Below are 111,749 nucleotides of genomic sequence, written 5' to 3'. Positions count from 1 at the left end.
TCGGCGGCGGGCTGCGCGCTCGGCGGGTACGCCGCGCCGTGGCTGGCCGCGGCGGTGGTCGACGGCGGACTGGCACCGGGCTGGTTCGCCATCGGCGACCACACCTGGCCGTATCACGCCGCGTTCTGGACGGGCCTGCTCGTCGCCCTCGGAGGGGCGGCCGCGGCCTCGTGGCGGGCCGGCCGCACCGGCCCGGCGCAGGCGCTGCGCGAGGCTTCCGTGGACACCGGGGCGATGACGTGGGGCCGGTGGCTGTCCGGCGGCGGGCTGCTGCTGACCGCCGTGGTGACCCTCTGCGTCACGCTGTACGGCGACCCCGGCGACCTGCTGCACCGCAAGACGTACGTGAGCCGGCCGATGCTGCTGATCACCGCGACCGCGCTGCTCGCACCCGTCGTGCTGCGCCCGCTGACCCGGCTGCTCGCCCGGGCCGCGGGCCTGCTGCCCGGCGCGGCCGGCATGCTGGTGGGCGAGAACGCCGCCGCCGGCGTGCGCCGTACCGCTGCGGTCGCCTCGCCCGTGCTGGTGATGGTCGCCCTCACGGGCTCGCTGCTCGGTGCCACCGCCACGCTCGGCCGTGCCGAGGCCGCCGAGGCGCGCGAGCGGACCACCGCCGCCTTCGTCCTCGTCGCACCGGACGGCGCGGGTTTCGGCCCCCGGACCCTGGAGCGTCTGCGCGACGTCCCCGGGACGCAGATGTCACCGACCGCGTCGAGCGCGGTGTACGTCCTGGAGGACGGCCCGGCGCTGATCAGGTCCGAGGCGCACGCCGCCGACCCCCGGGCCCTCGCCGCCACCAGCCGGCTGCCGCTCGTCGCGGGGAAGGTGAGCGACCTGGACGACGGGTCGATCGTCGTCAACGAGGAATGGGAACGGCACTCCGTCGGGCAGAGCGTCCGGGTCTGGCTCGGGAACGGCACCGGCAGGACGCTGCGCATCGCGGCGGTGATGGCCACCGGCACGGGCGGGAACGGCGTCTACGTCACCCCCGCCAACGCCCCCGGCGCTCCCGTCGACCGGGTGGACGTCGCCCTGGCCCACGGCGCCGACCCCGGCGCGGTGGCCGCCGCGCTGCGCGAGGCGGTGCAGCCGTCCGGCGGCCGGGTGCTCACCCGGGACGCGTGGCTCGCGGCCGGCCGGCCCGAGAACGACCGCACGACCCGGCTCGGCTTCCTGCTCGTCCTCGGGATCGCCCTGCTGTACACCGCCATCTCCCTGGTCAACACCATGGTGATGGCCACCTCCGACCGGGTCCGCGAGCTGGCCGTGCTGCGGCTGGCCGGGGCCACGCGGAGGCAGGTGCTGCGGCTGGTGGGCGCCGAGTCCCTGGTGGTCGTCGCGGTCGGTGCCCTGCTCGGCCTGGCCGTCGCCGCACTCAACCTCGCCGGGATGCGCTGCGCGTTGGCCCTGCTGTCGGTGGACAGCCCGATCGCACTTCCGTGGACGGCCCTCGGTGCGGCCGTCGGCGCGTGCGCGGTGCTCGCGGTCGCCGCCGCGACCGTCCCGGCCGCGCTGGCCGTGCGGGGCCCGGCGGCGGCACTCGCCGGGATGCGGGAGTGAACCCGCCGGGCCGCCGCCCGGCGCGGGGCGGCGGGCCTTCGGCGACGTTCACACCGAGGGCCCACCGGGGACACGGAGACCTCCGTGTCCCCGGTGGGCGCGTCAGGCCTGCCAGCCGTATCGGCCGCGGGCCTGCTCCACCGTCTGCGGGGTGACCGCTCCGGCGCGCGCCAACCGGTCCAGGGCGGCCACCACGATCGACCCGGCGTCCACCCGGAAGTAGCGGCGCGCCGCCTCCCGGGTGTCCGACAGGCCGAAGCCGTCCGTACCGAGGGAGGAGTAGTCCTGCTCGATCCACTGGCTGATCTGGTCGGGCACCTGCCGCATCCAGTCGCTGACCGCCAGGACGGGCCCGGGTGCCCCCGACAGCGCCGAGGTCACGTACGGGACGCGCTCCTCACCACCGATCCGCTGCCGGTCGGCGTCGAGCGCGTCGCGGCGCAGTTCCGTCCAGGAGGTCACCGACCAGACGTCCGCCTGCACCCCCCACTCGGACGCGAGGAGCTCCTGGGCCTCCAGCGCCCAGTGGATCGCCGTGCCGGAGGACAGCAGCTGGATCCGCGGCCCGGCGCCGGGGGACTGCGCCTGCCGGAAGCGGTAGATGCCCCGCAGGATCCCCTCCTCGACCGACGGCCCGTCGGGCATCGCAGGCTGCCGCTTCGACTCGTTGTAGACCGTCAGGTAGTAGAAGACGTCCTCGGGCCGGTCGCCGTACATCCGCCGCAGCCCCTCCCTGACGATCACGGCGATCTCGAAGGCGAACGCGGGGTCGTAGCTCACGGCGGCGGGGTTGGTGGACGCCAGCAGGTGCGAGTGCCCGTCGGCGTGCTGCAGGCCCTCGCCCGTCATCGTCGTACGCCCCGCGGTCGCGCCGACCACGAAGCCCCGCCCCAACTGGTCGGCCAGGGCCCAGAACTGGTCGCCCGTCCGCTGGAACCCGAACATCGCGTAGAAGATGTAGAACGGGATCATGGGCTCGCCGTGCGTGGCGTAGGCCGTCGCGGCGGCGGTGAACTCCGCCAGCGACCCGGCCTCGGTGATCCCCTCGTCGATCAGCTGCCCGTTCTCGGCCTCGCGGTAGTGCAGCAACTGGTCGGCGTCGACGGGCTCGTAGGTCTGGCCGTCGGGGGAGTAGATCCCGGCCGTCGGGAAGAGGGACTCCATGCCGAACGTCCGCGCCTCGTCGGGGATGATCGGCACCCAGCGCCGCCCCGTGTCGGGGTCGCGCATGAGGTCCTTGACCAGCCGCACGAGCGCCATGGTGGTGGCCACCTCCTGCTTGCCGAAGCCCTTGCGCAGGGCCTCGAAAGGCGCGGCCGGCGGCTGCTCCAGCGGCTTGGCGACCACCCTGCGCACCGGCGCGGGGCCGCCCAGGGCCGCCCGTCGCTCGCGCAGGTACCGCACCTCCTCGGAGTTCTCACCGGGGTGCCAGTACGGCACCAGGTCCCCGCTCAGCGCGCTGTCCGGGATGGGCAGCTCCAGCGTGTCGCGCATCCGGCGGAACTGCGCCATTGTCAGCTTCTTCATCTGGTGGTTGGCGTTGCGCGACTCGAAGTCCGAGCCCAGGGTGTGCCCCTTGACGGTCTGGGCGAGGACGACGGTCGGCGCGCCCCGGTGCTCCACGGCGGCGCGGTAGGCGGCGTACACCTTCAGGGGCTCGTGACCGCCCCGGGACTCGGTGAACAGCTCGGATATCCGTCCGTCGGTCAGGCCCGACGCGATGCGGGCCAGCGCGTCGCCGGTGAAGAAGTGCTCGCGTGCGTAGGCCGCGTCCCGCGCGGCGTACGTCTGCATCTGGGCGTCGGGCACCTCGCCGAGCCGCCGCACCAGGGCGCCCTCCGTGTCCTGCGCCAGCAGCGGGTCCCAGGCCTCGCCCCACAGGGACTTGACCACGTTCCAGCCCGCGCCGCGGAACCGGCCCTCGAGTTCCCGCACGATGCTGGAGTTGGACCGTACCGGGCCGTCCAGGCGCTGCAGGTTGCAGTTGACCACGAAGGTCAGGTTGTCGAGACCCTCGCGCGCGGCGAGCGCCAGCGCGGCCAGCGACTCGGGCTCGTCCACCTCGCCGTCCCCGAGGAACGCCCACACCCGCGACGCCGACGTGTCCTTGATGCCCCGGGCGTGGAGGTAGCGGTTGAACCTGGCCTGGTAGACGGCCGCGAGAGGGCCGAGACCCATGGAGACGGTGGGGAACTCCCACAGCCACGGCAGGCGCCGGGGGTGCGGGTAGGACGGCAGGCCGTGGCCGTCGGCCTCGCGGCGGTAGCCGTCCAGTTGCTCCTCGCGCAGCCGGCCCTCCAGGAACGCGCGGGCGTAGATGCCGGGTGACGCGTGCCCCTGCACGTACAGCTGGTCGCCCGAACCTCCCCCGTCCTTGCCCTTGAAGAAGTGCTGGAAGCCCACCTCGTAGAGCCAGGCCGCCGACGCGTACGTCGCGATGTGGCCCCCCAGGCCCAGGCGGGAGGCGCGGGTGACCATGGCCGCCGCGTTCCACCGGTTCAGCGCGGTGATCCGGGACTCCATGGCGAGGTCGCCGGGGAAGGCCGGCTGGGCCGCCGCGGGGATCGTGTTGACGGGTTCCGTGGACAGCAACCCGGGGACCGGCACCCCGGACGCCGCCGCGTACTCGTGGACGCGCCGCAGCAGGTAGGCGGCCCGGTCGGGCCCGGCGTGCCGGATGACGGCGTCGAGCGACGCGCGCCATTCCGCGGTCTCCTCGGCGTCGCGGTCGGGCAACCGGTCGAGCGGGCTGGTCGAGGGGGACTGCGCGGACTGCGCCGGATCACTCATGGCGGCCTTCCTGTCGGGACGAGGGGAGGGGAGGGCGGCGGCCGTGGAGGGGGACTCGCGGACGGCGGCCGCCGGAGAGGGGGCGGTGCGGGGCGTGCGCGGACGGTGCCGCGGGTGCCGCGGGCGTCACCGCTGCGTGAGCCACTCGCGGAACGTCGTGCGGCCCACGTGGGCGTTTGCTCCGGGGAGCAGCGACCGTCGCTGCAGTTCGGCGCCGAAGAACCAGGCGTGTTCGTCGGTGACGACGTTCCGGGCGTCGCCCGTGGCGGTCAGCAGCTCGGCGGTGAGCTCGTCGAGCGCGAACTCCTGCGGCCCGGCGACCTCCAGGGTGCCGAACAGCGGCACCCCCACCGCCACGTGCGCGACCGCCGCCGCGATGTCGTCCGCCGACACGGGCCGCACCAGGGCGGGCGCCACGCGCACCTCGCCGCCCTGGTCCGCGCCCGCCACGGCCATCGCCTCGACGCACTCGAAGGACAGGGCGGCACGGACGATCGAGTGGGGGACCGGGGAGCGCCGCACCTGCTCCTCCAGCAGCAGCTTCGCGCGGAAGTAGCCCGATAGCAGCCGCTCGGCCCCCATGAAGGACAGGACCACGTGGTGCTCGGCCCCCGCCGCCTCGGCCGCGGCCAGCAGGCGCGCGGTGGCGGTGCGGAAGTACTGCAGGCTGACCGGTTCGGCGGGCGAGGGCGTGTCGGTGACGTCGACCACGATGTCTGCGCCGCGCAGTGCTTCGGCGAGGTCCCTGTCCGTGACGGCTCCGGGCCGGTCGCAGTCGGACAGGGGGACGACCTCCACCCCGTGGTCCCGCAGCCCGGCGACCGTCCTGGAACCGAGCAGACCGCCGGCCCCTGCGACAACGACTCTCATCCGGGTCCCTTTCGTCCGCGGGGCCGTAGGCCCTCCGATGTCCTCGTGACGGCGCAGTCGGCCGCTCCACCTGCTGTGACCGCGCCCGTGCCGCGGTTGTGACACCACCGCGGACGGCTCCTGCGCGCGGTGGGGGAGGCGGGAAGGAGGGGGACGTCACACCGGCGGGTGCTGTCCGGTCATAGGGGGGAGCAGCGACGTCCGCCCGGACAGGACGACGGTGGTGGCCGCCGCCGGCCGATGTCGGTACATCAGCCGTGCGCGACGGCGGCATACCATCATTTCTGCACAATTCGGGCATAACCATGGAGGTGCAGCGCAGTGTCGGAGACACAGGGCAGCAGCAACGAGCAGCCGCGGTCGGAGGCCTGGAAGACGGCGGTGACGATGCTGCAGGACGCCAAGCCGCCCTTCATCCCCGAGGGCGCCTCGGGGATGACGATCGCCGTCGAGTGGCCCCCCGGCGACCCCGGGACCCCGCCCCACCGCCACTCGGGGCCGGCCTTCGGGTACGTGCTCGAAGGAGCGGTCCGGTTCGAGCTGGAAGGCGAGCCGGAGCGGATCGTCAAGGCCGGTGAGACGTTCTGGGAGCCGGGTGGGGACGTCATCCACTACCAGGACGGCAACGCCCTGCCGGACGCGCGGACCCGGTTCGTCGTGACCATGCTGTGCGCGCCCGGCCAGCCGATGCTCACCCTGGTCGAGGACGGGGAACTCGCCCAGCGCGCCCACCTGCGCGCCCCGCGCCCGCCGCGGACCGGCGCGTGACCACTTCCGCACCGGACGGCGGAGCGCAGCAGGAGTGCGGAGCGCGCTACGGCGGGCTGCGGGCCGACGCGGTGCGCAACCGCCGCAGGATCCGTACGGCCGCCGCCGACCTGCTCGCCGAACAGGGCGCGGGCGTGTCGCTCGACCGGATAGCCCGCCTGGCCGGGGTCAGCAACGCGACGCTCTACCGCCACTACGCCAGCCGGGACGACCTGCTGACCGACGTGGCCGAGCAGATCGCGGCCGTGGCCGCGGCCGCCGAAGCACGGCTGGCCACGAGCGATCCCCTGGTCGCGCTCCGCGGTTTCCTGGAAGCCATGGCGTCCGCGCGGCCGGCCGCGCTGTACTGCCAGCCCGAAGGCGCCGCCGACGGGCCGCGGGCCCGCGTGGCCGGCGCGACGCGGCGGCTGCTGTCCCGCGCGCAGCGTTCGGGACGCGTACGTGAGGACATCACCGCCGAGGACGTCCTGGCCGTCGTGGCCCAGCTCGGCCGCCCCCTGCCGGGCGCCACCTGGCGGGCCACCGAGGACAGGTGCCCGCGCCTGGTCCGGCAGTACGTGGACGGCCTGGTCGTGCCTGCCTCCCGGACACCGCACGAGCCGTACCACCTGCCCCGGCGGTGAGCCGGGCGTATTCCGCGCCCTTCCCGCGCGCTCCCCGCCCCCGGCCGGATCACCGGCCGGGGGCGGCGCGTTTCCCCGACGCGGGGTCGGGCGATTCCCAGTGATCACCCCCTCCCTTGGACACGGACCCGATTCCCGCCGACCGCGAGCAGTTCGGTGTGTCGCGGTGGGGACATGGCGCAATCGCGCCACGTGGGCGAAGTGAAGTGGACGAATCGTGCGGGGTGCCAAATCGACGTTTCTCTTTGCGATACGCGTTCCCTGGCGGGCTGATCCGCGCGTGTCGGTCTTGGCCTGCGGAAACGAGGGGCGAGGACCGTGTGCATGCTGTGTCCGGCGCTCGGCGGCACCACTCACTGCGACAAGATGAAATCGCGTGACGGTCATCAAATGACAGCAGCGTAGCCATTATTGACCGTCCGGTGAATTGTTGCCGGCCAATATGTGGCCCTGTTATCAACGGGCGATGATCACTTCCTCGCCCGGCCGGCGATTCGCCAGAGCCGGGGTTCTGACGGCCACGCTCATATCCCTGGCCGTGACGGATCCTGCGTCAGCGCAGGTTTCCTCCGGTTCCGTTGGGGCGGCGCATTCCCCGGCGGTCCGCTTCGCCTCCCATGAACTCACCCTGATCACCGGTGACCGCGTCACCGTGACGGAGGACCCTTCAGGCAACCAGAGCATCACGGTCGCCCCGGCCCCCGGCCGGGAGGACATCGCATTCGTCAAGCGCAAGGGCCCGGACGGCTGGTCCGTCATTCCCGCCGACGCGTTGGCGTCGGTGGCGGCCGAACGGCTCGACCAACGCCTGTTCAATGTCTCCGCCCTGGTCGGACAGAAGCACACCGGCGCCTCCGGGCTGCCGCTGATCGTGGAGTACGGCGGTGAAGCGCGCACCGCAGTGACGCGGCACGCGGAGGGCGCCGGGACCGTCCGCCCGATTCAGGGCAGCGCATTCGCCACCGTTACCCAGCGCCCGGCAGACGCGGGGGAGTTCTGGAAGGACGTCGCCCCGGCGGCGGGTGCCCGGACCCTCGGTGGCGGGCTGCGCCACGTATGGCTGGACAGCACCGCCAAGATCCCGCAGGACCGGACGTCGTCGCGCAACGGAAGCCGGAACACCGGGAAGAAGCTGGACGAGACGGTTGCGCACATCGGCGCGCCCCAGGCCTGGGCCAGGGGCTACGACGGAAGCGGGGTCAAGGTCGCCGTCCTGGACGGCGGCTACGACCCGAACCACCCGGATCTGAAGGGTGTGGTGACCGAGACCGCGAACTTCACCACCGACCCCGACATGACGGACCACAACGGCTTCGGCACCCACCGCGCCTCGATCGTCGCCGGCTCCGGAGCGGCCTCGGACGGACTGCACAAGGGCGTGGCCCCCGGGGCCGAACTGCTCATCGGCAAGGTCTGCTACGCCGGCGGCGACTGTCCCAACTCCGCCATCATCGAAGGCATGGAGTGGGCCGCCCAGCACGGCGCGAAAGTGATCAACCTCAGCCCGTACGACGTCGACGCCCCTGGGCAGGACGCGCTGGAGGCCGCGGTCGAGTCCGTCACCGAGAAGTACGGCACCCTGGTCGTGGCGGCCGCCGGATCCGGCGACACCCTCCAGACCGTCGGCTCCCCCGCCTCGGCGGAGGCGGCGATGGCCGTCGGGGGCACCCGCATCGACGACGAACGCGCGGGTGGCTCCGCGATGGGACCGCGGATCGGTGACTGGGGCCTGAAGCCCGACATCGTCGCCCCCGGTGCCGACGTCCTGGCCGCCTGGGCGGGCGGTACCGGCCCGGACGACTACTACATCTACGACAGCGGCACCGGCGTCGCGTCTCCGCACGTCGCGGGAGCGGCGGCCATCCTGATCCAGGAGCACCCCGACTGGACGCCGGAGCAGGTCAAGACCCAGTTGATGACCACGACGGTCGGCGGCTCCGAGCCGGGCGCCTACCGGCAGGGCGCGGGCCGGGTCGACGTCGCCCGCGCGGCGGGCCAGAGCGTCACCGCCGAGCCGAACGGACTGGACTTCAAGCGGATCCACTGGGCCAACGCGGGTCGGCCCCCGGTGTCGAAAGCCCTGACCTACCGCAACCCGGGCAGTGAGCCGGTCACCCTCGACCTGTCGACCAAGGTCACCTACGACAACGTGTCCCCGGCCCCGGACGGACTGTTCCGGCTCAGTGCCGACAAGGTCACGGTTCCGGCGCACGGCTCGCAGACGGTCACGCTCACGGGCAGTCCCGAGGCCGCGGGCACCCTCTACAAGGCGTTCAGCGGTGCGGTGAAGGCGGTCAGTCCGGACGGCGCGGTTTCCGTGCGGACCCCGATCGGCATGGACATCGAGGAGCCCTTCTACGACCTGAGCATCAAGGTCATCGGCCGTACCGGCCACGCGCCGACCTCGGCGGCCGTATCCGTCGACGCGTTCGACAGCCGGCTGGGCATGGTCTACCCGGTGGAGATCGCCGCCGACGGCACCGGCACGGTGCGGGTTCCGCGCGGCACCTGGTCGATCTCGGGCCTGATCTTCGACTCACCCTCCGACGACCCGTCGAAGACGCAGACCACCGTCGTGGGCGTCCCTCGCGTCGCGATGCTCGACCACAGGACGGTCACCTTCGACGCCCGCAAGGCCAGGAAGGTCACGGCCGGGGCCCCGCGGCCCGCTCTGCGCATCACCGGGGCCGGCGTCGGCACCGTCAGCAAGGGCGCCAACCTCGGTGTGGAGCTGCCGGGTGCGATCGGCCGCGCGCGCCTGGACGACGTCTACGCCCTGCCGACCGAGAACACCGGCTACAGCGGGTTCGGCTACGCCCTCGCCACCACGTGGGAGGAGCCCTCGGACCACTCCGGTACTCCTGTCACCTACCACCTCACCCGGCCGGTCGTCGGCGGCATCCCCGCGGACCCGGGATACACCCCCCGTACCTCGGACCTGGCGAGGGTGAACACCACCTTTGCGGCGGCACGTACCGGGACCACCGCAACCCGGCTGCTCGACACCTATGTCGCAGGGCTGCATTGGAACACCGACAGGATCACGTCCGTTCCGGTTCCCTCCCGGCGGACCGACTACTTCTCGGTGTCCGAAGGCCTCGAGTGGCAGCCGGCCTTCGACCAGAGTCCGGTGTTCGGGGGAGACGACACCGCGATCCCCGGGCAGACCTACGTCGGAGGACGCCGGACCTACCGGGCGCACACCACCACGGAGGAGCGCTGGAACGGCGCGGTCCAGGCCTTCGGCATCGTTCCCGGCCAGGCGCTCAACCAACGGGAGGGCGACGAGATGCGCTTCACCCTGCAGATCGGAGCCAACGGGAACCTCGACCCCATCGTCGGCAGCGGAACCGGCATCCTCCAGGGCGAGCTCCGGCGCAACGGCGAGGTGGTCTCCGACTACCCCTTCACGGACGTCACGGTTCCGCAGGACCCGACTCCCGCGGACTACCTGCTGAAGGCCACCTACGACCGCGACCCCGCCCGCAGCGACATCTCCACCGGCGATTCCGCGGAGTGGCGGTTCCGCTCCGCCGGTACCGCGCAGCCCACGTCGCTGCCGCTGTACGCGGTGCGCATGTCGCCGGAGCTTGACGAATGGAACCGCGCCCGAGCCGGCAGCACGCTGGAGATCCCGGCCCACATCCAGCGTGAGGCGGGGGCCCCGGTGTCCGCCGTCCGCACGTTCACCGTCGAGGTCTCCTACGACGAGGGCAGGACCTGGCAGCGCGCCGAGGTCAAGGGCTCGGGCATGCATCGCACCGTGAAGGTGTCCCACCCGAAGCGCTTCTCGGGCGGTGCCGTGTCCCTGCGCACCTTCGTCGAGGATGCCGCGGGCAACTCCTTCAAGCAGACCGTGCTCAAGGCCTATCTCCTCAAGTAACGGGCCGTACGACCGCTGACCCGGGCCCGCCGGACGACCGTCCGGCGGGCCCGGCGTACTCTCCCCGGTAGCCCGGCTCCGGCCGCACGGTCAGCGCGACGCGCCCTGGGGAGCGACGTGCTTCAGCACGAAGCCGGTCACGACGTCCGCGAACCGCCCGGGGCGCTCGAAGTGCGCCAGGTGGCCCGTGTCCTCGAGGACGGCAAGCTGCGCACCGGGGATCCGCTCGTGGATCATCCGCGCCCACCGCGGTCCGCAGATGAAGTCGTCCGCGCCGACCAGCACCAGCGTGGGCGCCGTGATGCCGGACAGCCGCTCGCGGACGTCGAAGGCGGGGCCCTCGCCGAGGGAGGGTTCGGCGTACATGCGCAGGGACCCGCGCGCGGGCCCGAACTCGTCCTCGCGTCCCCAGTAGTCGACGACGTACGCCGGCAGGATCGTCCGCAGGCAGTCGGTGGCGCCGTCGTCGTCGAGCTCCCCGAGCGGCGCCGTCAGGGCCTCCACGTAGGTGGCGACCTCGGGGTGGTCCGCGACATGACGGCGGGCGAACCGCTCCATGTTGGCCACGGCGTCCGCCCAGAACTCCTCGCCGGTCACCGGGGACGTGTCGTACAGGACGAGGGAGCCGAGGTGCTCCGGGTGCTCCAACGCGTACTGCTGGGCGACGAAACCACCGTACGAATGGCCGAGCAGCGTCACCGAGGGCTGCGCGAGGTGCTCGATCACACCGTTCACGAAGTGCGTGTACGCCACCAAGGTGTAGTCGCGCGGGTCGGGCAGGCGCCCGGACGCGCCGGTGCCGACGGGCTCGACGTACACCATCGTGAACGCACGCTCCAGGAGCGGCATGCGCAGGTACTCCCAGCCGATGCCGGGCCCGCCCGAGAGGGCGACGCACACCGGGCGCCCGGCGCCGGCCACGTGGTACCGCTGCGCGACGGCGGCGCCCTTGTGGTCGACGGTGATCGTGTGGGTACCCGGGGCGAGTGGCCCGCCCGTGCTGTCGGCGGCGCGGGGGAGGGCAGCGGGCGCGGAGGAAGCGTTCACACTGTTCACATGTTGTGTCACAGTGTCAGTCTACGTCCGCGTCCGGGCGCCCGAGTCCCGGCAGGCCCGGCAGGCTGCGCAGGGACTCGTTCACGGTTTCCAGCCGGGCGTCCACCGCGGTGATCTCCTCCTGCAGCCGGTGGACGTGCGCCTCCAGGGCGGCGGCCTCGGCGGCCAGTGAGAGGACGATCGCCCGCACGTCGGGGGCGTCATCGGTGTTCGGGAGCATCGTTGTCCTTCCAGGCGGATCAGCCGTCAAGACGCGAACGGCCGGAGGAGGGGGGCAGGGGAAACCCCCTCCTCCGGCCGCTCACCCGGCGCGGAGCGCCGGTCAAGCACACTCTTGACAGTCCAGCCGTCGGGATTGTGACAACGACGCGCCAGGGCCTCGTGGCCCCGGGTCGTCAGCCGGCGGCCCGGTACAGACCGCGCCCGGCGCGCTGGACCCTGGAGCCGCCCACCAGCCGGTCGAGCGTGCTGCGCACCGCGTTGATGCTGCCGGCGTTCTCGTCCCGGCCGAGAGCCGCCGCGACCTCGCGCGCCCGCACCTGAGACCCGCCTGTCGTGGCGAGGTAGTCGAGGATCTGCTCGGTGAGCCTGCCGTAGCCGCCCGCCGCGGAAGCGCCGTTCCGTTCCGCCGTGCCGTCCTCGGCTTCCTCGGACTGCGCTTCAGCGGTCCGTGCTTCCCCGGCCCTCTCCTCCTCGGCCCTCGCTTCCTCGACCTCCACGACGGGAGGCTGCCGTTCCTCGGCCTGGGTGCCCGCGGCCGCGACGGCGGGAGCCGTGACCGCCAGGTGGCCGAGGGCGCCGAGTGCCCTCCGCACCGATCCCAGGTGGGCGACGACCGCCGCCAACTCCCTTTCGAGTGCCTGCTTCTGCAGCTCGAGGCGCTGCAGTTCTCCCTGCAGGGCTCCGGCCGTGACCTGGAGATCCTCGGTCGTGTGCGCTGCTGAGACCATGTGTCCTCTCATTCCCGGCCCCTGGGGGCCAACGTCCGCGCACACAGATTAGTACGGCGAACACACGCGGTGACCACGCGGGACGTCAACGGCGGTGTCCCGGACTACGGATCCACCACGGTGACCTCGCCGACGTCCTCGGCGTCGGCCGCGGAGAGCAGGGCCCGGGTCAGATCGGGGAACCTCTCGTCCAGCTCGGCGCGACGCAGCGTGACGTAGCAGCGCGTCCCCTCCTGGCGGGTCCGTGTGATGCCGGCCTCGCGCAGGATCTTCAGATGGTGGCTCAAGGTGGACTTGGCGACGGGCGCCCGCAACTGGCCCCACCCGCGTTCCCTGCCGTCGGCCAGCACACGCACGATCCCGATCCGTGTCGGATCGCTGAGCGCGGCGAGGACGCGCGGCAGGCTCATCTCGCTCGCCTCGTGGGAATGCTGGTCCGCCATGGGGTCACGATAACCCGAATGTTCGAAGAATGTCGAACCCCGACCGGAGGTGGCCTACCCCCGGCGCGCCCGGTACAGGCCACGGCCCGCACGGTCCACGCGCGACGCCCCCACGAGGCGGTCCAGCGTGCTCCGGACGGCGTTGATGCTGCCACTGTCGCCGTCACGCCCGAGGGCCGCGGCGACGTCGCGGGCCCGCACCTCGGCGTCACCGGCCTGCTCGAAGAAGTCCATGATCTGCTCGGTGAGCCTGCCGTACGTCGTGCCGGTGTCGGCAGGGGACGTCACGTCCGCGGGGGCGGGGGCGGCCTCAGGGGTGCGGATGACCGACTGGAGGGCGCCCAGGGCCCGCTGCACCGAACCGAGGTGCGCAACGACCGCGGCGAGCTCCCTCTCCAGGGCCTGCCTCTGGGCCTCGAGGCGGACCAGATCCTCGTGGAGGCTCTCCGCGGTGTGCTCGACGTTCCGCGCCGCCCGGGTCACCGAAGCCATGTGATCCCCTCACCTCCGTGCGTTCCGCGTTCACACGGATGCACATGGTGCCGACCGATGGGCACCGTTCGTATCCCAATTTACGCGCCGAGGGGCGTGATGTCCCCACTCTTCGGGGAAGCCGTGGGTCAGTCGGTGGGGGTGATGTGGCCGTCGCGGAGTTCCAGGACGCGGTCGGCGAGGGCGAGGAGCTGGGGGTCGTGGGTGGCGACGAGGGCGGTGACGCCTTCGCTGTGGACGACGGCGCGCAGGAGTTCCATGACGGCGCGGCCGGTGTCGGCGTCGAGCTGGCCGGTGGGTTCGTCGGCGATGATCAGGGCGGGGCGGTTGGCGAGGGCGCGGGCGATGGCGACGCGTTGCTGCTGGCCGCCGGACATCTCGCCGGGGCGCTGGCCGGCGTGGCCCTGCAGGCCGACGAGGGAGAGCAGGAGGGCGACGCGTTCTTCGCGTTCGCGGCGGGGGGTGTTGCGCAGGCGCAGGGGGACGCCGACGTTCTCGGCGGCGGTGAGGATGGGCAGCAGGCCGAAGGACTGGAAGACGAAGCCCATGCGGTCGCGGCGCAGGGCGAGCAGGTCGCGTTCGCCCAGGCCGTTCAGGACGGTGCCGTCGACGGTGACGCGGCCGGCGTCGGCGCGGTCCAGACCGCCGATGATGTTCAGCAGGGTCGTCTTGCCCGAGCCCGAGCGGCCCTTGAGCGCCACCAGTTCACCGCGGGCCACGGAGAAGGACACCCCGCCCAGGGCGTGCACCGCGGTGTCCCCGGTGCCGAAGGTGCGCACCAGGTCCTCGACCACGACCATCGCCTCGGAGGCCGCCCCGCCGCCCGCCGGGCCCTCACGCCGTTCCAGCAGTCCCTCGCTCATGCCCGCCAGCATAAGGGGAGGTCACGGCCCACAAGGAAGGGCCGTCACCGCACTGCTTGGGCATGTGACACGTGTGACACCATGCCTGGTCGAGATCGCAGACGAAGGAGACGCCTTGGGCGCGGCGAGCACGGAGGCACTGGCACGGATCACCGCCAACTTCCGCCAGTACTTGACGGGGTGGGGCCGGACACGGCGAGCCGACGGCGACCTCGACCGCTATCGCAGCGGTCTGGCCACGCCGCAGTTCAACGGCGTGGTCCGGGTACGGTCGCTGGACGCGGTCGCGCAGGCCGTGACCGCCGCGCGCACCGAACTCGCGGGCGTCCCCTGGTGGTGGTGGGCCGGCCCGGACAGCCCTGAAGGCACCCCCGCCGCCCTGACCCGGCACGGCGCGGTACCGCTCGGCGCCCTGCCCCTGATGGTGCGGCCCCTCGACCGCGCCCCGGACCCCCAGGACGTGCCGGCCGGCCTGGGCGTCGAGGCGGTGGAGACCCCGGACCGGCTGGCCGAACTGGTCGGCACGTACCGCACCTCCATGGGCATCGCGCCCGAGCTGCAGCCCGGCCTCGTACGGTCCGAGGCGCGGCGCGCGGACAACGCGGACATCGTCCGCCTCGCCGCCGTGCTGGACGGTGACGTCGTCGGCACGACGGTGCTGATCACGGCGTACGACGTCACCGGCATCTTCCTCGTCCACGTCGCCGCGCCCCACCGCCGCCGCGGCATCGGCGCCGCACTGACCTCGGCCGCCCTCCGCGTCGCCCACGACCGGGGCACCCACCTGGCCGCCCTCATCGCCAGCCCCTCCGGTGAACCCCTCTACCGTCGCTTCGGCTTCACCACGGTCTCCGAGTACCGGCTCTTCACCCTGCCCGGCTGACTCCCGACCGGCGACAGGGCCTAAGGGCCGGTCGGCCGCACGGGGCGCCGGCTCAGGTCGGCGCCGTAGAGGGTGGTCATCTCGTGGTCCAGCACCGGCGCGATGGCCTCGGCGTAGGACTCGGTGAGGTGGCTGTCGTCGCGGTAGACGAAGGTGTCGGCCACCACCACGGGACAGCCGCCGCCGGTGCCGCAGAGCCAGGGGACCGGGTCGACCACCGAGACGCCGGTGGCCGCCGCCGCTTCGGTGATCTCCCGCTTCTTGTCGGGATCCTTGACCGCCTGCCCGATCTCGGACGCGCACCGTTCCAGCTCCTGCGGATGGGTCCCCGCGCAGTCGACCGCGTCCCCCTTCGGCCAGGGCGTGTCCTCGATGGCCAGCACCTGCGCGCCGCTCCTCGCCAGTTCCCGGTAGGTCCGCTCGAAACCGTCGGTCCACTGCCGGCGCGGGTCGGCGGACGGCCGGGCCAGGTCGGCCGAGTCCGAGGAGGAGGCGATCACCAGCGCGGGCTTCAGGGACCTGATCCGGGCCAGTGCCTTGGTGCGCCACCGGTCGCAGGACGTGTACGGCTCGCCCTGGTAGACCGTGGTGACCGCGGCGACCTTGCACGACGCCTTGGTCAGCGAGACCAGTCTCCAGTGCCGCTCGCGGGCCAGCCGGTCGAGCGCTGGGAACCACTGGGCCGCGTGCGAGTCCCCGAAGAGGACGACCGTCTTCGTCGCGGACCGGTCGCCGTAGACGCACGGCGGTGTCGCCGTGCTCTGGTAACCGATGTGGCAGCCGTCTCGGTAGACCGCGGACAACGTCCCCTTGACCTTGGTGATTCCGGGCGTGAGATTGACCGGCAGACTGCGTTCGGGTGCCTCCAGCAGCTCGGTCAGACGTGTCTGCGGGTCGGTCACCCCGGTGAGCGTGCCCCTCAGCTCCGGGGCGGCCGCGCCCGAACTGATCAGCGGCGGGAAGGCCGTCGCGACCAGCGCCGCGGCCGTGGCGCACGCCGTCAGCCCCGCGCCCAGCCCCAGTGCCCGTGCGGGACGGCCGCGGAAGACGTGGTGGAACCGCACCGGGTTCTCGACCAGACGCAGCGTCCCCCAGGCCAGCAGCAGGGAGATCGCCGCACACACCAGGCCGAAGCGGACGGTCGCCGGCCGCTCCCACGCCATCGGCAGGATCACCAGCATCGGCCAGTGCCACAGGTACCATCCGTACGACAGGCCGCCGACCCATGTGACCGGCCGCAGCGACAACAGCGCGCCGGCCCCGTACCGCGCGGGGGAACAGCCGCCCGCCAGCACCAGCACGGTGCCGAGCACGGGCGCGAGCGCATAGGGCCCGGGGAACGGCGTGGCGTCGTCGAACCAGACCGCCGCCACCAGCAGCGACACCAGCCCGGCCCAGCTCATCGGCCCGGCCACCTGGGCCGGCAACCGCTCCAGCCGGCCGACGCAGAGCGCGAGCAGCGCGCCGGCCCCGAGTTCCCAGAAGCGGGTGTGCGAGCCGAAGTACGCCCAGGACACCGAGGTGCCCGTCACCCACACGTTCAGGGCGAAGGAGAGCGCGCACAGCACCGCGAGCGGCGCCGCCAGCAGCCCGGTCCGGCGCCGGGCGAGCTTCCAGCTCGCCCACAGCAGCAGTGGCCAGACCAGGTAGAACTGCTCCTCGACCGCCAGTGACCAGAAGTGCTGGAACGGCGACGGCGGGCTGTCCGCGTTGAGGTAGTTGGTGCCGGCGTTCGCCAGCCGGAGGTTCACCACGTAGAAGGTGCTGCCGAGCGCATCCCCGACGTATTCCGCGAAGCGGACCTTCGACAGGTACAGCCAGGCGCCGCCGAGCGTGACGACCCCGACGAGGGTCGACGCGGGGAGCAACCGCAGCGCCCGGCGGGCGTAGAACCTCCGCACCGACACGCGGTCGTTGCGGGCCAGCTCACGCAGCAGCAGCGAGGTGATGAGGAAGCCCGAGATCACGAAGAAGACGTCGACCCCGATGTAGCCGCCCGCCAGCCGCCGGACTCCGGCGTGCGAGAGCACCACGAGCGAGACCGCGAGCGCGCGCAGCCCCTGGATGTCCAGGCGCAGCGGTGCTCCGGCGGCCGGACGGACCGGAGTTCCGGCGTTCGCCTCCGGTGGCGGGGGTGCCTGCGTCGCAGTTGCCGCGGGCCACGACGCACGTGACACGGAATCTCCTCTGGTCCTGGTGGATGAGCGCCGAACCGTGCGACGCCGCTGACCAGACGCGCGATGACCGGGCAGGGTTGCGCGCGATCGGCCGGGTTCGGCCGTTCTTCGCCGGCTGCCCGCTCGTCCTTGTCCTTCCGTTCACCGCGAGGTCGCGTACCGGCGGATCCGCGCTCGCAGCGCCGGCGCCCGCGAGGCGCGCGGGCCTACGGCCGGTGGCTCGGCGCGTGCTCCTGCGCGGACGGCAGCGCCTTGAAGTAGAAGGTCGTCGGCCGCAGCACTCCCGCCGGGTTCGCGGCGTGGGCGGGGACGGTGCCGTACGGGGTCCAGCCGGCGCTGCGGTAGAGCTGTTCCGCGGGGCTGCCGGTCTCGGTGTCGAGCAGCAGGAGGGCCGCGCCCGCGGCCGCCGCGGCGCGTTCGGCGACGGTGAGGAGGGCGCGGCCGAGGCCGTGGCCGCGGGCGCGGCGGTGGACCATGAGCTTGAGGACCTCGGCGCGGTGGCGGCCGTTGGGCTTGCCCTCGTGGGCGAGGCTGACGGTACCGGTGACGCCGGCGGTGTCGCGGGCGGCCCAGACGGTGAGGCCGCCGTCCGCGACGACGTGGGCGCGGGCGCGCCACCAGGCGGCCGCCTCGGCGTGGGTGAAGGGGGTCACGAAGCCGAGGGACGCGCCGCCCTCGACGGCGTCCACGAGGAGGGCGGCGAGGTCGTCGGCGGATTCCAGCAGGGCTTCGGCGGAGAGCGGGGCGACGGCGTGCACGGGGGCGGGGGCGCGGGTGTCCTTCATGGCAGCACCACCACGACGGCGTAGCGGGCGGGGTCCGGGCCGGGGCAGCGGAAGCGGGAGGTGCCCCACAGGCGGTAGCGGAGGCAGTCGCCGGGGGCGAGGTGGTGCGAGCGGTCCTGGACGGTGACCTCGAGGGCCCCCTCGCGCAGCCACACGTGGTGTTCGAGCCCGGCCACGGGTGGGCCTTCGTACGCGATGTCCGCACCGGGGCGCAGCACCCCCTCGATGATCTCGGCCCGCAGTCCGGGGTGCGGGGGTGAGACCGAGCGCCGCTCGAAGCCGGACGGGGTGTCGGTCCAGACACGCTGGTCGGCGGCGCGAACGAGCTGCGCGGGCTCGCCGCCGCTCTCGACCTCGGCGAGCAGCCGGGACATGGTGCGTCCGTACGCGGTGCACAGGCGCCCGAGGAGGGCGGCCGTGGGGCTGATCTCGGCGCGTTCGAGGCGGGAGAGCGTCGAGCGGCTGACGCCGGTGCGCGTCGCGAGGTCGTCGAGGGACCAGCCGCGCTCGTCGCGCAGCTCGGCGAGGCGCGCGGCGAGGCGGGCGTCGACGGACGTGGGGGCGGGTTCTCTCACATCCGGGACGGTATCCCGGATCCGGGACAGGGCCAAGGGGGGTGGTTGGGCCCCGCCTCTTTGACGCACCCCCACGGGTCGCCTATCGTGTAGTAGACCGATCGTCTACTGCGTCTCCACCACCTCCCCCGGAGCAGGAACACCATGAGCGTTCAGGGCCAGAGCAAGACGTTTCTGATCACCGGTGTCAGCGGCGGCCTCGGCCGCGCCTTCGCCCAGGAGGCACTCGCCGCCGGTCACCGGGTCGTCGGCACGGTCCGCGCACCGGAGCGGATCGGCGAGTTCGAGGCCCTCGCCCCGGGGCGTGCCAGTGCCAGGCTGCTGGACGTGACGGACGAACAGGCCGTCGTCCCCCTCGTCGACGAGGTGGAACGGAACATCGGCCCCGTCGACGTGCTGATCAGCAACGCCGGCTACGGCCTCGAGGGCACCGTCGAGGAGTCGACGATGGCGGACCTGCGCCGGCAGTTCGAGGTCAACGTCTTCGGCAGCGTCGCCGTCATCAAGGCGGTCCTGCCCCACATGCGCCGGCGCCGCGGCGGGCACATCGTGACGCTCTCGTCCATGGCCGGCCTCACCGCCCTCCCCGGAGTCGCCTTCTACGGCGCGAGCAAGTTCGCCATGGAGGGGATCGCCGCGTCCCTGGCCCAGGAGGTCGCCGGCTTCGGCATCCACGTCACCTCCCTCGCCCTCGGTTCGTTCCGCACCGACTGGGCGGGCCGCTCGATGACCCGCGTGCCGCGCAGCATCGCCGACTACGACACGCTGTTCGACCCCATCAGGTCCGCCCGGCAGGCCAAGAGCGGCAACCAGGCCGGTGATCCGGCCCGCGCCGCCCGGGCGCTGCTGCGGGTCCTGGACGCCGACAACCCCCCGGTCCACCTCGTCCTCGGCACGGACGCCCTGCGTCTGGTCGAAGAGGGGCAGCGGCTGTTGCGCGAGGACCTCGCCGCCTGGGCCGACCTCACGGTCTCCACCGATTTCCCCGCCGACCGGTGAACGACGTGAGCCCGACGTCTCCCTGGCCCCTCCGCCAGGGTTCCTGCGACCGAGTTTGGACCCTCCTGTGAACGAATCCCGCCCCCGTACGGCCGTCGACTTCTGGCTCGACCCGGTGTGCCCCTGGACCTGGCTGACCTCGCGCTGGATGCTCGAGGTCGAGAGGATCCGGCCGGTCGACGTCACCTGGCGCGTGATGAGCCTGGCCGTGCTCAACGAGGACCGTCTCGACCAACTGCCGGAGCGCATACGCGAGCTGATGGGCCTGGCATGGGCGCCGGTCCGGGTCCTGACCGCGGCCTCGCAGGCTTACGGACCCGAGGTGACGGGGCCCCTGTACACCGCCATGGGCACCCGCTTCCACCTGCACCAGCAGCCCCGGACCAAGCCGACGATCGCGGCCGCGCTGCGCGACGCGGGCTTGCCCGAGAGCCTCGCGGACGCCGGTGACACCGACACCTTCGACGCCTTGGTGCGCGCCTCCCACCAGCAAGCCGTCGACCTGGTCGGCGAGGACGTCGGCAGCCCCGTCGTCGCCCTGCCCGGTCAGGACGGTGGCAGGGCCGCGTTCTTCGGCCCGGTGGTCAGCCCCGCCCCGAAGGGCGAGGAGGCAGGGCGCCTCTGGGACGCCGCGGTCGTCCTCGCCTCCATGCCGGACTTCTACGAGATGAAGCGCACCCGCACCGCCGGTCCCGTCTTCGACTGAGGCGCGGCGACTGCGGCGGCAGCTGCGGTGGCGACGACGGCGGCGACGGCCTCGGGCCCGGTTTCCCCGAGGCCGTCGCGGGCCGTTCGCCTGCGCGGTGTAGCGTCGCCGACGGGGTCGAGGCCGGATGGATCGCCGAGGCCTGCACGTTGTTCCACGGGGACCACCGACCCGCAGTCATGGAAGAGGTACGCACCGCATGACCACCGAACCGTTGCGCATCGGCGTGCTCGGCGCCGCTCGCATCGCCGGGACCGCCATCGCCGCCCCCGCCCGCACGACCGGTCACCGGCTCGTCGCCGTGGCCGCCCGCGACCGCTCCCGGGCGGCGGACTTCGCCGCCGAGCACGGCGTCGAGCGCGTGCTGGACTCGTACGCCGACGTCATCGCCGACCCCGAGGTCGAGGCCGTCTACAACCCGCTCGCCAACGGTCTCCACGGCCCCTGGAACCTGGCCGCCATCGCGGCGGGCAAGCACGTGCTCAGCGAGAAGCCCTCCGCGAGCAACCTCGAGGAGGCCGTCGAGGTGCGTGACGCGGCCGCCAAGGCGGGCGTGGTCGTCATGGAGGCGTTCCACTACCTCTACCACCCGGTCACCCGGCGCCTGCACGAGCTGCTGGAGTCCGGTGAGCTCGGCGAGCTGCGGCACGTGGAGGCCGTGGTCAACATCCCCGCGCCCGCGGACGAGGACCCCCGCTGGTCGCTGCCGCTGGCCGGCGGCGCCCTGATGGACCTGGGCTGCTACTCCCTGCACGCGGCGGGGTCCCTGGCCCCGTGGGCCGGCGGCGCCCCTCGCCTGGTGGCCGCGCGCGGCGGGGAGCGCGCCAAGGCGCCGGGTGTCGACGAATGGCTGGACGCCGACCTGGAGTACCCCGGCGGCGCCACCGCCTCGGCCCGCTGCCACATGGACGCCGAGGCGCTCGAGATGAGCTGGCGCATCGTCGGCAGCCGCGGCGAGGCCACCGCGCCGTGCTTCGTACTGCCGCACCAGGACGACCGGGTCGTGGTCCGTACGCCGGACGGCGAGCGGGTCGAGGAACTGGGCAGGCGCCTGTCGTACACCTACCAGCTGGAGGCGTTCGCGGCGACCCTGCGCGACGGCGCCCCGCTGCCCACGGACGCCGACGACGCCGTGGAGTCGATGCGCATGATCGACGCCTGCTACCGCGCCGCCGGCTTCGAGCCGCGTCCGCGTTCCGCCGCCGTCACGCCACCAGCGGCCGGGTCGTCGGCGTGATCGGTGCCAGCAGGCACGTGCTGCCGGTGAGCCACCGGTCGACCGCCGCCGCGGCCGACCGGCCCTCGGCGATCGCCCAGACGATCAGCGACTGACCGCGGCCCGCGTCGCCCGCGACGAAGACCTTCTCCACCCCGGTGGCGAAGCAGGCGTCGCGGACGACGTGGCCGCGCCGGTCGAGTTCCAGGCCGAGCTGGGTCACCAGCCCGCTGTCGCGTTCGGCCCCCGAGAACCCCAGCGCCAGCAGCACCAGCTGGGTGGGGATGACGCGCTCGGTGCCGTGCTGCGGGCGGCGGTGCCGCGGCTCCACCCCGACCAGGTGGAGCGACTGGACGTGCCCCTCGTCGTCGCCCTCGAAGCGGAAGGTCGAGGCGGAGAACACCCGGATGTCGCCCTCCGGGCCGGGCAGCGGCACACCGCCGTGCTCCGCCGGGTCCCAGACGCCGCGCCGGGCCAGTTCACGGGCCTCCTCGTGGGCGGGGGAGACCCGGTAGACGTGCGGGTACACCGGCCACGGCTCCTGCTCGTGGCGGTACTCGCCCGGCAGGGGGTTGATGTCGAGCTGCACGACCGAGGCCGCGTGCTGCCGGAGCACGGTGCCCAGGCAGTCGGCGCCGGTGTCGCCGCCGCCGACGATGACGACGTCCTTGCCCTCGGCGCTGACCGGCGACTCGGTCAGGTCGCCCTCCTGCACGCGGTTCGCCAGCGGCAGGTACTCCATCGCCTGGTGGATACCCGCCAGTTCCCGTCCGGGCACCGGCAGCTCGCGCCATGCCGTGGCGCCCACCGCCAGGAGCACCGCGTCGTGCTCGGCGACGACCCGTTCCGCGTCGAGGTCGGCGCCCACCTCGACCTCGGTGCGGAAGAGCGTGCCCTCGGCGCGCATCTGCGCCAGGCGCCGGTCCAGATGGTGCTTCTCCATCTTGAACTCCGGTATGCCGTAGCGCAGGAGGCCGCCGAGCCGGTCCGCCCGTTCGTAGACCGTCACCGTGTGGCCGACCCGGGTGAGCTGCTGGGCGGCGGCGAGTCCGGCGGGTCCGGAGCCGACCACCGCGACGGTGAGGCCGGAGCGCCGCTCGGGGGGACGGGGGGAAGCGAGGCCGTCCTCCCACGCGCGGTCGGCGATGGCGACCTCGACGTTCTTGATCGTGACGGGGTCGGCGTTGATGGTCAGGACGCAGGCGCTCTCGCAGGGCGCAGGGCACAGCCGGCCGGTGAACTCGGGGAAGTTGTTGGTGGCGTGCAGCCGTTCCGCCGCGGCGGCCCAGTCCTCGCGGTACACCAGGTCGTTCCAGTCGGGGATCATGTTCCCCAGCGGGCAGGCGTCGTGGCAGAACGGGATGCCGCAGTCCATACACCGGCCGGCCTGCGCGGAGATGATCGGCAGCAGGCCCTGGCCGGTGTAGACCTCCTGCCAGTCCTCGACGCGCTCGCAGACGGGGCGCCGCGCGGGGGTGCGGCGGGGGGTGGTGAGAAAGCCCTTGGGATCGGCCATGGCCGCCTCCGGAGCCGCCGTCACGATCATGGCGAGGCACGGTGACCGCGTCCCCCGGCACATGGCACCGTCAGGCCACCATACGTCGGGTTTGCCGGTATTTCGATGGCGCGGCCACCGTGATCTTCCGCCGCGGGATCAGGCCGCGGCCTCCAGCTCCGCCGAACGCGGGTTGATCAGGACGACGTCGCAGGTCGCGTACCGCATCAGGGCCTGCCCGGCGCCGGCGTCCAGCAGCGCGGACAGCCCGCCGTGGGTGGGCGCCCCGACGACGATGGCGCGGGCCCCGGTGCGCTCCGCGTGCTCGGCGACCACACGGCCCACCTCCCCGTGGCCGGTGGCGTTCCGCAGCACGTGCCCGACGGCCGGGATGCCGAGGGCGGCGAGCCGGTCCAGGTGCCCCCGGACGGCGATCCGGGCGGACTCCAGGTCCTCCGGGTCGGCGGCCGCGTCACCCGCGACCGCGGCCTCCTCGACGTGGACGACGTGCACCGTGCGGCCGTTGATCGTCGCGAGGCGGCCGGCGGCCGCGGCGACCCGTTCGGCGTGCGGGGAGCTGTCCACGGCGGCGACGATGGCGCCGCGCCCCGGGTCGTCGTGCGCCGCGGTGTCGTGCTCGACCGGCACCAGCGAGGGGGCGGCGTCGGCCCCGGGGGCGGGCTCCGGAGCGGGTTCCGGGGCGGCGTCGACCTGTTCGGCCTGGACCTTCTCGGCTTCCTTGAGCAGCCCGTGGGCCGTGGAGAGGATCACGATGCCCAGTACGAGCGCCCCGGCGCCGATGTAGAACGGCACGTGGATCCCGAAGGCCTCGACCAGCTTGCCCGCGGCGAACGGCGCCAGGCCGCCGCCGATGAAGCGGACGAAGCCGTACGCGGCGGAGGCGACGGCGCGGTCGACGGGCGCGACGGTCATGACGGCCTGGGTGGTGACGGTGTTGTTCACGCCGATGAAGACACCGGCGACGATCACGCAGACGATCAGCACGGTCCGGTCGTCGGTCCAGATCGCGATGGCCAGCACGGTGAGGGCGAACAGCGCGAGGTTGGCGTAGAGCGTCCGCGCGATGCCCAGCCGGGCCTGCAGCCGCGGCGCCCCGAAGACGGCGAAGACCGCGACGAGGGCGCCCCAGCCGGTGAAGACCAGGCCGAGCTGGACCGCGCCGAGCCCCATCGGGAAGGGCGCGTAGCCGAGCACGGTGAAGAAGGCCCAGTTGTAGCAGAGGGCCGTCAGTGACATCGTCAGCAGGCCGCGGTGGCGCAGCGCCCGCAGCGGCTCGCTCAGCCCGGTCTTGCGGGCCGGCAACGGGATCGGCTCCACGAGGACGACGGTGGCGACCAGCGCGATGGCCATCAGGACGGCGACACCGTAGAACGGGCCGCGCCAGCTCACGTTGCCCAGCAGGCCGCCAAGCAGCGGGCCCACCGCGATGCCGACGCCCAGCGCGGTCTCGTAGAGGATGATCGCGCCCACGAATCCGCCGCTCGCCGAGGCCACGATCACCGCCAGGGAGGTGGCGATGAACAACGCGTTGCCGATGCCCCAGCCCGCCCGGAAGCCGACGATGCCGCCGATGCTCCCCGAGGTGCCGGCCAGGGCGGCGAACACCACGATCAGGGCGAGGCCCGCGATCAGCGTCCGCTTGGCGCCGATCCGGCTGGAGACCCAGTTGGTGATGAGCATGGCGACCGCGGTCACCACCAGGTAGCTGGTGAACAGCAGCGTCACCTGGCTCGGAGTGGCGTCCAGTTGCTGCGATATCGCGGGCAGGATGGGGTCGACCAGACCGATCCCCATGAACGAGACCACACAGGCGAAGGCGACCGCGAACACGGCCTTCGGCTGTTTGAACGGATTCACGGAACGGGACGATTGCGCATGCGCGGTCATGTAGGTGCTCCGACGTAGAAACCGATGCCTGATCAACTGCTCCGCTGGGCCGGGCGCGACGGGGCCGGGGGCGGCCCCAGCCGGGTCAGTGCCTCCACGGCCGGCAGCGCGGCCACCAGGGCCGCCCGCTCGTCCGGGCTCAGCTGTTCCAGCAACTCCCCGAGCCGCTCGGCGCGCACGGCGCGACGCCGGGCGATGGCCTCCCGGCCCGCGTCGGTGATGTGGACGAGCACCACACGCCCGTCCGCGGGGTCCGCCGCGCGACCGGCCAGTCCCGCCTCGGCCAGCCGTGACACGACCTGGGTCATCGCCGGCTGCGTGACGCCCTCCAGGGTCGCCAGCTCGGTCAGCCGGAGCGGGCCGGACTGCTCCAGCGTGGACAGCGTCGCCACCGTGGTCAGCGACAGCTCGCTCGGCTGGCTGAGCCTGCGCAGCATGCGGTACAGCCGCTCCAGTGCCCGCGCCACGTCGACGGCGTGGCCGTGGTCCGGGTCGTCGTCGGGAAGATGCATAAGGAATTTATATCACTGCCTTATGTATCTGGGGAGGGGGCGCAGGGGGCGGACACGGAAGAGGGCCGGGCACGCCTGTGACGGCGTGCCCGGCCCTCATGCCCCCGCCCGGGGCGGAGCGGGGAGCTCAGAGCCCGTAACGTTCCCGGGCCTCGTGCACGGTCTCCCGCTTGACCTCGCCGCGCCCGGCGAGCGCGGCCAGCGCGGCGACGACCACCGACTGCGGGTCCACGCCGAAGTGGCGGCGCGCCGCATCGCGCGTGTCCGACAGGCCGAAGCCGTCGGTGCCGATCGAGTGCCACTCCTGCGGCACCCACTGGCTGATCTGGTCCGGCACCCCGCGCATCCAGTCGCTCACCGCCAGCACGGGGCCCTGTGCGCCCTCCAGGACACGGGTGACGTGGGGGAGCGGGGCGTCCTCGCCGCGCAGCCGGGCCGCGTCGTACGCCAGGCCACCGCGCCGCAGCTCGCTCCACGAGGTCGCCGACCACACGTCCGCCGCCACGCCCCACTCCGCGGCCAGCAGCTGCTGCGCCTCCAGGGCCCAGTGGATCGCCGTGCCGGAGGCCATCAGCTGCAGCCGCGGCGCGTCGGCGGACAGCCCGGCGGTGTCGGCGGCGCGGAAGCGGTACAGGCCCTTGACGATGCCTTCCTCGACGCCCGGCTCCGCGGGCATGGCCGGCTGGATCTTGGGCTCGTTGTAGACCGTCAGGTAGTAGAAGACGTCCTCCGCGTCCGGGCCGAACATGCGGTGCAGGCCGTCGCGGACGATGACGCCGACCTCGTAGGCGAAGGCCGGGTCGTACGAGACCGCCGCCGGGTTGGTGGACGCGATCAGGTGCGAGTGGCCGTCGGCGTGCTGCAGGCCCTCACCCGTCATCGTCGTGCGGCCCGCGGTCGCCCCGACCAGGAAGCCGCGGCCGAGCTGGTCGGCGAGGGCCCACATCTGGTCGGCGGTCCGCTGCCAGCCGAACATCGAGTAGAAGATGTACAACGGGATCATCGGCTCGCCGTGCGTGGCGTACGAGGTCGCCGCGGCGGTGAAGGAGGCCATCGAACCGGCCTCGGTGATGCCCTCGTTGAGGATCTGCCCGTTCTCCGCCTCCCGGTAGTACAGGAGCATGTCGCGGTCGACCGGGTCGTAGGTCTGGCCGAGCGGCGAGTAGATGCCCGCGCTCGGGAAGAGCGACTCCATGCCGAAGGTGCGCGCCTCGTCGGGGACGATCGGCACCCAGCGGCGACCGCTCTCCTTCTCCCGCATCAGGTCCTTCATCAGCCGGACCAGGGCCATCGTGGTCGCGATCTCCTGGCTGCCGGAGCCCTTGGCCAGGGCCTCGAAGGGCTTCGCGGACGGCTCCGGGAGCGCCACCGGGTGCACCCGGCGGGCCGGGGCGGGGCCGCCGAGCTCGGCGCGGCGCTCCTGCAGGTAGCGCACCTCGGGGGAGTCGGCGCCCGGGTGGGCGTACGGCACCAGGTCCCCGGCGAGCGCGCTGTCCGCGATGGGGAGTTCGAGCAGGTCGCGCATGGCGCGGAACTCGGGGAGGGTGAGCTTCTTCATCTGGTGGTTGGCGTTGCGCGACTCGAAACCGCGGCCCAGCGTCCAGCCCTTGACGGTCTGCGCGAGGATCACGGTCGGCGCGCCCTTGTGCGTGGTGGCCGCGCGGTAGGCGGCGTACACCTTGCGCGGCTCGTGGCCGCCGCGGGAGGTGTGGAAGCACTCGGTGATCTTGGCGTCCGTCAGCAGTTTCGCCATCTCGGCCAGGGCCGGGTCGGCGCCGAAGAAGTGCTCGCGGATGTACGCGGCGTCGCGGGTGGCGTAGGTCTGGAACTGCCCGTCGGGTACCTCGCGCAGCCGCCGCACGAGCGCGCCCGTGGTGTCGAGGGCGAACAGCTCGTCCCAGGCGGAGCCCCACAGCGACTTGACGACGTTCCAGCCGGCGGCGCGGAACTTCGCCTCCAGCTCCTGGACGATCTTGAAGTTGGCGCGGACCGGCCCGTCGAGACGCTGCAGGTTGCAGTTGATCACGAAGGTGAGGTTGTCCAGCCCCTCACGGCCGGCGAGGCCGAGGGCGGCGGTCGACTCCGGCTCGTCCATCTCGCCGTCGCCGAGGAAGGCCCACACGTGCGAGCCGGAGGTGTCCTTGATGCCGCGGTGGGTCAGGTAGCGGTTGAAGCGCGCCTGCTGGATCGCGGCGAGCGGGCCGAGGCCCATCGACACGGTCGGGAACTCCCACAGCCAGGGCAGTCGCCGCGGGTGCGGGTAGGACGGCAGGCCGTCGCCGCCGGCCTCCTGGCGGAAGTTGTCCAGCTGCCGCTCGGTCAGCCGGCCGTCGAGGAACGCGCGGGCGTAGATGCCGGGGGAGGCGTGGCCCTGGACGTACAGCTGGTCGCCGGAGCCGTCGCCCTCCTTGCCGCGGAAGAAGTGGTTGAAGCCGGTCTCGTACAGCCAGGCCGCGGAGGCGAAGGTGGCGATGTGGCCGCCCAGGCCCAGGCGGCTGCCGCGGGTCACCATGGCGGCGGCGTTCCAGCGGTTCCATCCGGCGATGCGCCGCTCCATCTCCAGGTCGCCGGGGAGCTCGGGCTCCGCGGCGGTCGGGATGGTGTTGATGTGCTCCGTCTCCAGCAGCGACGGCACCGCGAGACCGGACGCCTGCGCGTGGTCGAAGGTGCGGCGCATCAGGTACGCCGCGCGATCAGGGCCGGCGGCGTGGGTGACCGCGTCGAGTGAGGCGGCCCATTCGCCGGTCTCCTCCGGGTCCGGGTCCGGCAGGTGATCGAGCGCGCTCAGCGTGGCGTCGGTCATGGTGAACGCCTCCCAGTTGGTTCCGTGCGGGCAGGGGTGTCCCCGTGTCTCAAAGGGTAAGACTGATCGATGATCGATCAAATACCTTGTGACGAGGGTCACAAAGGGGGCTCCGGGCGTCCGGGCGGGGGGTGTTCCGGGCGGGGGTGTTCCGGGCCGGCGTCAGCCGCCCTGCGGGGCACAGCCCAGCACATGCTCCTTGACCAGCTCACCGACCCGCGGGTCGTCCCTGCGGAAGGCCTCCACCACCGCTTGGTGCTCCTCGGCGTACAGCCGCTGCCGGGTGCCCAGCCAGCGGATCGACAGCGCCGTCCACACCTCGATGCCCAGTGACTCCCAGGTGTGCAGCAGCACGCTGTTGCCGGAGGCGCGCACCAGCTCGCGGTGGAACGCCACGGTGTGCCGTACCTGCGCCCCGGCGTCGCCCTCCTCGTCGGCCTCGTGCAGCAGCGCGACCTCGGCCTCCAGCGCCGACAGGTCGTGCCGCAGGCGCGGCGCCGCGAGCTCCGCGGCGATCTGCTCCAGGCCCGCCCGCACCGGGTAGATCTCCTCCAGGTCCCCGGCGGTCAGCCGGCGCACCCGCACCCCCTTGTTCGGGGCGGACTCGATCAGCCGCATGACCTCCAGCTCCCGCAGCGCCTCCCGTACGGGCGTCTGGCTGACCTCCAGCTCGGTGGCGATGCCCCGCTCGACGATCCGCTCCCCGGGCTTCCACCGCCCGCTGACGATGCCGTCCACGATGAACTCGCGGATCTGCTCGCGCAGAGAGCGGACGACGGGCGGCGCCATGGGTACTCCTCCGGAAAAGGGCAGCTGACTAGACGATACGGCGACGGCGCCCTTAGGCGGTCCCGTACGGCGGCACCGGGTGCCGCCACGCCCTCAGGCGAGGACGACTTCCACGCCGCCCTCGGCCAGCACCTCCAGGACCAGGCCGAAGCGGCTGTCCGGCTCCCCGTGGGAGTTCAGCGTCACGCCCAGCGCCCGCCGGGCGACCGCGGAATCCCGCCACACCAGGGTGCACGGGGTGGTGACCCCGAAGCCGCCGCGTAGGCAGTCGGCCAGGGCGTCCGCATTGCAGCCGAAGTAGCCGCCCGGACCGTTCACCGCCTCACCCAGCGCGAGGTGGAGGCCGGGCTCGTCAGTGACGTGCCGGCCGTCCAGGTCGTACACGAGCCCGGCGGGCCGCGCCGGACGCGGGCCCGCGCAGCCGCGGTCCCGGACGAGGCCCAGCCACAACGACCGCTCACGGGTGGCGTACCCGGACCAGGTACCGGACTCCGCCGGGGGCCCGGCGAGCCACCGGTCCCACAGCGCCCGGGAACGAGCCGGGAAGGGCTCCCACACGCCGTCGGCGAGATCGACGTCGACGAGCCCGGGGCCGAGTGCCGACGGCCGCCACCCGGCGACCTCCGCGGTCACGTACCGGTCCAGGACGGCCTCGCCCCCGTCGCCGAGGACCTCCAGCACGGCCTCGTCCAGGCGCAGGGAGCGGCGGGTGCCGGTTCCGAGGGCGGCCCGCAGCTCCGGGCCGGGCGCGCAGCCGAGCAGCCGCAGCGGCGTCCGGGACGGCGCTCCGTCCGGCGGGACGACGTCCGAGGCGTCCCGGCAGACGCCCAGGGCCCGGTGTCCGTCGTGGATCAGCAGCCCCGCCGCGAGGCAGGGTTCGCCGGGCGGCTCGGGCCACCCGTCCACGGCGTCCAGGAACACGTCCCACGCGGCGGGCGCGCCGCGGCGACGGCGGTGACCCGTGATCCGCGCGTCCTCCAGCCGCCACGGCGCGTGCGGGTCGTCGAACGGATCCGGCGCGGCGTGCCGCCCGCAGTCCCGCGGGCTCAGCCAGAGGTCACCGGGGAATCCCGTGCCCGGCCCGTCCAGGACGTCGAGCAGCGGGCCGGACGGTTCGCACGCGACGAGCTGGTACGGACGCCGGTACGGGTCCACGAGCAGCCCCGACACCCGCGCGCACACGCCCCACAGCAGGCCGTCCCCGGACCGGGACAGCGCGAAGCCCGGACGGTCCGTGCGCTCCACGCCCCGCGGCCAGTGCCGCCGCATGCCCCCGGTTCCCCCTGCTCCCCTGGAGGACCTACCGGCCGAGATCGTAGGCGACCGTCACCGGCGCGTGGTCGGACCAGCGCTCGGGGTGCGTGTCCGCGCGCTCGACCCGGGTCTGCGCCGCCCGGGCCGCCAGGCCGCGGGTCGCGACGTGGAGGTCGATGCGCCAGCCGCTGTCGTTGTCGAAGGCGCGGCCGCGGTAGGACCACCACGTGTACGGGCCCTCGCCCTCCGGGGTGAGGTGGCGCACGACGTCGGTGTACCCGGCCTCGTCGTAGACGCGGGAGAGCCACGCCCGCTCCTCGGGGAGGAAGCCGGCGTTCTTCTGGTTGGCCCGCCAGTTCCTGAGGTCGCGCTCGGTGTGCGCGATGTTCCAGTCACCGCAGATCAGCACCTCGCGGCCGGCGGCGGCGGCCTTCTCCCGCAGCTTGACCATGTGCTCCAGGAACGCCGCCATGAAGCGCTCCTTCTCCTCCTGTCGCTCCGTGCCGACCTCGCCCGAGGGGAGGTAGAGGCTGGCGACCGTCACGCCGGGCAGGTCGATCTCCGCGTAGCGGCCGGAGCCGTCGAACTCCTCCGAGCCGAAGCCGATCCGGCTCGCGGACGGTTCCTGCCGCGAGTAGAGGGACACCCCGGCCCGGCCCTTCGCGGCCGCCGGGGCGTGGAGCACGTGCCAGCCCTCGGGCGCACGGACCTCCTCGGGCAGCTGCGCGGCCTCGGCGCGGACCTCCTGGAGGCACACCACGTCGGCCGTGGTCGCCTCCAGCCAGGGGAGGAAGCCCTTCTTGGCCGCGGCGCGCAGCCCGTTCACGTTCACGGTCGTCACGGTGAGCATGACGGGGACGATACCGGCCCGCCCGAGGGTGCCCGTACCGGGGCGTAGGCCGCACACCCGTACGATGTGCGGGTGGAGATCCGGAAGACGCGCTACGACCACCCCGACGCCGTGCTGCTGACCGAGCAGGTGCAGCAGGAGTACGTCGTGCGGTACGGCGGCCCCGACGAGACGGCGATGGACCCCGACCACTTCGACGGCCCGCAGGGCGAGTTCATGGTCGGTTACCTCGACGGCGCCCCCGTGGCGACCGGCGGCTGGCGCGGTCAGGACGCCTCCCCGGAGGGCTTCGAGGACGGCGACGCCGAGGTCAAGCGCATGTACGTGGTGCCGCAGGCCCGGGGCCGGGGCTTCGCACGCCGGATGCTCGCCGCACTGGAGGCCGGCGCCGCCGCGGCGGGCCGCACCCGGATGGTGCTGGAGACGGGGCAGATGCAGCCGGAGGCGATCGCCCTCTACGCCTCCTGCGGTTACACGCCGGTGACCAAGTTCGGCCACTACAAGGACAGTCCGCTCAGCGTGTGCCTGGGCAAAACGCTCCGGGCACCGGCCGAGGAGGCCGTTCCCGCGTAGCCTTGGTCCATGATCGAGGACAGCGCGTCCGCCCGGCTCGCGGCGGGCAAGTACGTACTGGTGACCACCTACCGGCGGGACGGCCGTACCGTTGCCACCCCGGTCTGGGTGGTCCGCGACGGTGAGGCGGTCGGCGCCTGGACCGCGGCGGACTCCGGCAAGGTCAAGCGGATCCGCAACCGCGCCGACGTACTGGTCGGCCCCTGCGACGTACGCGGCAACCCCACCGGGGAGCAGGTGCCCGCGCGCGCCGAGATCCTCGGACCGCAGGAGACCGAGCGCTACCGTTCCCTGGTCGCCCGCAAGTACGGCCTGATCGGCCGGCTGACCCTGTTCGGCAGCCGGCTGCGCCGCGGCCGCGAGGGCACGGTGGGCGTGCGGATCACCCTCACGTGAGCGGCGGTGTGCCGCGGCAGGGCGCCTGCACGGTGAGCGTCTGCCGCGACTGCTGCTGCGGTACGGAGAAGGTCCCCGGCGTCGACCACGACGCTCAACTCGACCTGCTCCGGCGGGAACTCGCCGGGGTCTGCCGGGTACGCGTCACCGAGTGCCTCGACGTGTGCGAACAGGCCAACGTCGTCGTCGTGCAGCCCTCGCCGGAGGGGCGCGCGGCCGGAGGCCGGCCGGTCTGGCTCGGCCTGGTCAACGATCCCGCCGCCCTCGGCGACATCGTCGCGTGGGTGCGCGCCGGGGGACCGGGCCGCGCCGTACCGCCCGACGTCCTGGACCTCTACGCCATCGAACCGCCGGGCGGCCGCGCCGTGGACGCGGCAGGCTGAGCGGGCCGGAAACGCCGCCGCGAGGCCCGGGACACGGCAGGGGCCGTACGGGCTTCGTTGCCCGTACGGCCCGTGAACCGGCCGTGCCGGAGGGTCAGTCGATGCTGCGCAGGATGTGCGGCTCGTTCAGATCGTCCTCGTAGCCGGCCAGTCGGATCGGTGCCGACCTGGCCCAGACGTCCAGGTTCCGCACCTCCCGCTGTTGCGCGGGCTGATCGTCAGGCTCCTTGGGGAGCTGGTTCCGCTTTGACTTCTCGGGTGTCACCGCGCACTCCTTCGTGTCGGGTGAGCCGGACGCCGGCCCGGCCGCTGCCGGACGCCGACCGCCCGGTCGGGCTGATGGCTGAGCGGACGCGGTGGCGCCGGTTGCGGAACCGGGCGGGGACCGCGGTGGGCGGTTCCTCCCGGGGCGGAGGCAGGGGGTGTTGGTGCTCCCCCGAGGGCCTTTCCGTCGGGAGAAGCCTATGCCCGGACGCGGGGTGCCACCATCCCAATACGGCGCGCCGCGGCGACGGCCACCCTTCCCGCGGATGCCGGGCGGTCGTCACCCGGTGTTCAACCGCTGCGCCGGACCGCCCCGGGGCGGGCGCAGGAGAGGGTCGCCCACACCGCGCGACCGGTGCCGTGCGCCGGCGGACGAACGCCCCAGCCTTCGGCCAAATGGGCGACGAGGGCCAGCCCGCGGCCGTTCTCGTCGCCGTCGGCGGCCGCACGTGCCTGGGGACCCGCGGGCCCGCGCCCTTCGTCGACGACCTCGATGTGCAGCGTGCCGCCCGCCGTCCAGAGCAGGCACGCGACGTGGTCGCTGCCGCTGTGCACGACCGCGTTGGTGAAGAGTTCGCTCACCACGAGGCCGGCGTCGTCGCCCAGTTCCGCCAGGCCCCATCCGCTCAGCGCGGAACGCACCTGGCGCCGCGCGACGCCGACCGACGAGGCCTGCGCCGGCAGTCGGAGCCGGAAGGTGTCCCGGGCGCTGAGGGCAAAGAGCACACACGCAACTATGGCCACTGCTTGCACAGAAGGCAAGGGTCATTCTGCAAATTGCACAATCGCCAGTATCAGGGTGTGGGTTCCATTCCTGACATGGCACACTGCTGCCATGCGTGAGTTGCGACGTGGGTGAGGCGAAGGCGAGCGGGGCGCCGACCGTCCTCCGCGTGATCCTCGGCAAACGCCTCCACGACCTGCGGGAGAAGGCGGGCTGCTCGTACGAACAGGCCGCGCGCGAGCTGGACGTCACCCATGCCACCGTGCGCCGGATGGAGAAGGCCGAGGTCGGCCTGCGCATCCCGTACGTGGAGAAGCTGCTGGCGCTGTACGGCGTCGACGCCGCCGAGGCGGCGACCTTCATCGACCTCGCCCGGCAGGGCAACCGTCCCGGCTGGTGGCACCGTTACCGCGACGTCCTGCCGTCCTGGTTCAGCGCCTTCGTCAGCCTCGAGGGCGAGGCGGCCATCATCCGCGCCTACGAGCCGCACTACGTCCCCGGTCTGCTGCAGACCGAGGACTACGCGCGCGCCGTGCTGAGGGCCGGCCGCCCGGGCGCCTCCGCGGAGGAACTCGAGCGCCTGGTCGCGCTCCGCCGGGAACGGCAGGCGCTGATCGCCCGGCCCGAGGCCCCGCTGCTGTGGGTGGTGATGGACGAGACCGTGCTGCGCCGCCCCATCGGCAGTCCCGGCGTCATGCGCGCCCAGCTGGACCGGCTGGCCGAGGCTTGTGAGCTGCCGCAGGTGAGACTGCAGATCATGCCCTTCGACGCCGGGCCGCACCCGGCGATGTACGGGCCTTTCCACATCTTCCGGTTCCAGATCCGCGAGCTGCCGGACGTCGTGTTCACCGAGAGCCTGGTGGGCGCCGCCTACCTGGACGACGTGGACGACGTCTCGGCGTTCCTCGAGGCCCTCGACCGGATGTGCGCGCAAGCCGCGCCGGCACACAGCACCGCAGCCATCCTCGATGGCATCCGCAAGGAGATCTGACATACATGGACGACCGCATATACAACGGCATGCGCGCCGTCGACCTCGGTACCGAGGGCTGGCACAAGCCGTGGAGCGGCGGCAACGGGGGCAGTTGCGTGGAGGCCATGAAACTGGCCGACGGCAGGGTCGCGCTGCGGCAGTCCACCGACCCCGACGGGCCGGCCCTCATCTACACGGACCACGAGATCAGGATGTTCATCCAGGGCGCCAAGGACGGGAAGGCCGACTTCCTGCTGTCCTGAGCCCCCGCATTGACATCTTCGAGTGAACCCAGCCCGCGCGGGCAACCGCGACGACCGACGGGCTGTCTCCAGCGGTAATCCGCCGGACGGACGGGACAAGGGGAGCAGCATGACCGGACAACTCGGACCGCTGTACGAACCGGGAGTGGCCTACGTGCGCATCGCCGCTGCCGACGCGGCGACCGCCCACAGGGTCGCCGACGTCATCGCCTCCCGGTATCCGGGGACCCGCCCGCCCCGGGTGACCACGCATGCGGACGGGTTGGTCGAGTTCGACCTGTACACGTACACCCTGGAGGAGGTCAGCCCCTCCGGGCCCTACGACGCCCAGGGCCCGGAGAGCTGCTGACCGGACCCCGGGCGCCGCGCTTGCGCCGGATCAGCCCTGACCCGGGTGGAGGACGACCTTGGTGTAGCCCTCGATCCGCTTGTCGAACTTCTCGTACGCCGACGGCGCGTCCGTCAGGGGCAGCTCGTGGGAGACCACGAAGCTCGGGCGGGCGCGACCCTCGATGATCATGTCGCGCAGCTGCCGGTTGTAGCGCTTGACGTTGCACTGCCCGGTGCCCAGCCGCAGGCCCTTCTCGAAGAGCCGGCCGATGGCGACCAGCAGCCGGCCGCTCTTGGCCTGCTCGTCCGGGCCGCCCGGGTCGGACGGCACGTACAGGCCGGGGATGCCCAGGGCGCCGGTGGGGCGCACGGTGTCGATCAGGGAGTTCAGCACCGCCGCGGGCTCCTCGCGGCCCGCGCCGCCGGCCTGGGCCTGGTAGCCGACCGCGTCGACGCCCTTGTCGGTGCCCTCGCCCTTCGTGTGCTCCTTGATCTGGTCCACCGGACTGCCCTTGGTGAAGTCGATCGGGACCGCGCCGATCTCCTCGGCCTTCTGCAGCCGCTCCGGCACGCGGTCCACGACGAACACCTTGGCCGCCCCGCGCAGCATCGCCGAGTACGCGGCCATCAGCCCGACCGGGCCGCCGCCGTACACCGAGACGCTCTCGCCGGGGGAGACCTGGGCGAGCTCACAGCCGTGGTACCCGGTCGGGAAGATGTCGGCGAGGAGCACGAAGTCGGACTCGTTGGCGGTGCCCTCCGGCAGTTTCAGACAGTTGAAGTCCGCGTACGGTACGCGCACGTATTCCGCCTGACCGCCCGGCCAGGGGCCCATGGCCACATAGCCGTAAGCGCCTCCGGCGAACCCCGGATTGACCGTCAGGCAGTAGCCGGTGAAACCCGCCGAGCAGTTCTTGCAGAATCCGCAGGCGACGTTGAAGGGCATGACCACGCGGTCGCCCTGCTTGAGGGTGGTGACCCCCTCGCCGACCTGGTCGATGATCCCCAGGTTCTCGTGGCCGAAGACGATGCCGGGCTCCGCGGCGGTCCGGCCCTCGTACATGTGCAGGTCGGAGCCGCAGATCGCGGTCGACGTCACCCTGACGATCACGTCGTTGGGGTGCTGCAGGCGTGGATTGTCGACTTCCTCGATGGCTACTTCGAACGGTCCTTTGTAGACGACGGCCTTCACGTGGACACCTCCGATTGGTGTCTGATTCGCGGCTTACGTGACCTATTTCTCATGCTGCCCCCTTGGGCAGTGCGAGACAAGCCAGCTATTCTTCACGTGGAATATGGCGATTTGTGATTGACCGCGAGGAAAGGCGGGAAGAATGGCCCACCGCTCAGGAACGCTGCTCGTCCCCGTGCCCGGCCTGTCCGGCACGGTGTACCCGGTGGGCACGCGCGTGGCCATCAGCGGACGGGGCTCCGCCGTCGACGCCTTCGTGGACGGTGACTGGCTGCCGCTGTCGTGGTGGGAGTTCGCGGAGGGCCGCAACGACGACGTGTACGAGGGCCCCACCGCCTGACGTCCCTCCCGTGACCGTGACGCCGCTTCGGCAGCCGTCGCAGGGCGACGAGTTGCCCGGCCGGTAACGGCAACTCTCCCGGCGGGCCACTGAGGTCGGCGTTCTCGCGGACCATGACCGGCCCGTGGCAGCCGAGTTGGGGGCGCGGGCGCTTCCCTCGGCCGCCGTGACGGCGGCGATCACCGCAGGCACCTTCCGGCCATCGGTCAGCGCGCCGCCACGGCGTGTGTGCCCAGCCCCGCGAGCCGCGCCAGACGGCGGTGCGAGTCCAGCAGCGCCGACCGGTCGTAGCCGGCCGTGGTGACCAGCACCTCGTCCGCCCCGGTGCGTGCCGCCAGGCCCGACAGCGCGGCCGTCACCTCGTCCTCGGTGCCGTGGACGCCGTTCGACAGCGTCCCCTCGAACACCTCGCGCTCGCGCGCCGTCATGTGCCGCGCCAGCACCGCGTCCGGCGGCGCGAGCGGCGGGAATTCGCCCTGCGTACGCGAGTGCGCCAGCGACCAGGCCTCGGACACCAGCAGCCGCCGCGCGGCCTCCGTCGTCTCCGCGACGGACACGGTCGTCGACACCACGACGTACGGCCGCGCCGCCCACGCCGAGGGCCGGAACGCCGCGCGGTAGGCCTCGATCGCCTCCCGCATGCGCTCCTCGCCCCGCACCGCGGCGATCACCAGGGGGAGCCCGAAGGCCGCCGCCGTGGCCGCTCCCGCGCCCGTGGCCAGCACGAACACCGGGACGCGCATCCCCTCCGGCGGCCGCGCGTGCACCGCGCCGGGGCCTGCCGTGCCGGTGAAGTACCCGAGCAGCTCCGTCAGCAGTTCCTCGAAGTCCCCGGCGGCCTGGGCATCGCGCCCCAGCGCCCGGCGCACTCCGTCCGTGAAGCCCACCGACCGCCCCAGCCCCATGTCGATCCGCCCGGGGAACAGCGACTCCAGCACCCCGAACTGCTCCGCCACCACCAGCGGCCGGTGGTTGGGCAGCATGACCCCGCCCGTGCCCACCCGGATCCGGGACGTGGCTGCGGCGACCGCCGCGGCCAGCACCGCAGGCGAGGACCCCGCCACCCCCGGCACCCCGTGGTGCTCCGACACCCAGAAGCGCCGGTAGCCCAGCTCCTCGGCGTGCCGTGCCAGCCACACCGTGTCCCGCAACGCCTGCGCGGGCTCGGCGCCCTCGCGGACGGGGGAGCGGTCGAGGATCGAGAACGGAATCGGGGGGAGCTGCGGTGCGATCACCCTTGGTGCAACGCCCACCGCGGCGCGGGATTCCCGGGTGGGGACGCCCCGGACGCCGCTCAGTCCTCCCGGCGGGCGTACGTCACCATCAGCACGCCGCTTTTGTGCGTCCGCACCTCGGTCACGTCGTACGCCTGCGGGGCGAACTCGCCCGCGAACAGCGGGACACCGGCGCCCGCCACCACGGGGTTGAGCTTGACGACCAGCTCGTCGATCTCCGGGCGCAGCGAGGCCGCCAGCCGGCCGCCCCCGCACAGCCAGATGCCCGCCCCGTCCCGCCGCTTCAGCCCGCGCACGAACTCCAGCGGGTCACCGGAGACCAGCTCCACAGCGGGGTCCGGGCTCGCCCTCATGCCGCCGGACACCACGTACTGCCGCAGGTGCGGATAGGGACTGGTGAGCCCGAAGGGCAGCCCCACCTCGTAGGTGGCCCGGCCCATCAGCACCGTGTCGAACCGCCGGTTCGGCGCGTCGGCGATGCCCAGCGGGCCGCGGGCCTGCGCCGGCAGGGTCTCCGGGTACTCGGCGAGGACCGTCTCCATGTGGTCGCCCACGGCCGCGAGGAAGTCGTACTCGCCCTCCGGCCCGGCCACGAATCCGTCGATCGTGGACGCCACGAAATACGTCAGCCTGCGCATGCTTCCCCCCGGTACGCGATGATCGTCGACCGGGGCCAAGGTAGTCCGTGGACGGATCCCACCGCCACGCGGTACCCCGGCCCTCAGAGTAGATTCGGTGACGACCCGCGGGGGACGGCGGGGGATGGCGGAGGCTGGGATGACGGAAGCCGCGGGCGCGACGGACCGGGCCGGCACGCTGACGCTGGGCGGGGCGAGCGGGCGATGGGTCCTCGCGGCGGTGGTCCTGGGCTCGGGCATGACCCTCCTCGACGGCACCGTCGTCAACGTCGCCCTCCCGACGATCGGCAAGGAGCTCGGCGCCACGCTCGCCGGCCTCCAGTGGACGATCAACGCCTACACCCTGACCCTCGCCGCGCTCATCCTGCTGGGCGGCTCGCTCGGCGACCGCTTCGGGCGGCGCAAGGTCTTCATGATCGGCACGGTGTGGTTCGCGCTGGCCTCCCTGCTGTGCGGCATCGCCCCCAGCATCGAGGTGCTGATCGCCGCCCGCGCCCTGCAGGGTGTCGGCGGGGCGCTGCTCACCCCCGGGTCGCTGGCCCTGATCCAGGCGTCCTTCGCGTCCCAGGACCGGGCCCGCGCGATCGGCGTGTGGTCGGGCCTGGGCGGCATCGCGGGGGCGCTGGGGCCGCTGCTCGGCGGCTGGCTGGTCGACGCCGTCAGCTGGCGCTGGGTGTTCTTCATCAACCTCCCGCTGGCCGTCCTGGTCATCGCGGTCGCCTCCCGGCACGTCCCGGAGAGCCGCGACGAGAGCGTCACCGGCGGCTTCGACGTCGCGGGCGCCGTGCTCGGTGCGGTCGGCCTCGCCGGGGTCACCTACGCCCTGATCTCCGCGGGCGGAAGCCACCCGGACATCGCCGCCGTCTGCGTCTCCGGCGTGGCGGGCCTGGCCGCGTTCGCCGGGTTCGTGGTGACCGAGCGGCGCAGCCCGCACCCGATGCTGCCGCCGAGGCTCTTCTCGAACCGCCAGTTCACCGCCGCGAACCTGGTCACCTTCGCGGTCTACGCGGCGCTCGGCGGCCTGTTCTTCTTCCTGGTGCTGGAGCTGCAGACCGAGGCCGGGTACTCCCCCCTGGCGTCCGGGACGGCGCTGCTGCCCATCACGGTCATCATGCTGGCGCTGTCCGAGCGCGCGGGCCGGCTCGCCGAGCGCATCGGGCCGCGGATCCCCATGACGGTCGGGCCGGCGATCTCCGCCGTCGGCCTGCTGCTGATGCTGCGGATCGGCGCGGACGCCTCGTACGTCGCCGACGTCCTGCCTGCGGTGTGCGTGTTCGCCCTGGGCCTGGCGACCACGGTCGCCCCGCTCACGGCCACCGTCCTCGGCGCCGCCGAGGTGCGGCTCGCGGGCACCGCGTCCGGGGTGAACAACGCCGTGGCCCGTGCGGCGGGCCTCCTCGCGGTGGCCGCCCTGCCGCTCATGGCCGGGCTCTCCGGCGACGACTACGAGGACCCGGCTGCCTTCGGCCACGGGTTCCGGGTCGCCGTCACGATCTGCGCCGGGATGCTCGTGGTGGGCTCGCTCCTCGCCTGGTTCGGCATCCGCTCCGACGTGCTCCGCGAGACCCCCGAAGAGCCGGCCAAGCCGGCTCCGGCGTGCAAGCACTACTGCGCCATCGGCGCTCCGCCCCTGCAGAGCGGCGAGGAGTCCGCATGCGGGACGGTGACCGGCGGCGGGCCGGACATGCGCAAGGACCGCCCCCCGGCCGGGTGACCCGTGCGACCGGGTCCCGACGGGACCGGGTCAGGAGGGCTCAGTACTCCTCGGACTCCGGTACGAGATGCATCGCGGCCTCCTCGGCGGAGGCGGCCGCCCCGTCGATGCCGATGTCCTGGGCGACCATGCCCTCGGTCTCGTAGTGCGCGCCCTCGTCGGGGGCGACCAGACGCCCGGCACGCGGGCCCCCGACCTCGCCGTCGATCAGCTCCCCGTCGGTGTCCCACGCGTCCCCGATGCCGTCCCCGTCGGGGACCGGCAGGTCCGGGAGCTCCTCGGCCAGGCGTTCGTCGAGCGTCTCGCCCCGCAGGCGGCCCGCCGCGGTGATGGCGGGCTTGTTCACCGCCCAGGGCCGCTCCGGCGGTGAGTAGCCCTCGTCGAGTATCTGGTCGACACCGTGGTAGTCCAGGGTGTCCTCGGGCTCCAGCAGCCCGGCGTCGTCCTGCACCTCTGACCCGTCCGGCTGGTAGACCTCGTCACCCATCTCGTTCTCTCGCATGTCCGTCTCCTCGCTCACGCGCCGCCACCGCCTCGGCGCCGCCTCGCGGGCCGCGCGCCCCCTCTTCCCCTCCACACTCTTCCGTCCGGACGCCGATCGCCACCCGGAAGGGTGAAAAAGGTCGGTGCGGGAGCGTTCCCCGGACCTTCACCCGCCGTCCGGCGCCCCCGCCGCCCCGGCCGCGCCACCGTCATCCTGCGCGGCGGCCGGGGCGGCGGTCCGAGGACCCGGGCACCGGGGGTCAGCGTCGGGCGGACCGCCGGCCGACGGGACCGAAGTCGTCGTCGCAGTCCCGGCCGGAGAACCCGTGCGCGAAGCCCCTGACCACCCGGAAGGAGGCGGTGGTCTGGACGCGCGGCGGGCACCGCAGCGTCACGGTGTACCAGCCCGGCCGGGTGTGCTTCGGCACCCGGAAGCTGCCGGCCAGCAGGCCGCCGCCCCTGCCCAGGGGCAGCAGGTTGACCTGGCCGCCGGCTTCGGACTGGCCCTTGGAGTAGTTGGCGTCACGGCCGCAGGCCGTGGTGGTGACCATCAGCCGCATTCCGGGGACGGCGTAGTAGGGGGTGACCCACGCATTGGGGAAGTCGGAGGCAGGGGCGGAGGCGGAGGCGGTGGGAACGGTGAGACCGATGACGGCCGCGGCCATGGCGACACCGCCAAGAACGCGTGTTGTAGGCATGAGGCAGCTCCAGGTCGAACGGGCAGGGAGAGGAGCGGTCCCAGGGCGTCCGCTCCACGCGGAGCAAAACAGCACCCCGAGGGGCCTGCCACCCGAAAGCGGTGCTCACGGCGCCGAACGCGTCCCAGCGCAGCCCCGGCTCACCACGTCACCGCAGGTCACGCGCCCTGCGGCCGACCGCCTGCGAAAGTGTGCTGCCTTACCCGCAATCAGGTGACGGATCGACAGGGCTGTTCTGCTCAAAGAGGATTGACGGATCATCAGGAAGTGGGGGCGATCACGCTTCCTCGTGGAGGCCGATCACCTCACGCAGCGCGTCCCGTGCCTCGTGGGAGCTTCCGCCCTGCTCCAGCAGCGCGGCGGCGATCGCGTCGAGCTTGCGCTGGACGGCGTGCTCGGCGCGACGTTCGGCGTTCTTGAGCAGGGCGAGCAGCAACAGCGTGACGGCCGTCATCAGATCCGCGGCGAACAGCTGCCACTTCAAGGGCAGCCCGAGGGCGTGGACGACGAGGAAGCCGGCCACCAGGAGCAGGCAGACGCAGTAGAAGAGCGGCGAGGCCGTGAAGTTGGACGTCGCCTCGGCGAGCCGCTCGAACCGGCCCCGTCCGCCCTCCTCGTCGGTCCGCTCGGCCGGATGCCGGAACGCCACGCCGTCCTCCTGGGGGCTCGTCGACGATGGGCGGTGCGGTGCGCGGGTCGTGCCGGGCCGGCCCGCGTCCGCCGATGCGGGCCGGCCCGGCACGTCCCGTCCGCGGTCAGCAGATGCGCGGCAACTGCTCGCCCAGCGGCAGGTCCACCACCCGCGTCCCGCCCAGGCCCGTACGGGCGACGACCATGCCCGCGTGGTCCGCCACGCACTCCCCGATGACCGCCGCGCCCGCGCCCAGTGGATGCGCGCGCATCGCGGCCAGCACCTCCTCAGCCACCGCGCGGGGCACGAAGGCGACGAGCCTGCCCTCGTTGGCGACGTACATCGGGTCCAGGCCCAGCACCGCGCAGGCGTTGGCCACCGCGGGTGGCACGGGCACCGCCCGCTCCTGCAGGACGACACCGACACCCGAGGCGGCCGCGATCTCGTTGAGGGCCGCCGCCAGACCGCCACGCGTGGGGTCGCGCAGTACGTGCACGTCCGTCGTGACGCGCAGCACGGCCTCGACGAGCCCACCGAGCGCCGCAGTGTCGCTCTCGATCTCGACCCCGAACTCCAGGCCCTCGCGCACGCTCATCACGGCGACGCCGTGCGCCCCGATCTCCCCGCTGACGATGACCACGTCGCCCGGCGCCGCGCGCTGCGGACGGATGTCGACACCGTCGGGGATCAGACCGATGCCCGCGGTGTTGACGTACAGCCCGTCGCCGTGGCCGGCCTCGACGACCTTGGTGTCGCCGGTGACGACCTCCACCCCCGCGGTGCGCGCGGCCGCGCCGAGCGCTTCGGCGACCCGCGCCACCAGCGGCATCTCCACCCCCTCCTCCAGGATGAAGCCGCAGGAGAGGTAGGCGGCCCTGGCCCCGCTCATCGCCAGGTCGTTGACCGTGCCGTTGACGGCGAGGTCGCCGATGCTGCCGCCGGGGAAGAACAGCGGCCGCACCACGTAGGAGTCGGTGGAGAAGGCCAGCCGGGCCCCGCCGAGCGTCACGGCCGCCGAGTCGGCGAGCCCCGCCAGCACCTCACCGCCGAAGGCGGGGGCGAAGACGTACCGGACGAGTTCCGCGGACAGTGCGCCCCCGCCGCCGTGGCCCATCACCACCCGCGGCTGGTCGCGCAGCGGCGCCGGGCAGGTCCAGCCGGAGAAGTCCGGGGCGGCGAGGGTCTCTGCGATGTCAGCCAACGGGGCTCGCCTCCAGGGGTGCGCTGGTCCCGCCGAGCCGGCGGTAGAGGTAGTACGCGGCGCAGGCCCCCTCGCTGGAGACCATCGTGGCGCCCAGGGGCGTACGGGGCGTGCAGACACCGCCGAACGCCTCGCACTCGTGCGGCTTGATCAGGCCCTGCAGTACCTCGCCGCTGCGGCAGGCGGCCGGCTCCCGCGTGGTGATGCCCGTGACGGAGAACCGGTGCTCGGCGTCGTACTCCCGGTACCGCTCCGACAGCCGCCATCCGCTGTCGGGGATGACACCGATGCCGCGCCAGGCACGGTCGGTGACCTCGAAGACGTCCGCGAGCATCGCCTTCGCCGCGGGGTTGCCCTCCGGGCGCACGGCGCGCGGGTAGGCGTTCTCCACCCGGTACTGGCCGCGCTCCAGCTGGCGCACCGCGCGGCGCACGCCCTCCAGGATGTCCAGCGGCTCGAAGCCGGTGACGACGATCGGCACGCCGAACCCGTCCGCCAGCTCCGGGTACTCCTCCGTCCCCATCACGCTGCACACATGACCGGCCGCCAGGAACGCCTGCACGCGGCAGTCCGACGAGCGCATGATCGCCTCGATCGCCGGGGGGACGCGGACGTGGGACACCAGCAGGCTGAAGTTGGCGATGCCGAGCTTCCGGGCCTGGTACACCGTCATCGCGTTGGGCGGGGCGGTGGTCTCGAAGCCGATGCCGAAGAAGACGACCTCGCGGTCCGGGTTCTCCCGGGCGATCCGCAGCGCGTCCAGCGGGGAGTAGACGACGCGCACGTCACCGCCCTCGCCGCGGACGCCGAAGAGGTCGCGCCCGGTGCCGGGGACGCGCAGCATGTCGCCGAAGGAGCAGAAGATCACCCCGGGGCGGGAGGCGATCTCCAGTGCCTTGTCGATGACCTCCAGCGGGGTCACGCAGACCGGGCAGCCGGGGCCGTGGATGAGCTCCACCTCCTTCGGCAGGAGCTGGTCGATGCCGTGCCGGATGATGGTGTGGGTCTGGCCGCCGCACACCTCCATCAGCGCCCAGGGCCTGGTCACGGTCGCGTGGATGTCGTCCAGCAGCCTCCGGGCCAGCTCCGGGTCCTGGAACTCGTCGATGTACTTCACCGCTCCGCCTCCGCCGTCGTTCCCGCCTCGGCGGCCGCCTGCTGCCAGGGGTCGCCGAACTCCTCCTCCAGCAGCCCGAGGTTCCCAAAGAGGGCGAGCGTCTGCCGCGCCGACTCCTCGTCGAGCCGCTGCAACGCGAAGCCGACGTGGACGATGGCGTACTCGCCGACCTGGAGGTCGGGCAGGTACTCCAGGCACACGTCCTTCACCACGCCGCCGAAGTCGACGACCGCCATCTTGGTGCCGTCCCGTTCCTCGATCTCCAGCACCTTGCCGGGTACCGCCAGGCACATCAGCTGTCTCCTCGCTGTGGGTGGGGGTTCGTGGGGCCGCCGCGGGCGGCGACGACCAACTGGCCGAGCGCCAGGCCTCCGTCGTTGGGCGGGACGAGCCGGTGGCGCAGCACCGTGAAACCGTCCTCGCGCAGGTCCCGCGCGCACGCGGAGGACAGCAGGGCGTTGGCGAAGACGCCGCCGCTGAGCGCCACCGTCGTGGTGCCCTCCGCCTCCCGTACGGCCGCGCACACCCGGCGCACCAGGTCGGCCACCGCCCGGTGGAAGCGCCCGGCGACCACCCCGGCGGGCACGCCCGCGTGCAGGTCGGCAACGACGGCCGCCAGCACCGGGCCGGGGTCGCAGGCGGTCGCTCCGTCGGCGCCGGAGCCGATGCGCAGGGTGAAGGCGTAGCCCTCCGTGGGCAGTCGGCCCGCCGCCACCGCCGCGGCCTCCAGTTCGACGGCGGCCTGCGCTTCGTACCCCGCCTCGTGGCACACCCCGGCCAGCGAGGCGACGGCGTCGAAGAGCCGGCCCATGCTGGAGGTCGGGACGCAGTGCAGCCCCCGTTCCAACTGGGTGGCCAGCAGCGCCCGCTCGTCCTCCGGGCAGGCGGCCGTGCAGGGCAGTTCCGGCGCCCAGGGCAGACCGGCCGCCCGCAGATGCGCCAGCGCCATCCGGTAGGGGCGGCGCACCGCCGCGTCCCCGCCGGGCAGCGGCACGTACGCCAGGTGCGCGGGCCGCCGGAAGCCGTCGTAGTCGGCGAGCAGGAACTCACCGCCCCACACCGCGCCGTCGTCGCCGTGGCCCGTCCCGTCGAAGGCGACGCCGATCACCGGACGCGTCCCGTCCAGCCCCGCCTCGGCCATCGCCGCCGCGACGTGCGCGTGATGGTGCTGCACCAGCCGCAGCGGCCGCTCGCCCGCGGACCGCCGGGCCCAGCCCACCGAGCGGTAGCCGGGGTGCCGGTCCGCGGCCAGCAGCACGGGCCTGACCCCGGTGATCTGCTCCAACTGGCCTTCGGCGGCCGTGAAGGCGGTCAGCGTCGCCAGGTCGTCCATGTCGCCGACGTGGGCCGACAGCCAGGCGTGCCGTCCTTCGCCCACGCAGAAGGTGTTCTTCAGGTCGCCGCCCACGGCGAGCGCCGGCGCCACCTGCACGGGCAGGGGCACCGGGAGGGGCGCGTAGCCGCGCGAGCGCCGTACGGGCAGTTCCTCGCCGTCGCAGATCCGCACCACCGAGTCGTCGCACGGCACATGGATGGGCCGGTCGTGCGTCAGCCATGCGTCGGCCAGGCCCGCCAGCCGTTCCAGCGCCTGCTCGTCGTCGGTGACGATGGGCTCCCCGCCCAGGTTGCCGCTGGTCATCACCAGCAGCCGGGGCCCCGGGGGATCGCCCGGCAGCCCCAGCAGCAGATGGTGGACCGGCGTGTACGGCAGCATGACCCCGAGGTCGGCGACCCGCGGCGCCACGGCCTCCGCGACCCCGCGCACCCCCGCGCGCCGCCGCAGCAGGACGATCGGCCGACGCGCGCCGGTCATCAACTCCCGCTCCGCCGGGCCGACGTGGGCCAGCCGCTCCACGTCCGCGACGTCCCGCGCCATCAGGGCGAACGGCTTGTCGCCGCGGTCCTTGCGGGCCCGCAGCAGCCGTACGCTCTCCTCGTTGCCCGCGTCGCAGGCCAGGTGGTAGCCGCCCAGGCCCTTCACCGCGACGATCGCGCCCGCCGCCAGCAGCCGCCGTGCCTCCGCGAGCGGTTCGCCCTGCCATGTTGTGCCGTCCGTGCCGTCCGTGCCGTCCGCGCCCTTCGTGCCGGGCAGGACCAGCCGCAACCGGGGACCGCAGTCGTGGCAGGAGACGGGCTGGGCGTGGAAGCGGCGGTCGGCAGGGTCCTCGTACTCGGCCCGGCACGTCGCGCACATCGGGAACCGGGCCATTGTGGTGTTGGGCCGGTCGTACGGCAGGCCGGTGACGATCGTGAAGCGCGGCCCGCAGTGCGTGCAGGTGATGAACGGGTGCCGGTGGCGGCGGTCGGCGGGGTCGCGCAACTCGGCCAAGCATGCCTCGCAGGTGGCGGTGTCGGGCGAGACCAGGGTGCGGGAGGCCGCGTCGCCGGGGCGCGAGGGGCTGATGGTGAAGTCTGTGCCGCCCGCGAGGGGGAGTAGATGATGGGAGACCGACTCCACCACCGCCAGCGGCGGCGCTTCGGAGCCGATCCGTGTGCAGAAGGACGCCACCGCGCCGGGGGCGCCCTCGACCTCGGCGACCACCCCGTCGCCGGTGTTGCCGACGTGACCCGCGAGCCCCAGCTCACGGGCCAGACCGAATACGAACGGCCGGAAGCCGACTCCCTGCACGACCCCCCGGACCAGCACCCTGCGGCGCTGCGCGGTCCGGGTCGCGGGCCCCGGCTGACCCGGCATCAGTGCGTGTGGCCCACGGAGGGGATGTGCCCGGCGGCGTCCTGATGCGGGTGCTCGTGCGGGTGCGCATGGGTGTGCCCGTGCGCGTGGCCGTTCTCCACGGCGGTGCGCGCCATCACCGGACGGTGCACCGCGGCCCCCGCGTGCACGGCCAGCGCCCGTTCCAGCAGCACGCCCGCGCCGTCGCCGTCCCGCGTGGACGTGACGACCACCTCCACGCCCGGGTTGACCTGGGCGACGGCCGCCAGGAAGGCCGCCTCGTCGAAGCCGGCCGCCTCGGCGATGTCGTACTTCGTCACGATCACCAGATGCGCCAGGCCGAAGGCCGTCGGGTACTTCAGCGGCTTGTCCTCGCCCTCGGTGACCGAGGCCAGCACCACGCGCAGTGACTCGCCGAGGTCGTACGAGGCGGGGCAGACGAGGTTGCCGACGTTCTCCACGAACAACAGGTGCGTGCCCTCCGGCAGCCAGGAGTCCACCTGCGACCGCACCATCGCCGACTCCAGGTGGCACAGCCCGTCGGTGAGCACCTGCCGCACCGGGGCACCGGAGCGGGCCAGCCGGGTCGCGTCGTTCTCGGTGGCGAGGTCGGCGGTGAGCGCCGCCACGGGCACCCCCCGCAGCCGGGCCAGCCCCAGTTCCGACTCCAGCAGCGCCGTCTTGCCGCTGCCCGGGCTCGACAGCAGGTTCACCATGACGGTCCCGCGTGCGGCCAGTTCCTGGCGCAGGTCCTGTGCGCCGCGGTCGTTCCTGGCGAGCACGGACTGCCGCAGATCGGTCACTTTGCACATAGTCCTCAGCGCTCCTCGGGGAGTGTGGCGGCCGGTCGGCGCTGCGCGGCCCACCGCACCTCGGTGATCCGCAGTTCACGGCCGGACAGCAGCTCCGTCGCCGCGCTGTCACAACCGGGACAGGTCAGCCGCGGGGGCATGCCGGTGGGCCAGTCCCGCGCGCAGCGCGCGCAGCGGGCCCGGCCGGGGACGGTCTCGGTGGTGAGGGCCGCGCCCTCCAGCACGGTGCCGGTGCAGGCGAGGTCGAAGCTGAAGGCGAGGGCGTCCGCCACGACACCGGCGAGTTCGCCGACCTCCAGGTGGACGGACTCCGCGGAGGGTGCCGCCCCCGTACCGTCCGCGAGCCGGGCGGCGGCCTCCTCGACCTGCTCCACCACCGCCACTGCGATGGACATCTCGTGCATCGGTCTCTTCTCCGGTGTGCGGGTGCCGGCCGGGCCCCGGCTGCCGGCGCGCCCGGTGGGCGGTGCCGGCGGCTGACGCGGCTCATTGAAGGCCCGGCGCCCGGGGCACTCGGCCCGCCACGCCGCCGGGGCGGCGACGGCCTACCCGTTCGGCCTCACATGGACCGGATGTGCAGGTAGCGCTTCACGTCGGGCAGGACGCGGGACAAGGCGAGGGCGGCCACGGCCGCGCCCACCGCGCTCAGGGCGATCTTCCACATGGCGGGGTGCTCCTTTCTGCTCGTTGCCGGGATCTGTGGCCGCGGCGGGCCGGTCAGGCCACCGCGTGCGGGTCCGCGGGCCGCTCGCACTCCTCGCCGACGACCCGCAGCACCAGGCGCACGGCCTCGTCCACGGCGGCGGCCACGGGAGCGCTCAGACCGATGCCCTCCTCCAGGCAGGCCGGCTCGCAGCCCACCACCAGGACCCGGGAGGGCCTGGGGGCACCCGTCCCGGCGCTGAGGGTGTCGAGCAGCGCCAGTACGGTGTCCGGGGTCATCCGGTGCCCGTCCACGAGGGCCTCACCCGGGCCGTCGCCGCCGGGCGGCGGAGCCTCGATGAGGTGCAGCGTGCCCGGGGAGCCGCCGCGTGCGACGGCGTCGACGAGGACCACGCTGCGGTACCCGTCGAGGAGCTGGTAGGCCAGGTGCACGCCCCGCACGCCGGTGTCGGTGACGTGGACGCCGTCGGGCAGCGGGTGCCCGGACAGCCGGCGCACCACTTCGACGCCGAAGCCGTCGTCGCCCAGGAAGATGTTGCCGATGCCGGCGACCAGCACGCCGCCCGTGCTCACACGTCCTCCAGGGGAGCGAGTTCGTCGGGCTGGAAGTACAGGAACCGGCCCTGTTCACGGCGGATCTCCGCGCCGGGGTCGCCGTCGACGGTGACCGCGAGGTGCACCCCGCCGTCCACGTCGTGCAGCACCGCCTCCACCTGGGCGCTGCGCCCGTGCAGGAACAGGTCCTGTGCGTCGGTGCGCCGCCGTCCCGGCTGCAGCACGACCCGGCTGCCCGCGGCCACCCAGGTGTCGCCCACCATCACGCGGTCCCGGGCCGGGTCGACCGAGGCGTCGGCGCCGGGGTCCCACCAGGGGGTCCCGGGAACCGCGGCGGGTGTGCCTGCCGGAGCGGTGACCTCGCGCAGCGCGCGCACGGCCCCGTGCAGACGCTCCATCACCTCCGGCGGCATGGACTCGGCCAGGTCGATCACCGCGGCGGCCCGGTCGTCCGTACCGCGCGCCTGCCGCTTCTCCTCGTCGGTGAGGGCGGCGGTGCGCAGCGCCAGGATCTCGTCGATCTCGGTGGCGTCGTAGAGCGCCCCCGGGCTCTCCGGGGCGATCCGCGGATGGTCCTCCAGGATGATGGGGGAGGAGAGCACCACGTTCGCCGCGCCGTGGTCGCCCGCCAGCACCGGCCAGGTGTTCTCGTTGCGGCACTCGGCGACGGCGGCCTTCGCCCACTCCGGCGGGTCCGTCATCGACACGAAGTAGCCGGAGGTCAGGCCCAGCATCAGATGGGCCGAGACCAGCGCGTGCGGCAGTGCCTCCTCCCGGCTGCAGGCCAGGGCGCACCCGGTGTTCTCCGCGACGGCGGTGAGCCTCAGCACCCGGTAGGGGCCGGGCAGTTCCTCGGCGGAGATCCGCAGGACGCCCTCCAGACGCGCCCGGCGGCGCAGGACGCGCCCGGCGGGGGTGCCGTCGGCGCCGGTGACGATCTCGCTCTCCTCCGTCGCGGGGACGGTGAAGGGCAGGACGACGTCCTCGGCGGTCAGCGCCGCGATGTCGACGGACACCTCGACGCGTTCCTCCACACCCTCGTCCCACGGGACCAGCACCCGGTCCGGCAGCTGGAGTTCGTCGGTGGGCTCGAACCCGCCGTCGGCCAGGACCCGTTCCACCGTGCGCCGCTGGGCGTGCAGGAAGCGCAGCTCCGCGTGGAGCGCGGCGTCCGCGCGTGGCTCCATGAGGATCTGGGTCCGCTGCAGGACGGGTTCGCCGGACGCGTCCGCCCACGCCGGGGGCACGAGCACCCCGAACTGCCAGCGCATCCGGTTCTTCGCCGAGGACGCCCGGTACGGGTAGAGCACGTAGCCCTCGAACAGGACGGCGTCGGCGGCCTGACGGGCCGTCGCGAAGCGTTCCGTGGCGGCCGTCACCGGGTGGCACCCCCCGCCGGGGCGGCGGCGCCGGCGAGCAGGGCCTCGACGGTCGCCTCCCAGGAGGGCAGCGCGTTCGCGCTGCGGAAGGACCGCAGCGACTCTAGCGCCGTACGGGGGAGCCGGATCCAGCCGCACCCCGGGAAGTGGGCGTCGATGGTCTCGCGCCACACCGCCACCGGCATGCGGCATACGGCCTCCTTGTCCCAGGGCACCGGCTGCACCTGGAAGCCGGCCGGGCCGAGGAAGGCGGTGCCGGAGAAGAGCAGCAGCAGCGGTGCCTCGCCGTCCTGCAGGGCCTCGAAGTACTTCGTCGAGGCGACGTCCATGTCGTAGGTGCACTGCACCGGCAGGTCCACCTCGGTCTCGCCGGTGAAGCCCGGCACCATCAGCGACACCTGGGCGAACTGCATCGGCTGCAGCGTGCTGCCCCACCGCTCGCGCTCGCCGAACAGGTCGCCGAGGCCCTGCGCCTCGGCGTCGCCGTACGCCCGCTGCGCCGGTTCGATGCGCAACTGGCAGCGCAGCGCGAGGGCGTGCACCCGTTCGCCGCCTGGGGCGGTGATGCGCAGCCGGAAGACCAGCGTCGGTCCCGCGGCGTACCGGTCCGCCCGTACGCCCGTGCAGGCGAAGTCCAGCTCGGTCACGTCGGCAACCCCTCCCGCGGCACCGGTGCGGCCCGCTGTCGTACGTCGTCGAAGAAGGCGGCCAGTTCGGCGTGGGCGCCGGAACCGCCGTCGAACCCCTGCCAGTTCAGGCGCAGCCGGCCCACCAGCTCGTAGGCCCGGTCGACCGGGAGGAGGAAGCACTCGCCGCCGTCGCCCCCGTCGCCGTCCCTGCGGACCAGCAGCGTCTCCACGTCCGGCCGCAGCGTGGTCGCCAGCGGCGAGTCGCCGAACACCTCCTGCCAGGTGCCCGGATCGACCTCGCTCTCGGTGGCGCCGGCCGGGCTCGGGTAGAGGACCACCGGCCGGTCGAGCACCGAGTTGTGGAAGAAGAAGGCGACCGAGACGGGGATGCGCAGCCGCTGCCAGGAGGCCGTGCCGGGCACCGAGCCCGGGTCGCTGAGCACCCGGTCGGGCACGGAGGCGAAGCGGCCTCCGCCGGCGCCGGGCCGTTCGAAGAGCAGCGCGCACGGTACGCAGGCGCAGGCCAGCGCGCGCTTGCCGGTGTCGACCAGGTGCCGGTGGGGGCCCGTCAGCTCCACCCCGCACAGCTCGCAGCGCTCGACCGCGGGCTGCCGGGGCGCCACGAAACGGCGCAGTCCGGCCGCGGGGGTCCGCGGGCTCACGGCGCCCCCGGCGGTCGGTTGCCGATCTGCAGCAGCGCGGGCTCGCCCGCCGCGGGGCCGGAGCGCGGCATCTCGACCACCGTCACCTCGGGCGCGAAGCAGGACAGTGCGGCCTCGATGCGCTGCCGGGTGGCGTCCATGGTGCTGGGGCAGCCGCAGCCGCCGTCCTCGCGGGCGTTCAGCCGGAGCGTGCCGGTCTCGGGGTCGAAGTGCTCGATGCCCACCGTCGCCCCGGCGCGCGCCGCTTCGACGGCACGGCCGACCCGGGTGAGGGTGTCCTCGGGGTGCAGGTCGTGCAGGGTCAGCAGACCCGCCACCATCTCGTCGGCGATCAGCACGGCGAGCGGGTCGGCCGTGCCGTTCTTGAGGAGGGTGACGGCGCGCGTCAGGCCCGCGCCGTAGAACTCCATGAGGGTGCGCACCAGTTCCTCGGCGGCGCGTGCCGTCTCGCCGTCGCCGGAGGCCGCGAACGCGTCGAGGATCTCCTCGACGCGCCGCGCCGTCTGCTCCGCGCTCATCCGGCCATGCCGCTCAGACCGGTGGGGACGTGGAGCTTCTCCACGGTGCGCCCGCCGCCGACGTACATGTGGACGCCGCACGGCAGACACGGGTCGAAGCTGCGCACGGCCCGCATGATGTCGATGCCCTTGAAGTTCTCCGGGGAGTTCTCCTCGAAGATCGGGGTGTTCTGCACCGCGTCCTCGTACGGGCCCGGGGTGCCGTAGGTGTCGCGCACGCTGGCGTTCCACGGGGTCGGCGGGTACGGGTGGTAGTTGGCGATCTTGCCGTCGCGGATGACCATGTGGTGCGAGAGCACGCCGCGCACCGCCTCGGTGAAGCCCACGCCGATGCTCTCGTCCGGGACCTCGAACTTCTCCCACGTCTGGGTGCGGCCGGCGCGGACCTCGTCCAGCGCCTTCTCGCAGAAGTACAGGGCGCAGGCCGCGGAGTAGGCCTGGAAGTAGGTGCGGGCCCGGTTGCGCTCCAGGGCGTTGCTCCACTGCGGGATCTTCCACTCGAAGGTGGTCTCCGGCTTGGTGAGCGTCTTGGGCAGGTTGATCACCACGCTGTGCCCGGTGGCCTTCACGTACCCCATGTCGACCAGGCCGTTGAGCGCGGTGGACCACAGGCGGGCGAGCGGGCCGCCGCCGGTGTCCAGCGCCAGATAGTCCTTGCCGTCGAACCAGCGCGGGGACATCACCCAGCTGTACTTGTCGTCGAAGTCGCGCTTCTGGGGCGCGGGGATGGTGTGCTGGTTCCACGGGTGCCGCGGGTCGACCGGGTTGCCGAGCGGGTCGTGGGTGACGAACTGCTCCTGGCCCTCCCAGTCCTGGTAGTAGGAGCTGCCCAGCAGGATGCGGATGCCCAGGTTGATCTGCGTGAGGTCGTTGGTGACCAGCTTCCCGTCCACCACGATGCCGGGGGAGACGAACATCTTCCGTCCCCAGTCGGTCATGTTGGCGTAGGTGAAGTCGCAGTGGTCCGGGTCGTTGAGGGCGCCCCAGCAGCCGAGCATGATGCGGCGGCGGCCGACCTCCTCGTAGCCGGGCAGGGCCTCGTAGAAGAAGTCGAAGAGGTCGTCGTGGAGCGGTACGACGCGCTTCATGAACTCCACGTACCGCATCAGCCGGGTGAGGTAGTCGGTGAACAACTGCACCGACGCGATGGTGCCGACGCCGCCCGCGTAGAGGGTGGAGGGGTGGACGTGCCGGCCCTCCATCAGGCAGAACATCTCACGGGTGTACCGGCTGACCTGCAGCGCCTCGCGGTAGAACTCCCCCTCGAGCGGGTTGAGGGAGCGCATGATGTCGCCGATGGTGCGGTAGCCGTGCTCGGCGGCGTGCGGGGCCTCGGTGCGGTTGGCCTGCTCCAGGACGCCCGGGTTGGTCTCGCGGACCATCTTCTCGCAGTAGTCGACCCCGACCAGGTTCTCCTGGAAGATGTTGTGGTCGAACATGTACTCCGCGGACTCGCCGAGGTTGATGATCCACTCGCCGAGGTGCGGCGGCTTCACCCCGTACGCCATGTTCTGCGTGTAGACCGAGCAGGTGGCGTGGTTGTCGCCGCAGATGCCGCAGATCCGGCTGGTGATGAAGTGCGCGTCGCGGGGGTCCTTGCCCCGCATGAAGACGCTGTAGCCGCGGAAGACCGACGAGGTGCTGTAACACTCCGCGACGCGCTTCTGCTTGAAGTCGATCTTCGTGTGGATGCCGAGGCTGCCCACGATCCGGGTGATCGGATCCCAGGACATCTCCATCAGGCCACTGCCGTCTCCGGCCGTCTTCGTCTTCGGAGCCATGGTGTGTGCGTGCCCTTCGTCAAGCGGGGGAGGGGGGTCAGTGGCCGGGGCGGTGCCGTGAGGTCACCAGGGCGCCTTGTAGCCGGTGGTGAGCTTCCGGCCGGTGTGACGCCACTTGGGCTCCTTGTCCACGGTCCTGGCCGTGATGGAGCGCAGCCGCCGGATCGCCGCGCCGTACGCGCCGCTGGCGGTGCTGGACAGCCGTGCGCCTGGGGGCTCGTCCATGAACGGCATGAACATGTCGGGGAAGCCGGGCATGGTGCAGGCGATGCAGATGCCGCCGACGTTGGGGCAGCCGCCGATGCCGTCCATCCAGCCGCGCTTGGGGACGTTGCACTTCACGACCGGGCCCCAGCAGCCGATCTTCACCAGGCACTGCGGCGAGTCGTAGCGGTCGGCGAACTGGCCCTGCTCGTAGTAGCCCGCCCGGTCGCAGCCCTCGTGCACGGTGGCGCCGAACAGCCAGGCCGGGCGCAGCTTGTCGTCCAGCGGGATCATCGGCGCGGAGCCGGCCGCCTGGTAGAGCAGGTACGTCAGCGTCTCGGCGAAGTTGTCCGGCTGGATGGGGCAGCCGGGCACGCAGACGATCGGGATGCCCGCCTTCGACTTCCACTCCCAGCCCAGGTAGTCCGGCACGCCCATGGCGCCGGTCGGGTTGCCCTCCATGGCGTGGATGCCCCCGTAGGTGGCACACGTGCCGATGGCGACCACGGCCAGGGCCTTGGGCGCGAGCCGGTCGATCCACTCGCTGGTGGTGATCGGCTGGCCCGTCTCGGGGTTGTCGCCGAAACCGCACCAGTAGCCCTCCGCCTTGATCGCCTCGTTGGGGACGGACCCCTCGACGACCAGGACGAACGGCTCGATCTCGCCGCGTTCGGCCTTGAAGAACCACTCGATGAAGGTGTCGGCGCCCCCGACCGGACCGCACTCGAAGTCGATCAGCGGCCAGTGCACCTGGATCTTGGGGAGCCCGGGAAGGCCGCCCAGGACGATCTCCTCGATGCTGGGCAACGTCGCGGCGGTCAGCGACACCGAGTCGCCGTCGCAACTGAGCCCCGCGTTGATCCAGAGAATGTGGATCGGGGCCTGCTCGTCCCCGGCTGCCGGGGTACGCGCGGCGTCGTTCTTGGTCGAAGCAGTCGCATCCATCGGGATGCCTCCTCATCGAGCGACAAATGCCACATAAAGGCATCTATCCCCCTTGATAGCGAGTGGCTCGCCGGGAGGGGACGTCGAAGAGGGCCAATACGGTGACCGCCCCGCGATCCGCGCAGCCGCGCCTCAGGGGCAGGAGGCCGCCGGCGCCTCCCGCAGGTGCGGTGGGGTGCCGGTGGGGGTGCGGCGGTGGACGAAGGCGGAGCGGAGGGCGTGGTACGCGGACCAGGGGTCGAAGAAGGCCTCGCGCATGCGGGACAGCTCCTCGGCGCGGTGGGAGGCCAGGGGGCGCTCCGCCTCGCGGCGCTCGGTCTCCGCCTTCTTGGCGGCGATCCTGGGCTGGGTCCCGGCCGTACGGGCCAGGCGGGCCGCGAGGCGGGCGACGTCGGCGCCGAACTCCTGCGGGCCGCACATCAGCAGCCGGTCCACCAGGCCGATCCGCAGGGCCGCGGCCGCGCCGACCGGGAGCGCCTGCTCCGTCAGGCGCGCGGTCATGGCGGGCCCGACCCGGCGGGGCAGTGTGTACGTCCAGTACTCGGAGCCGTACAGGCCCATCAGACGGTAGTGCGGGTTGAGCACCGCGCCCTGGCGGCACCAGACCTCGTCGGCGGCGAGGGCGAGCATCACGCCGCCCGCGCCCGCGTTGCCGCCGAGCGCGGCGACCACCAGGCGGTCGGTGGTGGTCAGGACCGCCTCGACCAGGTCGTCGATGGCGGTGATGTTCGCCCAGGACTCGGCGCCCGGGTCCGCGGCGGCCTCGATGGTCTTGAGGTCGATGCCGTTGGAGAAGACGTCCCGGGTGCCGCCCAGCACGAGCACCGAGGTGGGCCGTGTGCAGGCGTGGCGGTACGCGGTGAGGAGCCGGCGGCAGTCGGTGGCGGACATCGCGCCGCCCGCGAACGTGAACGACAGGACGCCCGCCGCGCCGTCCTCGCGGTAGCGGATGTCGGCCCAGGTGGCACGGTCGCCGGCGAGCTCCGGGGGCAAGGGTTCCTCCGGCAGCGGCGGCAGGAGCGCGCCAAGGGCGGTGACGGCGGGCAGCGCGAACGTGGGCGGGCCGCCGGGGGCGGGACGGGGCCGCAGCCGGGGGATCCACACGGCGCCGTCGCGGGTGGCCCGGCAGACCGCGCCCGCGCGGGTGGCCAGCAGCCGCCCCGGCTCGCCGCGCAACCGGTCCTCGGGGTGACCGCCGTGCAGGAACCAGCGGGCGCCGAGGAGCTCGTCCAGGACCCCGGGCCGCGAGTCGGCGGCGCGCAGCTTGCGCAGCACGGTGGTGGTCGGGTCGGCGGCCCAGTCGATGCGCCGCTCGTCCTGGCCGAGGGCGGGGCGGAGGCGGACGACCGCTCCGAGGGCCGGGTCGCCCTGCTGCCGCGGGACGTACGCGCCCGTCGCGAACCGGTCGACGGCCAGCAGGACGGCCTCCATGGCGGCGTCCGAGATCTCGCCCCGGTACAGGTCGCTCTTGCCGACCGGGGGCACCGCGCAGTCCACCGCGGCCCAGACCGGGCCCGCGTCCATCTCCTCCTCGGCCTGCAGGACCGTCACGCCCCATGCGGCGACGCCCTCCTGGACGGCACGGTCCAGGGAGGCGGGGCCGCGGTCGCCGGGTGGCCCGGGGTGCACGACGAGGCAGGTGCGGGCGGTCCTGACGTCCGCGGGGATCGCCGCCTTGAGCATGGGTGCCACGACGAGTTCCGGCTCGTGGCGGGCGACCGCCGTGCGCATGGCGTCGCCGTCCGGTGTCACCTCCACGGCGACGGTGTGGCCCAGCTCGCCGAGTTCCGCGTACATGCGCTGCGTCAGGCTGTTGAACGCCGACGCCATGAGCAGGATGTGCATGACGACCTCCCGGGCCGCCCGGCACGATCGGGGAGGGGGGAGCACCGGCCCCGGCCTTCAGCGATGATGCCTGCCCCGTGGGCGTCCGCGGGTGCGGCCCGGCCGCGGTTCACCCGGTTGCCACCGGGCCGGCCGCCACTCAGGGGGTGTGGCTCCGCGATCCCGGACCGTTCCGCGTATTGACGCGAACGCATCAACTCGATAGGTCTACACCAGATGCATTTGGTACAGACCAACTGCGCGTTCCCCCCACGGGAGGCCCGGATGCGAAGAACTCTGGCCCTGGTCACCGCGCTCGTCGGAGCGCTCGTCCTGCTCCTCGCCCCGCCCGCCGCCGCAGCGGCCCCGAGCGCGGCCTTCGTCAAGACGTCCACCTGGGAGACCGGATACCAGGGGCAGTACACGATCACCAACGGCGGCACCACCACGCTCAGCGGATGGACCGTCGAGTTCGACCTGCCGTCGGGGACGAGCGTCGGCTCGTACTGGGACACCCTGATGACCCAGAGCGGCAGCCACTACACCTTCAAGAACCGCGACTACAACGGCACCCTCGCGCCCGGCGCGACCGCCGTCTTCGGCTGGGTCTCCTCGGGCACCGGTGCGCCCGCGAACTGCAAGCTCAACGGCGGGTCCTGCGCGGGCACCGGCGGCGGACCGGACACCACCGCGCCCAGCGTCCCCGGCGGGGTGAGCGTCGGCTCGGCCACCTCCTCCTCCCTCACCGTCCGCTGGACGGCCTCCACCGACGACTCCGGCAGCGTCGCCGGCTACGAGGTCTCCCGGGACGGCGGCGCGCCCGTCGCCGTGACCGGCACCTCGTACACCGCCGGCGGGCTGCAGGCGAGCACCGCCTACTCCTTCCGGGTCCGCGCCAAGGACGCGGCGGGAAACGCCTCGGCGTACAGCACCGCCGTGAGCGGTACGACCACCTCCGGCGGCACCAACCCGCCCCCGGGCGGCGTGCGTACCGCGCCGTACGTCGACATGGGCGCCTGGCCGACGCCCAGCCTCACCACGCTGTCCTCGGCGAGCGGTCTGAAGAGCTTCACGATGGCCTTCATCACCGCCTCGTCCTGCAAGGCGATGTGGTTCAACGCCTATGACCCGCGCGACGCCTGGAACAAGGACCAGATCGACGCGATCCGCGCGGCCGGAGGCGACGTCAAGATCTCCTTCGGCGGTGCCAGCGGCATAGAACTCGCCCAGGCCTGCGGCTCCGTCGACGCGTTGTACGCCGAGTACAACGCGGTGGTCAACGCCTACGGCCTGACGTACGCCGACTTCGACATCGAGGGCGCCGCCACCGCCGACCCGGCGTCCGTCGCCCGCCGCTCCCAGGCACTGGCCCGCCTCCAGCAGGCCCATCCGGGCCTGCGGATCTCGCTCACCCTGCCCGTCCTGCCGGAGGGGCTCACGGCGGACGGTCTGGGCGTCGTGCGCTCGGCCCGGGACGCGGGGGTGAACCTCGACGTCGTCAACATCATGGCGATGGACTACTACCGCAGCGCCGACTACGGCGACGCGGCGATCCAGGCGGCCAACAGCACCTTCACCCAGCTCAAGTCGCTCTACCCCGGCAAGTCCGACGCCCAGCTGTGGGCGATGGTGGGCGTCACGCCGATGCTCGGGCAGAACGACGACGGCCGGATCTACGACCAGGCCGACGCCCGTCAGTTGGTGAGCTTCGCCCAGGGCAAGCACCTGGGCCTGCTCGCCTTCTGGGAGACGACCCGGGATCGCAACGCCTGCACCGGCGCGCTCTACATGTGCACCAACATCCCGCAGTCCCCGTACGAGTTCTCGCGGATCTTCGCGGGCTACACCGGATAGCGCCCCCCGGCACCGTCCTCGCGGGCCGTCGTCGTGTGCAGAACACGGCGGCGGCCCGCTGCTTTCCGGCCGATGTGGAGACGATGTGTCGATCCGTGAAGGCGCTTTCACGGAGGCCCCGGCTCCGCTGAGTCCATTCACCCGGACGCCCAGCTCACCGCAAGTGCGACACAACGGATAGTACACACTGTGAACAACCGGTGACCGAAAGTCGCGGAGCGATGTGACGGGCGGGCGTTCGATGCACGAGACTCCTCGACGTCCGATAACCGGATCAATTGCCGAAGGAGTGTTCGCTATGCGGTTCAGTGCGGTGGGGACCTGCCTGGCCCTGGTGGCGGCGGTGTGTTCGGCGGGGGTCGCGGCCGGCTCGGCGGAAGCCCGGCCGGCCGGGGCGACGAGCCTGTACGCGCCGTCCGCGCTCGTCCTGTCCGTGGGGAAGGGGGAAGACCCCGCGACGGCGACGATACAGCGCGCGGTCGTGCTGCGGTGCAAGCCCACCCCGTACGGGGACCACCCGGACGCGGTGGCCGCCTGCGCGGAGCTCACCGCGGTCCACGGGGACTTCGCGGCGATGACGGCCGACGCCGGGGGCGTGACCTGCACCCGGGTGTGGGACCCGGTCGTGGTCACCGCCGACGGGGTCTGGGAAGGCCGGCGCGTCACCTTCGCGCAGACCTTCGGCAACCCGTGCGTGCTGCGCGGCAGTGACACGGCCGGCGTCTTCGCCTTCTGACGCCGATGCCGTGAACCAAGGCCACGGGGTTCACCGTGGGGGAGAGCCCTGTGAGGGGGCGGCCGACTCGTGGGACGGGGTCGGCCGCCCCTGTTTTCCGTGTTCCCGCCGCGGCGGGGTGTCAGGTCGTCTTGATCTGGCCGCCGTCGATGGTGAACTCGGCGCCCGTGACGTTGCCCGCGACGGGCGAGGCGAGGAAGGCGACCAGGGCGGCGACCTCCTCGGGCTCGGTGACCCGTCCCGTGGAGATGCCCATGGTGCGCGGCACGACCTCGTCCAGGGCCTCCTGGGCGCTGGTCCCGGCCGCCGCGGCCGTCTGGTCGGCGAAGGCCCCGGGAGCGGTCCAGAAGGGCGTGCGGACGGGGCCCGGGGCGACCGCGTTGACGCGGACGCCCCGCGGGGCGAACTCCTCGGACAGTGACTTCGTCAGGTTCGCCAGCGCGGCCTTGGCGGCCGAGTAGTCCACGACCATGGGAAAGGGGAGGCGTGCGTTGACGGACGTGATGTTCACGATCGCGCCGCCGCCCGCCGCCACCATGTGGGGGAGCGCGGCGCGGGTGGCGCGGACCGCGCTGAAGAAGGAGATCTCGAAGACGCGCCGCCACTCCGCGTCGTCCACCTCGAGGAAGCCGCTGCGGGACGTCCCGGAACCGACGTTGTTGACCAGGATGTCGACGGCTCCGTAGCGTTCCGCGGCCCGCCGTACGAGCTCGGCGGGGCCGTCCGGGGTGGAGAGGTCGACGGACACGGGGGTCACGTCGTAGGCGTCCTGGAGGGCTCGCGTCTCCGGGGTGACGCTGCGGCTGCCCGCGACGACGCGCACGCCCTCCCGCGCGAGCGTCTGCGTCACCGTCAGGCCGATGCCCCGTCCGGCTCCGGTGACCACCGCGACCTTGCCCTGAAGCTGCAGTTCCATGGGGACCCCTTCGGGATGGGCGCATGCGTATCGAGCCTGGGGGAGGGGAGGCGGGCCCGCCATCGGAGCGCCGCCGGGCGGGGGCCGGGTGTGAGGGTGGGTCAGATACGTGTCCCCACGCCCCGTTGGTACGTCGGAGCCGTGTGCGTCTTGGTGGCAGGTATCAGCCGTGCACGACAGGGGACTTGACGGGGCATTGGTCTAGTCCTACCGTCATCCGTCAATCGCAGTGTTCACGGGTGCATCCATGGTTCACCCATGTGAACATGCCGTCTCCTGGGAAGGCGTCCCCCCATGTCCCACAGGTCACAAGGTCTCCTCACCAAGGGCGTCTTCGCCCTCGTCGCGGCGCTGGTCGCCGCCCTCCTGACCGCCTTGCCCGGCAGCGGTCGCGCCGACGCCGCGCCCGCTGCCTTCAGCCACCCCGGCGTCCTGGTCAGCCGAGCCCAACTCGACTTCGCACGCGCCAAGGTGCAGGCCGGAGCGCAGCCCTGGAAGGGCGCCTACGACCAGATGATGGCGTCGGCGTACGCCTCGCAGTCGCGCACCCCCAAGCCGCGCGCGGTCGTCGAGTGCGGCTCCTACTCCAACCCCAACTACGGCTGCACCGACGAGCGCGAGGACGCGATCGCCGCCTACACCAACGCGCTGGCCTGGTACATCACCCGCGACGCCAAGTACGCGCAGAAGGCGATCCAGCTGATGGACGCCTGGTCGGCCACCATCACCGACCACACCAACAGCAACGCCCCGCTGCAGACCGGCTGGGCGGGCTCGGTGTGGCCGCGCGCGGCGGAGATCATCCGCTACACGTACACCGGCTGGCCGAACGTGAACCGCTTCGCCACCATGCTGCGCAACGTCTACCTCCCCGAGGTCATCAACGGCTCCAAGAGCAACGGCAACTGGGAGCTCAGCATGATGGAGGCCGCCGTCGGCATCTCCGTCTTCCTCGACGACCGCACCTCGTACGACAAGGCCGTGACCCGCTACCTCAACCGGGTCGCCGCGTACGTCTACCTGGACACCGACGGCGCACTGCCCAAGACCGTGCCCGGCAGCGGGCTCGACACCCGCGACGAGATCGTCGGCTACTGGCAGGGCCAGTCCACCTTCGTGACCGGTCTCACCCAGGAGACCTGCCGCGACTTCACGCACACCGGCTACGGCATCTCGTCGATCTCGCACGTCGCGGAGACCAGCCGCATCCAGGGCGAGGACCTCTACCCGCAGGTCGGCGAACGGCTCCGGCAGGCGCTGGGCTTCCAGTCCAAGTACCAGCGGGGCGAGGCCGTGCCGTCCTGGCTGTGCGGCGGGCACCTCAACCTGGGGCTCGGGCCGGTCACCGAGGTCGGCTACAACGCGATCCACAACCGGCTCGGCTACGCCATGACCAACACCCAGGCGCTCACCGAATCCCAGCGCCCGGCCGGCAGCAACAACCTCTTCGTCGCCTGGGAGACCCTGACCCACGGCGATAACCTCTCCTGACCAGGCAGAGGTGACCGGCGGCGGAGGGAACAGGCCATGCCCGTACGTGTCGAGCGCAGCGGACCCGTCACCACGGTGGTGCTCTCGCGCCCCGAGGCGCGCAACGCCGTCGACGGCCCGACGGCGCGCGAGCTGGCCGACGCCTTCCGCGAGTTCGACGCCGACCGCGGCGCCTCGGTCGCCGTGCTGTGGGGTGAGGGCGGCACCTTCTGTGCGGGTGCCGACCTCAAGGCCATCGGCACCCCGCGCGGCAACGAGGTGACCGGCGTGACCGAGGGGGGCGGCGGTGACGGCCCGATGGGGCCCACCCGCCTGCGGCTGGGCAAGCCGGTCATCGCGGCGATCTCGGGTCACGCGGTGGCCGGCGGCCTGGAACTGGCCCTCTGGTGCGACCTGCGGGTCGCCGAGGAGGAGGCCGTGCTCGGGGTGTTCTGCCGGCGCTGGGGCGTGCCCCTGATCGACGGCGGGACGGTACGGCTGCCGCGGCTGATCGGCACCTCCCGGGCGATGGACCTGATCCTGACGGGGCGTCCGGTCGCAGCGGCCGAGGCGTACGCCATGGGTCTGGTCAACCGGGTGGCCCCGGTCGGCGGGGCGCGCGCCGCCGCCGAGGGGCTCGCCGCGGAGATCGCGGCCTTCCCGCAGACCTGCGTACGGCACGACCGGCTCGCGGTGCTGGAGGCCGAGGGGCTGGAGGAAACGGCCGCGCTCGAGGTCGAGTTGCGGCACGGCCGGGTGTCCCTCGCGGAAGCGGGGGAGGGTGCGGCGCGTTTCTCGGCGGGGGCCGGGAGGCACGGCGCGTTCGAGGTGAGCTGACCGGCGCGGAGCGTCCGACGGGGGCCGATCCGCGCCGGTCGTCCCGCTGACCTGCGCCCATCGCGTGTCCGCCGTGTGTGGTTCGGCCGGTTCCCGTGTGTGGACCACGGACGCGCTCTGGACATCCCCATGTCATGGGCACTTAAATCTGGCACCGCCTCACCTCCGCACCCGGGCCCGCCCCACCGTGGCCGGACGCAGATGCGGGGACCGCGCACGCCCCCCACCAGAGGAGCACGATGCAGCCCAGCACCAGACGTGCCGCGACCGCCATATCCGCGGCGCTCGCGGCGACCGCCGTCACGGCCGCCCTCCTGACGCCCTCCGCGGCGTCCGCGTCCGGACGTGACCTCCCCTCCCGGGCCACCGGCGTCGCCCGCGCCGACGCCGCCGTCACGGCCAACGCCGGCCGGCTCTCCCTCACCTCCGCGCAGGGCCGTACCGTCCGCGACGTCGTCACCGACACGGACGGCGCCCAGCACGTCCGCTACGACCGGACCTACCGCGGACTGCCGGTCCTCGGCGGCGACCTCGTCGTCCACCTCGCCCCGGGCGGTGCCTACGAGGGCGCCGAGCGGGCCACCCGCTCCGACCTCGCCGTCCCGAGCACCACCCCCGCCGTCACGGCCGCGACCGCCGCCGACAAGGGCCTGGCCGCGCTCCGTTCCGCCCACCGCGGGACCACGTTCCGGCAGGCCAAGGCCAAGCCGCAGCTCGTCGTCGACGCGCTGCACGGCACGCCCCGCCTGGCCTGGCGCACCACCGCCGTCGGCCTCGACAGCCTGGGCAACCCCGCCGCCCGCGTCGTCCTCACCGACGCCCGCACCGGCGCCCGCATCGATGCTTGGGACGCCCTGGAGACCGCCGCCGGGGACGGCAAGTCCCTGTACGGCGGCACCGTGTCCCTCGAGACCACCCTCAGCGGCAGCACCTACCAGCTGAAGGACCCCACCCGCGGCAACACCTACACCGGCGACGCGCAGAACAAGACCGACCTGTGCATCTTCGGCATCTGCTTCTCCCGGGCCCCCGCGGTCCTCTTCACCGACGCCGACAACCACTGGGGCACCGGCACCACCGCCGACCGCGCGACGGCCGCCGTCGACGCCCAGTACGGCACCGACGAGACCTGGGACTACTACAAGACCGTCCACGGCCGCAGCGGCATCGCCGGCGACGGCAAGGGCTCGTACAACCGCGTCCACTACGGCAACAACTACAACAACGCCTTCTGGGACGACAGCTGCTTCTGCATGACCTACGGCGACGGTGACGGCACCACCTTCGGGCCGCTGGTCGCCCTCGACGTCGCCGGGCACGAGATGTCCCACGGGGTCACCTCGCGCACCGCGGGCCTCACCTACTCCGGGGAGTCCGGCGGTCTCAACGAGGCCACCTCGGACATCTTCGGCACGCTGGTCGAGTGGTACGCGGGCAACGCCTCCGACACCGGCGACTACCTCATCGGCGAACGCATCGTGAAGTCCGGCTTCGGCAAGGCAGCGCTGCGCTTCATGGACAAGCCCTCCAAGGACGGCAGCTCCGCCGACTGCTGGAGCTCGGGCGTCGGCAACCTCGACGTCCACTACTCCTCCGGCGTCGCCAACCACTTCGCCTACCTGCTGGCCGAGGGCAGCGGCGCCAGGACCGTCGACGGCGTCAGCTACGACAGCCCCACCTGCAACGGCTCCACGGTGGGCGGCATCGGCCGCGACAAGCTCGGCAAGATCTGGTACCGCGCCCTCACGGTCTACATGACATCCGGCACCAACTACGCGGGCGCCCGCACCGCCAGCCTCAAGGCCGCCACCGACCTCTACGGCGCGTCGAGCGCCGAGTACACCGCCGTGGCCGCCGCCTGGTCCGCCGTCAACGTCAACTGACGCCGACGCCGGGACCGACGGCGGGACCGCATCACCGGCCCCGCGGGACCGACCACTGCCAGGTCGGTCCCGCGGGGCCTGCCACACTGGCACCCGTGACCACCACTGACGCCGCGGCGGCGATACACGCGCACGTAGCGGCCTTCAACGCCCGCGACCTGGACGCGCTCCTCGCCGGCTTCACCGACGACGCCGTGTGGATCACCGGCACCACCACGGTGCGCGGCCGCGCCGCGCTGACGGGTCTCTTCGACGAGGCGATGCGCGGGCTGCTCCCTATGCTGGAGGTGCACGACCTCATCGCCGCGGGCGACCGCGCGGCCTGCCAGATGACCGAGACCCTCACCTACCGCGGCGAGCGCCGCACCTGCCCCATCGCCGCCTTCTACGAACTTTGGGACGGTCGCATCGCCTCGGCGAAGGTCTACCGCGAAGGCAGCGCGGACGTCGCCTGAGCGGTGTCGTCAGGCGGATCCGCTCGCCGTCCACGGCCGGAGTTTGTCCGGGTTGCGGACCGCCCAGATCCGGGTGACACGGCCGCCGGTGACGCCGAACGCCGCCACGGTGACGGTGACCCCGGCGTGCTGGGCCACCAGGCCGGGCAGGCCGTTGACCGTCCGCTCCAGGAGCGTCAGCCCCGGCGACTTCGCCGCGATGTGGACCAGGTACCGGGCGATGCGCTCGCCGCCCGCGACCGGGCGCAGGACGGCGCCGACCAGCCCGCCGCCGTCCGCGACCATCGTGGCGTCCGGGGCGAGGAGGCCGACGAGGGCCTTGATGTCCCCGGCCTCCCAGGCCTCCTTGAAGTGCCGCACCACACCGGCCTGCCCGGCCGTCGGCACCGCCGGGTCCCGCGCGTCGCGAACACGCCGGCGGGCCGAGTACGCCAGCTGCCGGCAGGCCGCCGGCGTCCGGCCGACGATCCCGGCGACCTCGGGAAAGGGGAACCGGAAGACGTCGTGCAGGACGAACGCCACGCGTTCGGCCGGCGTCATCGCCTCCAGCACGACCAGGAAGGCCATGGTCACCGACTCGTCCAGGGTGACCCGGTCGGCGGGGTCGGCCGACTCCGCCCCGCCCCCGACGGCCGGGCCGCCGGTCCACTCCGCACGGTCGGGCAGCGGCTCGGGTATCCAGGAGCCGACGTAGCGCTCGCGCCGGACGCGGGCCGAGCCGAGCAGGTCCAGGCAGACGCGACTGGCCACCGTCGTCAGCCAGGCGCCGGGCGACTCGATGGCCTCCTGCTGCTCCCGCGACATCGCGTACCAGCGGGCGTAGGTCTCCTGCACGGCGTCCTCGGCCTCTGCCAGTGAACCGAGCAGACGGTAGGCGAGGTTGATGAGATGGCGCCGCTCGCCGACGACCGCGCTCAGGTCCGGCTCCGACCGGTCGTGCCCTGACCGGAATGGGGTGCTGCTCATCCTCGCGACCGCTCCCTGTTCGTCCCGTCCGCTTCCGCTCCCGCCACTTCGACGGGACACCGCACCCGTTCGTCAGGCCGGTGCCCCGCCTGACAGTTCACGGGTCCAGGTCGTCGGAGTGACGGGACAGTACCGATCCGCACCCGTGCGACAGAAGAGGGACCGCGTCATGGCCATACAGACAACGGCAGGACACCGCAGCCTCACCTTCCTCCAGGTCGCGATCGTCCTGCAGACCTCGGCGATCTTCTTCCAGGCGGTCACCGCCGGAGTACTGCTCTCCTCGTCCCACGGCGAGGTGCTGCACAGCGTGGGAGCACGCGTGATGTACGGCGCCTCGATGCTGTACGTGCTCGCCGCGATCCTCGCATGGCGGCCGGGCGGCGGATCGCCCCGCCCCATCCTGTACGCTTCCGGCTTCCTCGTCCTCGCCTCTGCACAGGTGGTGCTGGGCATCGCCCACATGCCGTCGCTCCATGTCCCCCTGGGCGTGCTGATGTTCGGCCTGAGCGTGCTGGCGCTGGGCCACATGCTGTACGTCCGACGGCCGTAGCCGGCCCCGCAGTTACGGCCGCCCGGCGGACGTCACCAGGCTGAGGGCGGCGGCGCGCAGCTCTCGTTCCCAGCCGGGCAGGAGGGCGGGGAGGAGCCACTCGCTGTACATGGCAGCGGTGTCGAGGAAGTGCGTCTCCTCCGGGGTGTTCGCCGTGGCCGCGTAGAGCCCGCATGCCACCTCGACCGCGGTCAGCTCACCCCGGACGAGCGCCCGGGCACGGTCGAGGAGCACCCGCCGGCCGGCGGTCTCCTCGTCCGGAACCGGGATGTCCAGCTCGCTCAGTGCCCGTCCGTACAGCTCACGGATCACGTCCGCGTCCTCGCGGCGCGACAGCCCGGCGAGCTCCCGCAGTGCCGGCGAATCGTCGCCGTCCACGAGCGCGTGCGCCGCCAGCATGGGCAGGTCCTCGACGGGCACGATCCCCGCGACGTACTGCCATGCGCTGTTCCGCAACCGTTCGGCCATGCGCGCATCATGCGACGGGGCGGAACGCCGGGGCCAGGGATTTTCCCCGGCGGCGGTCCGCCGGGGGCGGCCCTCCCCCGGATTCCGTCGTCGAGCGTGACATAGAGTGCGGTCGTTGCGCTCGGCGGGAGTTGACGGTGGAGGCCGCAGTGAAGTGCCCCGACATGTCGCGCGGTGGGCGCCTGACCGCCCATGGTGCCGTCTCCACCTCCCTGGCCCTGCGCAGTGACCGCGCCCTGCGCGAGCTCGTCGACACGGCCGTGCCGCTCGGATCCGGTATCGGCGGGAAGGCGGCCCTGCTGGAGGTCGCCGGAACCCCGGTCTTCGTCAAGCGGGTGCCCCTCACCGATCTGGAGAGGCAACCCGAGCACGTCCGGTCCACGGCGAATCTGTTCGAGATGCCCGTCTTCTGCCAGTACGGCGTCGGCACCATCGGCGGGCCGGGCTTCGGGGCCTGGCGCGAGCTCGCCGTGCACACCATGACGACCAAATGGGTGCTCGCGGGGGAACACGAGGGCTTCCCCCTGATGTACCACTGGCGGGTGCTGCCGGACTCGACGCCCCTGCCCGAGGAACTGGCCGACATCGAAAGGGCCGTCGCCTACTGGGGCGGCGCACCGCAGGTGCGCCGCCGGATCGAGGCGCTCCGGCAGTCCTCGGCGAGCGTCGCGCTCTTCCTGGAGTACATCCCGCAGAACCTGCACCAGTGGCTGGGCACCCAGGTCGAAGCGGGGGACGAGACCGCCGACCGGGCCTGCGCCATGGTGGAGAGGGAACTGGCGGCCGGGATCTCGTTCATGAACGGCCACGGGCTCCTGCACTTCGACGCGCACTTCGAGAACATCCTGACCGATGGCCGGCGGCTGTACTTCGCGGACTACGGCCTCGCGATGTCCTCCGGGTTCGAACTGTCGCAGGAGGAAGCCGACTTCTTCGACCGAAATCAGGTCTACGACCGCTGTTACACCGCCACATACCTGGTGAACTGGCTGGTCACCGCCCTGTACGGATTCCGGAGGGAGGACCGGGAGGGCCGCTACGCACTGGTGCGCGCCTATGCGGAGGGCAAACGCCCCACGGGAATCCCGGAGGTGGCCACGGCGATCCTCGCCCGGCACTCGCCGGTCGCCGCGGTGATCTCCGACTTCAACCTCTCCTTCCAGCGTCGGAGCAGGCAGACCCCGTTCCCGCTCGACGAGATCCGCCGGCTCGGCGGGACGGACGGCTTCCCCCTTCGCTGACGGAAGACGTTCGAACCCGGATCTCGGGGTCGTGCCTGTCGTCCGGAAGGAGATCCACCGCCCGGTCCCCGGCCATGGGTCAGAGGTCGAGCAGATGGATACGGCGGCGGGACGAGGTCGGTGTGCCGAGGGTGATCGCGGGGCGGGTGCGTGTGGGGGTGCCGGGGACGGCGCGCTCAAGGTGGACGCGGCCGCCGAGTTCGACCAGGCCGTCCGGTGCGGGGGCGGTGAGGATCTGGGAGCCGCGGCCCTGGGCGATGTTGAGGGAGCGGTCGAGGCGGTCGGTGAGCAGCAGCGCCGCCGAGCCGGTGGCCTCGACCTCGTCGACGCCGTCGCCACGGCCCGGGAAGCCGCGGGCGCGGACGCGTCCGGCGGCCTCGTCCTCCCAGGCCCAGGCGTAGACCCACTCGCCGGGCGGCGGTACGGGCAGGTCGTCCACTTCCTCCGGCGAGTCGTACTGCCGCAGGGTGCGGTGCGGGGCCCAGGCGGGGCTGGCCTCCAGCCACGTGAACTCGCCGTCGAGGCGCACGCCCACGACCCCCGCCGGGGTGATCAGTTCGGGGGCGTCCAGCAGCCAGGCGGTGCCCATGCAGGGGGAGCCGGCGAAGGGCAGCCGTCCGTCCGCCGAGCGGATGTCGATGATGCCCCGCTCGGGGTCGTCCACGAACACGGTCTCGGCGAAGCCCGATCGCCGGGCGAACGCGACGCGGTCCTGGTCGTCGGTGACGGTGCTTCCGTCACGCACCACGGCCAGCCGGTCGCCGTGGCCGCCGTCGGGTCCGCAGAAGACCCGCACTATGTCGTAGCCGGTCATGGGTGCAGCCTGCCTCATGACTGCGTGACGGGGGAGAGGGGAACCGAGGTGCCCAGCGCGGCGCTCTGGAGCGTGGTAATGCGCTCGATGAGGATGCCCAGCAGCACGGCCGCGGCGATCATGAGCGCTTCCGCGACCGCCAGGGCGGACCGCGAGCCCGGGGCGGCTTGGGTGGCCAGCGAGAGGACGATTCCGTGCCCGATCCAGGCCGCCCACCAGAGGTTCACCAGCGTCGAGTCGCGTTTCGGGTTCCATGACGGGGAACTCGCACGTCCGATGTCGAGGACGAACCGCCGGGGCACGAAGAGGTTCACCACCGGGACGAACCACGCCCCGATCAGCCAGCCTCCGCCCGGGAGTGGTGCCTGCGGGGACAGCGCCAGGGCATTGCGCCGGGACCGGGCGAGCCACACGAGGAAGAGGACGACGGTCAGTGTCATCAGGTACACGAAGACCTGGGAGACCAGGCCGGAGGTGTGCCGCGTCGCATCGGTCGGATGCAGGCGGCGGTCCTGGAGGGCCACCGCCCGGAACACGTCCAGGACGGCGGCCGCGGCTATGGCCGCCTGCGCGCAGCGGGCGGGCAGCAAAGGGGATTTGGGGGGCTTGCTGGACATCGTGGATGGCCTGTCTCGGGTCGTGCGCGGCTCCGGTGGACACGGGAGCGGAGTGATCATAGGGGTTGAGGGCCGCACATGTGTACGGGTTGCGGGCCCTCATCCGCGGGGCTGTACGTCCCCCACCACGTGGGCGAGCGTGCCGGCCGGGGCGGCGCGTTCGTCGGGGGGCATGCCCGGGTGGTGTCCCGCCGGAACGGGCCGGCCCGCGGGCGCGGAGTCGGCGAGGGAGAGGCGCGAGACGATGCGGTAGCGGTCGCCGCGGTAGAGGGAGTGCACGTACTCCACGGGGCGGCCGGCGGCGTCACTGGTGAGGCGGTCGAAGAGGAGCGCGGGGGAGAGCACCGGCACGTGCAGCAGCCGGGCCTCCTCCTCGTTGGCGACGGTGGGTTCGATGGACTGGACGGCCTCGTGCACGTGGACGCCGTGCCGCTCGCGCAGGTACGCGTAGAAGTCCCCGGACACCATGTCGGCGGCGCGCAGCCCCGGTACCAGGTCGGCCGGTACGTGCAGGTACTCGACGGCCATCGGCTCGCCGTCGACGAGGCGGAGGCGGGCGATGTAGACGATCTCGGCGGCGGGCGACACGCGGAGCTTGCGGCCGACGCGGGCGCCGGCCCGTACCGTGGCGAACTCCAGGACGCGGCTGAGCCAGTGGCCGGAGGCCTGCGGCAGGCTGAAGGCGTTCTCCCCCTGGGCGAGTTCCTGGGTGATCTTCGCGGGGGCGACGAACATGCCGCTCCCGTGGCGCCGGACGAGCAGGCCGGTGGTGACCAGTTCGTCGACGGCCGAGCGCACGGTGGGGCGGGAGACGTCGAGCCGCTCGCACAGGGCGCGCTCCGAGGGGATCGGGGTGCCCGGTGCCTGGGACTCGACGAGTTCCAGGAGGTGGTCGCGGACCCGTTCCCGTTTCAGCGGTGACCGCGGTGCCTCACCCGTCATGCGCCCGCCCTTCTCTATGGCCGTGCAATGCCGTGTGCCCGAGGCTATCCAGTTGCTGACCAGTTCTCCAGCCTTCCGCTGTCGCTTGGGCCGCCGACGTCTCGAATTCCCTTCCTGTTACGGGGCTTGACCCCTCATCTGGTCTATGCCACCTTCCCTTACCAGTGGAAGACCAGTTGCCAAGTGGTAAGCCCTCCCCCACGCGCTCCACCCGACTGGAAGGGGTCCCCATGTCAGGACCGTTCCGCACCACCGCCCGGGTCCGCACCGCCGTGGCCGCCTGCGCGACGGCGGGTCTCGCCTGCGCCGGGCTCGTCGCGCTGCCCGCTTCCGCCGCGGCGGCCACGCTCACCGCGCAGTACCGGACGAGCGCGTCCGGGGCCACCGCGGACCAGACCGAGCCCTGGTTGGAGATCACCAACCGGGGCACCTCGTCCGTCCCGCTCGGCGAGGTGACCCTGCGCTACTACTTCAAGGCCGACAGCCCCACCACCGCGTACCGCTTCGCGTGCTCCTGGGCGGTCAAGGGGTGCGCCAACATCACCGGTACCTTCGGCACCCTCGCCAACCCCACCGCCACCGCCGACCGTTACCTGGAGATCGGCTTCACCTCCGGCGCGGGATCGCTCGCCCCCGGGCAGAACACCGGCGACATGCAGCTGCGCTTCTACCGCGCGGACTGGCAGCGCCTGACCCAGTCCGACGACTACTCGTTCAACGGCTCCCAGACGTCGTACGCGGACTGGGACAAGGTCACCGTGCAGCGCGGCGGCTCGGTCGTCTGGGGCACCGCGCCCGCCGGCAACGACCCCACGACGCCGCCCACGGATCCGCCGACCACGCCGCCCACCGACCCCAACGCACCCGCGCTCTTCGACGACTTCAGCTACACCTCGAGCAGCGACCCCGCGCTGCAGAGCCACGGCTGGACCGTGAAGTCGGGGCAGGGCGGTCCCGGCGTGCCGGGCGCCACCTGGTCCCCGCAGGACGTCACCTTCGTGGCGGGCACCGGAAGCAACAAGGTCATGAACCTGCGCCTCACCACCGACGGCACCGCCGCCGGCACCAAGGAGAGCGAGATCCAGACCAGCGCCCGCAAGTTCCGCAACGGCACCTACGCCGCCCGGGTGCGCTTCGACGACACCCCGACCGGCGGCCCCGACGGGGACCACGTCGTGCAGACCTTCTTCGCCTTCACGCCGCTCAACGCCCCGATGGACCCGAACTACAGCGAGCAGGACTTCGAGTACCTGCCCAACGGCGGCTGGGGCGAGCCGAGCAACATCATGTACACGACGTCCTGGGAGACCTACAACCCGGACCCGTGGAACGCCGTCAACACCCACTCGGAGAACCGCCAGAGCTACGACGGCTGGCACGACCTGCAGTTCACCATCGACAACAACGCCATCACCTACTACATCGACGGCCAGGTCTTCGGCACCCACGGCGAGCCCTACCTGCCCGAGACCGGCCAGTGGATCGACTTCAACCACTGGCTCATCGACCTCGCCGGCCAGACGGGCAGCACCTCGCGCTCCTACGACCAGCAGGTGGACTACGTCTACTTCGTCAAGGACCAGGTGCTGACCCCGGCCCAGGTCGCCGCGAAGGTGGCCGCCTACCGCACCGCGGGCACCGTCTTCACCGACACCGTCCCGGGCAGCTGACCGGGCCCCGTGCCGCCGCCCACCGCCACAGGGGCGCGGTGGGCGGCGGCACGGACCCGCCCCTACGGAAGCGACCGGCAGTACAGCGCGTCCGGCGTGCGGGAGGAACCGAAGCGGCCGGTGTAGGCGATGCCCGCCGCGTACTCGTCCTCCGCGCACTGGCCCTTGTAGCTGCCGTGACCGAAGTCCCCGCCGGCACCCGACGCGGGACGGTTGTCGCCCCGGTCGAACCACACGGTGCGCCCGCCGCCGCCCAGGGCCGTGCCCGCGGTGGCGCACAGCGCGCTGGAGACGGCGGCGCCGCGGACGGCGTAGCCGACGAGGAACGAACCGGCCGGGCACTGCAGCTTGGTGTAGCCCGACGCCCAGTCCCCGCCCGACGGGACGTACCGCTCGTCCGTGACGACCTGGTACGCGCCCGAGGACGCCCACAGGTCCCCGGCTCCGGTGTCGGTGCACAGGCCGCGGTTGCCGGTGTGGGCCAGTCCGATCAGCCGCTGCCCGTCCGGGCACGCCGCCTTGCGTGCGCCGGGGTCCCAGTCGGGACGGGCCCGCATGCGCAGGCTCTGCACGAAGTCGCCGTGGTCCGGGCTGAGCATCGACCAGCGGTCGGCGGGGGCCACGTACCCGGTGCGGCCGGGGCTGCCGACGAGCCGGGACCAGGCGGAGGCCCGCCAGTCGTCGCCGTCGTACAGGCCCATCCGGTGGCCGGCGGCGTCCCAGTGCAGGAGCGCCCAGCCGTTGCCGTGGCGGTTCTCGTGCCAGCCCACCAGCGGCCAGTAGGCGAAGTCGGCGTCGGTCTGGATCAGGAAGTCGGTGAAGTTGGCGAACCATGCGCGGGACTTCTCGTTGGTCTCGTCCCGGCCACCGACGCCGAACTCGCTGATCCACAGCGGTGCCGTGTAGTGCCGGCCGGTGTCCGACGACACATAGAAGGCCTGCCGGCGCAGCTCCGCGAACAGCTCGTCGCGCCCGAGGTCGCTGTAGCGCGGGTCGTGGGTCTCGCCGATGCCGGTGGCGCCGCTGTGGCGGGGGCCGGTGTAGCCGTAGAAGTGCGCGGAGTACACCAGCTTCCCGGACCGGACGAGGGTGTGGGACAGCCGCTGGACGGGCTCGAGGGTGGGGCGGTCGTGGGGGAGGCCGTCGACGGGCAGGCCCGTCCAGTTGATGCCCTCGACGATGACCAGCAGGTCGGGGTTGGCCTCCTGGAGGATGCGGTCGCCCAGGTGCTGCGAGGCGGCGAACCAGTCGTGGTCGTCCCCGAGGCCCCAGTTGGGGTCGTCCCAGACCGAACGGCGCACCTCGTTGTACAGGTCGGCGCCGACGACGCGCTTGTTGTCGCGGTAGCGGCGGACCATGGACAGCCAGTCGTCCTCCCAGGTGCCGGTGGACTGCGAGGCGTTCCAGCGCTCGTTGCCGTCCACGCCGCAGCACCAGCGGGTGGTGTTGGTGTGGTTGTTGAGGATGACGGCGAAGCCCGCGTCAGTGAGGGCGGCGACCACGGCGTCGTACACCTGCAGCGGTGTCCTGCCGCGCAGTTGGGGGTTGGCGGCGACGGCCGCGTCGGTGACGGGGACGGTGTCGTGGATCATCTCGCCGGAGAACGGCAGCCGGACGCTGTTGATGCCGAGTTCGGCGAAGCCGGAGAGGATCTCGGCGATCGGCGCCCGGTCGAGGCCGAGCGGCATGCGGCCGGAGTCCTCGCCCGCGTGGTGGTTCGCGGGGTCGGCCGGATCGCCCGAGCCGTTCCAGGTGCCGCTGGCGCCGTGCCAGTTGCCGGACGTGAGCTTGAAGCGGTTGCCTTCGGCGTCGACGACGTAACGCCCGCGGGTGCTGAGCGGCGGGGTCCAGGACGCGGCGAGTGCGGTGGCCGGCGCCGCGGGGGCGGCGGGGGCCGAGGGCTCCGGGTCCCGCGCGAGCGCGGTCGTGGGGGTGAGCAGGCCGATGAGGGTGACGAGCGCGGCGGCCACGGCCGTGAGGGGCCGGCGCGGTAACGTCGCGGCCACGGCTACGGCACCACGGTGTAGGTGTTGAGCTGGTCGACCGCGCTCTTCGGCGAGCCGAGGTCGTAGCGGTCGACGGCCACGTACGTCGGCTTCTTGCGGGCCGCGGGCTCGCAGAAGTTCTGGGTGCGGTTGAGCAGCTTGCCGTTGTCGGTGGACGCGGTGCCGGCGATGGTCGTGTCCCGGAAGTGGTTCATGACGAACAGCGGCCGGAAACCGGGCTCCTCGCGGGTGAGCGGGACGTTGACCCCGGCGCCGTACCAGCGGCTGTAGCAGGACCAGTCGGAGGTGCTCGCGCCGGAGCCCATCGACCAGTAGTTCTCCACGGTCCACTCCTGCTGGTACTGCACGCCGAAGCTGTCGCGCTTGAGGCCGGTGTCGGAGCCGCGGGTCCGGTCGGTGAAGATCATCAGCTGCTTGTCGCGCGCGGCCAGGTCGGCCATGGTGGGCCAGCCGTGCTCCCGTACGCCGTCCTGGTCGGGGCGGTACAGGACGTCGTACAGACCGTTCACCCGGGAGAGCTCGGAGCGCAGCACCTCGGGGGAGACGTAGTCCTCCAGGAAGACGGTGACGAACTGCCCCGGGTGCTGCCGGAGGAAGTCGACCATCCGCTGCAGGTCCACCCAGAGGGCGACGGGACGGCTGACCAGCGTGCAGCTGTTGTGGCAGAGGATCGCGCCGTCCGGGGTCTGGTGGATGTCCATCATGAAGCCGCGGACGCCGTCGTCGAGTTGCTGCGAGATGCCGCGCGACTGGTTGGGGAAGAGGTTCACGAAGGGCGGGGCGAAGCCGCCGTCGACGCCGTTGGCGTAGGCGTTGTGCGCGGTCAGGAAGGTGACCTGGTCAAGGGTGCGCTGGTCGGCGGGCGGCATGGCGGCCCGGGGGAGCGGGGTGGGTGTGAGGTACCACCGGGACAGCGGGCCCGCGGCGCCCACGCGCGGCCGCTCGGGGTACACGCCCCCGCCCGGCGCCTCGCCCAGGGTGAGGCGGTCGGATGTGCCGGGCACGGTGAGGGCGTAGGTACCGTCGCCGGCCGCCGTGATCTCCCAGGCCGCGCTCGCGCCGCCGCACGCCACGATCGCCGCGTCGGAGCCGGAACGCCCGAGGCAGTGGCTCGCGTCGTCGGTGCTGCGCAGTTCCTGCCCTCCGGACACGGCGACCGCCGTCCACTGCTGCCGGTCCTCGTTGCCCTTGGGCCGGTGCAGCGCCACGGTGCCGCCGCTGTCGGAGGCGTTGAGGCCGTTCACGGCGCTCTGTACGGAGAGGGTGCCGCCGGGGGCGGCAGCGACGGCGGCCCCGGCGGGCGCAGGCGCGCCGGCCGCCGGTGGCAGCCCGGGAACGGTCACCGCGAGGACCGCGGCCGCCACCGCGCCTGCGCGGGGCAGGGAGACGAAGCGAGCGCTTCGAGAGGTAGTCATGCGCATGACATACCACCGGTAACGCTTGCCATGTAAGGGCGTGTCGGGCCGGGGGCGCCGGTTCCGGACGGGGATGCGGGCGCCGTCGACGGCGCCCGCCTTCACGTCGTGCGGACCGGCGCGTCATCCGGCCCCCGGTGCCGCCCGGACCGGATCAAGCTTCGACGACGCCGGGTCCGACCCAGGCTTCGGTGGCGGCTCCGGGGCCGACCCATGCCTTGACGACGCCGGGGCCGACCCAGGCCTGGGTGGCGGCTCCGGGGCCGACCCATGCCTTGACGACGCCGGGGCCGACCCAGGCCTGGGTGGCGGCTCCGGGGCCCACCCAGGCCTGGGCGACGCCGGGTCCGACCCAGGCTTCGGTCGAGGCCTGGGACTGCGGGCCGGTGGCGGTGACGACCCCCGCGGCGATCAGCAGAGAGGCGGCGGAGAGTGCCAGAGCGGTGGCGGCGCGGCGGATCATCGTAGGTTCCCCCTTGGTCCCAGGTGTCGTTACCGACCGTGCTCACGAGGCTACGGCGATGCTCCTGGGCGGGGGATGAGCACGCGTGCTCATTTCCGCGCGGCGGATCTACTCAGTGCGGGCGGCCCGAATGCCTCTTGCGGAACCCGATCTGACGCGCACGTGCTGCTGCGGCGGTCGGGGACCGCCGCAGCAGCACGCGTTCGACGGGGGGCGGCGTCACCGCCCGGCCGTCAGTGCAGTTGACCGTCGGGTGAGACCGACTGCGTCCTCGCCGGTTCGGGTTCGGGTTCGGCGGGGGGTGCCGCGGGGGTGTTGGCCCACGCGGCTTCGGCAGCCGCCGCCCAGGCGGGGTCGGCCCAGGACGTGTCGGCCCGCTCGTCGGGTTCGAGGACGTCCTCGCCGTACAGGTCCTGCAGCCAGTTGCTCTGGTAGATCGTGTCGAGGTAGCGCTCGCCGAGGTCCGGCGCGATCGCCACCGAGGTGAGGCCGGGGGCGCCGTTCTTCTCGAGCCAGCTCATCGCGCCGCTGACCACGGTGCCCGTCGAGCCGCCGAACAGGAAGCCGCGGCGGGCCAGCCGGTGGCAGGCGCGGATGGTGTCCGCCTCCTCGACCAGGACGACCTCGTCGACGAAGGACTCGTCGAGCAGCGGCGGGTGGACGCTCATGCCCAGCCCGGGGATCATCCGCCGGCCCGGGGCCCCGCCGAACGTCACGGAGCCGACGCTGTCCACCGCGACGACCTTCACCGGCCGGGACCACTCACGGAACCAGCGGGCGCAGCCCATCAGCGTTCCCGTGGTGCCGGCCCCGACGAACACGACGTCGACCTCGGGGAACTGCCGTGCGATCTCCGGAGCGGTCGTCCGGTAGTGCGCCCTCCAGTTGCCCGGGTTGGTGTACTGGCTGAGCCACACGTACCGGTCGTCCGAGGCGCACAGCGCGCGGACGAAGTCCAGCCGCGCGCCGAGGTAGCCGCCGTGGGCGTCGGGGCCCGAGATGATGTGCACCTGGCTGCCCAGGGCCTTCATCAGGAGCCGGGTCGACAGGTTGCACCGTGCGTCGGTGACGCACAGGAACCGGTAGCCCTTGCTGGCGGCGATCATGCTCAGGGCCACGCCCAGGTTGCCGGACGAGGACTCGACCAGGATCGACTCCGGAGTCAGGATCCCCTCCCGCTCGGCGGTCTCCACCATCTCGGTCGCGGCTTTGAGCTTGATCGAACCGGCGAAGTTGAAGCCCTCGCACTTCAGGAAGAGCGGTTGCCCGAAGATCGACTCGAGGTCGACGAAGAGCTCTTCCTCGTTGAAGGCCTGGGGAACGGATATGACTGTCACGATGGCCTCCTCATCTGCAGCGCCTCTCCCGTCGAGACGGGGGAGCAGCGCGTCAGCGGCCGCTGTGTCCTGCACTGATGAGCTTGCGTGGCTGGACCGTTGGTCTTTCCCGGAGGTGCGTCCGCATGCGGCTCCTTGTCGTCCGTCGCCGTGGTGCCCGCCCCTCCGTCGGGGGCCCGGGCCCAGGTCCGGGGGCCTGGGGCCGTGGGGGCGGGGTCGCGGCCGTTCATCCGTACCGGCGCAGTTCGTGGAAGAAGTCGTCGACGACGCGCAGCTCGCCGGAACGCGCCACCTCGTCGTAGACGTACTTGCCGACCGCGAGGTCGAGGACCCCGAGGCCGAAGGGCGAGAACACCACGGGCCGGTCCTCGCGGAGCGCCACCCGCCCGGCGATCACGTCGTCCAGCGTGCCGGCCAGGAAGTCCCGGTTGCCCGTGCGCTGCTCCGCCAGGTGCGGCGACGTGTCCGCCTTCAGGCAGTGCTCGACGTCGTCGACCACGTTGGTCGAGCCGAGCACGATCTCCGGCGTGAGGTCGCGCAGCGACATGTGCAGCACGAGCGGCTTGTGCCCGAACCAGGTCATGTCCCGTACGTGGGGCTCACCGGCGACGGTGGCGAAGACCACCAGGTCGCTCGAGCGGATGAGCTGCTCGGGGTCCTCGTGCAGGGTGATGCGTCCCGGGGCGCCCGTTTGCTCGACGTAGCCGCGGAAGCCCTTGGCGCTCTCGGTGGACAGGTCGTGCACGCCGATCTCGTCGAAGTGCCATCCGGTGCCCACCAGGTAGGTGTGGATGTAGCGGGCGATCAGTCCCGTCCCGAAGAATCCGACGCGCTTCGGGCGCCGGTCGGGGCGGCTCAGCCGGTCGGCGGCCAGGGCCGCCATCGCCGCCGTCCTGGTGGCGCTGATGATGGAGCTCTCCAGGCACGCGATGGGGTAGCCGGTGTCGTGGTCGTTGAGGATCAGCACCGCCGAGGCGCGGGGGATACCCGCCGCCACGTTCTCCGGGAAGCTGGAGATCCACTTCAGGCCGTCCACGCGCACGTCGCCGCCGATCGAGGCGGGCAGGGCGATGATCCGGGCCGTGGGGCGGTCGGGGAACCGCAGGAAGTACGACGGCGGGTTCACCGAGTCACCGGCGGAGTGCAGCCGGTAGGTGGTCTCCACGAGCTCCGTGATCTGCTTCTCGCGCCCGTGCAGCGCGCGCTGGACCTGGACACCGGGGACCACCGCGAACGGCGGTACGGTGAGCGGCCCGGAGGGCGTGGAACCCTGTGCGGTGGAGCGGTTGCTGGTCATGCGGTGGTCACCTCGACGGTCGGGGAGCAGTCGGCCAGGCGCACCGCGTCGGCCATGCCGACCAGCACTTCACGGGGGCCCTCGTAGGCCTCGCGGCTGTGCGCGGTGCGGATGTTGTCGACGAGCATCAGGTCGCCCGTCTGCCAGGGCTCGCGGGCGGTGTTCGCTTCGTAGACGGTGTTGAGCAGCTGGACGACGTCCGCGCCGATCGGGTCGCCGTTGCCGAAGCGGGTGTTGAACGGCAGGCCCTCGGCGCCGTACATGTCCACGAGGTACTCGTGCACCTCGGGGTCCATCGTCCATTCGTTGAGGAACGCGATCTGGTTGAACCAGCAGCGCCGGCCCGTGACCGGGTGGCGGACCACGGCACTGCGCCGCTGGCGGGTGCGCAGGGCCCCGTCCGGCTGCCACTCGAAGGCGATGGCGTTGGTGCGGCAGTAGTCCTCGACGGCGGAGCGGTCGTCGGTGCCGAAGGCCTCGGCGACGGTCGCCCCGATCTCGTCGTTGTAGCTGCGGGTGAGCAGCCAGCCCTCGCGCTCGAAGCGCTGGACCAGCTCGGACGGCAGCGCCTCGAGCACGGTCGGCGCGTCGGCCACCGCCGTCGCCCCGCCCTTCTCCGGCGCGGTCAGGCAGGCGAACATCATCATGCCGGGGAACTCGAGCCGGTAGCTGAGCTCGTGATGCATGCACATCGGCTGGTTGGGCGGCCAGTTGGAGGAGGAGTACAGGCCCTCGGCGTAGGTCCGCCGGGACGCGAAGGCCTCCTTCTCTGCGGTCAGCCGGCCGGCCAGTCGCCTGACCACGCCTGCGGCCTTGTCCGCGTCGGTGAGCCCGAGGCCGCGGATCAGGACCGAGCCGTGCTCGGCGACGACCGCGCGCAGCGCGTCGCGGTGCCCGTCGGCCCAGCCCGCCGGGTCCTGGACGGCCCCGGTGCGCAGGATCGGGGGTGAGCCGGGCCGCAGCTCGAGGTCGAGCAGGGACGGAGGGGAAGCTGAGGTCGACAACTGCGTCTCCTCTCGGTTGCCGTTCATGGGGAGGCCAGGAGTTCGGCGGCGCGCAGGACCGCCTGCGCCACCTCGTCCGGGCAGGTGCGGGGGAAGTGGTGACCGCCGCGGGCGAGCTCGTACAGGTCGACGTGCTCGGCCAGCAGCTGCCACTCGCGGTACCGGCGGGAGTGGTCCGCCGTGTACGGGTCGTCGGCGGCGACGACCACGGTGACCGGCGTGGACAGCCGCACCGGCGGTGCGGAGTCCAACGCGTCGGCGAAGTATCGGTGGGCCGCCACGCAGTCGTGGCGGTAGGCGGCGGCCACGTGCCCGGCACGGGCCCTGTCCAGCTCGGCGAGCTGTCCGTAACCGCCGTCGCCGCTCAGTTCCGCGGCGATGTCGGCGTCGCTGCGGCCGGTCAGCGCGTCGGCGGCGGCACGCCGCCCGGCGGAGTCGCCGAGCAGCTGCGCGCCGAGGAACACGCGCTGGACCTCCACGCCCCGCTCCCGCAGCCGCCGGGCGGTCTCCACCGCGAGGGCGGTGCCCGAGGAGTGGCCCCAGAGCAGGATCCGGGACAGTCCGCGGCCGGCGATCTCCTCGACCACCGCGTCGACCACCTGCGCCAGCGGCGCGAAGTCCTTGTCGCGGGCGGCAGGGTCGTGGCCGGGCAGCTCGACGGCGTAGACCGCGCAGCCGGCGGGCCGCAGGGCCGCGGCCAGCGGCCGGAAGTTCACCGCGTTGCCACCGGCGTACGGGAAGCACACCAGGGCGCCGTGCGGCTCGCCGTCCGGCTCCGACAGGGCCTGCAGCAGTCCGGGCCGGCGCGTCGTCCGGCCGTCGACCACCTCGGCGAGGTCGGCGAGGACCGGGTGCGCGGTGACGTCCTTGAGGGAGATCGCGCGGTCCAGCAGGATCGCCAGCCGTACGGCGGACAGGGAGGTGCCGCCGCGGTCGAAGAAGTGGTCCTGGCGCCCGATCCGCTCCTGCGGGACGCCGAGCACCGTCGCCCACGCCCTCGCCAGGCGCAGTTCGGCGGGGGTGCCGGGGGCCTGCAGGTCCGCCTCGGCGGAGTCCCGCTCGGAGGTCTCCTCCGCGGCGAGCGCCGTCAGGGCCTTGCGGTCGATCTTGCTGTTCGCGGTCAGCGGCAGGCTCTCCTTCCAGTGGAAGGCCGCGGGCACCATGTAGGCGGGCAGGGAGGCCGCCAGGTGCTCGCGCAGCACGTCCGCCTCCACGGGCGCGGGGCCCGAGTAGAAGGCGACCAGCTGGCTGCCGTCGTCGCTGACCACGACCGCGCCGTCGCGCACCCCCGGCGCACGGACCAGGGTGTTCTCGATCTCGCCGATCTCGATGCGGAAACCGCGGATCTTGACCTGGTGGTCCTTGCGGCCGAGGAACTCCAGCGTGCCGTCCGGGTGCCAGCGACCGTAGTCGCCGCCGCGGTACAGCCGCTCACCGGCGTGGTGGGGGTCGGTGAGGTACGCCTGCCGGGTGCGCTCGGGGTCGTTGATGTAGCCGCGGCCCACGCAGACCCCGGAGAAGACGACCAGACCGGGCGCGCCCAGCGGCACCGGGGACAGGTGCTCGTCGACGACGTACACCCGCACGTTGTTGACGGGCCGGCCCAGCGGCACCCAGTCGGTGTCCGGGACCCGGTCCATCACCGCGTGGTTGGTGTCGTCGCTGGTCTCGGTCAGCCCGTAGGCGTTGACCAGCTTCACGCCGGGCCGCACGGCGAACCAGCGCCCGATGAGGTCCTTCTTGAGGGCCTCGCCGGTCACCGACACGCAGCGCAGGTCCGGCAGTTCGCGCGGCTGCCGCTCCAGGGCGGACAGGACGACGTCCAGGTAGGAGGGGACGAGCTGGAGGACGTTCACCCGGCCCTCGACGACCTTGTCGAGGAAGCGGTCGGCGTCCAGGATCGTCTCCTGCTCCACCAGCAGGGTGCGTCCGCCGACGAGGAGCGCGGAGACCAGCTGCCACAGCGAGATGTCGAAGCACTGCGGGGCGGTCTGCGCCACCACGTGGCCCTCGCCGATGCCGAGGTCGTCGATCTTGGCGTAGAGGTGGTTGAGGAACCCGGCGTGCTCGCACATGGCGCCCTTGGGCTCCCCGGTCGAGCCGGAGGTGAAGTAGATGTACGCCAGCTGGTCGCGGGCGACCGCCACGCGGGGGTCCTCGCTCGGGTGGTCCTCGGCGTAGGCGTCCTCGACCTGAAGCCGCTGCACCTCGGGGAGCGCGGACAGGGCCTCGTCCAGCGTGGCGGTGCTGCCGCGCTCGGTCAGCGCCAGGCGGCACTCGGCCCGGGCCAGGGTGTTCCTGATCCGCCCGGCCGGGAAGTGCGGCTCGATCGGCAGGTAGGCGCCGCCGGCCTTGAAGACCGCCAGCACGGCCGCCAGCCAGTCCAGGTTCCGCTCGGTGACCACCGCGACCACGCCCTCGCGCTCCAGACCACGGGCCAGGAGGGCGTGCGCCAGGCGGTTCGCGCGGGCGTTGAGGTCGCCGTAGGTCCACTGGCGGTCCCCGTGGACGGCCGCGACCGCCTCCGGGTGCGCCCGGACCCGCTCCTCGAACAGCTCGTGCATCCGCCGGTCCGGCAGCTTCCTGCGCGGTCCGGCCATCCCGGTGAGCTGCAGCCGGTTCTCCTCCGCCGACAGCAGGCTCTTGCGGGTGTGCTCGGCGTCCAGGTCGGCGGCGATCCGCGCCAGGGCGGCCACGTGGTAGCCGGCGACGCGGGCCGCGGCGTCCTCGTCCATGACATCGTTGGCGTAGCGCAGCCGCAGCGAGAGCCGGCCGTCGCGGTCCGAGGCTCCGACCCAGAGCACGGTGCCGGGGGTGAGCTCGACACCACCGCCGGACAGGTCGAAGACCGTCTCGAACAGCGGCTCGGCCAGGTCGAGCTCCTTGCGGAGCGCGTCGACCGGGAAGTCCTGGAAGGCCAGCAGCTGCGACTCGGCACCGTGCGCGTCCAGCAGCAGGGACCGCCACGAGCCGGGACCCGCCGACAGCCGGCACGGCAGCACCGCGCCGCCCGCGGCGACGTAACCGGTCACGACGTCGGCCTCGCCGGCGAGCGCTGCCAGCACCTTGGCGTGCGCGGCCAGCAGCACCGAGCCCACCGGGACGGCGACCTCCTCCGCCACACGGCGCACGGACGCCGTGAGGCCGTCGGGGACCGCCACCACGTGCTCGGCGGCGCCGGTGGCCGGTTCGGGAGTCCAGCGGGGGATCGCGGTGAACCCGCCCTTGACGAGCACTCCGCGCCAGAACTCCCGTCCGGCGTGCGCTGCCATGTCCATCGACCTGCCTCCACTCGCGGTTCCCACGGGACTACACACCGCTGATCAGCGCGGTGGCGCGATCGCCGCCGCTGTTCGGGGTCTTCGGGTTCTCGGGCATCTCCCGGGCGGGGTTGCCGCCCCACCGGGCGAGCGCGGGCAGTTCCTCGCCCTTCATCACGAAGGAGTCCGGGGCGATCACGGCGCCGTCGCCGACGGTCACCCCGTAGTGGACGAGGGCGCCGACGCCGAGGGTGCAGCCGGCACCCAGCGTGCTGTGGTCGGACTTGAAGGCGCCGTCCTCCTGGGAGTGGCTCTGGATGACGGTGCCCGCGTTGAGGGTGCAGTCGTCGCCGATGGCCGCCAGGGAGCGCTCCGGGAGGAAGAGGCCGTCGTCGAAGACCCGGCGCCCGATCCGCACGCCGAGCAGACGCCAGACGACGTTCTTGAACGGGGTGCCGTTGAGTACGTTCAGGTACTCCGTCGCCGCCGTCACCTTCCAGTAGCGTTCGTGCCGCCAGAAGTCGAGGTCGTAGATCGAGCAGTACAGCGGCCGCAGCCCGCGGAACCTGGTGACGATGCGCTCGCCGAGCACGATGTAGGTGACGGTGACCACCAGGACCACGATGTTCGCGACCGCGACCGCGGCGGCGCCGTACGTGGGGTAGAGGTCGGCGGCTACGGACGCGGTCAGCGCCACCAGGAAGAGCAGCAGCCACTGCAGCAGCAGGTGGAGCACCGCGGTGCCGGTGTTGTGCTTGTTCTTGTCCGACAGCAGGCGGTGGAACGCGTCGCCGTCCTTCAGGTGGTCGAATTTGCTGTCGCGGTCCACCGTGCGGGGAATCTCGAAGCTGGGCGAGCCCAGCAGTCCGACGTTCTCCCGGACGGGCCCCTCGACGGGGACCATGACCTTGGTCGCCAGCAGGCAGTTCTCGCCGGTCCTGCCCTGGGGCGGATAGGCGATGTGGTTGCCCAGGAAATTGTGTGGGCCGATCGCCGTACGGGTGACGCGGAAAGAGGTGCTGGAGTAGTCCGCATTCATGATGGACAGTCCGTCGGCGACCATGGTGCCGCTGCCGACCTTGCTCAGGTACGGATTCTCGTGCTTCACCTCGGTACCGAAATTCGAGCCGGTCTGTTCCACCGGCGACAGGTCGTACCCGATGGCGCGCAGGTAGTGCACGACGGCGGAACTGTCGCCGAAGAGGACGCGGAAGAACTTCCGGTTGGTGAGGAAGCCGATGGTGCGGTGGAGCCCGTAGCGGAACCCGTAGAGCGGGTGGACCGTGTCGGGCTTCACGAGCGGGTGCAGCAGCCGCGGCACGGTGACCACGACGAGGAGGCCCAGCAGCAGCGCCCCGCAGAAGAGGACGAAGGAGGCGGCCAGGGCGTCGGCGTAGAAGGTCCACGTCGTCAGGGCCACCGGGCCCGGCTCCAGCAGGAGGGCCAGGCGCGGGACCACCGCGAGGAGGATCGCCACCCCGCCGACCGCGACCGGGATCCAGGCGGCCAGGAGGATCAGCAACTGCGTCAGGCAGTAGGTGACACGGCGGCTCCTGCCGCACTCCACCGGCGCGACCACGCGGTAGTCCGCGGCGCCCGGCTGGGCCGGGGAGCCGTGCCAGCGCTCGCCGGCGGGGACCGCCTGGCCGCTGTGGAGCGAGGAGGCGTGGCCGAGTTGGGCGCCGTCGCCCATGGAGGTGCCGATGTCGAGCACGGTCACCTCGCCGATCAGCACTTCCTTGCCGAGGGTGACCGGACCGGTCTGGATCACCCCCGAGTGTCCCCGGTAGCAGGAGAAGTACGAGTCCTTGCGGATCACCGTGCCGTCGCCGATGGTCAGCAGGTCGGCGCAGACCGGGACGTGCTTGGAGAAGATCGCCACCCCGCGGCCTATTCGCGCGCCCAGCGCCCGCAGGTACAGCACGTACAGCGGTGAACCGACGAACAGCACCATGGGGTTCGCCCGGATCAGGGTCCGCACGCACCAGAACCGGAAGTACGCCAGGCTCCAGATGCGGATCTCCTGCGGCTTCCACCGTCCGACCAGGAGCCACTTGCCCGCGACCGGCAGGACGCAGACGCCCGCGAAGGCCGCGCCGCCGAACTCCACGGACCGCAGGTAGGTGTCGAAGGGGCTCGTGCCGGCGGATATCCACTCCGCCCCACGTGTCACGACGAGCGCGGCGAGGTACGAGTAGCCCAGGAAGAACAGTGCCTGCAGCACGCCGCAGAACACGTAGCGCGGCGTGCCCTTCGCCGCCGTCACCTGGATCGGCTCCGGGAGCGGCACGTCGGCGAGTGCCTGGGTGGCGGGGGTCTGGGCGCCGACCGGCGGGGCGTCCGCCAGGGCCGTCGCGAGACTTCTGATCGTCGGGTACCGGTAGATGTCCTTCATCGACACGGACGGCAGGTCCTGGTGCTTGCGCACGCGGGCGCAGAAATGTGCCATCACCAGGGAGTCGGCACCCATTTCCGTGAAGAAATGGCTGTCGACCGACACCCGGTCCGTGTGCACGATGCCCGCCAGGATGTCGGCGAGGATCCTTTCCGTGCCGTCGGCCGGGGCGGTGTAGGGGTGCCCGGTGGTTGAAGATTCATCGGGATCCGAAGCGGGATCCGACGCCAGGACCTCTGCAGATTTTTCCACGATGTGAGCTCCTTGAGGAAAAGTCGACCACGGGCGGCCGGTAAAGCCGGTACCCGGTGTCCCTCTTGCCCCGGCTATGGGCCGGAGCGAGTAATCCGGAAGCCATGCGGTCGTGAGCTCTTCTCTCGCCATACAACCATATGTCGCTCCTCGTAGTCTCCGCCGTCCTCGTTCGGACTGCCACTCGAAGATGATCGAAGTGGTATGTCGCGACCCTGGACTGCGCAAATGCTCGGGAAGTCGCGATGAATCGACGAGTACCGTTCCCGAAAGGCGGAAAAACCACCGATTCGCAAGGTTGCGGGAAAGTCGCGGAGATGCGATAAGCGCTACCGAGAGTGGTCGTCCCAGTCAAGAGAGTTAAAAGGCGACGGCCATGTGCTGAGGCCTCGTCATATGGCTGAGCCCGCCCGCGCACAGGCTGCGCGGGCGGGCTCGGTGGTCGCAGGGGTCACGGGCAGTCGTACGAGAAACCCGTCGTGACGGCGCGGTGGCCGGGAGTGGTGATGCGCAGTTCCGCCTGCGCCCGGTACGTGCCGTGACCGCGGAAGGTCCACAGCAGATGCAGCCGCGCCTCGTGGCGGCCGCGGGGAACCTCTTCGTACAGCACGTCGGAGGAGGTGCCGTCGTTGCGTAGCCAGCGGTAACTGATCGTGCCCGGGTGGCCGTTGGTCGTGACGACGGCGACGAGGTCGACGGTCGTGTCGCACGCGGGTGCCGACGGGTAAGCGGTCACCGTCACCCGCTTCACCTCGAGGCCCGGACCGAAGCGCTGCCAGGCCAGGAAGACGAGCACCGCCACCAGCACCGCTCCGGCCAGTGCGTACCGCCGCGGCCACCTGCGACGATGCGGTCCGGGCGGCGGAAGCGGGATGATCCGGCCCCGCCACACCTCGGCGGCGACGTTGGCCCGGGCCGCCGCGGCGGGCGTGACGCCGGGCCCGAACCGCATGACCTCGCCCTCGACCCGGTCCGGCAGGACGACGGTGGGGCCGGCCTTCACCGTCGGCACCGCCCCCTCGGCGCTGACCACGGGCTCGAGCCGGGCCGTCGGCAGTGTCGACGGCGCCCAGTGCTCGGCGAGGACGGTCGCGCTGTACTCGGGATCGGCGTCCTGCGGCGTCGCGCCGTGCGGCCTCGCGTCCTGAGGGGTCGCGTCGTTCGGCGCCGCGTCCGCGGGGCCGAGACGGAAGGTGCGCCCGGTGTCCTCCGGGGGGAGGTCGCGTGACCCGTTCACGTGATCACGCAACCACGGGTGAGGATCTGCTGGAACGACTGCCCGTTGGCCGCCGTCGGGTCGGTGGTGGCGACCGCGCCGAACCAACAGCCGCTGCCCCGCGGGAACGTGTGGTCGGCGGTGAAGGAGTACGAGGTGGAACCGCTGCGGGTGAAGGTCTGTGCGCCGTCGGCGGTGCCGGGCTCTCCCTTCGCGTCGCTTGTGTACCAGGTCACCGTGACGGTCACGGAGCGTGCATCACTGGTGCGCAGCCGGATCGTGGCCGAGGCACTGAATACACCCGTCTGGGCGAGCGAGGTGACCGAGACGTCGCTCACGCTCACCGGGGGTGTCGTCGACGCCGAGGGCGACACCGTCGGCGTGGCCGTCACGGACGCGGAAGCCGTGGCCGAGGCCGTCGTGGTCGGCGTCGGTGCGGTCGGCGTGGTGACGGCGGTCGCCCCGGTGGAGGCCGAGGCGCTCTCCGAGGTGGAGGGCGACGGGCTCGGGGAGTCGGGCGAGGGACTGCCCGGTGGAGCCGTCGTCCCCGGCGCTTCGGAGGTGCCGCGCGGGGTCGCTCTCGTTGTTTCCCCTGTCCAGTTGGCGGTCGTCTGGCGCGGGCCCTCACCCGAGGCCACCGCGGCGAAGGTCAGCAGTCCGGCGATGATCACACCGCCCGCCGCGGCGAGCATGCCCTGACGTTTCAGGCGTCGTGCACCGCCGCCGACCACCGTCGTGGCCAGGTCGACCGTCCCCGGCCCGGGTCCCGTCGACGGCAAGAGCAGCGGCAACAGCGCCGCGAGCGCGGCGAGCCTGCGCTGCCCTCGCTCCTCCCAGTCGTTCCCGTAGGCCGCTCCCGCGATCACCTCCAGTTCCGCCACGAACGCCTCGGCGTCCGCCGGACGCTGCGCCGGGTCCTTCGCCATCCCGCGCAGGACCAGTCCACGCACGGACTCCGGTGCCCGCTCGACCGGTACCGGCGCTTCGATGTGCTGCACGGCCAGCTCGGCGAAGTTCTCACCGTGGAACGGCTTGCGGCCGGTCAGGCACTCGTAGAACGTCGCGGTCGCCGCGTACACGTCGGTCGCGGGCGATGCCGGGCGCCCGTTCCACTGCTCGGGGGCCATGTAGGCGGGCGTCCCCGCCACGGCCCCCTTGGTTCCGGTGCGCAGGGCGATACCGAAGTCGACCAGCTTCGACGTTCCGTCCGCCGCGACGAGGACGTTCTCCGGTTTGTAGTCGCGGTGCACCACACCCTTGCGATGGGCGGCGGCGAGGCCGAGCAACGACCCCTTGAGCACCACCAGGGCTGCTTCGGGCCCGGTGGCTCCTTCCTGGCGGAGTAACGCCCTCAGTGCCAGGCCGTCGACCAGCTCCATGACGATGGCTGCGCCTGCGGGGCCCTCCACGTACTCGTACAGACTGGCGACATATGGGGTGTGGAGACCTCCCAGCAGCTGGGCCTCGGCTCGGAACTCCTGCAGGAACTCCGGGTCGCCCCGCAGTTCGTCGCTCAGGTACTTGATCGCGACGGGCGTTGACGTGGCGTCATGGGACGCGAGCACCACGCGACCGCTGCCGCCCGAGCCCAGTTCTCTGGCCTCGGTGTACCCCGGAGCCCTCCAGCCGCTCATTCACTTGTCCCCCCTGCATGTGGCGCGGCGCCGGCGACCGCGTCGACTTTTCCTCAACAGACACGATTCCTCGGCGACCGGTTCCCGGGGAACCCCCCACCCGGCTGAACACCCCCCGCCGACCGTCCGTACTACGGGGGGACGTGCGTCCCGATCCACCGAACGGCAACAGGAAGGCGGCCGGCATGGCCCCATCGCGCCACGTGCTCAGCTCCGTCGTCGCAGGCACGGCCGCGTTGCTGCCGCTGGCCCTGGCGGGACCGGCGGCCGCCCACGGCGCGCCGGTGTCCCCGGTCAGCCGTGCCGCGGCGTGCGCGTCCGGAAGCGGACAGTACGTGGGGACGGCCGCCTGCCGGGCCGCCGCGGCCGCCAACGGCGGGAGCCGGCCCTTCGCGGACTGGGACAACCTCCGCGTCGCCGGGGTCGCGGGCCGCGACCGCCAGGTGATCCCGGACGGGAAGCTGTGCAGCGGCGGGCTGGCCGCCTTCCGCGGCCTCGACCTGCCGCGCTCCGACTGGCCGGCCACCCGGCTGACGCCGGGCGCCGCCTTCACCATGGCGTACGGGACGACCATCCCGCACCAGGGGACGTTCCGGCTGTACCTCACGAAGGAGGGCTACGACCCGACCCGGCCGCTGACCTGGTCGTCGCTGGCGAGCGACCCCTTCGTGAAGGTCACCGACCCGCCCGTGTCCGGCGGCACCTACCGCATCAGCGGGCGGCTGCCCTCGAACCGCACCGGGCACCACGTCCTCTTCACGATCTGGCAGAACTCCTCGACACCCGACACGTACTATTCGTGCTCCGACGTCGTCTTCCCGGCCGCCGCGGCCAAGGCACCGGCCAAGCCCGCGAAGCCGGCGAAGTCGTCGAAGCCCTCGCCGACCGCGGCCTCCGCGACGCCCGGGGCCACGGCGTCAAAGGGCACGGCGTCCCCCTCCGCCATTCGGACGGCCGGATCCCCCGCGGCCGCCCAGGCCTCCCCGCGGGACGCCGTGCGTACCCCGGCCACCCAGCCCGTGGCCGCCGAGAGCGAGGGACCGGGGCGCACCCTGCTGGCCCTCGGCAGCGCCACCCTGCTCGGCGGCATGGCCGCGATCGCCCTGCTGTTCCGGCTGCGCCGCTCACCGGGCACCCGGGGCCGGTAGTGGCACCCACAGGGCGCGTGGGAGCGCGGGCAGGGTGCGCAGGACGGCGTTGGGGGCGGTTGCCGCGTGGACCAGCATCGTCTCCTCGCCGTGGCCGTGGGTGGCGTACCGGTGGGTGGCCGCCCGCACCAGTTCGGTGAGGCGGGTGCGGGCCTCGTCCGGGTCCGCGACCGCCGCCGCCCACACCGGCAGGCCCGTGACGCGGCCGAGCCGGGCCGGGAAGCCGCCGTCCCGTACGGCGAGGGGCGCGACCGCGTCGAGGGCGGCGGCCGCGCTGCCCGCGCCGGGCAGTGGTGCGAGGTCCGCGACGGGGTGGTGGCGGGCGGCCCAGTAGCCGAGTCCGTGGGCGAGTTCGGCCAGCCGGGGTCCGGTGCTCTCGCCGGCCAGCAGGGTGCGTACGGCGTGGCCCACCCGGATCACCGGGTGCGTCGAGCCGCCGTACATCCCGGGCAGGAGGCGGGGCCACCACAGCGTGAGCACCTCGCGCCAGGGGTGTTCGGCGATCTCGCGCCCGAAGTAGCCGATCCAGTCGGCGGCCCGGCGCGGATCGCCGAGCGCGGCCCGCCAGTTGCCGGCCGTGACCGGCTCGGTGCCGGACGGGAACTCCTCGAGCTTGCGCGCGTACAGGTCGAGCCAGCGGTGCACCGACCGGGCCTGTCCGCGGGCGGCGAGGGCCTCGACGGCCATCGGCGCGTGGTTGGTGAGCCGCCCGAGTCGTTCGGGCCCCGATCCGTGCAGTCGCTGGAGCGCCTCGTCCAGCGTCCCTGTCGTATCCATGGCCAGGACAGTAGGCGGGGCGCCGCGGCGGCGTAACCGGCCGCAGGCGTAGGACCCGGCCTAGGTCGCACGGTCCTTCAGAGCCCCGCGGAGCCCTTCGGAGCCCTTCGGCCCGGGCTCAGGCGAGCCCGAAGGAGTCCGCCAGGGAGTCGATCTGGGCGGCCAGGAGCGTGGCGCCGCTGTGGCCCATGCCCTCGAACTGGCCGGCCGTCTCCAGGCCGACGGCGCCGTGCAGCTGGGACCACGCGAGCACGGCGCCGGCCAGGGGCACACCGGGGGCCGCCGCGGCGCGCTCCCCGGCGTGGGTGGTCACCCAGGCGGCGACGGCGTCGTCGCGGCGTGCCCAGCTGTCCATCTCCTCGACGACGGGGAGGACGGCCGCGGTGGGGGAGGCCGTGGCGAAGACCCCCAGGAAGGGTCCCAGGGCCGCCCTGGCGCGCTCCACAGTGTCGGCCGGCCGCGTGTGGCACCTGCCCACGGCGCCCGCGGTGAGCACCCGCGAGGTGCACCGCATGGTCGAGGAGCGCGTCGGGCGGCCGCTGAAGGTCGTCGTCCTCGACGGGCCGCGGCCCTTCGGGCCCTTCGACGAGGAGTTCATGGCCGAGTACGCCGAGATGTTCTACCAGCACACCGAGCCGCAGGTCATGGACTCCTCGGCCTTCGAGCGGGCCTTCGGCGCGCGGCCGGCACCGCTCGGCGAGGCGCTCGACGCCACCGTCGCCTGGTACCGCGGACTGCTCGCGGGCACGTGACGGCGGCGCCCTCCCGGCGCCGGTCCCGTGGCCTTAGGGGGCCGGTACGAGACCGTCGGCGACGAGGCCGGCCAGGACGGCCTCCCCGAGCGCGTGCAGCGCCGACTGCGGGCGCACCATCACGGTGAACTCCTTGACCAGGCCCGCCTCGTCGACCTGCAGCAGGTCGATGCCGTGGATGCTCTTGCCGCCCACGGTGGCACGGAACACCAGCACCGTCGACGGTGCCTCGGTGCCGTCGGCGCTCGTCTCGACCGTGCCGTCGAGGGTCCCCACGTAGTGGAAGTCCTCGAAGGCGCGCAGCAGGACGCCGAAGAGTCCCAGCACCATGGGCTTGCCCTCGAACGGGGTGAACTTCACCGGGCTGTAGAGGCGGATGTCGTCGTGGAACAGTTCGTCCAGCGCGCTGAGATCGCGGCGCTCGACGGCGGACCGGAAGCGGTCGGCGGCTGTCATGGCTCCTCCTGGTCGTCCGGCTCCGGACGTCGACACTCAGAAAATTGATTACTCAGTTTCTTGAGTATCATGGGGAGCGGTCACACGGAAGAGCACGGCACGGCAGGACAGACGTGACGGCGGACGGAAGGGGAGCCGGGATGGCCCTGCGGCACGCGGTCCTGGCCGCACTCCTGGACGGGGAACTCAGCGGCTACGAGCTGACGAAGGCGTTCGACATCGGGGTGGCGAACTTCTGGCACGCCCTGCCGCAGCAGCTCTACGCCGAACTGACCAGGCTCGAGAAGGACGGGCTGATCGCGGGCCGTGAGGTCGTGCAGGACAGCCGGCCCAACAAGCGGCTCTTCCACGTCACCGAGGGCGGGGTCGCCGAGCTGGAACGGTTCGCGGCGGCGGTCGGCAAACCCTCCTTCATCCGCGACGACCTGCTCGTGGCGGTGCAGGCCGCGGACGTGGTCGACGCCGGGGAGCTGATCGCCCGGCTCGGCGAGCGGGCCGCCTTCGCCGACGCCAAGATCGAGCTGTTCGAACGGCTCCTCGCGCGGATGCGCGGCGGCCGCACCGAGGAGGAGTTCCTCGGTCGCGGCCGCCGCGTCGGCCCCTACCTCACCTGCCTGCGCGGCCTGGCCTTCGAGGAGGGCAACCGGGACTGGTGCCGGCGGGCCGCCGAAGTCCTGCGGCAGCGGGCCCACGTCGCCGAGGAACGCTGACGGCCCGCGACGCCCGGTCTCATCCCGCCCGCAGGGCGGCCGTCAGCCACGCCACCGCCGGGGCCAGCGCGGGCGGCGCCTCCTGCCCGCCCACCCGCGCCAGCAGCTGCCAGTAGCGCTCGTAACGGGAGTCGTGGGAGATCTCCAGCCGTTCGGCCAGCCATCCTCGGAACTCCGGACCGTCCGCCCGGCCGGACAACTGCGCGTACGCGCGGACGAGTTCCTCCACGACAGGACGGGCCGCCGGCGATGCCGGGCCGATGCCCGCCGCCACGGCGCCGCCCGCGCGCTCCCGCAGCAGCTCGGCCGTCCGGCGGGCCGCCGCCGGGTCCGGCTGACCGCCCTCGGCGAGGGCGCGGCTCTGGTCGGCGACGGCGCGGCGGACGCCGGCCCTGAAGTCCTCGTCCTGGATCAGCTCGGCCAGCTCCACCCAGGCGCCCACCTGCTCCGGCGAGGCGTCGTCGGGGAGTTCGGGCGTCGCGGCGCGCATCATGGCCGGGAAACCGGGGTCGACGTCGATGCCGCTCACGACGTCGTCGACGAACTCGTCGACGAGGCGGCGGCGTTCACGGTCCGAGAGGGTGGCGAGTCGGTGCATCAGTTCCGTCTCCTGTGGTGAGGCCCCGCGCCCCGCGACCGTCCGCAGCACCGCCTGGCGGACCCGCAGGGTGCGGATCTGCACCTCCAGCGCCTCGGCGTGGGCCGCGGCGACCTCGGCGACGGTGACCTTCCTGTCCAGGATGGAGTGGACGGCCGCGAGGTCGATGCCGAGCTCGCGCAGCGTGCGCACGAGGGCCAGACGGTCCAGCGCGGCCCGGTCGTAGAGCCGGTAGCCGGCGGGTGTCCGATCGGTCGGCGGCACCACTCCGGTGTCCGACCAGTACCGGATGGTCTTCACCGTCAGACCGGTCAGCCGGGCCAGCTCACCGATGGTGTGGAGGGTGTCGTCGTCCATGTCCGCCATCCTGGGGTCTCCCGCCGCGGGAGACTCAAGCATGATGCGCCCCGGGCTGCGCCGCGCCTCACCAGGCGCGGGCCTCGCGCAGCAGCAGGTCGCGGACGAGGCCGAGGTGCGGGTGGTGGTCGGCGCCCGGGCGCTGGACGAGGTAGGCGGTGTTGATGGGCGGGTCGTCGGGGTCGAGCAGCGGGACCAGGGTGCCCTCCGCCAGGGCGGCGGCGCACAGGTAGCGGGGGAGTACGGCGAAGCCCGCGCCCGCGGCGACGGTGGCGAGCACGCCGCGCAGGTCCGGGACCGTCACGGCGGCCTGGCCGGTGAGACGGCGGCCGAACACGTGGCGCCAGTAGCGGCGCGCGATCGGCAGGTCCTCGGCGTACGAGACGAGCGGGACGCCGCTCAGCGCGCCGGGCCCGCCGGAGGCCACGTCCAGCGGGGCGGCCCGGGAGGGGGCGGCCACCAGCACGAACTCCTCGTCCATCAGGGGCACGGCGCTGAGCAGGCGCCCGCGCGGGCGGTGCGTGGAGATCACCAGGTCGTGCTGCCCGGCCCGCAGCGACTCCAGCAGGACGTCGGTGAGCCCGGTGCCGATCCGCAGCCGCACGCCGCGCTCGACGAGCGGCGCGAGCGCGGGCAGCACGCGTTCGCACAGCAGCTCAGCAGGGCCGCCGAGGCGGACCGGCTCGGCGGGGAGGTCCGCGTCGCCGTGCCCGCGGTCGGCGACGGCGGCGAGCGCGTCGAGCGGCTCGGCCACCCGTCCGGCGAGCTCGTCGGCGAAGGGCGTGGCGGCGACACCGCGGGGCAGCCGTTCGAAGAGCTCGCGCTCCAGTTGGCCTTCGAGCGTACGGATCTGGGTCGTCACCGTCGGCTGGGAGAGTCCCAGGAGCCGCGCGGCCGCGGTGAAGGAACCGGCGCGGTGCACCGCCAGGAAGGTGCGCAGCAGCGTCAGGTCCAGCGACCCCCCTCCCGGGCCCCCGCCCCCGTGCCCCGGGCGTATTCCCGGCAACCCATTGGAAACCGTATGGCTCATGGTGGCGATCCTATTGGAAGCCAATGGGAAGTCCGCCCTACCGTCGAGCCGTCCGGCCCGCTCCGACGCGGTCCGGTGGCAACCGAGCACACCAAGGAGACCTGACATGGCGAAGATCCTGTTCGTCCTGACCGGCGCCTCGTCCTGGACGCTGTCCGACGGCACCGAGCACCCCACCGGCTTCTGGGCCGAGGAGGCCGTGACCCCGTACCGGATCCTCACCGCCGCGGGTCACGAGGTCGTGGTGGCCACCCCGGGTGGTGTCGTGCCGGCCGTGGACCGGGGGAGCCTGGCCGCCGAGTTCAACGGCGGGGAGGAGGGCGCCCGGGCCGTCGCCGAGGAGCTGGAGGCGATGACGGTGCTACGGCGCCCGATCAAGCTGGAGGAGGCGGACCTCGACGACTACGCCGCCGTGTTCTATCCCGGCGGGCACGGGCCGATGGAGGACCTCGCCGTCGACCGGGTCTCCGGACGCCTGCTGACGGCCGCGCTGGACTCGGGCAAGCCGCTCGGCGTCGTCTGCCACGGCCCCGCGGCCCTGCTCGCCGCCGAACGCGCCGACGGAGGCTGGCCGTTCGCGGGCTACCGGCTGACCGGCTTCACCAACGCAGAGGAGACCCAGGGAGGGCTTGCCGGCCGTGCCCCCTGGCTCCTGCAGGACCGTCTGGTCGCCCTCGGCGCGGACTTCCAGGAGGGCGAGCCGTGGACGCCCCACGTGGTGACCGACCGCAACCTGATCACCGGTCAGAACCCGGCCTCCTCCGGCCCGCTGGCCGAGCGCCTGCTCGCCACGCTGGCCTGAGGCTGGACCGGCCCGCCCGGCGCCCCCGAGGATGGGGCGCCATGAAGGTGAACAGCGTGGCCGAAGCCGAGGCCCTGGCACGCCTGGCGCACGAGGGCCAGACCGACCGCATCGGCGTGCCCTACATCGAGCACGTCCGGGCCGTCGCGGCGGGCCTCGCCGCCTTCGGCCCGGACCTCCAGATGGCCGGACTCCTGCACGACGTCATTGAGGACACCCTCTGGACCGCCGGCCGGCTGCGCGCCGCCGGCGTCCCGGAGCGGGTCGTCGGCATCGTCGAGCAGGTCACCAACCAGCCGGGCGTGTCCTACGAGGACAAACTGCGCCGGATCGCCGCCGGCCGGGACGCGGCCCTGGTGAAGATCGCCGACAACGCCCACAACAGCCACCCGGACCGGGCCGCGCGCCTCGACGAGGCGCAGCGGCTACGGCTGGCCGCCAAGTACCGCGGGGCGCGGGCGATCCTGTGGCCCGCGGTGCCCCGCGAGGACGTCGCCACGATCCTCGCGGTCGTCAACCCGGCACTGCTGACGGATCTTCCGCCGGCCTGGTGATCGCGGTGACCACCCGTTGCAGGCTGGCCAGCCAGATCGCGGCGTCGACGGCGTAGTACAGCAGCGGGTCCGGTGCCCGGCCGCCCGAGGCGGCGCAGACGTCCGCGATGACCGTGCGGTCCGTCGGCACGCTCCGTCGCGGGGACTCGGCGGGTGCCGGACGCATCGTGCCCGAGCGCAGGTCGTAGGTCAGCGGCAGGGTGGTCAGCCGCAGATGGTGCGCCGCGTCCCGCAGGTGCGCGGCGCTGAGCGGCCATGCGGCCAGCGCGCCCGGCGGGCAGTGGTCGACGAGGGTCTGCCCCATGGTGAGGACCCGGTTCCCGGCCAGCATGATCGCCTGGAAGTCCGTCGGCAGCGCGGGTCCCGCACCGGGGGCGTCGCGTTCGGTGGCGAACTGCGCGTAGCTCGCCTCCGCGATCAGCTGGGCGAGCCGGGCCCTGGACAGCTCGTCGCCCACCGTCCCGGTCCCGGTGATGCACTCGGTGATCCGGGTGACCGCCAGGGTGCCCTGGTCCAGCAGCCGCGAACAGGCCCGCCCCAGCTCGCCCGTGCCGCCCCGCGGCCAGGCCAGCAGCCCGACGAGGATGCCGGTCAGCGCACCCGTCACCACGTCCGCGATCCGGAACGCGGCGAGTTCAGGACCCGAGGGGGCGATCTGCGTGAAGGCGGAGGCCACCGCGATCGTGAAGAACGCCTGGCCCCAGCCGAGACCGAGCACCGGCCCCGCCGTGAACGCGAGGAAGAACACGGGCGTCATCATGACCGCGTACACCGGCGTGTGGTCGCCCACGAGCAACAGCAGCAACGCGGCCACCCCGGCCCCCAGCAGCGTGCCCCGCACCGCGGGGACCACGGTCGTACGGGTGCCGGCGGCGCTGGTGCGCATCACCGTCAGCGTGGTCAGGAGCGCCCAGAAGCCGTGCGACAGGTCGAGCCCGCCCGCGATCAGCCGCGCCGCGGCGAGGGCCAGTGCGATGCGTACGGCGTTCTGGAAGTAGACCGAGCGCGGCGTGAGATGGGCCCGCATCCGGTGCCCGTACAGGGCGACGGGGGACTGCCCCGCGTACCAGAACGGCCCCAGCCGCTCCTCGGGCCGTGTCGTGTCGGGCGGCACCGGCGCGCCGAGCGCGATCCGCACGGAGGTGACCAGGAAGGCCGCGGTGTACGCGATGTCGAGCGCGATCGCCCCGTCCCGCACCGTCGTGGCGGACGTCCCCCCGGACACCGGCCGGCGGGCCCGGTGCTCCTCGAAGGCCGCCGCGGCGGCCGCGCACGGGGCGACCAGGGGCGCCGGGGCCTCGCCCTTCAGCGCCCGGGCGGCACTGTGGCAGGCGGTGGCCGAGGCCAGCAGCATCCGCGACCGGGCCGGGTCGGGGGCCGGTGTGCGGTCCGCCGCGTCCTCGGCCAACTGCCCGGTCTGCGCCAGCAGGTGCCGCAGGTACGCGGCCCCCTGGCACAGCGCCCGGTCGCGTGCCCCCGCCGACGCCGGGCGCTCGTCCTTCGGCACGTGGCTCATGCGCAGCTGCTGCGCCGTCCCCAGCAGGCTTTCCAGTCGCTCGGTCACCACCGGCGGCTCGAGCGCCAGAGACCGCAGGGCCTTCGCCGCGGTCTCGCACGCGTGGGCGAGCCGGTCCTGGTAGCGGCCCGGCGACGGATCCGGCCACACCCACACCTCGGCGGCGGCCATCAGCAGCACGCCGACCACCAGACCGCACAGGCGCAGGCCCAGCGACTCCGGCTGGTACGGGGGGAAGCACGGCAGGATGTAGAACAGCTGCAGCCCGTTGGCGAGCCCCACGAGCTTGGGCCCGCCCACGCCCGCGTACGTCACCGCGAACCCGACCCCGAGCATCCCCAGCGCCGCCGTCCAGTCGCTGACGGCCAGTGCCGTGCCCAGGGCGATGAGCAGCGCGGCCACCGGCAGCGCGGCCAGCAGGGTGCGGGCGCGCTCGACCGGCGTACCGGGAACGTAGGACAGGCCACCGGAGGCCACGGCGCCGAAGAGGGCGTAGATCGCGACGACCGGCTGGCCGAAGCCGTAGCGCGCGACGTAGAAGCTCAGGCACGCCACGAGGGCCACCCGCACCGAACGGCGCACCGCCCGGAGGCCCGGATCACGGGCCCGCAGCCACTCCAGCGCACCGCGACCGGGCACCCGCGGCCTCCTCGTTCCTCAGGTCCACGACACGCCGGACCCCTTCAGATCACGGTAGGCCGGGCAGGACCGCCCGGCCACCGCGCTGTCCCGCCCCGCCCGCGCCTCACAGGCGCACGGTGACCAGCGCGATGTCGTCGGCCGCGCCTCCGGTGACGCCGAGCCGGGCCAGCAGGGCGTCCGCGAGCCGCTCGGCGCCGAGCCCGGGGGTATCGGCGAGCGCGGAGGTCAGCCGGGCCAGGCCCGTGTAGATGTCCTCCCTGCGGCGCTCGATCAGACCGTCGGTGTACAGCACCAGCGTGTCCCCCGGGCGGTACGACAAGGCCGCCTGCGGCCGGGCGACGTGGGCGGGGCGGGCACCCAGGGGCGGGTCGGTGGCCTGGTCCAGCAGTTCGCAGGTGCCGTCGCCGTGGAGCAGCACGGGCGGCGGATGCCCGGCGCTGCTGTAGCTGATCGTGCGCCGCTCCTTGTCGATCAGCGCGCTGACGGCGGTGGTGGCCACGGCCCCCTCGACGCAGCGGGCGTAGAGGCCGACGACCTCCAGAGCCTTGGCGGGACCGTCGACGGTGCGCATGGCCGCGCTCAGCGCGCTGCGCAGCATCCCCATGACGCTGGCGGCCTCCAGGCCGTGGCCCACGACGTCGCCGACCGCCACCGCGTAGCAGTTCGGCGAGAGGTTGACCACGTCGTACCAGTCGCCGCACACGTTCAGCGAGCCCGCGGCCGGCAGGTAGCGCACCGCGATGTCCTCGTGCTGGTGCAGGTCCGGCGAGTGGAGCATGGCCTCCTGCAACGTGAGGGCGACCTGCCGTTCGCGGGCGTGGGCCTCGCGCAGCTGGTCGTTGAGGCGCTGCAGCTCCCGGGCCCGCGCGTACAGCTCGGCCTCCATCGCCTGTTCCCGCTCGCTCAGGTCCGAGCCCTGCAGCCCGTGCCGGTGCTGGCGGGCCTGGACGAACGAGGTCACGTCCTCCACCCGGTGGATGATCCATGCGACGGTGCCGTCCGGCCCGAGGACGGGGGTGTTGATCGGGCTCCACCAGCGCTCCTCGAACTTCCCGGGATCGGCCATCACCGGGATGTCGTACTTCTGCAGCGCCATCGTGTCGGGCTCGCGGCAGGTCAGGGCCCGCTGCAGGGAGGCGCTGAGGTTGCGCACCCCGTCCGCCAGCGGGTCGTCCGGGTTGTCGGGGAACGCGTCGAAGATGTACTGGCCGATCAGGTCGTCCCGGGTGCGGTTGGTCGCCGCCAGGTACGCCTGGTTGACGCCCACGATCACCAGCGCGGCGTCCAGGACCAGATACGGGCTCGGGGTCGCCGCGAACAGCGCCGCGTAGTCGATCTGCGGTGTCGCCACGGCGTGCTCGTCGTCCCCCGTGTCCGGCAGGGCCACGCAACCAATCTATAAGGCGTTCGGCCGGCGGGCCCGCCCGGCGGCGGGTTCAGCCCGAGGCGAGCGACGTACGGGACTCCAGGTCGCGGCGCGTGGCGTCGCCGTACTCACCGCTCTCGTCGCCGCGGACGCCGTACCAGACCTGGAAACGGGCGACGGCCGCGGCGAGGCGCCCGTCGAAGCGGCCGTCGACGGCACCGTCCGCGTAGACGTCCGGAATCCGCAGCAGCCGGGCCTGGAGCTCGCTGACGGCCGGTCCGGTGTCGCCCTGCCGGAGCACCCCGCCGATCGCGCCCGCACCGGGCGAGCCGGGCGCGGAGGGGGAGGCGGGTGCGGCGCCCTGCGGGGTACCGGGGTGCAGGACGCCGGGGGAGAACAGGGCGAGGGCGAGCGCGAATCCGGCGGCCCCGCCGGTGCCGGTGAGCAGTGCGACGCGCAGCGCGCGCGGGGTGCGGGGGGAGCGCCGGGGCGGTGCCGTCCGGGTGCCGGCCCGGGGGTCCGCGGTCCGGGGCGCGGCCCGTCGCGGGGGCGGTCCGGTGCGGGGCAGCGGCTGGGTGTCAGGGCCGTCCTCCCGGGACGGGGCGGTACCGCCGGCGGGGCGGAAGAGGCCGAGGGACTCCTCCCAGGGCTCGTCCGGCCCTCCGGGCGTCTCCCGCGCGGTGATGATGCGCGTCGGCTCGATCATGCGGCGCCGCGGCGGTCCTCCGCCGGACGGGTTCGGCACAGCGGTCCCCCTGTTCTCCCCCCGTCATCCGTACTGGGCCGACCACGCTAGGACCCGCCGGTGGGCCGAAGGCCCGGAATCGCCGAACGCGCCGCGCCCCGGGCCCCGTTGGGGTATGCGCGCGGTCACCGCCGACGGCGCCGCGAAGGAACCCTGATGACCTTGTGCCGGCCGGTCGCCTATCGTCGTGGCTGCGGAGACCGCTCCGCGGGTGACGGCACGAGTGGAGGACGACTGTGCGCTACCGGGACCTGGGACGCAGCGGGCTGCGGGTGTCGGAGATCGGCTACGGAGCCTGGGGGATCGGCGAGTCCGCATGGGTGGGCGCGACCGAGGACGAGTCGCTGCGCGCCCTGAACCGGGCCGTCGACCTCGGGGTGAACCTCATCGACACCGCCCGCGGCTACGGCGAGAGCGAGCGCATCGTCGGGCGGGTCGTCCGCGACCGCGCCCGGGCCGGTGACGAGATCCTCGTGGCCACCAAGGTGCCGCCGAAGAACCGTGTGTGGCCCGCCCCCGACGGCGTGGACCCGGCGGAGGCGTTCCCCGGCGACCACATCCGCGAGAGCCTCGAGACCAGCCTGCGGGCCGCCGGGCTCGACCACTTCGACGTGCTCCAGTTCCACGTCTGGAGCGACGAGTGGGTCGGCCGCGGGGACTGGGCGGAGACCGTCGCCGACCTGAAGAAGGAGGGCAAGATCCGGCTCTTCGGGGTGTCGGTCAACGACCACGAGCCGGACAACGCCCTCGCCCTGGTCCGCAGCGGGCTCGTGGACACGGTGCAGGTGATCTACAACGTCTTCGACCAGGCACCGGCGGACGCGCTGCTCCCCGCCTGCCAGGAACACGGCGTCGGCGTCATCGTCCGGGTGGCCCTCGACGAGGGCGGGCTGACCGGCCGGATCACCGCCGGGACCACCTTCCCCGAAGGGGACTTCCGCAACCGCTACTTCCGTGACGACCGCCCGGCGCAGGTGGAACAGCGCGTGGACGCCATCCTCTCCGACCTCGGCATCGACCCCGACGACATGGCGGAGACCGCCCTGCGGTTCGTGCTGAGCGCCCCCGCGGTCTCCACCGTCATCCCCGGCATGCGGTCGGTGCGCAACGTCGAGCGGAACACCGCGCTGAGCGACGGCCGCCCCCTGACGCCGGAACAACTCGCGGTCCTGGCCCGGCACCGCTGGGAGCGCAACTTCTACGGCTGACCGCCCGCAGCATGAACGCCCCCGGCGGGGGAAGGCGCGCTTCCGGACAGAACGGCTCGTTCACGGAGGTGGCCATGTCAGCGTCGACGGCTCACGCCGACCCGCCGGGAGCGTTGCGGACCGATGTGCCGGCCCGGCTGGACCGGTTGCCGTGGACCCGCTGGCACTGGCGCATCGTCATCGGCCTGGGCACCGTGTGGATCCTCGACGGCCTCGAGGTCACCATCGTCGGCACCATGGCGGGCCGGCTGGCCGAGCAGGGCAGCGGCATCGACATCAGCACCGCCCAGGTCACCACGCTGGCGGCCGCGGTGTACGTCGCCGGGGCCTGCCTGGGCGCGCTGTTCTTCGGCAGGCTGACCGACCGGCTCGGCCGCAAGAAGCTGTTCATGGTGACCCTGGCCGTCTACCTCGCGGCCACGGCGGTCACCGCGGTGTCGTGGACCGCCTGGTTCTTCATCCTGTGCCGCTTCGTCACCGGCTTCGGCATCGGTGGCGAGTACGCCGCCATCAACTCGGCGATCGACGAGCTGATCCCGGCCCGGGTGCGCGGCCGGATCGACCTGATCATCAACGGCAGCTTCTGGATCGGCGCCGCCGTGGGCGCGTTCGCGTCCATCGCCCTGCTGGACACCTCGCTGTTCGCCGGCAACGTCGGCTGGCGGCTCGCCTTCGGCATCGGCGTCGTCCTGGGCCTGGTCATCCTGCTGGTGCGCCGTCACGTGCCGGAGAGTCCGCGCTGGTTGTTCACCCACGGACGGGCGGAGGAGGCCGAGCGCCTGGTCGCCGACGTCGAGCGCACGGTGGCCGAGGAGAGCGGCAAGCCCCTGCCGGAGCCGGGCGAGAGCATCCTCATCCGTCCCCGCGGCGAACTGGGCTTCCTCACCATCGCGCGCACCGTCACCCGCCAGTACCCGCGCCGCACCCTGCTCGGCCTCGCGCTCTTCTCCGGCCAGGCCTTCCTCTACAACGCCGTCACCTTCGGCTACGCGGTCATCCTGACCACCTTCTTCGACGTGCCGAACGGCGACACCGGCTACTACTTCGCCGTCATCGCGGTCGGCAACTTCCTCGGCCCGCTGCTGCTCGGTCACCTCTTCGACTCCGTGGGCCGCAAGCCGATGATCACCGGCAGCTACGTCGGCTCCGGCCTGCTCCTGTTCGGCACCGCCTGGCTGTTCCAGCAGGGCGCCCTCAGCGCGGTCACCATGACGGCCTGCTGGACCGCGGTGCTGTTCCTCGCCTCCGCGGGCGCCAGCGCGGCCTACCTGACGGTCAGCGAGATCTTCCCGCTGGAGACCCGGGCACTGTGCATCGCCTTCTTCTACGCCGTCGGCACCGCCCTCGGCGGCATCACCGGCCCCCTGCTCTTCAACGGCCTGGTCGGCAGCGGCGAGCCCGGCGACACCACCCTCGCCTTCTGCCTCGGCGCCGCCCTGATGACCCTCGCGGGCCTGGTCGAGGCGGCCATCGGGGTACGCGCCGAGCGGCGCAGCCTGGAGTCCCTGGCCGCCCCGCTCAGCGCCGTCGAGGAACCGGCGGGGGCCACCTCCGACACCTCCGGCGCGCGCCCGTGAAGGGCGTCCGCGGCGGCTCCCGGGGCGTATCGTCCGGTGGGTCGTAGGCAATCCAGGGGAGGACCCCCGTGCGAAAGATCATCCTGCAGATGGCGGTGTCCCTCGACGGCTACTTCGAGGGGCCCGACCGTGAGATCGACTGGCACCGCGTGGACGAGGAACTGCACCTCCACATGAACGAGCGGCTGAAGACGATGGGCGCCTTCCTGAGCGGCCGCGTCACCCACGAGCTCATGGCCGCCTACTGGCCCACCGCCGACGCCGACCCGCAGAGCAGCCCCGCCGAGGCGGAGTTCGCCGGGATCTGGCGCGACATGCCGAAGTTCGTGTACTCGCGGACCCTGGAGCGGGCCGAGTGGAACGCCACGATCGTGCGCGACGTCGTCGCCGAGGAGGTCATGGAGCTCAAGGCGCGGCCGGGCGGCGACCTGGTCCTCGGCGGTGCCGACCTCGCCGCCTCGTTCCTGCGGCTGGGACTGGTCGACGAGTACCGGATCTACGTCCACCCGGTCGTGCTGGGCCGGGGCAGGTCGGTCTTCCCCGACTCCGACGCGCTCACCGCCCTCCGGCTCGCCGGGACCCAGACCTTCGGCAACGGGGTCGTGCTGCTGCAGTACGACCGCGCCGACGCCGGACCGGGCGTCTGAGCGGGCATCGGACTTGGGCGCCTGACCGCCGCTAGAGCGCGCCGCGTTCCACGCACCCGCGCAGGAACGCGGCCTGCCCGGCGTGCTGCAGGTCGTCCGACACCACGCTGACCAGCCGTACCGCCAGCGTCACCGGCGGATCCCAGCTGGTGTCGACGACGCGCGGGAAGTCCGTCTCGCGCAGCGTCCGCAGGTAGCCCAGGGTGTGCTCGTACACCGCGTCGTGATAGCCGGTCAGCAGCTCGCCCGATGCGACGCGCAGCGCGGCGACGTCCTTGGGACGGTGGCCGTACCCGGTGTCGTACGGCGCGAAGGGCAGGCCGAAGCGGTCGGCCCAGCCGCCGTCGGTCCACAGCTGTCCGGTGCCCGCGACGCCGGCCACGTGGTCGTCCTGAATGCGCGTCAGGTGCCAGATCAGCCAGGCGATAGAGTTCGCTCCCTCGTCGGGCCGCGCGTGCAGGCCGTCCAGGGGGATGCCGTCGACGGCCTCGTGCACGGTCTCCTGGATCCTGCCGAAGGCGTCGGCGAGCAGATCTGCGCTCCTCATGCGTGCTCCCTCGGTTCCTGTGCCGGGCGGTCCCCCGCTGCCGCTCCGCCCACGCTAGGCGGGCCGCCCCGCCGCGGCCACCAGACACTCCAGCACGCGGCGCAACGGCTGCTGCCCGGCGGTGCCGGCGGCCAGCAGCGCCGAGACCGTACGGGTCACGGGGTGCGCGGGCGGGTGCAGGCTGACGCCGTCCAGGGCGGCGGGCAGTGCCAGCCGCGGGACGAGCGCGACACCCGCACCGGCCGCGACGAGGGCGGTGAGGACCGAGAAGTCACTGGCCAGCGCCACCGGCCGGGGCACGAATCCGGCCGCGCCGCAGGCCCGCCGGGTCAGTTCGTGGCAGGAGGTGTCCGGCCCGGGCATGAGCCATTCCTGCCCGGCGAGGAGCGCCAGGTCGAGGGCCTCGCCCGGGGCCAGGCCGTGTCCGGCGGCGAGCGCGGGGGGAACGGCGAGCAGCACCGGGTCCTCCATCAGATGGTGCTGCTCGCAGCCGGCGGGCACCTCGCGCGGCAGCAGGCTGTAGGCGTGGACGACGGCGATGTCGGCCTCGCGGCGCCGCAGCAGCTCCACCGCCGCGTCGGGTTCGTGCTCGGCGATCCTGAGCCCGGTCGGCACACCGGCATCCCCGCCGGCGAGCAGCCGCCACACCTCCGGCAGCAGGGTGCGCGCCGCGGACGGGAAGGCGGCGACGCGGACGGGGCCGCCGGCGCCCCCGCGGAGCCTGTCCAACGCGGCCTCGGCGGAGGCGAGATCGCCGAGGATCACCTCCGCGTGCTCCACCAGCAGCCGTCCGGCCGGGGTCAACCGCAGCGTGCGGCCCCGCTTCTCCAGGACCGGGACCCCGGTCTCCCGCTCCAGCGCGGCGAGTTGCTGGGAGACGGCGGGGCCGGTCAGATGCAGCGCCTCGGCGGTGGCGGCGACCGTGCCGTGCACCGAGAAGGCCCGCAGCAGGCTCAGCCGGCGCACCTCGAGCATAAAGTCCACCTTCTCATTTCCGAAAGAAAGAGTAACTGGATCTTTTCCATCCTAGCCGGGACAGTAGGACACGTGAAGCCTCCCGCCCCCTCGCCCCGTGTCCTCGCCCTCGCCGGCACCGTCGTGCTGTGGGCCTCGGCGTTCCCCGCCATCCGCGTCGGCCTGGAGGGGCTGGGGGCCGCCGGCCTGTCCTTCCTGCGGCTGGCCGTGGCGTCCGCCGCGCTCGCCGTGGCCGCGCCCCTGCTCGGCGTCCGCCGGCCACGGCGGCGCGACCTGCCGCTCATCGCGTTGTGCGGCCTGACCGGCATGGCCGCGTACCAACTGCTGCTGAACTGGGGCGAGGTCCACGTCCCCGCGGGCACCGCCAGCCTGCTGGTCGCCATCGCCCCGGCCTTCAGCGTGCTCCTCGCGACGGCCTTCCTCGGCGAACCGCTGACCCGCACCGTCGTCGCGGGCAGCCTCGTGGCGATCGGCGGGGCCGCCGTCATCGCCCTCGCCCGCGGCGGCGCGCACTTCACCGCGGGCGCGCTCGTCGTCCTCGGCGCCGCCGTCGTCCAGGGCGTCTACCACGCGGCCACCAAACCGCTGCTGCGCCGCCACACCGGACTGGAGGTGGCCTGCTACGCCATGTGGGCCGGCACCCTGATGCTGCTGCCGCTCGCCCCCGGCACCGTGCGGGCGGCGGCCCACGCCTCCGGCCCCGCCCTCGCCTCGGCGGTCTACCTCGGCCTGCTGCCGTCCGCGCTGGGCTTCGTGATCTGGGGGTACGCGGTCGCCCGGCTCAGCCTCGCGACCTCCACGGCGGCCCTGTACCTCGTACCGCCGGTGGCCCTCCTCGTCGCCTTCGTGTGGCTCGGCGAGACCCCCCGGCCCACCGAACTGGCGGGTGGGGCGATCGGCATCGCGGGCGTCGTCCTGATCAACCGCGGGCGGCCCGGGGCGTCCGGGGCCGGCCGGGCCGCGCGTCAGCGGATCGCGAGGACCAAGGTCACGACGTAGTGCTCCTCGACCACGCCGTCCGGGAAGTGCCGCAGCAAGCGCTCCCGTTCGGCGGCGAGGAAGGCGCCGGCGCGTTCCTCGCCGAGCACCAGGAAGGCCGACTGGGTGCCGAGGTTCGCCAGGTGCACCTCGACGGGCACCCGCCGGGACCACGGCAGCCGGTGCTCGGCGAAACCCGGGCCGTCCGGCAGCCGCCCCGAGCGGGGATGGGACAGCTTCCCGAAGAAGCCGCCCAGCCGGTCCTGCTCGCCGGCGATCCACGGCACCGACACGTCGGGGTCGTTGCGCCACAGCGCGAACGCGCCGCCCGGCCGCAGCACCCGCAGCGCCTCCGGCACCGACCGCCGCGGATCGGTCCAGTGCCAGGCCTGCGCGTACGTCACGAAGTCGAAGGCGCCGGAGGCCAGTGGCAGCCGGTCGCCGTCCCCGCGCACCAGGGCGACGTCCGGCAGGTTGCGGCGCAGCTCCGCCGCCATGCCGTCGCCCGGCTCCACGGCCACCACCCGGGCGCCGCGCTCGTGCAGCAGCGCGGTGGCGATGCCGGTCCCCGCACCCACGTCGGCGACCAGGGCACCGCGCAGCCGGTGCCCCGCCAGCTCCTCGACGGCGTCGAGGAGGGCCGGCGGGTACGAGGGACGGTTCGCGGCGTACCGTCCGGCGGCCCGGTCGAAGGCGCGGGCGCGGGGTGAACTGGTCATACCTCCATGATCCTCCGCCCCGGCCCGCTCGTGGCGCCCGGTCAGTCCCAGCCGCCTGAGCCGTAGCCCCCGCCGGCTCCCGCGGCGGGACGGATCCACCGCGTGGCCAGGAACGCGAGGCAGCTGACGGCGACGATCAGCAGACCGGGGCCGATGCCGCCCCCGCTGCCGATCGCGCCCAGCGACGTCTGATCGCTCGCGGTCCCCGGGTAGACCGGCGCGCCACCCGGCGCCGTCGGGGCGGCAGGGGCTCCCGGGGCCGCCTGCTGCCCGCCCTGACCGTTGCCGGTGCCGCCTGTGCCGCCGGAGCCGCCCCCCGCGCCCCCGCCCGCCTCGCGGGTGGGCGCGCCGGCGGAGGCGGCCGGCGCCGCGCCCGGCGCGTCGCCACCGGCGGCCGGCGCCGGGGCGTCACCGCTGTCCGTGGCGCGCGGCAGGCTCACGCCGAGCGCCGCCATCGCCGAGTTCACCGGCTGGAAGAAGGTGATGCCGCCCGCCGTGCAGTCGCCGCTGCCGCCCGAGGTGATCCCGAGCGCGAAGCCCTGCGCGAACAACGGGCCGCCGCTGTCGCCGGGCTCGGCGCACACGGAGGTCTGTATGAGACCGCTGACCGTCCCCTCCGGGTAGTTGACCGTCGCGTTCAGGCCGGTCACCTGACCGGAGTGCAGCCCCGAGGTGCTGCCGCTGCGGAATACCTCCTGCCCCACGAACGGGTCGGCCGCGCCGGTGATCCGGACCACGCGGCCCGCGCCGACCCCGACGACGCTGCTGTGGTCCGAGCCGTCGTTCTGGTACTGCACCAGCGAGAAGTCGCCACCGGGGAAGGAGGTCGAGACGGTGGTGCCGACGGGCCTGGTCCCCTGGTTGTCGGCGAACCAGGCGGTGCCCGGCGGGCCGCAGTGACCGGCCGTCAGGATGAAGTCGGTCGTCCCGTTGGTGACGTTGAAGCCCGCGGAACAGCGGCTGCCCCGGGTCAGGATCGGCGCGGCTCCCGCGGTCCTGGTCGTGAAGTCGGCCTCGGTGCGTTCCATGCGGACCTGCCCGCCGATGCCGTCCGCGACGGACTGCAGACGCGCCCACTCGTCGGCGGAGACCGTGCTGTCGGCCAGCACCAGGACCTCGTTGGAGACCGGGTCGACCGACCAGGCGGTTCCGGGCACGCGGGGGGCATCGCGCAGTTCGCCGGCCGCTTCCTTCAGGTCGCGCATGCTGTAGCGGACGACCTCCGCCCGGGCACCCGCCCTGGCGACCTCGGCCGCGGTGTCCTGGTCCGTCACGGCGACCACCGGGCGGCCCTCGGCGTCCACCCAGCTCCCGCCGGTCCGGGCGTCGCCGAGGCGCGCCGCCAGGTCCCTGGCCAGGCCCGCGGCGTCCGCCGTGCCCTGCCCGCCCTGCGCGCCGTCCGGGGCGTCCAGCACCTGGCTGCCGCCCCCGGTCCGCGTGCCGTCGGGGGCCGCCCCGAAGGCCTGCGACATCATCACTCCGCCGCAGACCAGTCCCGCGACGGCCACGAGCCGCAGCGCGCGCTGCACCTGACGCCGTGTGCGCCTCACCGTGCCCCCTACATCCGCTTCCGTACCTGCAGGTCACCGGCATTGACTGCCGCGGGTCCCGAAAGGGGACCCGGCCTTCCATACGTGCGGGGGAGCCGCAGCGCTCACCGCGCGCGGAGACGATCCGGAACGCGTGGACGTGCCCGGGGTGGCGGGGCGCTCTATCGTGGCCGGGTCGGCGGAGCCGGCGATCCAACGAGCCATCAAGGAGCGACATGGGCGGTCAATTCGAGGCGGTCGTCGAGGTCGACCGTCCCGTGGCGGAGGTCTTCGCCTTCCTCGCCGACGGGCGCAACGACCCCAGGTTCAGCCCCCGGGTGCAGGAGATCCTGCGCACGCCCGACGCACCGACGGCGGTCGGCACGGTGTTCACCAGCATCGTGAAGGACGCCGGGATGAAGTCCCACCGGGAGTTCCGGATCACCGAGTTCGACCCGCCCAACCGGATCCGCTGGACCGAGCAGTCGAAGAACCTGGTCACCGCCGAGGGCGGTTACGACCTGCAGCCGGTGTCCGAGACCACCACCCGGGTGCGGATCTTCAACCACCTGGAGGGGCACGGTCTCGGGAAGCTGCTGGTCGGCCTGGCCCTGAGCGCCGCACGCAAGGACGCCCCGGCGTTCGGGCAGCGGATCAAGGCTGCCGTCGAGGCGTCCTGACCGCTCACCGACCCCCTGACACCCTGACACGGGTCACCCGGGCCGCGCCGCCGGCAGCGGCCCCGGGTGACGTCCTGGCCGGGGCTCAGTAGCGCAGCACCGCCGCGATCCGGTCGTGCTCGGCGAGGCTGTCCGGCGCCACGAAGCGGACCTCGGCACCCTTGTCGAGCGCCGCCTCCACCAACTCGTCCACGATGTCCTCGCGGATGCCGTCCTCGAAGCCGCCCGCCTCCGGGCCGTCACCGTCCACCGGTGTGAGGTGACCGTCGCTCAGGCGTACCGTGCGCTGGAAGTCCTCCTCGACCACGACGAGTTCGGCGCGGCCCTCGCACACGGACTCCCACACCTCGTCCAGCCCCGCTGCGAAGGTCCTGCGGCTACGGGCGTCCACCAGCCTGCGGCCGGTCCTTTCTGTCTCCCGCTCGGCGAACTCCCTCTGCGCCGGGGCGAGTTCCTGGAGCAGTGTCTGCGCGGGGCCGTTCGCCAGGCCGCCCTTGTGCACGACGGCCACCGCGGCGTCCGCGGCGGTGCCGACCTCCTTGAGCAGGGCGACCGCGTCCGGCAGGCCCACCAGGTACAGCGGCCGGCCGTCGGCGGCCAGGAGGGAGGCGAGGGCGCCGTCGACGGACCGCAGGAAGCGCCGCGTCTCCTCGTCCCGGAAGGTGCTCGGGTGGTCCCCGACCTGCTCCTGCCGCTCGGGGTCCCACTGGACGGGGTCCGGCTCCATGGGGAAGCCCTGCGCGTCCTGGGGGTGCAGCGACTGGCCGCTGCCGCTCCACAGGGTCGCCCGGTCGGCCGCCACCGTGAGCACCCAGTACGGCAGGGCCCTGGCCTTCGCGGCGACCAGGTTGCGGGTCAGGAAGCTGTCGCTGAGCACCACCCGCTCGGGGACGGCCCGGGGCAGCGTCCAGATCTGGTGGTCCCGCTCCGTGGCGTACATGACGAGCCCGTCCAGCGAGTAGCGCAGGTCCACTTCGGCGGCGGCGGCCTTCAGCTGCGTCTTGATGGCCATCCGCGAACGGCGGGACGCCTCCGGATCGTGCTCGATCCGGCGCTCGGCCTCGGCGAGCAGATTGCGCAGCCGTACGGCGTCCTGGGCGTTGTCCGGTTCGCGCCGATGCGTCGGCATGGTCAGCGACACCGCCGGATACGGCCTGGTCGCGCGCAGTGCTCGCAGGGTGCCGGCCGTCAGGGCATCGGTTTCCATGATCGCCTCCCTGAGGGGTCCGCGGTTGCTCCCCGCGGACGGGGGCAGCCCACACCCCGAGCCTCGCACACCAGCCGGGCCGCCGCCTGCCGGGGACGGCCCGGCGGTGCGGTGTTCAGGCCCCGTTGCGGTGCTGCGCGCCGAAACCGGAGTCCCAGGCCCACATGTGCGTGCAGCCGGGGCACTGCAGATGCACCACGGGTCCCTTGTTCGACAGCAAGTAGCGCCAGTGGTCGGGGCAGTTGCGGCCCGCGGCGCAGGTGGCGCACTCCCGGTGGTCCTCGCAGCGCGGGCAGGGGACCCACGCCCGGCGGCCGGGGTCGGCCGTGGGATCAATCGGAAGCAGCACCGTCGTCCTCCCCGGACCCCTCACGGGGCGGCAGCACGCCGGCCGCCACGAGCGTGCGGTACACCGCCTCCTGCTCGTCGTCGAGGCCGGAGTAGAGCAGCCGGTACGCCGCATCCTCCTCGCGCAGGACGGCGACCGGGTCCCAGTCGTCGCCGAGGGCGGCGAGGACCTCGGCCCGGCGGCGGGTCTCGTGGTCGGTGAAGTCCAGCTCGAACGCGTGGAGGCGGTCCGGGACGTCGTCGTCGTTCATGTCGCTCGCTCCCGGGGCAATCGGGGATGAATCCACCCTGTGTAACAAAGGGTCGTGCTCGGGGGAAAGCCTTTCCGGCTCCGATGTGACGCACTCCATGCGGCTCCGCCGCTGGTCAGGGACGCACCAGCGGCGGAGTGCCAGGTGGGAAGGGAGGATTCCCGGGCGCTGTTCAGGAGCGCCGGGCGGCCTTGCGGCGCACCGTCCCGAAGGACAGGAACGACTTGCGGGGCGCCGGCTGCGCGGCCTTGGCGCCCTTGCCGGCCTTAGCCGCCTTACCGGACTTACCGGACTTCCCGGCCGTGCCGCTCCCGCGGGTCCCGAACGCCTTCGTGATCCTCGACGTCCTCGTGCCGCCCGCGGACTTCGCCGCCGGGGCCTGGGCCTGGGCGGGGGCCGCCGGGCGGACGGTGTGCACGGCCCGGCCGAGGCGACGCCCGAAGAGCAGGTAGCCCAGCAGGGCACCGGTGGTGTTCATGATCACGTCATCGACGTCGAACGCGCGGCCCTGCACCACCGCCCCCTGCGCCAGCTCCACGAGGACCATCACCAGGCCCGTCGTCACCACCACGCGCAGCGCCCCGCGCGCCTTCGGTGCCAGCACCGGGAGCAGCACGCCGAAGGGCATGCCCAGCAGCACGTTCCCGCCGACCTGCCGTACGGCGCCCGCCACCGTGTACCGCTCGTAGTACTGGCGCAGCGAGGCGCCCGGGTGGATGTTCGCGTGCGCGAGACCCTCAGAGGCGTACGACGGCGCAAGCGTCGCGCGGGCCAGCACCGCCCCGAACGCGACCATCGCCACGAACGCCAGCGCCATCGCCGCCCACCGGGCCAGCGAGGCCAGTGGCGACCGCCGCCCTTCTTGCCTTGTCTCCGAC

The 111,749-nt window shown here is 73.0% G+C and carries 106 protein-coding genes and 2 pseudogenes (1 of these 108 running past the window's edge); 35 read left to right on the top strand and 73 right to left on the bottom strand.

Annotation, left to right across the window (positions count from 1 at the left end; genetic code table 11):
- On the top strand, positions 1–1,560 hold the 3' portion of the coding sequence (locus AC1VWI_RS04670; RefSeq protein WP_499509630.1) for an ABC transporter permease. Its footprint begins 894 nt before the window's first position; only the last 1,560 of its 2,454 coding nucleotides appear in the window; the start codon falls outside the window, past its left edge; its stop codon occupies positions 1,558–1,560.
- A 102-nt stretch (positions 1,561–1,662) separates the two neighbouring features.
- On the opposite strand, the gene aceE (AC1VWI_RS04665) is transcribed toward AC1VWI_RS04670, so the two are convergent.
- Entirely contained in the window at positions 1,663–4,350 is a 2,688-nt protein-coding gene (gene aceE / locus AC1VWI_RS04665) for a pyruvate dehydrogenase (acetyl-transferring), homodimeric type (RefSeq protein ID WP_499509629.1), read from the bottom strand.
- A gap of 126 nt (positions 4,351–4,476) precedes the next feature.
- Positions 4,477–5,220, bottom strand: coding sequence for an SDR family oxidoreductase (locus AC1VWI_RS04660; RefSeq protein ID WP_499509628.1), 744 nt, complete (start codon positions 5,218–5,220; stop codon positions 4,477–4,479).
- A gap of 387 nt (positions 5,221–5,607) precedes the next feature.
- Between AC1VWI_RS04660 and AC1VWI_RS04655 the strand changes: the two genes are divergently transcribed.
- The 3 genes from AC1VWI_RS04655 to AC1VWI_RS04645 all read left to right on the top strand — a co-directional run bounded on the left by AC1VWI_RS04655 (position 5,608) and on the right by AC1VWI_RS04645 (position 10,494).
- Positions 5,608–5,988 carry a cupin domain-containing protein gene (locus tag AC1VWI_RS04655; RefSeq protein WP_499516720.1) on the top strand — a complete coding sequence of 127 codons (381 nt, stop codon included), beginning with the start codon at positions 5,608–5,610 and terminating at the stop codon, positions 5,986–5,988.
- The gene (locus AC1VWI_RS04650; protein WP_499509627.1) at positions 5,985–6,611 is read left to right on the top strand and encodes a TetR/AcrR family transcriptional regulator; all 627 of its coding nucleotides are present in this window, start codon (positions 5,985–5,987) and stop codon (positions 6,609–6,611) included. The genes AC1VWI_RS04655 and AC1VWI_RS04650 overlap by 4 nt, the downstream gene beginning before the upstream one ends.
- 652 nt (positions 6,612–7,263) lie before the next feature.
- Complete coding sequence (locus AC1VWI_RS04645) at positions 7,264–10,494, top strand: S8 family serine peptidase (RefSeq protein WP_499509626.1); 3,231 nt, start codon at positions 7,264–7,266, stop codon at positions 10,492–10,494.
- A 90-nt stretch (positions 10,495–10,584) separates the two neighbouring features.
- On the opposite strand, the gene AC1VWI_RS04640 is transcribed toward AC1VWI_RS04645, so the two are convergent.
- The 6 genes from AC1VWI_RS04640 to AC1VWI_RS04615 form a co-directional block, all read right to left on the bottom strand.
- The gene (locus tag AC1VWI_RS04640) at positions 10,585–11,562 is read right to left on the bottom strand and encodes an alpha/beta fold hydrolase (protein ID WP_499509625.1); all 978 of its coding nucleotides are present in this window, start codon (positions 11,560–11,562) and stop codon (positions 10,585–10,587) included.
- Between the two features lie 4 nt (positions 11,563–11,566).
- On the bottom strand, positions 11,567–11,770 hold the full coding sequence (locus AC1VWI_RS04635) for a hypothetical protein (RefSeq protein ID WP_499509624.1): 204 nt from the start codon (positions 11,768–11,770) through the stop codon (positions 11,567–11,569).
- 175 nt (positions 11,771–11,945) lie between these two features.
- Positions 11,946–12,500, bottom strand: coding sequence for a hypothetical protein (locus AC1VWI_RS04630; protein ID WP_499509623.1), 555 nt, complete (start codon positions 12,498–12,500; stop codon positions 11,946–11,948).
- Between the two features lie 104 nt (positions 12,501–12,604).
- A complete protein-coding gene (locus tag AC1VWI_RS04625; protein ID WP_499509622.1) occupies positions 12,605–12,943 on the bottom strand; it encodes an ArsR/SmtB family transcription factor in 339 nt (112 codons plus the stop codon).
- Between the two features lie 54 nt (positions 12,944–12,997).
- Positions 12,998–13,435 (bottom strand): hypothetical protein, encoded by a 438-nt coding sequence (locus tag AC1VWI_RS04620; RefSeq protein ID WP_499509621.1) that lies wholly within the window; start codon positions 13,433–13,435, stop codon positions 12,998–13,000.
- A 128-nt stretch (positions 13,436–13,563) separates the two neighbouring features.
- Complete coding sequence (locus AC1VWI_RS04615; protein WP_499509620.1) at positions 13,564–14,298, bottom strand: ABC transporter ATP-binding protein; 735 nt, start codon at positions 14,296–14,298, stop codon at positions 13,564–13,566.
- Between the two features lie 115 nt (positions 14,299–14,413).
- On the opposite strand from AC1VWI_RS04615, the gene AC1VWI_RS04610 reads away from it, so the two are divergent.
- Positions 14,414–15,181, top strand: a complete 768-nt coding sequence (locus AC1VWI_RS04610) for a GNAT family N-acetyltransferase (protein ID WP_499509619.1) — start codon at positions 14,414–14,416, stop codon at positions 15,179–15,181.
- A 20-nt stretch (positions 15,182–15,201) separates the two neighbouring features.
- Here AC1VWI_RS04610 and AC1VWI_RS04605 read toward each other — a convergent pair whose 3' ends face one another.
- From AC1VWI_RS04605 to AC1VWI_RS04595, 3 genes are all read right to left on the bottom strand, one after another.
- Positions 15,202–17,358, bottom strand: a complete 2,157-nt coding sequence (locus tag AC1VWI_RS04605) for an acyltransferase family protein (protein ID WP_499509618.1) — start codon at positions 17,356–17,358, stop codon at positions 15,202–15,204.
- A gap of 206 nt (positions 17,359–17,564) precedes the next feature.
- Positions 17,565–18,143 (bottom strand): GNAT family N-acetyltransferase, encoded by a 579-nt coding sequence (locus AC1VWI_RS04600; protein WP_499509617.1) that lies wholly within the window; start codon positions 18,141–18,143, stop codon positions 17,565–17,567.
- Positions 18,140–18,718: a helix-turn-helix domain-containing protein gene (locus tag AC1VWI_RS04595; protein WP_499509616.1), complete on the bottom strand. Its 579-nt coding sequence runs from the start codon at positions 18,716–18,718 to the stop codon at positions 18,140–18,142. Before AC1VWI_RS04595 ends, AC1VWI_RS04600 begins: the two co-directional genes overlap by 4 nt.
- A 144-nt stretch (positions 18,719–18,862) precedes the next feature.
- Between AC1VWI_RS04595 and AC1VWI_RS04590 the strand changes: the two genes are divergently transcribed.
- From AC1VWI_RS04590 to AC1VWI_RS04580, 3 genes are all read left to right on the top strand, one after another.
- Complete coding sequence (locus AC1VWI_RS04590) at positions 18,863–19,717, top strand: oxidoreductase (RefSeq protein ID WP_499509615.1); 855 nt, start codon at positions 18,863–18,865, stop codon at positions 19,715–19,717.
- A gap of 67 nt (positions 19,718–19,784) precedes the next feature.
- Positions 19,785–20,423: a mycothiol-dependent nitroreductase Rv2466c family protein gene (locus AC1VWI_RS04585; protein ID WP_499509614.1), complete on the top strand. Its 639-nt coding sequence runs from the start codon at positions 19,785–19,787 to the stop codon at positions 20,421–20,423.
- Positions 20,424–20,622: 199 nt separating this feature from the next.
- Positions 20,623–21,660 (top strand): Gfo/Idh/MocA family protein, encoded by a 1,038-nt coding sequence (locus AC1VWI_RS04580; RefSeq protein WP_499509613.1) that lies wholly within the window; start codon positions 20,623–20,625, stop codon positions 21,658–21,660.
- Here AC1VWI_RS04580 and AC1VWI_RS04575 read toward each other — a convergent pair.
- From AC1VWI_RS04575 to AC1VWI_RS04545, 7 genes are all read right to left on the bottom strand, one after another.
- The gene (locus AC1VWI_RS04575; RefSeq protein ID WP_499516719.1) at positions 21,629–23,155 is read right to left on the bottom strand and encodes a glutamate synthase subunit beta; all 1,527 of its coding nucleotides are present in this window, start codon (positions 23,153–23,155) and stop codon (positions 21,629–21,631) included. The genes AC1VWI_RS04580 and AC1VWI_RS04575 overlap by 32 nt on opposite strands.
- A gap of 138 nt (positions 23,156–23,293) precedes the next feature.
- Positions 23,294–25,042, bottom strand: coding sequence for an MFS transporter (locus AC1VWI_RS04570; protein WP_499509612.1), 1,749 nt, complete (start codon positions 25,040–25,042; stop codon positions 23,294–23,296).
- A gap of 32 nt (positions 25,043–25,074) precedes the next feature.
- A complete protein-coding gene (locus tag AC1VWI_RS04565; RefSeq protein WP_499509611.1) occupies positions 25,075–25,554 on the bottom strand; it encodes a MarR family winged helix-turn-helix transcriptional regulator in 480 nt (159 codons plus the stop codon).
- Between the two features lie 127 nt (positions 25,555–25,681).
- Complete coding sequence (gene aceE / locus AC1VWI_RS04560; RefSeq protein ID WP_499509610.1) at positions 25,682–28,357, bottom strand: pyruvate dehydrogenase (acetyl-transferring), homodimeric type; 2,676 nt, start codon at positions 28,355–28,357, stop codon at positions 25,682–25,684.
- A gap of 162 nt (positions 28,358–28,519) precedes the next feature.
- On the bottom strand, positions 28,520–29,146 hold the full coding sequence (locus AC1VWI_RS04555) for a GntR family transcriptional regulator (protein WP_499509609.1): 627 nt from the start codon (positions 29,144–29,146) through the stop codon (positions 28,520–28,522).
- Positions 29,147–29,239: 93 nt separating this feature from the next.
- Positions 29,240–30,415, bottom strand: coding sequence for a barstar family protein (locus AC1VWI_RS04550; protein ID WP_499509608.1), 1,176 nt, complete (start codon positions 30,413–30,415; stop codon positions 29,240–29,242).
- A 31-nt stretch (positions 30,416–30,446) separates the two neighbouring features.
- Positions 30,447–31,250 (bottom strand): exodeoxyribonuclease III, encoded by an 804-nt coding sequence (locus AC1VWI_RS04545; RefSeq protein WP_499509607.1) that lies wholly within the window; start codon positions 31,248–31,250, stop codon positions 30,447–30,449.
- Positions 31,251–31,322: 72 nt separating this feature from the next.
- Between AC1VWI_RS04545 and AC1VWI_RS04540 the strand changes: the two genes are divergently transcribed.
- Genes AC1VWI_RS04540 through AC1VWI_RS04530 form a run of 3 tightly spaced genes read left to right on the top strand, consistent with a single transcriptional unit; the run spans position 31,323 to position 32,602 of the window.
- Complete coding sequence (locus tag AC1VWI_RS04540; protein ID WP_499509606.1) at positions 31,323–31,823, top strand: GNAT family N-acetyltransferase; 501 nt, start codon at positions 31,323–31,325, stop codon at positions 31,821–31,823.
- Positions 31,824–31,832: 9 nt separating this feature from the next.
- A complete protein-coding gene (locus AC1VWI_RS04535) occupies positions 31,833–32,219 on the top strand; it encodes a PPOX class F420-dependent oxidoreductase (protein ID WP_499509605.1) in 387 nt (128 codons plus the stop codon).
- A complete protein-coding gene (locus tag AC1VWI_RS04530; RefSeq protein ID WP_499509604.1) occupies positions 32,216–32,602 on the top strand; it encodes a (2Fe-2S) ferredoxin domain-containing protein in 387 nt (128 codons plus the stop codon). The genes AC1VWI_RS04535 and AC1VWI_RS04530 overlap by 4 nt, the downstream gene beginning before the upstream one ends.
- A gap of 94 nt (positions 32,603–32,696) precedes the next feature.
- Here AC1VWI_RS04530 and AC1VWI_RS04525 read toward each other — a convergent pair whose 3' ends face one another.
- Positions 32,697–32,867, bottom strand: a complete 171-nt coding sequence (locus AC1VWI_RS04525) for a hypothetical protein (protein ID WP_018560806.1) — start codon at positions 32,865–32,867, stop codon at positions 32,697–32,699.
- Between the two features lie 290 nt (positions 32,868–33,157).
- On the bottom strand, positions 33,158–33,592 hold the full coding sequence (locus AC1VWI_RS04520; protein ID WP_499509603.1) for an ATP-binding protein: 435 nt from the start codon (positions 33,590–33,592) through the stop codon (positions 33,158–33,160).
- A gap of 167 nt (positions 33,593–33,759) precedes the next feature.
- Here AC1VWI_RS04520 and AC1VWI_RS04515 point away from each other — a divergent pair, with 167 nt between their 5' ends.
- The 3 genes from AC1VWI_RS04515 to AC1VWI_RS04505 all read left to right on the top strand — a co-directional run bounded on the left by AC1VWI_RS04515 (position 33,760) and on the right by AC1VWI_RS04505 (position 35,175).
- Positions 33,760–34,581, top strand: coding sequence for a Sco1979 family transcriptional regulator (locus tag AC1VWI_RS04515; RefSeq protein WP_499516718.1), 822 nt, complete (start codon positions 33,760–33,762; stop codon positions 34,579–34,581).
- Between the two features lie 5 nt (positions 34,582–34,586).
- On the top strand, positions 34,587–34,826 hold the full coding sequence (locus tag AC1VWI_RS04510) for a DUF397 domain-containing protein (protein WP_499509602.1): 240 nt from the start codon (positions 34,587–34,589) through the stop codon (positions 34,824–34,826).
- Between the two features lie 109 nt (positions 34,827–34,935).
- Positions 34,936–35,175 carry a hypothetical protein gene (locus AC1VWI_RS04505; protein ID WP_499509601.1) on the top strand — a complete coding sequence of 80 codons (240 nt, stop codon included), beginning with the start codon at positions 34,936–34,938 and terminating at the stop codon, positions 35,173–35,175.
- 30 nt (positions 35,176–35,205) lie between these two features.
- On the opposite strand, the gene AC1VWI_RS04500 is transcribed toward AC1VWI_RS04505, so the two are convergent.
- A complete protein-coding gene (locus AC1VWI_RS04500) occupies positions 35,206–36,348 on the bottom strand; it encodes a glutathione-independent formaldehyde dehydrogenase (protein ID WP_499509600.1) in 1,143 nt (380 codons plus the stop codon).
- Positions 36,349–36,490: 142 nt separating this feature from the next.
- Between AC1VWI_RS04500 and AC1VWI_RS04495 the strand changes: the two genes are divergently transcribed.
- On the top strand, positions 36,491–36,688 hold the full coding sequence (locus tag AC1VWI_RS04495; RefSeq protein WP_499509599.1) for a hypothetical protein: 198 nt from the start codon (positions 36,491–36,493) through the stop codon (positions 36,686–36,688).
- A 206-nt stretch (positions 36,689–36,894) separates the two neighbouring features.
- Here the strand turns inward: AC1VWI_RS04495 and AC1VWI_RS04490 are convergent, their stop codons facing one another.
- Both AC1VWI_RS04490 and AC1VWI_RS04485 read right to left on the bottom strand, forming a co-directional pair.
- Positions 36,895–37,923 (bottom strand): MsnO8 family LLM class oxidoreductase, encoded by a 1,029-nt coding sequence (locus AC1VWI_RS04490; RefSeq protein ID WP_499509598.1) that lies wholly within the window; start codon positions 37,921–37,923, stop codon positions 36,895–36,897.
- 59 nt (positions 37,924–37,982) lie between these two features.
- Positions 37,983–38,561 (bottom strand): dihydrofolate reductase family protein, encoded by a 579-nt coding sequence (locus tag AC1VWI_RS04485; protein ID WP_499509597.1) that lies wholly within the window; start codon positions 38,559–38,561, stop codon positions 37,983–37,985.
- Between the two features lie 139 nt (positions 38,562–38,700).
- Between AC1VWI_RS04485 and AC1VWI_RS04480 the strand changes: the two genes are divergently transcribed.
- Entirely contained in the window at positions 38,701–40,275 is a 1,575-nt protein-coding gene (locus AC1VWI_RS04480; protein WP_499509596.1) for a DHA2 family efflux MFS transporter permease subunit, read from the top strand.
- 40 nt (positions 40,276–40,315) lie between these two features.
- Here the strand turns inward: AC1VWI_RS04480 and AC1VWI_RS04475 are convergent, their stop codons facing one another.
- From AC1VWI_RS04475 to AC1VWI_RS04390, 18 genes are all read right to left on the bottom strand, one after another.
- Entirely contained in the window at positions 40,316–40,777 is a 462-nt protein-coding gene (locus AC1VWI_RS04475) for a DUF5709 domain-containing protein (RefSeq protein ID WP_499509595.1), read from the bottom strand.
- Positions 40,778–41,018: 241 nt separating this feature from the next.
- Positions 41,019–41,456, bottom strand: a complete 438-nt coding sequence (locus AC1VWI_RS04470) for a sortase (RefSeq protein ID WP_499509594.1) — start codon at positions 41,454–41,456, stop codon at positions 41,019–41,021.
- 277 nt (positions 41,457–41,733) lie between these two features.
- Positions 41,734–42,105 carry a low affinity iron permease family protein gene (locus tag AC1VWI_RS04465; RefSeq protein ID WP_499509593.1) on the bottom strand — a complete coding sequence of 124 codons (372 nt, stop codon included), beginning with the start codon at positions 42,103–42,105 and terminating at the stop codon, positions 41,734–41,736.
- 106 nt (positions 42,106–42,211) lie between these two features.
- Positions 42,212–43,279 carry a hydrogenase expression/formation protein HypE gene (gene hypE, locus AC1VWI_RS04460; RefSeq protein ID WP_499516717.1) on the bottom strand — a complete coding sequence of 356 codons (1,068 nt, stop codon included), beginning with the start codon at positions 43,277–43,279 and terminating at the stop codon, positions 42,212–42,214.
- Position 43,280: 1 nt separating this feature from the next.
- The gene (gene hypD / locus AC1VWI_RS04455) at positions 43,281–44,405 is read right to left on the bottom strand and encodes a hydrogenase formation protein HypD (RefSeq protein WP_499509592.1); all 1,125 of its coding nucleotides are present in this window, start codon (positions 44,403–44,405) and stop codon (positions 43,281–43,283) included.
- Positions 44,402–44,698 carry a HypC/HybG/HupF family hydrogenase formation chaperone gene (locus tag AC1VWI_RS04450; RefSeq protein ID WP_018560791.1) on the bottom strand — a complete coding sequence of 99 codons (297 nt, stop codon included), beginning with the start codon at positions 44,696–44,698 and terminating at the stop codon, positions 44,402–44,404. The genes hypD and AC1VWI_RS04450 overlap by 4 nt, the downstream gene beginning before the upstream one ends.
- Positions 44,698–47,100, bottom strand: a complete 2,403-nt coding sequence (gene hypF / locus AC1VWI_RS04445) for a carbamoyltransferase HypF (protein ID WP_499509591.1) — start codon at positions 47,098–47,100, stop codon at positions 44,698–44,700. The genes AC1VWI_RS04450 and hypF overlap by 1 nt, the downstream gene beginning before the upstream one ends.
- Entirely contained in the window at positions 47,100–47,891 is a 792-nt protein-coding gene (gene hypB / locus AC1VWI_RS04440; protein WP_499509590.1) for a hydrogenase nickel incorporation protein HypB, read from the bottom strand. The genes hypF and hypB overlap by 1 nt, the downstream gene beginning before the upstream one ends.
- A gap of 5 nt (positions 47,892–47,896) precedes the next feature.
- Positions 47,897–48,295 (bottom strand): hydrogenase maturation nickel metallochaperone HypA/HybF, encoded by a 399-nt coding sequence (locus AC1VWI_RS04435; RefSeq protein ID WP_499509589.1) that lies wholly within the window; start codon positions 48,293–48,295, stop codon positions 47,897–47,899.
- 155 nt (positions 48,296–48,450) lie between these two features.
- The gene (locus AC1VWI_RS04430) at positions 48,451–48,555 is read right to left on the bottom strand and encodes a DUF6893 family small protein (protein ID WP_499509588.1); all 105 of its coding nucleotides are present in this window, start codon (positions 48,553–48,555) and stop codon (positions 48,451–48,453) included.
- A 53-nt stretch (positions 48,556–48,608) separates the two neighbouring features.
- On the bottom strand, positions 48,609–49,127 hold the full coding sequence (locus tag AC1VWI_RS04425; protein ID WP_499509587.1) for a hydrogenase maturation protease: 519 nt from the start codon (positions 49,125–49,127) through the stop codon (positions 48,609–48,611).
- Positions 49,124–50,488, bottom strand: coding sequence for a hypothetical protein (locus AC1VWI_RS04420; RefSeq protein ID WP_499509586.1), 1,365 nt, complete (start codon positions 50,486–50,488; stop codon positions 49,124–49,126). The genes AC1VWI_RS04425 and AC1VWI_RS04420 overlap by 4 nt, the downstream gene beginning before the upstream one ends.
- Complete coding sequence (locus tag AC1VWI_RS04415; RefSeq protein ID WP_499509585.1) at positions 50,485–51,135, bottom strand: DUF6084 family protein; 651 nt, start codon at positions 51,133–51,135, stop codon at positions 50,485–50,487. Before AC1VWI_RS04415 ends, AC1VWI_RS04420 begins: the two co-directional genes overlap by 4 nt.
- The gene (locus tag AC1VWI_RS04410; RefSeq protein ID WP_499509584.1) at positions 51,132–51,779 is read right to left on the bottom strand and encodes a DUF5947 family protein; all 648 of its coding nucleotides are present in this window, start codon (positions 51,777–51,779) and stop codon (positions 51,132–51,134) included. Before AC1VWI_RS04410 ends, AC1VWI_RS04415 begins: the two co-directional genes overlap by 4 nt.
- A complete protein-coding gene (locus AC1VWI_RS04405) occupies positions 51,776–52,297 on the bottom strand; it encodes a NifU-related iron-sulfur-binding protein (RefSeq protein ID WP_499509583.1) in 522 nt (173 codons plus the stop codon). Before AC1VWI_RS04405 ends, AC1VWI_RS04410 begins: the two co-directional genes overlap by 4 nt.
- Positions 52,294–54,078, bottom strand: a complete 1,785-nt coding sequence (locus AC1VWI_RS04400) for a nickel-dependent hydrogenase large subunit (protein ID WP_499509582.1) — start codon at positions 54,076–54,078, stop codon at positions 52,294–52,296. Before AC1VWI_RS04400 ends, AC1VWI_RS04405 begins: the two co-directional genes overlap by 4 nt.
- Before the next feature lie 63 nt (positions 54,079–54,141).
- Positions 54,142–55,227 (bottom strand): NADH-quinone oxidoreductase subunit B family protein, encoded by a 1,086-nt coding sequence (locus tag AC1VWI_RS04395; RefSeq protein WP_499509581.1) that lies wholly within the window; start codon positions 55,225–55,227, stop codon positions 54,142–54,144.
- A 132-nt stretch (positions 55,228–55,359) separates the two neighbouring features.
- Positions 55,360–57,072, bottom strand: a complete 1,713-nt coding sequence (locus tag AC1VWI_RS04390) for a hydrogenase maturation protein (protein WP_499509580.1) — start codon at positions 57,070–57,072, stop codon at positions 55,360–55,362.
- 264 nt (positions 57,073–57,336) lie between these two features.
- Between AC1VWI_RS04390 and AC1VWI_RS04385 the strand changes: the two genes are divergently transcribed.
- Both AC1VWI_RS04385 and AC1VWI_RS04380 read left to right on the top strand, forming a co-directional pair.
- The gene (locus AC1VWI_RS04385) at positions 57,337–58,905 is read left to right on the top strand and encodes a cellulose binding domain-containing protein (RefSeq protein WP_499509579.1); all 1,569 of its coding nucleotides are present in this window, start codon (positions 57,337–57,339) and stop codon (positions 58,903–58,905) included.
- A 298-nt stretch (positions 58,906–59,203) separates the two neighbouring features.
- Entirely contained in the window at positions 59,204–59,641 is a 438-nt protein-coding gene (locus AC1VWI_RS04380; RefSeq protein ID WP_499509578.1) for a subtilase-type protease inhibitor, read from the top strand.
- Positions 59,642–59,762: 121 nt separating this feature from the next.
- On the opposite strand, the gene AC1VWI_RS04375 is transcribed toward AC1VWI_RS04380, so the two are convergent.
- Entirely contained in the window at positions 59,763–60,557 is a 795-nt protein-coding gene (locus tag AC1VWI_RS04375; protein ID WP_499509577.1) for an SDR family NAD(P)-dependent oxidoreductase, read from the bottom strand.
- Positions 60,558–60,851: 294 nt separating this feature from the next.
- Here AC1VWI_RS04375 and AC1VWI_RS04370 point away from each other — a divergent pair, with 294 nt between their 5' ends.
- The 4 genes from AC1VWI_RS04370 (at position 60,852) to AC1VWI_RS04355 (ending at position 65,202) form a co-directional block, all read left to right on the top strand.
- A complete protein-coding gene (locus AC1VWI_RS04370) occupies positions 60,852–62,048 on the top strand; it encodes an alginate lyase family protein (RefSeq protein WP_499509576.1) in 1,197 nt (398 codons plus the stop codon).
- A 36-nt stretch (positions 62,049–62,084) separates the two neighbouring features.
- A complete protein-coding gene (locus tag AC1VWI_RS04365) occupies positions 62,085–62,864 on the top strand; it encodes a crotonase/enoyl-CoA hydratase family protein (RefSeq protein WP_499509575.1) in 780 nt (259 codons plus the stop codon).
- 239 nt (positions 62,865–63,103) lie between these two features.
- Entirely contained in the window at positions 63,104–64,747 is a 1,644-nt protein-coding gene (locus AC1VWI_RS04360; protein ID WP_499509574.1) for a M4 family metallopeptidase, read from the top strand.
- Between the two features lie 95 nt (positions 64,748–64,842).
- Positions 64,843–65,202, top strand: a complete 360-nt coding sequence (locus AC1VWI_RS04355; RefSeq protein WP_499509573.1) for a nuclear transport factor 2 family protein — start codon at positions 64,843–64,845, stop codon at positions 65,200–65,202.
- Between the two features lie 9 nt (positions 65,203–65,211).
- Here the strand turns inward: AC1VWI_RS04355 and sigJ are convergent, their stop codons facing one another.
- Positions 65,212–66,168 (bottom strand): RNA polymerase sigma factor SigJ, encoded by a 957-nt coding sequence (gene sigJ, locus AC1VWI_RS04350; protein WP_499509572.1) that lies wholly within the window; start codon positions 66,166–66,168, stop codon positions 65,212–65,214.
- A gap of 169 nt (positions 66,169–66,337) precedes the next feature.
- Here sigJ and AC1VWI_RS04345 point away from each other — a divergent pair, with 169 nt between their 5' ends.
- Complete coding sequence (locus AC1VWI_RS04345; protein ID WP_499509571.1) at positions 66,338–66,721, top strand: hypothetical protein; 384 nt, start codon at positions 66,338–66,340, stop codon at positions 66,719–66,721.
- Between the two features lie 12 nt (positions 66,722–66,733).
- Here the strand turns inward: AC1VWI_RS04345 and AC1VWI_RS04340 are convergent, their stop codons facing one another.
- On the bottom strand, positions 66,734–67,189 hold the full coding sequence (locus AC1VWI_RS04340; protein WP_499509570.1) for a hypothetical protein: 456 nt from the start codon (positions 67,187–67,189) through the stop codon (positions 66,734–66,736).
- Between the two features lie 164 nt (positions 67,190–67,353).
- Here AC1VWI_RS04340 and AC1VWI_RS04335 point away from each other — a divergent pair, with 164 nt between their 5' ends.
- Positions 67,354–68,430, top strand: coding sequence for a protein kinase family protein (locus AC1VWI_RS04335; RefSeq protein WP_499516716.1), 1,077 nt, complete (start codon positions 67,354–67,356; stop codon positions 68,428–68,430).
- A gap of 79 nt (positions 68,431–68,509) precedes the next feature.
- Here AC1VWI_RS04335 and AC1VWI_RS04330 read toward each other — a convergent pair whose 3' ends face one another.
- The 3 genes from AC1VWI_RS04330 to AC1VWI_RS04320 all read right to left on the bottom strand — a co-directional run bounded on the left by AC1VWI_RS04330 (position 68,510) and on the right by AC1VWI_RS04320 (position 70,803).
- Positions 68,510–69,244: a PhzF family phenazine biosynthesis protein gene (locus AC1VWI_RS04330; RefSeq protein ID WP_499509569.1), complete on the bottom strand. Its 735-nt coding sequence runs from the start codon at positions 69,242–69,244 to the stop codon at positions 68,510–68,512.
- A 14-nt stretch (positions 69,245–69,258) separates the two neighbouring features.
- Complete coding sequence (locus AC1VWI_RS04325) at positions 69,259–69,861, bottom strand: DUF4328 domain-containing protein (protein ID WP_499509568.1); 603 nt, start codon at positions 69,859–69,861, stop codon at positions 69,259–69,261.
- A 99-nt stretch (positions 69,862–69,960) separates the two neighbouring features.
- A complete protein-coding gene (locus tag AC1VWI_RS04320) occupies positions 69,961–70,803 on the bottom strand; it encodes a GntR family transcriptional regulator (RefSeq protein ID WP_499509567.1) in 843 nt (280 codons plus the stop codon).
- A gap of 230 nt (positions 70,804–71,033) precedes the next feature.
- Here AC1VWI_RS04320 and AC1VWI_RS04315 point away from each other — a divergent pair, with 230 nt between their 5' ends.
- Entirely contained in the window at positions 71,034–72,473 is a 1,440-nt protein-coding gene (locus AC1VWI_RS04315; RefSeq protein ID WP_499509566.1) for a cellulose binding domain-containing protein, read from the top strand.
- 62 nt (positions 72,474–72,535) lie between these two features.
- Here the strand turns inward: AC1VWI_RS04315 and AC1VWI_RS04310 are convergent, their stop codons facing one another.
- The 10 genes from AC1VWI_RS04310 to AC1VWI_RS04265 form a co-directional block, all read right to left on the bottom strand.
- Positions 72,536–74,479, bottom strand: coding sequence for a glycoside hydrolase family 5 protein (locus AC1VWI_RS04310; RefSeq protein WP_499509565.1), 1,944 nt, complete (start codon positions 74,477–74,479; stop codon positions 72,536–72,538).
- A gap of 2 nt (positions 74,480–74,481) precedes the next feature.
- Complete coding sequence (locus AC1VWI_RS04305) at positions 74,482–75,894, bottom strand: phosphoinositide-specific phospholipase C-related protein (protein ID WP_499509564.1); 1,413 nt, start codon at positions 75,892–75,894, stop codon at positions 74,482–74,484.
- Positions 75,895–76,048: 154 nt separating this feature from the next.
- The gene (locus AC1VWI_RS04300; RefSeq protein ID WP_499509563.1) at positions 76,049–76,357 is read right to left on the bottom strand and encodes a hypothetical protein; all 309 of its coding nucleotides are present in this window, start codon (positions 76,355–76,357) and stop codon (positions 76,049–76,051) included.
- A gap of 233 nt (positions 76,358–76,590) precedes the next feature.
- On the bottom strand, positions 76,591–77,694 hold the full coding sequence (sbnA, locus tag AC1VWI_RS04295; RefSeq protein ID WP_499509562.1) for a 2,3-diaminopropionate biosynthesis protein SbnA: 1,104 nt from the start codon (positions 77,692–77,694) through the stop codon (positions 76,591–76,593).
- Between the two features lie 226 nt (positions 77,695–77,920).
- Positions 77,921–78,991 (bottom strand): 2,3-diaminopropionate biosynthesis protein SbnB, encoded by a 1,071-nt coding sequence (sbnB, locus tag AC1VWI_RS04290; RefSeq protein WP_499509561.1) that lies wholly within the window; start codon positions 78,989–78,991, stop codon positions 77,921–77,923.
- Positions 78,988–80,022, bottom strand: coding sequence for a TauD/TfdA family dioxygenase (locus AC1VWI_RS04285; protein ID WP_499509560.1), 1,035 nt, complete (start codon positions 80,020–80,022; stop codon positions 78,988–78,990). Before AC1VWI_RS04285 ends, sbnB begins: the two co-directional genes overlap by 4 nt.
- On the bottom strand, positions 80,019–83,273 hold the full coding sequence (locus tag AC1VWI_RS04280) for a non-ribosomal peptide synthetase (protein ID WP_499509559.1): 3,255 nt from the start codon (positions 83,271–83,273) through the stop codon (positions 80,019–80,021). Before AC1VWI_RS04280 ends, AC1VWI_RS04285 begins: the two co-directional genes overlap by 4 nt.
- 31 nt (positions 83,274–83,304) lie before the next feature.
- Positions 83,305–85,905 (bottom strand): Pls/PosA family non-ribosomal peptide synthetase, encoded by a 2,601-nt coding sequence (locus AC1VWI_RS04275; protein ID WP_499516715.1) that lies wholly within the window; start codon positions 85,903–85,905, stop codon positions 83,305–83,307.
- Positions 85,906–86,353: 448 nt separating this feature from the next.
- Complete coding sequence (locus tag AC1VWI_RS04270) at positions 86,354–87,139, bottom strand: hypothetical protein (RefSeq protein WP_499509558.1); 786 nt, start codon at positions 87,137–87,139, stop codon at positions 86,354–86,356.
- Positions 87,136–88,752 carry a serine/threonine-protein kinase gene (locus AC1VWI_RS04265; RefSeq protein WP_499509557.1) on the bottom strand — a complete coding sequence of 539 codons (1,617 nt, stop codon included), beginning with the start codon at positions 88,750–88,752 and terminating at the stop codon, positions 87,136–87,138. The genes AC1VWI_RS04270 and AC1VWI_RS04265 overlap by 4 nt, the downstream gene beginning before the upstream one ends.
- A gap of 185 nt (positions 88,753–88,937) precedes the next feature.
- On the opposite strand from AC1VWI_RS04265, the gene AC1VWI_RS04260 reads away from it, so the two are divergent.
- Positions 88,938–89,900: a lytic polysaccharide monooxygenase auxiliary activity family 9 protein gene (locus tag AC1VWI_RS04260; protein WP_499509556.1), complete on the top strand. Its 963-nt coding sequence runs from the start codon at positions 88,938–88,940 to the stop codon at positions 89,898–89,900.
- Here AC1VWI_RS04260 and AC1VWI_RS04255 read toward each other — a convergent pair.
- A pseudogene (locus tag AC1VWI_RS04255) lies at positions 89,901–90,677 on the bottom strand (questin oxidase family protein); the annotation flags it as partial.
- Positions 90,678–90,795: 118 nt separating this feature from the next.
- Positions 90,796–91,191: a WHG domain-containing protein gene (locus tag AC1VWI_RS04250; protein ID WP_499509555.1), complete on the bottom strand. Its 396-nt coding sequence runs from the start codon at positions 91,189–91,191 to the stop codon at positions 90,796–90,798.
- On the opposite strand from AC1VWI_RS04250, the pseudogene AC1VWI_RS04245 reads away from it, so the two are divergent.
- Positions 91,130–91,429, top strand: a pseudogene (locus tag AC1VWI_RS04245) (epimerase); the annotation flags it as partial. The gene AC1VWI_RS04250 and the pseudogene AC1VWI_RS04245 overlap by 62 nt on opposite strands.
- Before the next feature lie 33 nt (positions 91,430–91,462).
- Here the strand turns inward: AC1VWI_RS04245 and AC1VWI_RS04240 are convergent.
- Complete coding sequence (locus tag AC1VWI_RS04240; protein ID WP_499509554.1) at positions 91,463–91,885, bottom strand: nuclear transport factor 2 family protein; 423 nt, start codon at positions 91,883–91,885, stop codon at positions 91,463–91,465.
- Between the two features lie 140 nt (positions 91,886–92,025).
- Between AC1VWI_RS04240 and AC1VWI_RS04235 the strand changes: the two genes are divergently transcribed.
- On the top strand, positions 92,026–92,595 hold the full coding sequence (locus AC1VWI_RS04235; RefSeq protein WP_499509553.1) for a PadR family transcriptional regulator: 570 nt from the start codon (positions 92,026–92,028) through the stop codon (positions 92,593–92,595).
- Positions 92,596–92,614: 19 nt separating this feature from the next.
- On the opposite strand, the gene AC1VWI_RS04230 is transcribed toward AC1VWI_RS04235, so the two are convergent.
- Together AC1VWI_RS04230 and AC1VWI_RS04225 are read right to left on the bottom strand one after the other, a co-directional pair.
- A complete protein-coding gene (locus tag AC1VWI_RS04230) occupies positions 92,615–93,550 on the bottom strand; it encodes a MerR family transcriptional regulator (RefSeq protein ID WP_499509552.1) in 936 nt (311 codons plus the stop codon).
- 67 nt (positions 93,551–93,617) lie between these two features.
- Positions 93,618–94,580 (bottom strand): LysR family transcriptional regulator, encoded by a 963-nt coding sequence (locus tag AC1VWI_RS04225; protein WP_499509551.1) that lies wholly within the window; start codon positions 94,578–94,580, stop codon positions 93,618–93,620.
- A gap of 106 nt (positions 94,581–94,686) precedes the next feature.
- Here AC1VWI_RS04225 and AC1VWI_RS04220 point away from each other — a divergent pair, with 106 nt between their 5' ends.
- Positions 94,687–95,382: a type 1 glutamine amidotransferase domain-containing protein gene (locus AC1VWI_RS04220; RefSeq protein WP_499509550.1), complete on the top strand. Its 696-nt coding sequence runs from the start codon at positions 94,687–94,689 to the stop codon at positions 95,380–95,382.
- 41 nt (positions 95,383–95,423) lie between these two features.
- Positions 95,424–95,936, top strand: a complete 513-nt coding sequence (locus AC1VWI_RS04215; protein ID WP_499509549.1) for an HD domain-containing protein — start codon at positions 95,424–95,426, stop codon at positions 95,934–95,936.
- Here the strand turns inward: AC1VWI_RS04215 and AC1VWI_RS04210 are convergent.
- The 3 genes from AC1VWI_RS04210 to AC1VWI_RS04200 all read right to left on the bottom strand — a co-directional run bounded on the left by AC1VWI_RS04210 (position 95,896) and on the right by AC1VWI_RS04200 (position 100,166).
- Complete coding sequence (locus AC1VWI_RS04210) at positions 95,896–98,091, bottom strand: FUSC family protein (protein ID WP_499509548.1); 2,196 nt, start codon at positions 98,089–98,091, stop codon at positions 95,896–95,898. The two genes, AC1VWI_RS04215 and AC1VWI_RS04210, sit on opposite strands and share 41 nt — an antisense overlap.
- A 106-nt stretch (positions 98,092–98,197) precedes the next feature.
- Positions 98,198–99,481 (bottom strand): PP2C family protein-serine/threonine phosphatase, encoded by a 1,284-nt coding sequence (locus tag AC1VWI_RS04205; RefSeq protein WP_499509547.1) that lies wholly within the window; start codon positions 99,479–99,481, stop codon positions 98,198–98,200.
- Between the two features lie 49 nt (positions 99,482–99,530).
- Positions 99,531–100,166: a peptidoglycan-binding domain-containing protein gene (locus AC1VWI_RS04200; protein WP_499509546.1), complete on the bottom strand. Its 636-nt coding sequence runs from the start codon at positions 100,164–100,166 to the stop codon at positions 99,531–99,533.
- A gap of 275 nt (positions 100,167–100,441) precedes the next feature.
- Between AC1VWI_RS04200 and AC1VWI_RS04195 the strand changes: the two genes are divergently transcribed.
- The 3 genes from AC1VWI_RS04195 (at position 100,442) to AC1VWI_RS04185 (ending at position 103,637) form a co-directional block, all read left to right on the top strand.
- Positions 100,442–101,413, top strand: coding sequence for an aldo/keto reductase (locus tag AC1VWI_RS04195; RefSeq protein ID WP_499509545.1), 972 nt, complete (start codon positions 100,442–100,444; stop codon positions 101,411–101,413).
- A gap of 74 nt (positions 101,414–101,487) precedes the next feature.
- Positions 101,488–102,990, top strand: coding sequence for an MFS transporter (locus AC1VWI_RS04190; RefSeq protein ID WP_499509544.1), 1,503 nt, complete (start codon positions 101,488–101,490; stop codon positions 102,988–102,990).
- A gap of 68 nt (positions 102,991–103,058) precedes the next feature.
- Positions 103,059–103,637 carry a dihydrofolate reductase family protein gene (locus AC1VWI_RS04185; protein ID WP_499509543.1) on the top strand — a complete coding sequence of 193 codons (579 nt, stop codon included), beginning with the start codon at positions 103,059–103,061 and terminating at the stop codon, positions 103,635–103,637.
- A gap of 31 nt (positions 103,638–103,668) precedes the next feature.
- Here AC1VWI_RS04185 and AC1VWI_RS04180 read toward each other — a convergent pair whose 3' ends face one another.
- Entirely contained in the window at positions 103,669–104,184 is a 516-nt protein-coding gene (locus AC1VWI_RS04180) for a mycothiol transferase (RefSeq protein WP_499509542.1), read from the bottom strand.
- Between the two features lie 54 nt (positions 104,185–104,238).
- Complete coding sequence (locus AC1VWI_RS04175) at positions 104,239–105,159, bottom strand: LysR substrate-binding domain-containing protein (protein WP_499509541.1); 921 nt, start codon at positions 105,157–105,159, stop codon at positions 104,239–104,241.
- 72 nt (positions 105,160–105,231) lie between these two features.
- On the opposite strand from AC1VWI_RS04175, the gene AC1VWI_RS04170 reads away from it, so the two are divergent.
- Entirely contained in the window at positions 105,232–106,158 is a 927-nt protein-coding gene (locus AC1VWI_RS04170; RefSeq protein ID WP_499509540.1) for a DMT family transporter, read from the top strand.
- On the opposite strand, the gene AC1VWI_RS04165 is transcribed toward AC1VWI_RS04170, so the two are convergent.
- The gene (locus tag AC1VWI_RS04165; protein WP_499509539.1) at positions 106,125–106,856 is read right to left on the bottom strand and encodes a class I SAM-dependent methyltransferase; all 732 of its coding nucleotides are present in this window, start codon (positions 106,854–106,856) and stop codon (positions 106,125–106,127) included. The two genes, AC1VWI_RS04170 and AC1VWI_RS04165, sit on opposite strands and share 34 nt — an antisense overlap.
- Before the next feature lie 41 nt (positions 106,857–106,897).
- The gene (locus tag AC1VWI_RS04160; protein ID WP_499509538.1) at positions 106,898–108,406 is read right to left on the bottom strand and encodes a S1 family peptidase; all 1,509 of its coding nucleotides are present in this window, start codon (positions 108,404–108,406) and stop codon (positions 106,898–106,900) included.
- Positions 108,407–108,621: 215 nt separating this feature from the next.
- On the opposite strand from AC1VWI_RS04160, the gene AC1VWI_RS04155 reads away from it, so the two are divergent.
- Complete coding sequence (locus AC1VWI_RS04155) at positions 108,622–109,065, top strand: SRPBCC family protein (protein ID WP_499509537.1); 444 nt, start codon at positions 108,622–108,624, stop codon at positions 109,063–109,065.
- Positions 109,066–109,150: 85 nt separating this feature from the next.
- On the opposite strand, the gene AC1VWI_RS04150 is transcribed toward AC1VWI_RS04155, so the two are convergent.
- From AC1VWI_RS04150 to AC1VWI_RS04135, 4 genes are all read right to left on the bottom strand, one after another.
- A complete protein-coding gene (locus tag AC1VWI_RS04150; protein WP_499509536.1) occupies positions 109,151–110,272 on the bottom strand; it encodes a baeRF3 domain-containing protein in 1,122 nt (373 codons plus the stop codon).
- 115 nt (positions 110,273–110,387) lie between these two features.
- Entirely contained in the window at positions 110,388–110,618 is a 231-nt protein-coding gene (locus AC1VWI_RS04145; RefSeq protein WP_499516714.1) for a hypothetical protein, read from the bottom strand.
- Positions 110,605–110,871, bottom strand: a complete 267-nt coding sequence (locus AC1VWI_RS04140) for a DUF6400 family protein (RefSeq protein WP_499509535.1) — start codon at positions 110,869–110,871, stop codon at positions 110,605–110,607. The genes AC1VWI_RS04145 and AC1VWI_RS04140 overlap by 14 nt, the downstream gene beginning before the upstream one ends.
- 172 nt (positions 110,872–111,043) lie before the next feature.
- The gene (locus AC1VWI_RS04135; protein ID WP_499509534.1) at positions 111,044–111,688 is read right to left on the bottom strand and encodes a VanZ family protein; all 645 of its coding nucleotides are present in this window, start codon (positions 111,686–111,688) and stop codon (positions 111,044–111,046) included.
- Positions 111,689–111,749 lie beyond the last annotated feature (61 nt).

This window comes from Streptomyces sp. TOM-9 (assembly GCF_056858595.1).
Note: the sequence above shows the minus strand (reverse complement) of the source record. Positions and strands in the feature narration are given on the sequence as shown.

Bases quoted from the DNA above. Each gene is read 5' to 3' on its own strand.
- AC1VWI_RS04345 (WP_499509571.1), top strand. From the start codon at position 66,338: ATGGCCATACAGACAACGGCAGGACACCGCAGCCTCACCTTCCTCCAG.
- AC1VWI_RS04625 (WP_499509622.1), bottom strand. From the start codon at position 12,943: ATGGCGGACCAGCATTCCCACGAGGCGAGCGAGATGAGCCTGCCGCGC.
- AC1VWI_RS04190 (WP_499509544.1), top strand. From the start codon at position 101,488: ATGTCAGCGTCGACGGCTCACGCCGACCCGCCGGGAGCGTTGCGGACC.
- AC1VWI_RS04200 (WP_499509546.1), bottom strand. From the start codon at position 100,166: ATGATCGAGCCGACGCGCATCATCACCGCGCGGGAGACGCCCGGAGGG.
- hypB (WP_499509590.1), bottom strand. From the start codon at position 47,891: ATGTGCAAAGTGACCGATCTGCGGCAGTCCGTGCTCGCCAGGAACGAC.
- AC1VWI_RS04135 (WP_499509534.1), bottom strand. From the start codon at position 111,688: ATGGCGCTGGCGTTCGTGGCGATGGTCGCGTTCGGGGCGGTGCTGGCC.
- aceE (WP_499509610.1), bottom strand. From the start codon at position 28,357: ATGACCGACGCCACGCTGAGCGCGCTCGATCACCTGCCGGACCCGGAC.
- AC1VWI_RS04620 (WP_499509621.1), bottom strand. From the start codon at position 13,435: ATGGCTTCGGTGACCCGGGCGGCGCGGAACGTCGAGCACACCGCGGAG.
- AC1VWI_RS04285 (WP_499509560.1), bottom strand. From the start codon at position 80,022: ATGAACGGCAACCGAGAGGAGACGCAGTTGTCGACCTCAGCTTCCCCT.
- AC1VWI_RS04635 (WP_499509624.1), bottom strand. From the start codon at position 11,770: ATGCTCCCGAACACCGATGACGCCCCCGACGTGCGGGCGATCGTCCTC.
- AC1VWI_RS04475 (WP_499509595.1), bottom strand. From the start codon at position 40,777: ATGCGAGAGAACGAGATGGGTGACGAGGTCTACCAGCCGGACGGGTCA.
- sbnB (WP_499509561.1), bottom strand. From the start codon at position 78,991: ATGACCAGCAACCGCTCCACCGCACAGGGTTCCACGCCCTCCGGGCCG.
- AC1VWI_RS04630 (WP_499509623.1), bottom strand. From the start codon at position 12,500: ATGGTCTCAGCAGCGCACACGACCGAGGATCTCCAGGTCACGGCCGGA.
- AC1VWI_RS04555 (WP_499509609.1), bottom strand. From the start codon at position 29,146: ATGGCGCCGCCCGTCGTCCGCTCTCTGCGCGAGCAGATCCGCGAGTTC.
- AC1VWI_RS04615 (WP_499509620.1), bottom strand. From the start codon at position 14,298: ATGAGCGAGGGACTGCTGGAACGGCGTGAGGGCCCGGCGGGCGGCGGG.
- AC1VWI_RS04365 (WP_499509575.1), top strand. From the start codon at position 62,085: ATGCCCGTACGTGTCGAGCGCAGCGGACCCGTCACCACGGTGGTGCTC.
- AC1VWI_RS04390 (WP_499509580.1), bottom strand. From the start codon at position 57,072: ATGCACATCCTGCTCATGGCGTCGGCGTTCAACAGCCTGACGCAGCGC.
- AC1VWI_RS04505 (WP_499509601.1), top strand. From the start codon at position 34,936: ATGACCGGACAACTCGGACCGCTGTACGAACCGGGAGTGGCCTACGTG.
- AC1VWI_RS04510 (WP_499509602.1), top strand. From the start codon at position 34,587: ATGGACGACCGCATATACAACGGCATGCGCGCCGTCGACCTCGGTACC.
- AC1VWI_RS04660 (WP_499509628.1), bottom strand. From the start codon at position 5,220: ATGAGAGTCGTTGTCGCAGGGGCCGGCGGTCTGCTCGGTTCCAGGACG.
- AC1VWI_RS04570 (WP_499509612.1), bottom strand. From the start codon at position 25,042: ATGACCGCGCATGCGCAATCGTCCCGTTCCGTGAATCCGTTCAAACAG.
- AC1VWI_RS04430 (WP_499509588.1), bottom strand. From the start codon at position 48,555: ATGTGGAAGATCGCCCTGAGCGCGGTGGGCGCGGCCGTGGCCGCCCTC.
- AC1VWI_RS04405 (WP_499509583.1), bottom strand. From the start codon at position 52,297: ATGAGCGCGGAGCAGACGGCGCGGCGCGTCGAGGAGATCCTCGACGCG.
- AC1VWI_RS04215 (WP_499509549.1), top strand. From the start codon at position 95,424: ATGAAGGTGAACAGCGTGGCCGAAGCCGAGGCCCTGGCACGCCTGGCG.
- aceE (WP_499509629.1), bottom strand. From the start codon at position 4,350: ATGAGTGATCCGGCGCAGTCCGCGCAGTCCCCCTCGACCAGCCCGCTC.
- AC1VWI_RS04565 (WP_499509611.1), bottom strand. From the start codon at position 25,554: ATGCATCTTCCCGACGACGACCCGGACCACGGCCACGCCGTCGACGTG.
- AC1VWI_RS04335 (WP_499516716.1), top strand. From the start codon at position 67,354: ATGTCGCGCGGTGGGCGCCTGACCGCCCATGGTGCCGTCTCCACCTCC.
- AC1VWI_RS04330 (WP_499509569.1), bottom strand. From the start codon at position 69,244: ATGACCGGCTACGACATAGTGCGGGTCTTCTGCGGACCCGACGGCGGC.
- AC1VWI_RS04470 (WP_499509594.1), bottom strand. From the start codon at position 41,456: ATGCCTACAACACGCGTTCTTGGCGGTGTCGCCATGGCCGCGGCCGTC.
- AC1VWI_RS04235 (WP_499509553.1), top strand. From the start codon at position 92,026: ATGGCCCTGCGGCACGCGGTCCTGGCCGCACTCCTGGACGGGGAACTC.
- AC1VWI_RS04545 (WP_499509607.1), bottom strand. From the start codon at position 31,250: ATGCTCACCGTGACGACCGTGAACGTGAACGGGCTGCGCGCCGCGGCC.
- AC1VWI_RS04280 (WP_499509559.1), bottom strand. From the start codon at position 83,273: ATGGACATGGCAGCGCACGCCGGACGGGAGTTCTGGCGCGGAGTGCTC.
- AC1VWI_RS04140 (WP_499509535.1), bottom strand. From the start codon at position 110,871: ATGAACGACGACGACGTCCCGGACCGCCTCCACGCGTTCGAGCTGGAC.
- AC1VWI_RS04370 (WP_499509576.1), top strand. From the start codon at position 60,852: ATGTCCCACAGGTCACAAGGTCTCCTCACCAAGGGCGTCTTCGCCCTC.
- AC1VWI_RS04175 (WP_499509541.1), bottom strand. From the start codon at position 105,159: ATGCTCGAGGTGCGCCGGCTGAGCCTGCTGCGGGCCTTCTCGGTGCAC.
- AC1VWI_RS04165 (WP_499509539.1), bottom strand. From the start codon at position 106,856: ATGACCAGTTCACCCCGCGCCCGCGCCTTCGACCGGGCCGCCGGACGG.
- AC1VWI_RS04150 (WP_499509536.1), bottom strand. From the start codon at position 110,272: ATGGAAACCGATGCCCTGACGGCCGGCACCCTGCGAGCACTGCGCGCG.
- sigJ (WP_499509572.1), bottom strand. From the start codon at position 66,168: ATGAGCAGCACCCCATTCCGGTCAGGGCACGACCGGTCGGAGCCGGAC.
- AC1VWI_RS04590 (WP_499509615.1), top strand. From the start codon at position 18,863: ATGAGCGTTCAGGGCCAGAGCAAGACGTTTCTGATCACCGGTGTCAGC.
- AC1VWI_RS04495 (WP_499509599.1), top strand. From the start codon at position 36,491: ATGGCCCACCGCTCAGGAACGCTGCTCGTCCCCGTGCCCGGCCTGTCC.
- AC1VWI_RS04385 (WP_499509579.1), top strand. From the start codon at position 57,337: ATGCGAAGAACTCTGGCCCTGGTCACCGCGCTCGTCGGAGCGCTCGTC.
- AC1VWI_RS04260 (WP_499509556.1), top strand. From the start codon at position 88,938: ATGGCCCCATCGCGCCACGTGCTCAGCTCCGTCGTCGCAGGCACGGCC.
- AC1VWI_RS04360 (WP_499509574.1), top strand. From the start codon at position 63,104: ATGCAGCCCAGCACCAGACGTGCCGCGACCGCCATATCCGCGGCGCTC.
- AC1VWI_RS04655 (WP_499516720.1), top strand. From the start codon at position 5,608: ATGCTGCAGGACGCCAAGCCGCCCTTCATCCCCGAGGGCGCCTCGGGG.
- AC1VWI_RS04300 (WP_499509563.1), bottom strand. From the start codon at position 76,357: ATGATCCGCCGCGCCGCCACCGCTCTGGCACTCTCCGCCGCCTCTCTG.
- AC1VWI_RS04580 (WP_499509613.1), top strand. From the start codon at position 20,623: ATGACCACCGAACCGTTGCGCATCGGCGTGCTCGGCGCCGCTCGCATC.
- AC1VWI_RS04155 (WP_499509537.1), top strand. From the start codon at position 108,622: ATGGGCGGTCAATTCGAGGCGGTCGTCGAGGTCGACCGTCCCGTGGCG.
- AC1VWI_RS04225 (WP_499509551.1), bottom strand. From the start codon at position 94,580: ATGAGCCATACGGTTTCCAATGGGTTGCCGGGAATACGCCCGGGGCAC.
- AC1VWI_RS04400 (WP_499509582.1), bottom strand. From the start codon at position 54,078: ATGGCTCCGAAGACGAAGACGGCCGGAGACGGCAGTGGCCTGATGGAG.
- AC1VWI_RS04375 (WP_499509577.1), bottom strand. From the start codon at position 60,557: ATGGAACTGCAGCTTCAGGGCAAGGTCGCGGTGGTCACCGGAGCCGGA.
- AC1VWI_RS04480 (WP_499509596.1), top strand. From the start codon at position 38,701: ATGACGGAAGCCGCGGGCGCGACGGACCGGGCCGGCACGCTGACGCTG.
- AC1VWI_RS04325 (WP_499509568.1), bottom strand. From the start codon at position 69,861: ATGTCCAGCAAGCCCCCCAAATCCCCTTTGCTGCCCGCCCGCTGCGCG.
- AC1VWI_RS04535 (WP_499509605.1), top strand. From the start codon at position 31,833: ATGATCGAGGACAGCGCGTCCGCCCGGCTCGCGGCGGGCAAGTACGTA.
- AC1VWI_RS04435 (WP_499509589.1), bottom strand. From the start codon at position 48,295: ATGCACGAGATGTCCATCGCAGTGGCGGTGGTGGAGCAGGTCGAGGAG.
- AC1VWI_RS04485 (WP_499509597.1), bottom strand. From the start codon at position 38,561: ATGCGCAGGCTGACGTATTTCGTGGCGTCCACGATCGACGGATTCGTG.
- AC1VWI_RS04230 (WP_499509552.1), bottom strand. From the start codon at position 93,550: ATGGACGACGACACCCTCCACACCATCGGTGAGCTGGCCCGGCTGACC.
- AC1VWI_RS04600 (WP_499509617.1), bottom strand. From the start codon at position 18,143: ATGAAGGACACCCGCGCCCCCGCCCCCGTGCACGCCGTCGCCCCGCTC.
- AC1VWI_RS04305 (WP_499509564.1), bottom strand. From the start codon at position 75,894: ATGACTACCTCTCGAAGCGCTCGCTTCGTCTCCCTGCCCCGCGCAGGC.
- AC1VWI_RS04265 (WP_499509557.1), bottom strand. From the start codon at position 88,752: ATGAGCGGCTGGAGGGCTCCGGGGTACACCGAGGCCAGAGAACTGGGC.
- AC1VWI_RS04250 (WP_499509555.1), bottom strand. From the start codon at position 91,191: ATGCGGTGCACCTCGCGGGTGCTCACCGCGGGCGCCGTGGGCAGGTGC.
- AC1VWI_RS04450 (WP_018560791.1), bottom strand. From the start codon at position 44,698: ATGTGCCTGGCGGTACCCGGCAAGGTGCTGGAGATCGAGGAACGGGAC.
- AC1VWI_RS04220 (WP_499509550.1), top strand. From the start codon at position 94,687: ATGGCGAAGATCCTGTTCGTCCTGACCGGCGCCTCGTCCTGGACGCTG.
- AC1VWI_RS04550 (WP_499509608.1), bottom strand. From the start codon at position 30,415: ATGCGGCGGCACTGGCCGCGGGGCGTGGAGCGCACGGACCGTCCGGGC.
- AC1VWI_RS04315 (WP_499509566.1), top strand. From the start codon at position 71,034: ATGTCAGGACCGTTCCGCACCACCGCCCGGGTCCGCACCGCCGTGGCC.
- AC1VWI_RS04380 (WP_499509578.1), top strand. From the start codon at position 59,204: ATGCGGTTCAGTGCGGTGGGGACCTGCCTGGCCCTGGTGGCGGCGGTG.
- AC1VWI_RS04575 (WP_499516719.1), bottom strand. From the start codon at position 23,155: ATGGCCGATCCCAAGGGCTTTCTCACCACCCCCCGCCGCACCCCCGCG.
- AC1VWI_RS04395 (WP_499509581.1), bottom strand. From the start codon at position 55,227: ATGGATGCGACTGCTTCGACCAAGAACGACGCCGCGCGTACCCCGGCA.
- AC1VWI_RS04320 (WP_499509567.1), bottom strand. From the start codon at position 70,803: ATGACGGGTGAGGCACCGCGGTCACCGCTGAAACGGGAACGGGTCCGC.
- hypF (WP_499509591.1), bottom strand. From the start codon at position 47,100: ATGCCGGGTCAGCCGGGGCCCGCGACCCGGACCGCGCAGCGCCGCAGG.
- AC1VWI_RS04240 (WP_499509554.1), bottom strand. From the start codon at position 91,885: ATGACAGCCGCCGACCGCTTCCGGTCCGCCGTCGAGCGCCGCGATCTC.
- AC1VWI_RS04180 (WP_499509542.1), bottom strand. From the start codon at position 104,184: ATGAGGAGCGCAGATCTGCTCGCCGACGCCTTCGGCAGGATCCAGGAG.
- AC1VWI_RS04340 (WP_499509570.1), bottom strand. From the start codon at position 67,189: ATGGCCGAACGGTTGCGGAACAGCGCATGGCAGTACGTCGCGGGGATC.